At 60.4% G+C, this 115,343-nt stretch carries 93 protein-coding genes, 2 tRNA genes, 4 pseudogenes and 2 riboswitches (1 of these 101 running past the window's edge); of the genes and pseudogenes, 34 read left to right on the plus strand and 65 right to left on the minus strand.

The features are described 5' to 3' along the window. Window positions 1-48 precede the first annotated feature (48 nt). Complete coding sequence (locus tag BN2154_RS09505) at window positions 49-1,434, minus strand: MATE family efflux transporter (RefSeq protein ID WP_050618565.1); 1,386 nt, start codon at window positions 1,432-1,434, stop codon at window positions 49-51. 99 nt (window positions 1,435-1,533) lie between these two features. On the opposite strand from BN2154_RS09505, the gene BN2154_RS09510 reads away from it, so the two are divergent. Continuing rightward, complete coding sequence (locus tag BN2154_RS09510) at window positions 1,534-2,715, plus strand: M20 family metallopeptidase (protein WP_050618566.1); 1,182 nt, start codon at window positions 1,534-1,536, stop codon at window positions 2,713-2,715. A gap of 103 nt (window positions 2,716-2,818) precedes the next feature. On the opposite strand, the gene cysS is transcribed toward BN2154_RS09510, so the two are convergent. The 11 genes from cysS to BN2154_RS09565 form a co-directional block, all read right to left on the minus strand. Next, window positions 2,819-4,237, minus strand: a complete 1,419-nt coding sequence (gene cysS / locus BN2154_RS09515; protein ID WP_050618567.1) for a cysteine--tRNA ligase — start codon at window positions 4,235-4,237, stop codon at window positions 2,819-2,821. Beyond that, window positions 4,234-4,887: a serine O-acetyltransferase EpsC gene (gene epsC, locus BN2154_RS09520; protein WP_195892329.1), complete on the minus strand. Its 654-nt coding sequence runs from the start codon at window positions 4,885-4,887 to the stop codon at window positions 4,234-4,236. Before epsC ends, cysS begins: the two co-directional genes overlap by 4 nt. Before the next feature lie 325 nt (window positions 4,888-5,212). Continuing rightward, window positions 5,213-5,740 (minus strand): CDP-diacylglycerol--glycerol-3-phosphate 3-phosphatidyltransferase, encoded by a 528-nt coding sequence (gene pgsA / locus BN2154_RS09525; RefSeq protein WP_050618569.1) that lies wholly within the window; start codon window positions 5,738-5,740, stop codon window positions 5,213-5,215. A 6-nt stretch (window positions 5,741-5,746) separates the two neighbouring features. Further along, window positions 5,747-7,066 carry a 30S ribosomal protein S12 methylthiotransferase RimO gene (gene rimO, locus BN2154_RS09530; RefSeq protein WP_050618570.1) on the minus strand — a complete coding sequence of 440 codons (1,320 nt, stop codon included), beginning with the start codon at window positions 7,064-7,066 and terminating at the stop codon, window positions 5,747-5,749. Window positions 7,067-7,083: 17 nt separating this feature from the next. After that, the gene (locus BN2154_RS09535; protein WP_050618571.1) at window positions 7,084-7,725 is read right to left on the minus strand and encodes a regulatory protein RecX; all 642 of its coding nucleotides are present in this window, start codon (window positions 7,723-7,725) and stop codon (window positions 7,084-7,086) included. After that, entirely contained in the window at window positions 7,712-8,821 is a 1,110-nt protein-coding gene (gene recA, locus BN2154_RS09540; RefSeq protein WP_094762446.1) for a recombinase RecA, read from the minus strand. The genes BN2154_RS09535 and recA overlap by 14 nt, the downstream gene beginning before the upstream one ends. A 46-nt stretch (window positions 8,822-8,867) precedes the next feature. Continuing rightward, the gene (gene prmC / locus BN2154_RS09545; protein WP_050618572.1) at window positions 8,868-9,731 is read right to left on the minus strand and encodes a peptide chain release factor N(5)-glutamine methyltransferase; all 864 of its coding nucleotides are present in this window, start codon (window positions 9,729-9,731) and stop codon (window positions 8,868-8,870) included. Window positions 9,732-9,760: 29 nt separating this feature from the next. After that, a complete protein-coding gene (locus BN2154_RS09550; protein ID WP_050618573.1) occupies window positions 9,761-10,750 on the minus strand; it encodes a DUF1385 domain-containing protein in 990 nt (329 codons plus the stop codon). Window positions 10,751-10,844: 94 nt separating this feature from the next. Beyond that, complete coding sequence (locus BN2154_RS09555) at window positions 10,845-12,263, minus strand: sensor histidine kinase (RefSeq protein ID WP_050618574.1); 1,419 nt, start codon at window positions 12,261-12,263, stop codon at window positions 10,845-10,847. A gap of 146 nt (window positions 12,264-12,409) precedes the next feature. Beyond that, window positions 12,410-13,096: a response regulator transcription factor gene (locus BN2154_RS09560; RefSeq protein ID WP_050619602.1), complete on the minus strand. Its 687-nt coding sequence runs from the start codon at window positions 13,094-13,096 to the stop codon at window positions 12,410-12,412. 24 nt (window positions 13,097-13,120) lie between these two features. Continuing rightward, on the minus strand, window positions 13,121-14,497 hold the full coding sequence (locus BN2154_RS09565; RefSeq protein WP_154666664.1) for a hypothetical protein: 1,377 nt from the start codon (window positions 14,495-14,497) through the stop codon (window positions 13,121-13,123). 165 nt (window positions 14,498-14,662) lie between these two features. On the opposite strand from BN2154_RS09565, the gene BN2154_RS09570 reads away from it, so the two are divergent. Further along, a tRNA-Leu gene (locus BN2154_RS09570) sits at window positions 14,663-14,749 on the plus strand. A gap of 70 nt (window positions 14,750-14,819) precedes the next feature. Here BN2154_RS09570 and BN2154_RS09575 read toward each other — a convergent pair. Beyond that, window positions 14,820-16,013: a recombinase family protein gene (locus BN2154_RS09575; RefSeq protein ID WP_195892330.1), complete on the minus strand. Its 1,194-nt coding sequence runs from the start codon at window positions 16,011-16,013 to the stop codon at window positions 14,820-14,822. Window positions 16,014-16,140: 127 nt separating this feature from the next. After that, window positions 16,141-16,671, minus strand: a complete 531-nt coding sequence (locus BN2154_RS09580; RefSeq protein ID WP_195892331.1) for a DUF4368 domain-containing protein — start codon at window positions 16,669-16,671, stop codon at window positions 16,141-16,143. 394 nt (window positions 16,672-17,065) lie between these two features. On the opposite strand from BN2154_RS09580, the gene BN2154_RS09585 reads away from it, so the two are divergent. Next, the gene (locus tag BN2154_RS09585; RefSeq protein WP_050618578.1) at window positions 17,066-17,281 is read left to right on the plus strand and encodes a type II toxin-antitoxin system Phd/YefM family antitoxin; all 216 of its coding nucleotides are present in this window, start codon (window positions 17,066-17,068) and stop codon (window positions 17,279-17,281) included. After that, window positions 17,278-17,715 (plus strand): PIN domain-containing protein, encoded by a 438-nt coding sequence (locus BN2154_RS09590; RefSeq protein ID WP_050618579.1) that lies wholly within the window; start codon window positions 17,278-17,280, stop codon window positions 17,713-17,715. The genes BN2154_RS09585 and BN2154_RS09590 overlap by 4 nt, the downstream gene beginning before the upstream one ends. Before the next feature lie 40 nt (window positions 17,716-17,755). Here BN2154_RS09590 and BN2154_RS09595 read toward each other — a convergent pair whose 3' ends face one another. From BN2154_RS09595 to BN2154_RS15295, 3 genes and pseudogenes are all read right to left on the minus strand, one after another. Next, window positions 17,756-19,393 carry a relaxase/mobilization nuclease domain-containing protein gene (locus tag BN2154_RS09595; RefSeq protein ID WP_050618580.1) on the minus strand — a complete coding sequence of 546 codons (1,638 nt, stop codon included), beginning with the start codon at window positions 19,391-19,393 and terminating at the stop codon, window positions 17,756-17,758. A gap of 7 nt (window positions 19,394-19,400) precedes the next feature. After that, window positions 19,401-19,586 (minus strand): annotated as a pseudogene (locus BN2154_RS16055) (zinc ribbon domain-containing protein); the annotation flags it as partial. Window positions 19,587-19,841: 255 nt separating this feature from the next. Then, complete coding sequence (locus BN2154_RS15295; RefSeq protein WP_044930770.1) at window positions 19,842-20,027, minus strand: hypothetical protein; 186 nt, start codon at window positions 20,025-20,027, stop codon at window positions 19,842-19,844. A 532-nt stretch (window positions 20,028-20,559) separates the two neighbouring features. Here BN2154_RS15295 and BN2154_RS09605 point away from each other — a divergent pair. After that, entirely contained in the window at window positions 20,560-21,381 is an 822-nt protein-coding gene (locus BN2154_RS09605) for a helix-turn-helix domain-containing protein (protein WP_050618581.1), read from the plus strand. A gap of 113 nt (window positions 21,382-21,494) precedes the next feature. On the opposite strand, the gene BN2154_RS09610 is transcribed toward BN2154_RS09605, so the two are convergent. The 5 genes and pseudogenes from BN2154_RS09610 to BN2154_RS09625 form a co-directional block, all read right to left on the minus strand. Continuing rightward, window positions 21,495-21,908 carry a GNAT family N-acetyltransferase gene (locus tag BN2154_RS09610; RefSeq protein WP_050618582.1) on the minus strand — a complete coding sequence of 138 codons (414 nt, stop codon included), beginning with the start codon at window positions 21,906-21,908 and terminating at the stop codon, window positions 21,495-21,497. A 15-nt stretch (window positions 21,909-21,923) separates the two neighbouring features. Beyond that, a complete protein-coding gene (locus tag BN2154_RS09615) occupies window positions 21,924-22,139 on the minus strand; it encodes a helix-turn-helix domain-containing protein (RefSeq protein ID WP_050618583.1) in 216 nt (71 codons plus the stop codon). Between the two features lie 140 nt (window positions 22,140-22,279). Next, window positions 22,280-22,432 (minus strand): annotated as a pseudogene (locus BN2154_RS15305) (Maff2 family mobile element protein); the annotation flags it as partial. Window positions 22,433-22,512: 80 nt separating this feature from the next. Further along, window positions 22,513-23,220, minus strand: a pseudogene (locus BN2154_RS09620) (type IV secretory system conjugative DNA transfer family protein); the annotation flags it as partial. Between the two features lie 139 nt (window positions 23,221-23,359). Continuing rightward, window positions 23,360-24,736 carry a ParB/RepB/Spo0J family partition protein gene (locus BN2154_RS09625; protein ID WP_050618584.1) on the minus strand — a complete coding sequence of 459 codons (1,377 nt, stop codon included), beginning with the start codon at window positions 24,734-24,736 and terminating at the stop codon, window positions 23,360-23,362. Window positions 24,737-25,418: 682 nt separating this feature from the next. On the opposite strand from BN2154_RS09625, the gene BN2154_RS15750 reads away from it, so the two are divergent. Then, window positions 25,419-25,991 (plus strand): RNA-dependent RNA polymerase family protein, encoded by a 573-nt coding sequence (locus BN2154_RS15750; RefSeq protein ID WP_154666665.1) that lies wholly within the window; start codon window positions 25,419-25,421, stop codon window positions 25,989-25,991. A 691-nt stretch (window positions 25,992-26,682) separates the two neighbouring features. On the opposite strand, the gene BN2154_RS09635 is transcribed toward BN2154_RS15750, so the two are convergent. From BN2154_RS09635 to BN2154_RS09660, 5 genes are all read right to left on the minus strand, one after another. Then, window positions 26,683-28,041: an IS1182 family transposase gene (locus tag BN2154_RS09635; protein ID WP_242853731.1), complete on the minus strand. Its 1,359-nt coding sequence runs from the start codon at window positions 28,039-28,041 to the stop codon at window positions 26,683-26,685. Window positions 28,042-28,101: 60 nt separating this feature from the next. Continuing rightward, window positions 28,102-28,329 (minus strand): hypothetical protein, encoded by a 228-nt coding sequence (locus tag BN2154_RS09640; protein ID WP_050618587.1) that lies wholly within the window; start codon window positions 28,327-28,329, stop codon window positions 28,102-28,104. 13 nt (window positions 28,330-28,342) lie between these two features. Continuing rightward, a complete protein-coding gene (locus BN2154_RS09645) occupies window positions 28,343-29,545 on the minus strand; it encodes an RtcB family protein (protein ID WP_050618588.1) in 1,203 nt (400 codons plus the stop codon). Between the two features lie 136 nt (window positions 29,546-29,681). Continuing rightward, window positions 29,682-31,142, minus strand: a complete 1,461-nt coding sequence (locus tag BN2154_RS09650; protein ID WP_050618589.1) for a DUF2828 family protein — start codon at window positions 31,140-31,142, stop codon at window positions 29,682-29,684. Between the two features lie 550 nt (window positions 31,143-31,692). Further along, a tRNA-Phe gene (locus tag BN2154_RS09660) sits at window positions 31,693-31,765 on the minus strand. 398 nt (window positions 31,766-32,163) lie between these two features. Here BN2154_RS09660 and BN2154_RS15755 point away from each other — a divergent pair. After that, window positions 32,164-32,475 (plus strand): hypothetical protein, encoded by a 312-nt coding sequence (locus BN2154_RS15755; protein WP_154666666.1) that lies wholly within the window; start codon window positions 32,164-32,166, stop codon window positions 32,473-32,475. Between the two features lie 52 nt (window positions 32,476-32,527). Here the strand turns inward: BN2154_RS15755 and BN2154_RS09665 are convergent, their stop codons facing one another. The 3 genes from BN2154_RS09665 to BN2154_RS15310 form a co-directional block, all read right to left on the minus strand. Continuing rightward, the gene (locus BN2154_RS09665; RefSeq protein WP_050618590.1) at window positions 32,528-32,818 is read right to left on the minus strand and encodes a hypothetical protein; all 291 of its coding nucleotides are present in this window, start codon (window positions 32,816-32,818) and stop codon (window positions 32,528-32,530) included. Window positions 32,819-33,208: 390 nt separating this feature from the next. Continuing rightward, window positions 33,209-33,301 carry a hypothetical protein gene (locus tag BN2154_RS16615; RefSeq protein WP_418779447.1) on the minus strand — a complete coding sequence of 31 codons (93 nt, stop codon included), beginning with the start codon at window positions 33,299-33,301 and terminating at the stop codon, window positions 33,209-33,211. Further along, a complete protein-coding gene (locus tag BN2154_RS15310; protein ID WP_242853732.1) occupies window positions 33,264-33,668 on the minus strand; it encodes a DUF6998 domain-containing protein in 405 nt (134 codons plus the stop codon). Before BN2154_RS15310 ends, BN2154_RS16615 begins: the two co-directional genes overlap by 38 nt. 42 nt (window positions 33,669-33,710) lie before the next feature. On the opposite strand from BN2154_RS15310, the gene BN2154_RS09670 reads away from it, so the two are divergent. Together BN2154_RS09670 and BN2154_RS09675 are read left to right on the plus strand one after the other, a co-directional pair. Further along, complete coding sequence (locus tag BN2154_RS09670) at window positions 33,711-35,057, plus strand: WYL domain-containing protein (protein WP_368013988.1); 1,347 nt, start codon at window positions 33,711-33,713, stop codon at window positions 35,055-35,057. Then, on the plus strand, window positions 35,044-35,976 hold the full coding sequence (locus BN2154_RS09675; protein WP_050618592.1) for a WYL domain-containing protein: 933 nt from the start codon (window positions 35,044-35,046) through the stop codon (window positions 35,974-35,976). The genes BN2154_RS09670 and BN2154_RS09675 overlap by 14 nt, the downstream gene beginning before the upstream one ends. 650 nt (window positions 35,977-36,626) lie before the next feature. Here BN2154_RS09675 and BN2154_RS15315 read toward each other — a convergent pair. From BN2154_RS15315 to BN2154_RS09700, 6 genes are all read right to left on the minus strand, one after another. Beyond that, window positions 36,627-37,232 carry an IS630 family transposase gene (locus BN2154_RS15315; RefSeq protein WP_195892332.1) on the minus strand — a complete coding sequence of 202 codons (606 nt, stop codon included), beginning with the start codon at window positions 37,230-37,232 and terminating at the stop codon, window positions 36,627-36,629. Then, window positions 37,159-37,596, minus strand: a complete 438-nt coding sequence (locus BN2154_RS15320) for a helix-turn-helix domain-containing protein (RefSeq protein ID WP_094762450.1) — start codon at window positions 37,594-37,596, stop codon at window positions 37,159-37,161. The genes BN2154_RS15315 and BN2154_RS15320 overlap by 74 nt, the downstream gene beginning before the upstream one ends. A 227-nt stretch (window positions 37,597-37,823) precedes the next feature. Further along, a complete protein-coding gene (gene guaA, locus BN2154_RS09685; protein WP_050618593.1) occupies window positions 37,824-39,365 on the minus strand; it encodes a glutamine-hydrolyzing GMP synthase in 1,542 nt (513 codons plus the stop codon). Between the two features lie 22 nt (window positions 39,366-39,387). After that, entirely contained in the window at window positions 39,388-42,684 is a 3,297-nt protein-coding gene (gene carB, locus BN2154_RS09690; RefSeq protein WP_050618594.1) for a carbamoyl-phosphate synthase large subunit, read from the minus strand. Beyond that, window positions 42,684-43,769, minus strand: coding sequence for a carbamoyl phosphate synthase small subunit (locus tag BN2154_RS09695; protein WP_050618595.1), 1,086 nt, complete (start codon window positions 43,767-43,769; stop codon window positions 42,684-42,686). The genes carB and BN2154_RS09695 overlap by 1 nt, the downstream gene beginning before the upstream one ends. Before the next feature lie 136 nt (window positions 43,770-43,905). Beyond that, window positions 43,906-44,739: a metallophosphoesterase gene (locus BN2154_RS09700; protein ID WP_242853733.1), complete on the minus strand. Its 834-nt coding sequence runs from the start codon at window positions 44,737-44,739 to the stop codon at window positions 43,906-43,908. Window positions 44,740-44,891: 152 nt separating this feature from the next. Here BN2154_RS09700 and BN2154_RS09705 point away from each other — a divergent pair, with 152 nt between their 5' ends. Both BN2154_RS09705 and BN2154_RS09710 read left to right on the plus strand, forming a co-directional pair. Continuing rightward, window positions 44,892-45,575, plus strand: coding sequence for a DUF421 domain-containing protein (locus tag BN2154_RS09705; protein WP_050618596.1), 684 nt, complete (start codon window positions 44,892-44,894; stop codon window positions 45,573-45,575). Continuing rightward, complete coding sequence (locus BN2154_RS09710; RefSeq protein ID WP_050618597.1) at window positions 45,572-45,952, plus strand: DUF4363 family protein; 381 nt, start codon at window positions 45,572-45,574, stop codon at window positions 45,950-45,952. Before BN2154_RS09705 ends, BN2154_RS09710 begins: the two co-directional genes overlap by 4 nt. Window positions 45,953-46,001: 49 nt before the next feature. On the opposite strand, the gene BN2154_RS09715 is transcribed toward BN2154_RS09710, so the two are convergent. Next, window positions 46,002-46,553: a DUF3795 domain-containing protein gene (locus BN2154_RS09715; RefSeq protein ID WP_050618598.1), complete on the minus strand. Its 552-nt coding sequence runs from the start codon at window positions 46,551-46,553 to the stop codon at window positions 46,002-46,004. A gap of 2 nt (window positions 46,554-46,555) precedes the next feature. Continuing rightward, on the minus strand, window positions 46,556-47,011 hold the full coding sequence (gene nrdR, locus BN2154_RS09720) for a transcriptional regulator NrdR (protein ID WP_050618599.1): 456 nt from the start codon (window positions 47,009-47,011) through the stop codon (window positions 46,556-46,558). A 156-nt stretch (window positions 47,012-47,167) separates the two neighbouring features. Between nrdR and BN2154_RS15760 the strand changes: the two genes are divergently transcribed. The 7 genes and pseudogenes from BN2154_RS15760 (at window position 47,168) to BN2154_RS16620 (ending at window position 53,036) form a co-directional block, all read left to right on the plus strand. Next, the gene (locus tag BN2154_RS15760) at window positions 47,168-47,305 is read left to right on the plus strand and encodes a hypothetical protein (RefSeq protein WP_154666667.1); all 138 of its coding nucleotides are present in this window, start codon (window positions 47,168-47,170) and stop codon (window positions 47,303-47,305) included. A gap of 205 nt (window positions 47,306-47,510) precedes the next feature. Beyond that, window positions 47,511-48,449, plus strand: a complete 939-nt coding sequence (locus BN2154_RS09725; protein ID WP_050618600.1) for an EAL domain-containing protein — start codon at window positions 47,511-47,513, stop codon at window positions 48,447-48,449. A 156-nt stretch (window positions 48,450-48,605) separates the two neighbouring features. After that, window positions 48,606-49,403, plus strand: a complete 798-nt coding sequence (locus tag BN2154_RS09730) for a cell wall hydrolase (RefSeq protein ID WP_050618601.1) — start codon at window positions 48,606-48,608, stop codon at window positions 49,401-49,403. 192 nt (window positions 49,404-49,595) lie between these two features. After that, the gene (locus tag BN2154_RS09735) at window positions 49,596-50,840 is read left to right on the plus strand and encodes a serpin family protein (RefSeq protein WP_242853734.1); all 1,245 of its coding nucleotides are present in this window, start codon (window positions 49,596-49,598) and stop codon (window positions 50,838-50,840) included. Window positions 50,841-50,893: 53 nt separating this feature from the next. Next, window positions 50,894-51,286: pseudogene (locus tag BN2154_RS09740) on the plus strand (transposase); the annotation flags it as partial. 130 nt (window positions 51,287-51,416) lie between these two features. After that, window positions 51,417-52,004, plus strand: a complete 588-nt coding sequence (locus BN2154_RS09745) for a transposase (RefSeq protein ID WP_050618602.1) — start codon at window positions 51,417-51,419, stop codon at window positions 52,002-52,004. Window positions 52,005-52,076: 72 nt separating this feature from the next. Continuing rightward, window positions 52,077-53,036, plus strand: a complete 960-nt coding sequence (locus BN2154_RS16620) for a transposase (RefSeq protein ID WP_094762451.1) — start codon at window positions 52,077-52,079, stop codon at window positions 53,034-53,036. A 23-nt stretch (window positions 53,037-53,059) separates the two neighbouring features. On the opposite strand, the gene BN2154_RS09755 is transcribed toward BN2154_RS16620, so the two are convergent. From BN2154_RS09755 to BN2154_RS09790, 8 genes are all read right to left on the minus strand, one after another. Then, entirely contained in the window at window positions 53,060-54,448 is a 1,389-nt protein-coding gene (locus tag BN2154_RS09755; protein WP_050618603.1) for an S-layer homology domain-containing protein, read from the minus strand. A 14-nt stretch (window positions 54,449-54,462) separates the two neighbouring features. After that, on the minus strand, window positions 54,463-55,062 hold the full coding sequence (locus BN2154_RS09760; protein WP_050618604.1) for a hypothetical protein: 600 nt from the start codon (window positions 55,060-55,062) through the stop codon (window positions 54,463-54,465). A 3-nt stretch (window positions 55,063-55,065) separates the two neighbouring features. Next, on the minus strand, window positions 55,066-59,601 hold the full coding sequence (locus tag BN2154_RS09765) for an InlB B-repeat-containing protein (RefSeq protein WP_050618605.1): 4,536 nt from the start codon (window positions 59,599-59,601) through the stop codon (window positions 55,066-55,068). A gap of 26 nt (window positions 59,602-59,627) precedes the next feature. Next, window positions 59,628-60,209 (minus strand): SipW-dependent-type signal peptide-containing protein, encoded by a 582-nt coding sequence (locus BN2154_RS09770; RefSeq protein ID WP_050618606.1) that lies wholly within the window; start codon window positions 60,207-60,209, stop codon window positions 59,628-59,630. A gap of 199 nt (window positions 60,210-60,408) precedes the next feature. Beyond that, entirely contained in the window at window positions 60,409-61,059 is a 651-nt protein-coding gene (locus tag BN2154_RS09775) for a TasA family protein (RefSeq protein ID WP_050618607.1), read from the minus strand. Window positions 61,060-61,113: 54 nt separating this feature from the next. Beyond that, the gene (locus tag BN2154_RS09780) at window positions 61,114-61,692 is read right to left on the minus strand and encodes a SipW-dependent-type signal peptide-containing protein (protein ID WP_050618608.1); all 579 of its coding nucleotides are present in this window, start codon (window positions 61,690-61,692) and stop codon (window positions 61,114-61,116) included. 58 nt (window positions 61,693-61,750) lie between these two features. Continuing rightward, entirely contained in the window at window positions 61,751-62,317 is a 567-nt protein-coding gene (locus BN2154_RS09785) for a signal peptidase I (protein WP_050618609.1), read from the minus strand. A gap of 501 nt (window positions 62,318-62,818) precedes the next feature. Further along, window positions 62,819-63,427, minus strand: coding sequence for a recombinase family protein (locus BN2154_RS09790; RefSeq protein ID WP_050618610.1), 609 nt, complete (start codon window positions 63,425-63,427; stop codon window positions 62,819-62,821). Between the two features lie 269 nt (window positions 63,428-63,696). Between BN2154_RS09790 and BN2154_RS09795 the strand changes: the two genes are divergently transcribed. The 7 genes from BN2154_RS09795 (at window position 63,697) to BN2154_RS09825 (ending at window position 85,023) form a co-directional block, all read left to right on the plus strand. Beyond that, window positions 63,697-64,521, plus strand: a complete 825-nt coding sequence (locus BN2154_RS09795; RefSeq protein WP_050618611.1) for a helix-turn-helix domain-containing protein — start codon at window positions 63,697-63,699, stop codon at window positions 64,519-64,521. Window positions 64,522-64,659: 138 nt separating this feature from the next. Further along, the gene (locus BN2154_RS09800) at window positions 64,660-67,116 is read left to right on the plus strand and encodes a LuxR C-terminal-related transcriptional regulator (RefSeq protein ID WP_242853735.1); all 2,457 of its coding nucleotides are present in this window, start codon (window positions 64,660-64,662) and stop codon (window positions 67,114-67,116) included. 263 nt (window positions 67,117-67,379) lie between these two features. Continuing rightward, window positions 67,380-68,099 carry a TetR/AcrR family transcriptional regulator gene (locus tag BN2154_RS09805; RefSeq protein WP_242853736.1) on the plus strand — a complete coding sequence of 240 codons (720 nt, stop codon included), beginning with the start codon at window positions 67,380-67,382 and terminating at the stop codon, window positions 68,097-68,099. 80 nt (window positions 68,100-68,179) lie between these two features. Continuing rightward, the gene (locus BN2154_RS09810) at window positions 68,180-68,473 is read left to right on the plus strand and encodes a hypothetical protein (RefSeq protein WP_154666669.1); all 294 of its coding nucleotides are present in this window, start codon (window positions 68,180-68,182) and stop codon (window positions 68,471-68,473) included. Then, window positions 68,466-68,927, plus strand: coding sequence for a hypothetical protein (locus tag BN2154_RS09815; protein WP_050618613.1), 462 nt, complete (start codon window positions 68,466-68,468; stop codon window positions 68,925-68,927). The genes BN2154_RS09810 and BN2154_RS09815 overlap by 8 nt, the downstream gene beginning before the upstream one ends. 58 nt (window positions 68,928-68,985) lie before the next feature. After that, the gene (locus BN2154_RS09820; protein ID WP_050618614.1) at window positions 68,986-81,459 is read left to right on the plus strand and encodes an S-layer homology domain-containing protein; all 12,474 of its coding nucleotides are present in this window, start codon (window positions 68,986-68,988) and stop codon (window positions 81,457-81,459) included. A 135-nt stretch (window positions 81,460-81,594) separates the two neighbouring features. Further along, window positions 81,595-85,023, plus strand: a complete 3,429-nt coding sequence (locus tag BN2154_RS09825) for a S8 family serine peptidase (RefSeq protein ID WP_050618615.1) — start codon at window positions 81,595-81,597, stop codon at window positions 85,021-85,023. 69 nt (window positions 85,024-85,092) lie between these two features. Here BN2154_RS09825 and ade read toward each other — a convergent pair whose 3' ends face one another. The 7 genes from ade to BN2154_RS09860 all read right to left on the minus strand — a co-directional run bounded on the left by ade (window position 85,093) and on the right by BN2154_RS09860 (window position 95,516). Continuing rightward, window positions 85,093-86,892 carry an adenine deaminase gene (gene ade, locus BN2154_RS09830; protein ID WP_050618616.1) on the minus strand — a complete coding sequence of 600 codons (1,800 nt, stop codon included), beginning with the start codon at window positions 86,890-86,892 and terminating at the stop codon, window positions 85,093-85,095. 82 nt (window positions 86,893-86,974) lie between these two features. After that, window positions 86,975-88,288 carry an amidohydrolase family protein gene (locus BN2154_RS09835; RefSeq protein ID WP_050618617.1) on the minus strand — a complete coding sequence of 438 codons (1,314 nt, stop codon included), beginning with the start codon at window positions 88,286-88,288 and terminating at the stop codon, window positions 86,975-86,977. A gap of 217 nt (window positions 88,289-88,505) precedes the next feature. After that, entirely contained in the window at window positions 88,506-89,507 is a 1,002-nt protein-coding gene (rbsK, locus tag BN2154_RS09840) for a ribokinase (protein ID WP_050618618.1), read from the minus strand. Between the two features lie 96 nt (window positions 89,508-89,603). Next, window positions 89,604-91,157 (minus strand): hydantoinase/oxoprolinase N-terminal domain-containing protein, encoded by a 1,554-nt coding sequence (locus tag BN2154_RS09845; protein WP_050618619.1) that lies wholly within the window; start codon window positions 91,155-91,157, stop codon window positions 89,604-89,606. After that, window positions 91,157-92,251, minus strand: a complete 1,095-nt coding sequence (locus tag BN2154_RS09850; RefSeq protein WP_050618620.1) for a DUF917 domain-containing protein — start codon at window positions 92,249-92,251, stop codon at window positions 91,157-91,159. The genes BN2154_RS09845 and BN2154_RS09850 overlap by 1 nt, the downstream gene beginning before the upstream one ends. A gap of 87 nt (window positions 92,252-92,338) precedes the next feature. Next, the gene (locus BN2154_RS09855; protein ID WP_050618621.1) at window positions 92,339-93,676 is read right to left on the minus strand and encodes a cytosine permease; all 1,338 of its coding nucleotides are present in this window, start codon (window positions 93,674-93,676) and stop codon (window positions 92,339-92,341) included. A gap of 241 nt (window positions 93,677-93,917) precedes the next feature. Next, entirely contained in the window at window positions 93,918-95,516 is a 1,599-nt protein-coding gene (locus BN2154_RS09860; protein WP_050618622.1) for a PucR family transcriptional regulator, read from the minus strand. 434 nt (window positions 95,517-95,950) lie between these two features. On the opposite strand from BN2154_RS09860, the gene BN2154_RS09865 reads away from it, so the two are divergent. Further along, window positions 95,951-97,435: an aldehyde dehydrogenase family protein gene (locus BN2154_RS09865; RefSeq protein WP_050618623.1), complete on the plus strand. Its 1,485-nt coding sequence runs from the start codon at window positions 95,951-95,953 to the stop codon at window positions 97,433-97,435. Window positions 97,436-97,508: 73 nt separating this feature from the next. On the opposite strand, the gene BN2154_RS09870 is transcribed toward BN2154_RS09865, so the two are convergent. Further along, window positions 97,509-98,126 carry a thiamine diphosphokinase gene (locus tag BN2154_RS09870; RefSeq protein ID WP_050618624.1) on the minus strand — a complete coding sequence of 206 codons (618 nt, stop codon included), beginning with the start codon at window positions 98,124-98,126 and terminating at the stop codon, window positions 97,509-97,511. 150 nt (window positions 98,127-98,276) lie between these two features. Further along, a riboswitch (Lysine riboswitch) is annotated at window positions 98,277-98,455 on the plus strand. A 92-nt stretch (window positions 98,456-98,547) separates the two neighbouring features. On the opposite strand from BN2154_RS09870, the gene BN2154_RS09875 reads away from it, so the two are divergent. Further along, window positions 98,548-99,591, plus strand: coding sequence for an L-erythro-3,5-diaminohexanoate dehydrogenase (locus BN2154_RS09875; RefSeq protein ID WP_050618625.1), 1,044 nt, complete (start codon window positions 98,548-98,550; stop codon window positions 99,589-99,591). A 50-nt stretch (window positions 99,592-99,641) separates the two neighbouring features. On the opposite strand, the gene feoB is transcribed toward BN2154_RS09875, so the two are convergent. From feoB to BN2154_RS09895, 3 genes are all read right to left on the minus strand, one after another. Then, entirely contained in the window at window positions 99,642-101,792 is a 2,151-nt protein-coding gene (gene feoB / locus BN2154_RS09880) for a ferrous iron transport protein B (RefSeq protein ID WP_050618626.1), read from the minus strand. Further along, window positions 101,783-102,064 carry a FeoA family protein gene (locus tag BN2154_RS09885; protein ID WP_050618627.1) on the minus strand — a complete coding sequence of 94 codons (282 nt, stop codon included), beginning with the start codon at window positions 102,062-102,064 and terminating at the stop codon, window positions 101,783-101,785. Before BN2154_RS09885 ends, feoB begins: the two co-directional genes overlap by 10 nt. Window positions 102,065-102,401: 337 nt before the next feature. After that, a complete protein-coding gene (locus BN2154_RS09895) occupies window positions 102,402-102,959 on the minus strand; it encodes a hypothetical protein (protein WP_050618629.1) in 558 nt (185 codons plus the stop codon). A 164-nt stretch (window positions 102,960-103,123) separates the two neighbouring features. On the opposite strand from BN2154_RS09895, the gene BN2154_RS09900 reads away from it, so the two are divergent. Then, window positions 103,124-103,549 carry a metal-dependent transcriptional regulator gene (locus BN2154_RS09900; RefSeq protein ID WP_050618630.1) on the plus strand — a complete coding sequence of 142 codons (426 nt, stop codon included), beginning with the start codon at window positions 103,124-103,126 and terminating at the stop codon, window positions 103,547-103,549. Between the two features lie 50 nt (window positions 103,550-103,599). Here the strand turns inward: BN2154_RS09900 and BN2154_RS09905 are convergent, their stop codons facing one another. Further along, window positions 103,600-103,977, minus strand: a complete 378-nt coding sequence (locus BN2154_RS09905; protein ID WP_050618631.1) for a RidA family protein — start codon at window positions 103,975-103,977, stop codon at window positions 103,600-103,602. A gap of 152 nt (window positions 103,978-104,129) precedes the next feature. On the opposite strand from BN2154_RS09905, the gene BN2154_RS09910 reads away from it, so the two are divergent. Further along, window positions 104,130-104,780 carry a helix-turn-helix transcriptional regulator gene (locus tag BN2154_RS09910; RefSeq protein WP_050618632.1) on the plus strand — a complete coding sequence of 217 codons (651 nt, stop codon included), beginning with the start codon at window positions 104,130-104,132 and terminating at the stop codon, window positions 104,778-104,780. 246 nt (window positions 104,781-105,026) lie between these two features. On the opposite strand, the gene BN2154_RS09915 is transcribed toward BN2154_RS09910, so the two are convergent. The 4 genes from BN2154_RS09915 to metK are packed head-to-tail and all read right to left on the minus strand — an operon-like array spanning window position 105,027 to window position 109,617. Next, on the minus strand, window positions 105,027-105,956 hold the full coding sequence (locus BN2154_RS09915) for a Cof-type HAD-IIB family hydrolase (protein WP_368013989.1): 930 nt from the start codon (window positions 105,954-105,956) through the stop codon (window positions 105,027-105,029). Then, complete coding sequence (locus tag BN2154_RS09920) at window positions 105,848-107,377, minus strand: O-antigen ligase family protein (RefSeq protein WP_050618634.1); 1,530 nt, start codon at window positions 107,375-107,377, stop codon at window positions 105,848-105,850. Before BN2154_RS09920 ends, BN2154_RS09915 begins: the two co-directional genes overlap by 109 nt. Window positions 107,378-107,386: 9 nt before the next feature. Further along, the gene (locus tag BN2154_RS09925; RefSeq protein WP_050618635.1) at window positions 107,387-108,412 is read right to left on the minus strand and encodes a glycosyltransferase family 2 protein; all 1,026 of its coding nucleotides are present in this window, start codon (window positions 108,410-108,412) and stop codon (window positions 107,387-107,389) included. Window positions 108,413-108,429: 17 nt separating this feature from the next. Then, a complete protein-coding gene (gene metK, locus BN2154_RS09930; protein WP_050618636.1) occupies window positions 108,430-109,617 on the minus strand; it encodes a methionine adenosyltransferase in 1,188 nt (395 codons plus the stop codon). Between the two features lie 101 nt (window positions 109,618-109,718). After that, a riboswitch (SAM riboswitch) is annotated at window positions 109,719-109,818 on the minus strand. Window positions 109,819-110,005: 187 nt separating this feature from the next. On the opposite strand from metK, the gene BN2154_RS09935 reads away from it, so the two are divergent. From BN2154_RS09935 to BN2154_RS09945, 3 genes are all read left to right on the plus strand, one after another. Continuing rightward, window positions 110,006-110,860 (plus strand): rhomboid family intramembrane serine protease, encoded by an 855-nt coding sequence (locus BN2154_RS09935; RefSeq protein ID WP_368013990.1) that lies wholly within the window; start codon window positions 110,006-110,008, stop codon window positions 110,858-110,860. Window positions 110,861-110,875: 15 nt separating this feature from the next. Beyond that, complete coding sequence (gene cdd, locus BN2154_RS09940; protein WP_050618637.1) at window positions 110,876-111,271, plus strand: cytidine deaminase; 396 nt, start codon at window positions 110,876-110,878, stop codon at window positions 111,269-111,271. A gap of 83 nt (window positions 111,272-111,354) precedes the next feature. Then, on the plus strand, window positions 111,355-111,567 hold the full coding sequence (locus tag BN2154_RS09945) for a DUF378 domain-containing protein (RefSeq protein WP_050618638.1): 213 nt from the start codon (window positions 111,355-111,357) through the stop codon (window positions 111,565-111,567). 41 nt (window positions 111,568-111,608) lie between these two features. Here BN2154_RS09945 and BN2154_RS09950 read toward each other — a convergent pair whose 3' ends face one another. Genes BN2154_RS09950 through BN2154_RS09960 form a run of 3 tightly spaced genes read right to left on the minus strand, consistent with a single transcriptional unit; the run spans window position 111,609 to window position 113,343 of the window. Further along, window positions 111,609-112,283: a hypothetical protein gene (locus BN2154_RS09950; protein WP_050618639.1), complete on the minus strand. Its 675-nt coding sequence runs from the start codon at window positions 112,281-112,283 to the stop codon at window positions 111,609-111,611. Continuing rightward, a complete protein-coding gene (locus BN2154_RS09955) occupies window positions 112,280-112,981 on the minus strand; it encodes an ABC transporter ATP-binding protein (protein ID WP_050618640.1) in 702 nt (233 codons plus the stop codon). The genes BN2154_RS09950 and BN2154_RS09955 overlap by 4 nt, the downstream gene beginning before the upstream one ends. Further along, complete coding sequence (locus BN2154_RS09960; protein ID WP_242853737.1) at window positions 112,978-113,343, minus strand: GntR family transcriptional regulator; 366 nt, start codon at window positions 113,341-113,343, stop codon at window positions 112,978-112,980. The genes BN2154_RS09955 and BN2154_RS09960 overlap by 4 nt, the downstream gene beginning before the upstream one ends. Window positions 113,344-113,496: 153 nt before the next feature. Between BN2154_RS09960 and BN2154_RS09965 the strand changes: the two genes are divergently transcribed. Both BN2154_RS09965 and BN2154_RS09970 read left to right on the plus strand, forming a co-directional pair. Beyond that, complete coding sequence (locus BN2154_RS09965; protein ID WP_050618641.1) at window positions 113,497-113,760, plus strand: metal-sensing transcriptional repressor; 264 nt, start codon at window positions 113,497-113,499, stop codon at window positions 113,758-113,760. Between the two features lie 25 nt (window positions 113,761-113,785). Further along, window positions 113,786-115,343: the 5' portion of a heavy metal translocating P-type ATPase gene (locus BN2154_RS09970; RefSeq protein WP_050618642.1), read on the plus strand. 974 nt of this gene lie beyond the right edge of the window; only the first 1,558 of its 2,532 coding nucleotides appear in the window; it begins with the start codon at window positions 113,786-113,788; the stop codon falls past the right edge of the window.

Consider the following 115,343-nt stretch of genomic DNA (forward strand, 5'->3'; position numbering starts at 1 on the left):
TCCCCTGCCCCAGGCATCCCGGTGCAGAGACGGCTGCGTCGGGGGCTGTTATGGTTTCGACGCCTCCAGCCTGCCCAGGGGCCGGTAGACGGTGCAGTACATAGTGAGCAGACAGGCCAGCCCGCCCACCACATTGGAAATAGGCTCGGCCCAGAACACTCCGTCCACCCCCATACCCAGCACGGGCAGCAGAAGAGTCAGGGGCGCCACGATGAATGCCTTGCGCAGCAGGGAGAAGAACACCGCAAACCTGGACTTCCCCAGCCCCACGAAGGTAGACTGGCCGATGAACTGGAAGGACATGCAGAAGAAGGCGGCAAAATAGATGCGGAAGGCCGGAATGCCGGCGGCGATCAGGTCGGTCTCATCGTTGAAAATACGGATCAGGCTGCCGGGGATGGCCAGCGTCATGGCCCAGACTGACAGAGAGTAGAGCATGGTCACCACCGCCGTGAAACGGATGCCCTGCCGCACCCGGTCATACTCCTCCGCCCCGTAATTATAGCCCAGCACCGGCTGACAGCCGTTGGTGATACCCTGTACGGGCATGGAGATGACCTCCCGCACCGAGTTGATGATGGTCATGATCCCCACATAAAGGTCCCCGCCGTAAAGCTGCAGGGAGGCGTTGCACAGGATCTGCACCAGACTGTTGGTCATGGCCATGGCGAAGCCGGACATGCCCAGGCCCAGAATCCGTCTGACCCGGGAGGCTTTTAGCCGCAGGCAGGACGCCTTCAGGCGGAGCAGGGCCCTCCGCCCGGTGAGGAACCGCAGCACCCACACGGCGGAGCAGCACTGGGAGAGGACGGTGGCCAGAGCGGCGCCCCCGACGCCCAGATTCAGCGCAAAAATGAAGATGGGGTCCAGCACAATGTTTACCACCGCCCCCAGCGCCACCGTGCACATCCCCATCTCGCCGAAGCCCTGGGCGTTGATAAACGGATTCATGCCCAGACCCACCATGACAAAAAGAGTGCCCAGGGCGTAGATGGTCAGGTAGGCGTCGGCATAGGGAAAGGTATCGGGGCTGGCCCCAAACAGGTAGAGGATGGGCTTTTTGAACAGCAGGATGACCACAGTCAGCACCGTCCCTACCAGAAGCAGGAGGGTAAAGGAATTTCCCATGACCCGCTCGGCCTCTTCCTCCTCCCCCCTGCCCCGGCAGATGGAGCACAGGGGAGCGCCCCCCATACCGCACAGGTTGGCAAAGCCCATGAGGATGGAGATGATGGGCAGGCACAGCCCCAGGCCCGTGAGCGCCAGGTGGCCCGGCAGCCGCCCCAGATACATCCGGTCCACGATGTTGTAGAGGATATTGATGAGCTGGGCCGCCGTCATGGGCCCCGCCAGCATGAGGATGTTGCGGGGGATGCTCCCCCTGGAAAAATCATTCTGCCGTTCCGCCGTTGGAACCCCCTCCTCGCCTTGCATTCTGACTGGAAAAAGCATACTATGGGATTATACTATTATTTCGGGTCCGGGGCAAGAGCCTCTCCCCGATCCTGCGCGCAAAGAAAGGACGTTTTCTGAATGGATCTGCTGCTGCGGGCCCAGGCCCTTTTTCCAGTCCTCAAGGCCCTCAAGGACGACCTGCACCGCCATCCGGAGCTCAGCGGCCGGGAGGTGCGCACCACCGCGCTTTTGAAGCAAAAGCTCTCCGCCCTGCCTGTGGAATTGGTGGACCTGGGCGTGCCCACCGGCACGGCGGCCCTGCTGCGGGGCGGCAGGCCCGGCCCGCTGGTGGCCCTCCGGGCCGACATCGACGCCATCGTCCAGGACACGCCGGAACGGGGTGCAGTGGTGTCGGAGCACCCCGGCGTCATGCACGCCTGCGGCCACGACTTCCACACCGCCGGGCTCTACGGGGCGGCGGTACTGCTGTCCGAGCTGCAGGACACGCTGCCCGGCGGCGTCATCTTCCTCTTCCAGCCCTCGGAGGAGACCACCGGCGGAGCCCGGCTCCTGCTGGACCACGGCCTCTGGGCCCGCTTTCCGGAAAAGCCCCGGTGGATCTTTGGGGTCCATAACCGTCCCCAGCTCCCTGCCGGGACCATCGCCGTCACCCCCGGTCCCCTCATGGCGGAAAAGTCCAATTTCACCATTACCCTCCATGGCCGTACCGGCCACGGGGGCTCTCCCCATCGGTGCGTGGACGTCATCGTCCCCGCCGCCGCCATTGTCCAGGGCATCCAGTCGGTGGTCAGCCGCAACACCGACCCCACCGACTGCCTGGTGTGCGCCGTGTGCTCCATCCACGCCGGCACGCCGGAGAACTTTGCCCCCGACCTTTTGACCATGACGGGGAGCATCCGGGTGTTTCGCCACGATACACGCCTCCGGGCGGAGCAGCGGGTGGAGGCCCTGGCCCGGGACATCGGGGCGGCCTACGGCTGCACCGTGGACTTTGAGACCGAGGAGGTGGCCCCGCTGGTCTGCAACGGACCGGAAATGACCGCGCTGGCCCGCCGGGCGGCGGAGGCCCTGGTGGGGCCGGAGCATGTGGTGATAGCTGCGCCGGAAATGAGCTCGGAGGACTTTGCCGAGTACGGCAAGGAGGTCCCCTCCTTTTTCTACTGGCTGGGTTCCGGCTTCCCGGACCGGGAAAACGCCGGGTGGCACAGCGACCAATTCCGCACGAATGACTCCGCCCTCCCCCTGGACGCCGCCCTGCTGGCCCGCTCCGCCCTGACGGCTCTCAGGTATGAAGGGTGACGACCGCCCTCCAACCGGTTCCTGCATCCGCCGCCCCCGCCGGGGTGGGAGGAAAAAGAGAACAGAAGGCGCTGCCGGCCGGCAGCGCCTTCTGCTGTTTCCATTACATCCGCTTCCACACGGGGCCCTGGGGGGTGTCGGTGACCTCCACGCCCATGGCTTTGAGCTGCTCCCGAATGGCGTCGGCCTCGGCAAAGTTTTTGGCCTTCTTGGCGGCGGTACGGGCCGCCACCAGGGCGTCGATCTCGCCGTCGCCCTCGGCGGGGGCTGCCTGAGCCGCCGCCTTCTCCCGGAGCGCCTCCGCCTTCTGCAGCAGGTCCAGCCCCAGCACCTGATCGAAGCGAGCGACCAGGGCGCGCTTGGTGGCATCGTTCAGGCCGGATTTCAGCACGTCGTACAGGCGGGTAATTCCCAAAGAGGTGTTCAGGTCGTTGCCGAGCGCCTCCCGGAAGGCATCCTTGTAGGGCGCGGCGGCGGCTTCATCCACCGCTCCCTCATCCTTCAGGGCAGCCACCCGGGCCACCAGCTTGTCGTAGGTGGTTCTGGCGTTGTCCAGATTTTCCCAGGAGAAGGTCAGTCCCTTGCGGTAGTGGGACTGGAGGCAGAACAGCCGGTAGACCAGCGGGTCGTACCCCTTCTCCTCCAGCAGGGAGACGGTGAGAAATTCCCCCTTGGACTTGCTCATCTTGCCGTCGGCGGTGTTGAGGTGGTGGACGTGCATCCAGTATTTGCACCAGGGATGGCCGAGATAGGACTCGGACTGGGCGATCTCGTTGGTGTGGTGGGGGAAGGCGTTGTCGATGCCGCCGCAGTGGATGTCCAAATACTCGCCCAGATACTTCATGGAAATGCAGGAGCACTCGATGTGCCAGCCGGGATAGCCCACGCCCCAGGGGGAGTCCCACTTGAGGGCCTGATCCTCGAACTTGGACTTGGTGAACCAGAGGACGAAGTCGTTCTTGTTGCGCTTGTTGGCGTCCTCCTCCACGCCCTCCCGGACGCCCACGGCCAGATTCTCCTCGTCATGGTCGTTGAACACATAATAGTGCTTCAGCTTGGAGGTGTCAAAATACACGTTGCCGCCGGCCAGATAGGCGTGCCCGGTGTCAATCAGTTTGGTAATCACCTTAATATAGGAATCGATCATGCCGGTGGCGGGCTGGACCACGTCGGGATACTTGATGTTCAGCTTTTTGCAGTCGTCAAAGAAGGCTTCGGTATAAAACCGGGCGATCTCCATGACGGTCTTGTGCTCCCGCTGGGCCCCCTTGAGCATCTTATCCTCGCCGGTGTCGGCGTCGGAGGACAGGTGCCCTACGTCGGTGATGTTCATCACCCGCGTTACGTCGTAGCCGTCGTAACGCAGGAATTTTTCCAGCACATCCTCCATGATATAGCTGCGCAGATTGCCGATGTGGGCGAAGTGATAGACGGTGGGGCCGCAGGTATACATCGACACCCTGCCGGGCTCATGGGGGACAAAGTCCTCCTTTTTATGGCTGGCGGAATTATACAGTTTCATAGATTTTTCTCCTTTGCGCTGTCATCCAGCATTTTTTCCAGCCATTCCAGCCGGGAGCTGATGGCCTGGAGCTCTTTTTGTACGGGGTCGGTGACGTGGATCTGGTCCACCTGGGTGGCATAATCCACCTTTTCGCCCGCCACCCGGACCACCCGGGCGGGCACGCCCACCGCGGTAGCCTCCGGCGGCACCTCGCTGAGGACCACGGCATTGGCGGCGATCCGGGCCCCCTCCCCCACCGTGAAGGGCCCCAGCACCTTGGCACCGCAGGCGATCATGACGTTGTTTTCAATGGTGGGGTGGCGCTTGCCCTGGTCCTTGCCGGTACCCCCCAGGGTGACCCCGTGGTAGATCAGGCAGTCGTCCCCTACCTCGGCGGTCTCGCCGATGACGATGCCCATCCCGTGGTCGATGACCAGCCGCCGCCCGATGTGTGCGCCGGGGTGGATCTCGATGCCGGTGAGATGCCGGGCAAGCTGGGAGTTCAGCCGGGCCAGGAAGAACAGCCTATGCCGGTAGAACCAATGGGATACCCGGTGGAAGAGGACGGCGTGGACGCCGGGGTACAGCAGAAAGATCTCCAGCTTGGAGCGGGCGGCCGGGTCCCGCCGCTGATAGGCGCCCAGCAGCTCGGATAGACGTTTGAACATGGGTCTCCTCCTGACGTGATACAAACCGAACAAACGAAAAACGCCTCCCATGCCCGCAGGCATGAGAGGCGGCTGAAAAAGTCGCGGTTCCACTCTCGTTTCTCGCTCAATGGCCGGTAACGGGGCCAGACCGTGGGGCATTACGCCCCCGCGCTCCCGGATGCACTTCGCTCGGGGCTCCCGTGGGACCGCTTTCAGCCGGTGACGTTCCCTCTCTGTCCGGTCAACCCCCGCGCTACTCTTTCCGTTCCCCGCGCCGGTTTTTCCTATGTCCTCAGTATATTATCATTCCGCCGCTTTCGTGTCAAGTGCCGGAATGTCCCTCTCACTTGTTCCAGTTGAGCACATCCCGGTTCTTGACGAAATACTCCACGCCGGAATAGAGGGTGGTAGCCACGATGAGGGCCACGCACAGGGTATTGGCCGCCGCCGGGATGGGCAGCAGCATCAGGCAGATACACACCATGGTGGTGGCCGTCTTGACTTTGCCCGACCAGCCCGCCGCGATGACCCGGCCGTTGTCCACCGCCACCAGCCGCAGCCCAGTGACGGCAAATTCCCGCGCCACCACGATCAGGACGCACCAGGCGGGCATCCGGCCGATCTGGACGAACCACAGCATGGCGGATACCACCAGCAGTTTGTCGGCCAGAGGGTCCATGAACTTGCCGAAATCGGTGACCTGGTCGTAATGCCGGGCCACATATCCGTCAATGAAGTCGGTGACGCTGGCCAGCACAAAGATGGCCAGGGCGATGTAGTTGTGGTAGGGCGGAATAACCAGATAGAGCACCGCCAGGAAGATGGGAATCATCACCACTCTGGCCATGGTCAGCTTGTTGGCTGTATTCATCGGTCCTTACTCCTCGATTTCTCCGGTCAGATCGCCGTCGGCGGTGCCGGTAATACGCACATTGACAAAGCTCCCGGCGGGCACCATGCCTCCGGCAGTAAAGTAGACATGGCCGTCCACGTCCACCGAGTCGGCATAGGTCCGGCCCGCCCAGCAGCCCATATCCGGGTCGAAGCCCTCGCAGAGGACCTCCATCACCGTGCCCAGCCGTGCCTCGTTCCAGGCGTCCATGACGCCGGACTGGAGATCCACCAGCCGCTCCACGCGGTGGCGCTTCACGTCCTCTGGCACCTGGTCCGGCATATCAGCAGCAGGTGAGCCCTCCTCCGGAGAGAAGGCGAACACGCCGGCCCGCTCCAGGGCGTTTTCCCGCAGGAAGCCGCACAGTTCCTCAAACTCCGCCTCTCCCTCGCCGGGCAGGCCGCAGATGATGGAGGTGCGGATGACCAGGCCGGGAATCCGCGCCCGGAGCTTGCTCAGCAACGCTTCGATCTGCGCCTTGGTGCCCCGGCGGTTCATGGCCTTCAGGATGCCATCGTTGCAGTGCTGGAGCGGGATATCCAGATACTTGACGATCTTGCGCTCCGAGGCCACCACCTCGATGAGCTCGTCGGTGACCTCGTCCGGGTAAAAATAGTGCAGCCGAATCCAGTGGAAGTCCAGCCTGCACAGCTCCCGCAGCAGTTCGGGCAGGGCATGGCGGCCGTACAGGTCGGTGCCGTAGCGGGTGATATCCTGGGCCACCAGGATGAGCTCCTTGACCCCGGCGCCGGCCAGTTGCCCCGCCTCCGCCAGCAGGGACTCCATGGGTCGGCTGCGGTAACGGCCCCGCAGGGACGGGATGACACAGAAGGCACAGCGATTGTTGCAGCCCTCCGCAATCTTCAGGAAGGCGGTATAGGAGGGCGTGGAGACCAGCCGGGCCCCATCCTCCACCGTCCGGTCGATGTCCCCAAAGAGCTTGGGGGTCTCCCCCGCCATGGCCGCCTCGGCCGCAGAGACAATGTCGGTATAGCTGCCGGTGCCCAGGATGCCGTCCACCTCGGGCAGCTCGGTCAAGACCTCGTCCTGATACCGCTGGGACAGGCAGCCCGCCACCAGCAGCTTCTTCAGCCGCCCCGTCTCTTTGAGCGGAGCCACCTCCAGAATGGTGGCGATGGCCTCCTCCTTGGCGGAGTCGATGAAGCCGCAGGTGTTGACGACCGCCACGTCAGCCCCGTCGGGCTCGCCGGTGACCTCGTGGCCCGCCGCCTGGCACAGGGCCATCATCTGCTCGGTGTTCACCCGATTCTTATCACAGCCCAGAGAGATAAATGCAATCTTCAAAGGTCGATAACTCCTTTTTATTCCTCGATATCCGCACCCCAGCGGCGGAGCCCCTCGCTGATGTCCGACCAATGGTAGCCCCTGCGGGCCAAGGCGTCGGAAGCCTTCTTCAGCTCCCGGCGGTCGGTCGGGGCGCCCTTGAGCTTCTGGCGCAGGAAGGCGTCGATGGCCGCACACGGATCGGCGGTCTCGGCCAGAGCGTCCTCCCAGAGCTCCCGCGCCACCCCCCGGCGATAGAGCTCATCCCGGATCTTGTAGGGGCCGTAGCCCTTGGCGGAGTAGTGCCGCACCACCGTCCGGGCGTATTCAGCGTCGTTCAGCAGTCCCAGCCGCTCCAGCCAGTCGGCGGTCTCCGCCGCCTGGGCCTCGTCGGCCAGGGGCGGCTTCTCCCGGTCTCGGGGGCAAGCGGTGAGCCGGTCGATGAGCTCCCTGCGGGACATGGGCCGGGCGGTGAGCAGGGCCAGGGCCTTTTCCCGGAGCCGGCCCTTCCGCGCCGCCGCCAGCAGCCGGTCGGCAGCGGCATCGTCCAGCTCCAGGCCGGCGTGGAGGGAAAAGTCCAGCATCTCAGCCTCCCCCACCCGCAGCAGAGAGCCATCCTCCAGCCAGATCAGCCAGCGGCCATCCTTGTGTCTGGAGGGGGCAATTTTACTGATCCGCATCCTCAAAGTCCTCGGCGGACACATCCACGGCGCGGCCTGCCGCCCGGGCGGCGGCCCTGGCCTGGCTGCTCATCAGCTTGTAGGCGTTGGCCCGAATGTCGGCCTCGATGCGCTCGGCCACCTCGGGGTTTTCCTTCAGATACTGCTTCACAGCGTCCCGGCCCTGACCCAGGCGGGTCTCCCCCATGGCGAACCAGGAGCCCGACTTCTGGATCAGGTCCAGCTTGACGCCCAGATCCACCAGCTCGCCCACCTTGGAGATGCCCTCGCCGTACATGATGTCGAACTCGGCCTCCTTGAACGGAGGGGCCACCTTGTTCTTCACCACCCGGGCCCGGGTGCGGTTGCCGATGATCTCGGAGCCGTTTTTCAGCGACTCGGTGCGGCGCACGTCGATGCGCACGGAGGAATAGAACTTCAGCGCCCGGCCGCCGGTGGTGACCTCAGGATTGCCGTAGACCACGCCCACCTTTTCCCGGAGCTGGTTGATGAAGATGACGATGCAGTTGGTCTTAGCGATGGAGCCGGCCAGCTTGCGCAGAGCCTGGCTCATCAGCCGGGCCAGCAGGCCCACATGGGAGTCGCCCATGTCCCCCTCAATCTCCGCCCGGGGCGTCAGCGCGGCCACCGAGTCCACCACCACCACGTCGATGGCGCCGGAGCGGACCAGGGCCTCGCAGATCTCCAGCCCCTGCTCGCCGGTGTCGGGCTGGGAGATGAGCATGGAGTCGATATCCACCCCCAGGGCCCGGGCATAGCCGGGGTCCAGGGCGTGCTCGGCGTCGATGAAGGCCACCTCGCCCCCCCGCTTCTGCGCCTCCGCCACGATGTGCAGGGCCAGGGTGGTCTTGCCCGAGGACTCCGGCCCGTAGATCTCCACGATGCGGCCCTTGGGCACGCCGCCGATGCCCAGCGCCAGGTCCAGGGAGAGGGAGCCGGTGGGGATGGCCTCCACCACGATACCGGTGTTCTCCCCCAGACGCATGATGGACCCCTTGCCGTAGGTCCGCTCGATCTGGGCCATGCAGGTCTCCAGTGCCTTCTGCTTGTCGGAGGCGGGGGCAGCAGCCTCCACCATAGGCTTTTTCGATGCCATAAGCTGTTCTCCTCTCAGGGCGCCGCCCCCCGGCGGGCCCTATGCTTCAGTGATTGACGGTCCCCTCCACCACGCGCCAGATCCCCTGGGTGTCCTGGTGGGTGAGGATATTTTCATAGCCGTTCTGGGCCAGAATGAGCTCCACGGCGGGGGCCTGTCCGGCGCCCACCTCAAAGACCAGGCTGCCCCCCAGCCGGAGAGCGTGGCCCCATCGGGCGGCCACGGCCCGGTAAAAGTCCAGTCCGTCCATGCCCCCGTCCAGCGCCCCCCAAGGCTCATAGTCCTTGACGGAGACATCCAGGGTGGGGATCTCCTGATGGGGGATGTAGGGCGGGTTGCAGGCAATAACGTCAAAATCCCACAGGCTGGCCGCGGGCTGGGTCAGGGCGTCGGCCTGGACGCAGGTGACCCTGGCGTTCAGGTTGTTGCGGCGGACGTTCTGCTTGCAAATGCGCAGGGCCCCCTCGGACAGGTCGGCCAGCACCACGCGGCAGTCCGGGGCGTTGGCCGCCACCGCCAGACCCACGCAGCCGCTTCCGGCACACAGGTCCAGCACCCGGGCCCCCTCCCCCGCCGCCCGGGCCAGGAGGATCGCGCGCTCGGCCAGCACTTCCGTGTCGGCCCGGGGGACGATGACCTCCCGGGAGATGTCCAGGGGCAGGCCGTAAAACTCCCATTCCCCGATGATGTAGGCCACCGGCTCACCGGCCAGACGGCGCCGGGTCAGCTCCTCCACCCTGCGCTCCACCTCGTCTGAGGCGTAGAGGGGCAAGTCCCGGAAAAACTGCTCCCGGGTCTTGTCGGCGGCAAAGCAGACCAGCTCTCTGGCCTCCAACTGGGCCATCTCCACCCCCGCCGCCTTCAGCCGTTTCCGGGTGTCCAGATATAAATTATTATAGGTGGTCGCCACGGCGTTTCACCTCTCGTCACGGTTGCTTTTTACCACTGGTCCTTGCCCTTCTCCTCCGGCAGTACCTCCTTGAGGGCGGCGATGCCCACCTCGATCATGGAGTCGTCCGGCTCGAAGGTGGTCCAGCGCTGGATGGCCATACCCGGCCGTCGGACGGCCCGGCAGATCAGGTTGTCGTGCCCGCCCACATAGCGGTTGAGCTCCCAGGTGATCCCCACCACCACCGGCAGCAGGGCCAGATGGACCAGTGTGCGCAGGAACGGGTTGGTAAAGTGGAAGGCCGAAAAGGAAAAGACGATGCTGGACAGCAGGATGGATACCACGATGACCACCAGCAAAAAGCTGGTGCCGCAGCGCGGGTGGTGCTTGGGCTGGGCCCGGACGTTCTCCACGGTGAGCTCCAGCCCTTTCTCATAGCAAAAGATGCTCTTGTGCTCCGCCCCGTGGTAAGAGAACACCCGCCGGATGTCCTTCATTCTGGAGCAAAAAATCAGATAGCCCAAAAAGAGAACGATGCGGGTGAGTCCCTCCACCAGGTTCCGCCCCCACAGAGGGATGCCGGGGAAGAAATACATCACGCCGCCGGAGAGCAGGGTCGGCAGGACGAAAAAGAGTCCCACGGAGAAGGCCATGCCCAGGATGACGGCCAGGGTGATAAAGAAGCTCATGGCCTTTTCGCTGCCCAGCTTCCTGTCCAGCCACCGCTCAAATTTCGAAGGCTCGGCGTCGGCCTCCTCCCCGTCCTCCGGGTAGAACTCCGCCGAGTACATCAGGGCGGTGACGCCGGTGTACATGGACGTGCAGAAATTGACCACGCCCCGGATGAACGGCCAGCCCAGCACCGGATGCCGGTCCTTGATGAGCTTGCGCGGCTCGGTCTTGATCTCCAGGTCGCCGTCCGGCCTGCGCACCACGATGGACTTTTTCTCGGGGCCCAGCATCATGATGCCCTCGATCAGAGCCTGGCCGCCGATCATGGTGCGGAACGGCGTGGCGCAGGCTTGGTTTTCTTTTGGCATTGTGCAGAAATTCTCCTTCACGCTTATGCAATCGTATTGTATCAGACTCGCATGGGAAATGCAAGAAATTTTCGAACTTTTGTTCTACTGTGTTTCAGGCCGCAGTGTTGCCGATGGGCAGCCGGATGGTGACGATGCAGCCGCCGCCCTCGGCGTTGCCGATGTCCAGACGTCCATTGTGGCGGGTGACGATCTCCTCGCAGACAGCCAGGCCGATGCCGGAGCCTCTGGCCTTGGAGCTGCCCTTATAGAACTTGTATTTGACGTGGGGCAGCTCGTCGGCGGGGATGCCGGGGCCGTAGTCCCGGATGGTGATGACCACGTCGTTGTCCGCGCCGGGCCGGATGGCGGTCTCGATGCGCTTGCCGGAGCCGCCGTGCTTGGCGGCGTTGTCCAGCAGATTGCAGAACACCTGCCGCATCCGCTCCGGGTCCCCGGGAATGGGGGGGAACTCCTCGTCACAGTCGGTGTGGGTCAGGGTGATGCCCTCCCGGCGGAAGAACTCGGTGTAGGTGTAGACCGCGTCCTCCAGCTCGGCCTTGATATCCATGGGCTCGATGGAGAGAGTGAAGCGGCCGTCCTCAATGCGCGAGAACTCCAGCAGCTCCTCCACCATGTTGGTCAGGCGGCGGGCCTCGGACACAATGATGCCCATCCCCTTCTTCACGTCCTCGGCATCCCGGACTTCCCCGTTCATAATGGTCTCCGCCCAGCCGTTGATGGCGGTCAGGGGGGTGCGCAGCTCATGGGAAACCGAGGAGATGAACTCGGACTTCATGCGCTCCGACTGCTTGATTTTCAGGGACATGTCGTCGATGGCGTCGATCAGGTCCCCGATCTCATCGTCAAATTTTTTTTCGATCTGGATGCCGTAGGACCCGGCTGCGATGCGCTTGGCGGTGTCGGTGACCACGCCCAAGGGCTCCACGATGGAGCGGACAAAATAGAGGTTGGAAAAGTACACCATAGAGACAATGACCGTCCCGATGGCCAGGGCGATGGCCACGATGACCATCACCTGCTTGTCCACCTGGCCCAGAGAGGTGACCACCCGCACCACGCCCCGGACGCTGCCGTTATACAGCACGGGGGCGGAGGCGGCCATGATGCGCTCCCCGGTCTCCGGGGAACTGCCCGACCAGGTGCGGACGAACTGCCCGTTGCCGGCCAGCGCCTCGTTGACATCCTGTGTGCCGGGATAGGAGCCGGGCAGAGTGAGCTGGGCGGAGGAGTACACCACGGTGCCGGACTCGTTCAGGTACTGGAGCTCCAGTACGTTTTTCTCCTCAAAGCCCTCCACCGTATCCCGGGCGGTCTGGAGATAGGCGCTTTGAGAGTTGCGGATGGTGTTGGCAAAGCCCCGCACCTTGGCCTCCAGACCGCTGCTCATGGTGGAGTAGAAATACCCCGCAATGGCCACGGAAAAGGCCGTCACGGCGAACAGGACGATGAGCAGGACGGCGGAAATACTGTTGAGCATCCAGCGCTTTCGAATTCCCTTGACCTTCGCCATATGTATTTCCACCTCCTATCACCTGCCATTCCCGGTGCGAGTGCGCCGGGGCTCCACGCGCTCTTGGACTTGCCCCTCAGAGCGCGGAGGGGCATTCCACCCGGCGGGCACGTGGGCTAAGGTTCTCCTACCAAAAGGCCCTTGCCCTAAAATCCCCACTTGTACCCATATCCCCACACTGTGGTGATAAAGGTCGGATTGGTGGGGTCGTCCTCAATCTTGATACGCAGACGCCGGATGTTCACATCCACGATCTTCAGTTCGCCAAAATAGTCTCTGCCCCAGACCGAGTCCAAAATCTCTTCCCGGGACAGGGCCTTGCCCGGATTGTCCATGAAGAGCTTGACGATGTTGTACTCCACCTGGGTCAGCTTGACCCGCTGCCCGTTTTTCTCCAGCGTACGGTTGCGGGTATTCAGGAGGAAGGGCGGCTGGCTGATCTCCCCGGTATCCAGCGGCACGTCGCCTCCAGTACGGCGGTAGAGGGCGTCGATGCGGGCAGTCAGCTCCGCCGGAGAAAAGGGTTTGGTCACATAGTCGTCCGCCCCGGTCATGAGGCCGGTGATCTTGTCCATCTCCTGGGTCCGGGCCGTGAGCATGATGATGCCGATCTTTGAATCGCTGGCCCGGATGCGGCGGCAGACCTCGAAGCCGTCCATATCGGGCAGCATGATATCCAGCAGGGCCACCTTGATATCCGGATTGCGCCGGAGCTGGGCCAGGGCCTCTTCCCCGGTGTCCGCCTCGATGGCCTCATAGCCCGCCCGCTTCAGGTTGATGACCACAAAGCTGCGGATATTGGCCTCATCCTCCAATACCAGTACCTTTTTCATCTCCCGCACTCCGTCCTTTCCTTATCAGGTATCGGGCCACTCGGGCTGGATGAGCTGGAAGAGCTCCCGGAGCCCCTCCTCGTCCAGCCCGCAGTCCCAGTCGCAGCTTTTGAACTCGGCGGCGTAGATCGTGCTGTCCCCGTCGGCCATCAGTACGAAGCGGTTGCCGGTCCGGGAGCGGGTCTCCCGGTTGGGACCGGTCAGCTTGTAGATCGTCAAAAATTCCTGGGGCGCCGCACCGGGGTCCTGGTCCTTCCAGTAATAGAAGGTCGTGGCCCGTTCGCCGCTGACAATGTTGCTCTTTGCCAGGGTGATCACGCCGTCCCACGCATCGGGCAGGATCAGATACCACCCCTCCGAGTCGTTAAAATAGGTGTTAAACACTCGGATGGGGCTGCCCTGCAGGTCGTACTGCTGCCAGAGCACCGACCAAAAGCTCTCGGCATTCTCCTTGGCGTAGGCGGGCAGCAGACTGGGCCGAGGCAATTCCAGGATGCCGTCCCGGTTGATGTCCCGGGCCGCCACCGTACGCATGGAGTTCACCCGCCGGGTGCTCTCGCTCATGCCGCTCTCCGTATTCAGCGTGATGTTGACCAGGCGGCCATCCCGCCAGGCAAAGATGTCGGTGATGGTACTGATGCCGTTGCTCAGGTCGGAAGTGACGAAGAGCGCCGGAGCGGTCAGGCCGCCGTTTTTCACCGACCCGTTTCGCATGGCGGATATGCTGATAATCTCCTTCGACATGGGAGCGGTGTCCCGCAGGTTCATGGTCTTGTCGTTGGAGTCGTAGTCGAACAGGTCGGCTTGTCCCTCGCCCTGGATGCTGTTGAGGTTGAGCACCATGATCTCCTTCTGGTTGTCCTTGTCGATGTCCAGCAGGGAGAAGCGGTTATAGGAGGTGAACATCAGCTCCACATACTGCCCCTCCTGGTCGGAGTAGCGGTAAGCACCCAAATTATAGACCAGGCTGCTGATTTGCCAGCTCACCACCAGCTCCTTGTTTCGGAGATCATCGTCCAGGTTCTCATAGTCTACCGAGTAGATGGCGTTGCCGTCCCCCTTGATGACCGACTGGACCTCGTAAGATTCATCCTCCAATTGATGGAAGATGTAGATTTGAAGCTGCTGCTCGTCCCCCAGGATACGGAAAAAAACCACAGCCTCCTGCACGCCGTCGCCGTCCAGGTCCACCAGTTGGATGGGCTGGGTGTTGGTGCCCTGAACAGGGCCCGCGTACTCCGCACCGGCGGCCCGGACCTCGTCAATCTTGGTATACAGGTTTTGATAGTCTGCCGGCGGCTCCGGCAGGCTGTAGAGATCGTCCGGCGGCTGAAACAGGCAGCCGGTCAGCAGAAGGAATACCGCGGCCACCAGGACCATTTTGCATTGAGCCACTCGCATGTCCGCTTTTCCCCCTCCTTTTGACCGCATGCTGCTATCTATCTAAGTATCATACCATATATCTGTTGTTTTGGGTATGGGGATTTTTTGATTTTTCACCCATATTGTTTCAATTCCGCTCTTGCCATTCGGATTTTTTTTGTGTATAATACTTGAGTATCCTTTGCCGGTGTGATGGAATTGGTAGACGTGACGGACTCAAAATCCGTTGGTGGCGACATCGTGTCGGTTCGAGTCCGACCACCGGCACCATGTCGAATGTTCATAACGACAATGAACATTCCGTAGACAGGAGTAATCGAAAGATTGCTCCTGTTTTCGTTTATCCGGCCTTGCGTGTGATGTACTCGACGGCCACGCCCTGTCGGGTGTCTATCGTCACGCTGGACGGCAAAGAAGCAACCTCCGGCATATCCAGTACGCCGATAAAGTTGTAGTGGATGTCAAGCTGCTGCGTCCGGTTTTTCCCGGTCCCCTGTGCCTGATGGACAACGATCTTTTCCACCATTTCATGGAGGACCAGCGGCGTAAGCTCCTGTATGTCCGTATACTTTCGGACAAGCCGCAGAAAGCTGGCAGCGTTCATTCGGCTTTTCTTATCCTTGTCGATCTCCGCCCGCAAAGCGGAGATTTTCTTTTTCAGGATAAGCTGCTCGTCGTCATACCGCTTCGTGAGCATCATAAACCGCTCGTCGGACAGCTTTCCGCTGGCATTGTCCTCGTAGGTCTTGGAGAAAAGCCCGTCCAGCTCGGCACATCGGGTCAGGTTGGCCCGAAGTTCCTCTTCGCGCCGTGCACTCTCACGCTCGGCCACTTCCAGGGTCTTTGCCATCAGCAACTTTACAAAGTCCTCCTCCTTATCCTGTAAGAAGGCCGTCAGCCGTCGAATTTCCAAAAGCATGACCTGTTCCAGCGCGTCCACCCGAATATAGTGGGTCTGATTGCAGGTGCCCCGATTGCCCCGATAGTTGGAGCAGTTGAAGTATTGCAGTTCCGTATGCGGGTGATTGACGTTGAAATGCAGCTTGCGGCCACAATCCGCGCAGTAGAGAAGTCCGGCAAACATATTCTTTTCCACCTTCTTCGGCTGCCTGCGCTTCGTACCCTCCCGGATACGCTGTACCATCTCCCAGGTCTGACGGTCAATGATGGGCTCATGCACGCCCTCAAAGATCACATGGTTTTCCTCGGGGTTTTCATACCGCCGCTTATCCTTAAAGGATTTGGAGTAGGTCTTGAAATTGACTACATCCCCCATGTACTCGCGGGAGGTCAATATCTTGTTCACCGTGTTTGAGCTCCAATGATAGGGGCTTTCGGAAAAAGGCTTTCTCCCCGGCTTCCTGACGCCTTTCAGCTTCCAATACTCCGTAGGCTTCAGGATTTCCTCCTGTTCAAAGATAGCGGCAGTCTTGTCGATCCCGTACCCGTCAATGCACATCTGGTAGATGCGCCGCACCACGGCGGCCGCTTCCTCGTCAACGATCCAGTATTTGGGGTTTTCGGGGCTTTTCACATAGCCGTAGGGCGGCAGAGAAAGCGGGACACCGGCATTACCGCGCAAACGCTGGGAGCTTCGGATTTTACGGGAAATATCCCGGGCGTACCACTCGTTAGACAACCTCGAATAAAGAATGACGGTTTCATTCCTCAATATAGCCTACAAAATTGTAGTAGATGTGAATATCCCGTTCCTCATGACCGTCCACAGTATGGCGTTCGCTGATCTCAATTTTCTGGATCAGCCGCACCAGCGTGGGGCGGTCAAGTTCTTCAAGCTGGGCGTAATCCTGCATCATATCCAGCCATGCGTCCACGGACTTCTCACTCTCCCGGCTGACGGCAAGTTGCTCGGTCAACTCCCGGCTGCGCTCCTGCTTTTCTCTGCGCTCGACCTCATATTGATTGAGCAAATTGATGCACACGCTCTCCGGGATGCGGCCCATGACCTTATCCTCGTAGGCGGCTTGAATCAATCTATCCAGTTCCGGCAGCCGCTTGCCAATGGCGTTTAATTCCGCTTGCAGCGTCCGGGTTCTCTCCACGCTGGCCGTGTGTTCTCTTGCGAGAAGCTGTTCCCGCAGACTCTCCCGGCTGTTCTGCGCCCACAACGCCTTGCAGCGAATATCCGTCAGCACCACCTGTACCAATTCCAACCGCCGCTGTTTGCTCATTCTCGGCATTTTCACGCTCCTGTCTGTCGCCAAAGCACCACGCTCCGGCAGACGGTCAAATTGTAAATCCCGGTATCATTTTCGGGCTTTTTTCGCTCTGTACGCTCCGTTTGTAGAACGTGCGGTATTGCGGTATGGGTAAGTCCCTTCGGCGCGTTCTGTGCGCTTTCGGGTCGGGATATTTGCCCCGGAAAAACGTGCTAACGCAGCTTAGCTCATCATGCTCTGAATGACCCTCACTACAAGTGAGGGTCATTATCGCTCCCGTGCGCTCCATTTCGGTCACAGAAAGTTATCGGACGGTTCACAAAATATTTCGCACGAATCGGTTGCATATTTCGTCCGATTCGGATATAATAAGAATGAACCAAATCACGAAGGGAGGAACCAGATCATGTCGATTACTGCGACGGAACTGAAAAGCAATCTCGGAAAGTATCTTCTGCTTGCAGCGACGGAGGACATTTTCATCACCCGCAACGGCAAGGTTGTCGCCAAGCTCTCCAATCCCCATCAGGACAGAGTGGACATTGCCAAGTCCCTGTTCGGGATTCTTCCGGCTGATGTGACGTTGGAGGAAGCGAAGGAAGAAAGGCTGAACCGGATATGAGAGCTGTCATTGACACCTGCGTCATCGTGGACGCGCTGCAAAGCCGCGAACCGTTCTGCAAGGATGCGCAGTCGATTTTCCTGCTCTGTGCCAACCGGCAGTTTGAAGGCTTCCTGACGGCGAAAGCTATCACGGATATTTACTATCTGACACACCGGCAGACCCACAGCGACAAAGCAACCCGCGACGTTCTGACTAAGCTCTGCGCGTTGTTCGGTCTGCTGGACACTACGGCGCTGGACATCCGCAAGGCGATCTCAGCGGAGATTTCCGATTTTGAGGATGCCGTGATGGTCGAAACGGCGGTGCGCTCCGGCGTGGACTGCATCGTGACGCGGAACACGAAGGATTACAGCAAAGCGCCGATCCCCGTGTACGCTCCGGCAGCGTTCATAGAGCTGCTGACCGAAACAAGTGAAGATCAGACGGATTGACCGTCCGCAAATGCCGCCGCTTCTGGCGGCATTTTGCTTTTTATCGCTCCTGCTCATGGCTGCGCCCTCGCTTCGGCTGCGGCATCGCCATCTGATAGTTGCGCTGCATAGTCATCAGCTCATGCAACCGGTCGCTTTTCTCGCGGTAATCGTTGTAACACTCGTTTTTCTGGGACACGAGGGACTGAATCTCTGCAACGACCTCCTTGCGCTTCGGGAGCTGCTTGGGTGTGCCCAGCTTGTCAAGCTGGCGCTTGGCAGCGTCGTTGATGATAAAATCCGCTTCATGCGCGGCATGGAATTTCTGCTTGTCCTTTTCCTTGCGGATCGCACGATACTCCTTGATGACAGGATAGGTTTTGCGGTAATTGTCCATCGCTTCCAGCAATGCCTTTTTATCCGTCACCTTGGCAGCGGCTGTATCATAGCGGCTGCGGGCTTCCCGTGCTTCCGCACCGGCGGCATCCACGGCGGCGTTCAGCTTATCCGGCGATAGAAGGTCATGCTCCTGCAAGTATAGGAAGGTTTTTGACCATGCCTTGAGGTTGTGCATCGTCGCCCAGCGGTCATAGCCGATGCCCTTGCCCTCGGCGCGTTTTGCTTCACGGTCAACCATGCGCCCAATGGAGGGGGCTTGTGGTACGCTCTGCTTCGGGGCAGACCTGCCGGATGCACCCTCGTTTGAAGATAGGGTGCGGTCAAGAGGAATAGCATCATTTGAAGTGAGGGTATTTTCAGGACGCAGGGCTTTTTGCTCCAAAGCGGCAAGCACGGCAGCTTTATCAAAGCTGTCGCCCAGCTTCCGCGCCGTGATGGGCTTCGTGCGGTCTGGGGTGAGGTAGGAAAACCGTCCTCGGCTCTCCTTGACGGTCACGCCGTATTGCAGGAGCTTCCGCGCAAAATCCTCGACGGTGAACGATTCGTTCAGAGCTTTTTGGATAATCTGTCGCAGCTTCTCCTTGTCGGTTTCAAAGCGTGTCGGCTTGGTGGGCTTGCCCTCTGCGGCAAGGGCGGCGTTTTCCTGATCCAGCGCAGCCTGCCCCTTTTTCTTCGCCCAATACTCGCGCTCGGTGACGCGGCTTGCGCTGCCGTTCAGAAGGTCGATCTGATAAAGCCCGGCTTCGTGGCACAACTCCATGACCTCGGATTTGAAATATTCCATCGCAGCGTCGGTGCAGCGGTGTTTGCATCCGGCTTTTGTGTCGGCGGGTCTGTCCATGTAAGGCAACAGCGGTACATTTTCAATTCGCAGACTGTTGATGACGATATGCACATGGATGTTGCCGGACTGATTATGCCCGTCCGGGTGGGTGCAGACGAGCGCCTGATGACCGGGAAACTGCTCCCAGCAAAACCTCTCGCCAAGCTCCTGCGCCTTATCTACGGTCAGCCCGTTGTCCGGGCCGTCCCGTGGATCAAAGCTGATGATGTAATGGTGGCTCTTGACATCCTCGCGCTTCTGATTCTTGCCATAGCGGAGATTGGAGCGCATACAGGCAACCGCAAAATCTTCCTCGCCGCAGTTCAGGGTGGAAATGCGGTAATCCTCTCTCGGCACAAGCCGCCCGTCCGCGTCCAGCGTGGGCTTCATGGTAAACTCGTCGTGCGCAAAGGTCAGGTATTTTTCAGCGTCACCGTAGTTTGCGTTTTTAGAGCTGATATGTTTGAACGTTGCCAACGGCTTATTCCACCCGGTGCTGGGTGCAATGGTTCTTGCCGAACGCACCATAGGTCTTACAGGCGTAAATCTGCTGCGGGTGCTTGGCGTGGGTGGTGCGGATGGTCAGTGACTTGCCGCACTCGCCGCACTTGATAAGCCCGGCAAACAGGCTGGTTTCCCCGTCTTGCCGGGGGCGCTGGCGGGATTTCAGTCCGGCGTCCTCCAATTCTTTCAGGGAACGCTTGACGGTCACGGCGCTGCGGGACAAGGCCGCTGCCAGCTCCACAATGGGGAAACGGACAAACAATATCCCGTTGGTATCCTCCGCACCTCCTGCAAGGGTGGCGTCCAGCAGGCGGGCATACATTACCTTTGCGGTGCTGCTGATTGGTAGCCGTAACATGGCGGCGGGAAGTGGCATACAGGGCGGCAGAACGGTGTCTGCGGTCATAAATTCAAATTCCATTTAGTCGGTTTTCTCCTTTCGCTTGGCTCGTTTGGACAGGTAATGGGGGCAGTCGATCACGACAGCCCGGAAGCTCTGTTTGCACTCATGCTGACACTTCCGGCACAGGTCGTTGTAGGCCACACGCCCCCGGTCATTGAGGAAGAAGGACAGCTCCAACTTCCGTTTCTTGCTCATTCTCGGCATGGTACCTCCTATCATAGAAAATCCGCCCATTTCAGCCGTAACGGTAGAGATGGGCGGATAGCGGTTTCTGGTGTCATGTTTCGGGGCGATTTTCAAGGAAAACACGGCCATAGAGCCGCCCTAAAAAGCCCCATAGTATCACGGACAGGGCAGACTACGCCCTGCCGATTTGTCGTGTTTGGGTAGCATTTTGGTGTCAGTTCTGCCGTGTTTCCCTGATGTCGTTCCTGCCCCTGAATCTCACAGCAGCGTTTCGTTCCCGTTGGTACGCTCGCTGCGGTCAAGGTTCCTCCAACTCCTTGCCGCAGGTCGTTGCGCTACATCGCCGGGGAGCATATCCCATCAGGCCGGTCATTCGATTGGAATAATCCATCGATGAACTGACTACATCATAGCTCATTTTTGAACCCTTTCCCGTATGTCCAGAAAGTAGGAATACCGCCCCAAAATCGAAAATTTCCACGATTTCGGAACGGTATGGTATAATGGCTATATATGCTCAAAAACCACATGGGAAGGGAGTGGCAAACCAATGAAAGACCATGTTTCCTTGCAGGAACGCTTGAAAGATTTACGGGTAGAAAAGGGGTTGAAGCTGGAAGAATTGGCAGAAAAGACCGGCATTTCAAAATCTGCTTTAGCCAGCTATGAAAATGAAGAAAATCGAAACAAGGAAATCAATCACGGCAACCTTATCACACTGGCAGACTTTTATGAGGTGTCCATTGACTATCTGTTTTGCCGGACAGAAAACCGGGAGCAGATAAATACCCCGCTGTCTGAATTACATTTGACCGATGAAGCCGTGGCGCTTCTGAAAAGCGGACGAATCAATACCCGGCTGCTGTGCGAGATGATGTCCCACGAAAAATTTGCGGAGCTGATGGCTGACGCAGAAATCTATGTGGATGGAATGGCTACCATGCGGTTCCATGACATCAACAGTGCGCTGGCCGCTGTCCGGGCAATGATACTGGAAGAACATCCCGAAGCTGCCGCAGACCGTTCCCTGAAAATTCTGGAAGCCGGTCAGATAGAGGAAGAAGATTTTTTCTGTCATGTGACACACAAAACATGGGACGCTATCCTTCACGATATACGCAAAGCCCATGAGAAGGACATGGAGAGTGCGCCGGACACCACGCCCGCCGATGAACTGATAAGGGAAGTCCGAAAGGCCATGCAGTCCACCGGCGATAGGGTACAGGAATTTCTGGAAATCTTCTGCAAGGCGTTCCAGCTAAAATACAAGCGGCTCACAGACGAGGAAAGAACGACCCTGAAAAGGCTGTTCAAAAGATCGCCGCTGATTAAAAATTCGGGGATCAACTTCCGGTGCAGACCGTGGAGATAAAAACAGCCGTTGCGGGGTTGGCTCCTGCAACGGCTGTTTTGAATAGTATAGAGAATGTATCACGTTTTATTTACTCAATGGTAAATCAATCATCCATTTTCTGCGCTTTATTATTACTTGTGAATGACCATCTTCATACCAGAACCGCAAAAGTCATTCGGAATCCGTTTAAAACCCAGTTTTTCATAAAATGGCTCTTTTCCTTTCTCTGAAATCAACTGGATACTGATTCGTCCTCCGTCTGGAATCTCCTTAGTCGCACATTCTCTAAGCATACTAACAATTTTGCTTCCAATTCCTTTCCCTTGATAAGCAGGATCGACTACAATATCAACTATTGTCAAATACATACCGTCACCTATCAATCTGCCCATTCCGACAGTCTGATTATTTTCAAAAACTGCAACGGTACATAAGCTATTACTCAATGCAGCCTGTGTTTGCTCTTTAGAAAAGTTCGTCCATCCAACGCTTTCCCTCAGCCGACAATAATCTTCATAGCATAATACATTTGTCTGATACTCCATATTTTGTGTTTCCTCCTATGAATATGTTTCGTCATGTTCCAACTCAATCACATCCAAAATCCCACAATTCAAGGCTTCGCAGATACGCAGCAGCGTTTTCATACTGATATGCTCGCCCTTGCCCATGTTGGCAATCATATTTGTAGTCAGACCAGCGGCCAGCCGCAAGTCCTCTTTTCTCATGCCGCGCTCTTTCAGGGTGTCCCATAGCGGCTGATAGCTGATGTGCATAGGCTCCCGCCTTTCTCTCCATCGTCAAGTGCTGATGGAACCATTATAGCAGAAGTCTTGTCTTTCCACAATATTTCTTGACACAACCGCCGGTTCCGTCTGGATTGTGCTTTTCCTTTCTTGTGTGATTACATCTATTTCGCCATTAACTGCTTGATGCCCTGACTTTTGGCGCCTGGATTATCCGATCCATAACCCTCCAGCAAGTTAATCACGCCCCATACCGCAAGGCCCGCGCCCAAAGCCACGACCAAAGTTTGCAGGGTATCTACCGCGCTTGTAAAGAATCCCATGGAATGTTCCTCCTTTATATGTTCAGGTGTGAAAAAAGCCGCCTCCAGGGCGGCGGACTTCGGGCCAACATGGCCCGAAGTTACGCGAAAGCGTCCGGGTCGTCTATATCGTCATAGTTCAGGATGTCCTCGTCCTCGTCTATGGCCGATAATTCGTCCTCAGTCGCTTCGTAAACTGTATACTGCTCGTTTTCATTAAGCTCTGTCATACGCCGGGTCACGAGTTTGGAGAGATCAAAGGCGTTCTTTTCTTTGTCGGCCTCGGCGGTGTACTTGTAATTCGGATGCTTTTTCAGGTCATACTTCGGGGAATAAAAAGGCCGCAGCCCTCGCAGTTGGAGGATGCAGCGGTTTCCGTCCATGGTGGTGAGTTCGTCCATGGTCATAAGCTCTTTCCCGAGCCGCTGAGTGTTTTGTCCGTAGCTCTCCGATTGCCCCCGCGTTCGGCTTTCCGTGTTCATGGAAATGGTCTCTTTCCCCAAAGCCTCCGACAGTTCCTTGATGGTGGTATGCTCTCGGCCTCCAAGGAAAATCACACTGTCCATGTTTCCCATGATGGTCTCCGCGTGGTCTTTATACAGAGCCTTTAGCTGGCTCTGCGCCTGCAAGAACATGGTCAGGCTGATTTCCCGGGAGCGGATGACCGCCACGATTTTTTCAAGCTGTGGCACCTGCCCGGTGTTGGCCGCCTCGTCCCACAGCACACGCACATGATGGGGCAAACGGCCCCCGTGTACGTTGTCCGCCCGTTCACACAAGAGATTGAACATCTGCGAAAAGGCAAGAGCAAAGCCGCCTATGGCGGTGGCAAAGCCACTCTTGACAGACCACGCCCGGATATGCAAAAGAACAACCGGCGACGGGGAATCATTCAAGAGCCGTGTCATGGGAGGACAGCAACCTCGGGCCAACATGGCCCGAAGTCTCTTACTTTTCCTGCTCGGCCTTCTTTTCCGGCTTGGCGATCTCCTTCTGCTTGCCTTTCCACTCGTCCAGAAGTTTCAGAATCTGATCCTTCATTTCACGGGGCGTCTTGTCCTTGCCGAAATACTGGCTGAGCTCCTGACTGGAAATAATCACCTTGTCTACCTCCTTTTTCTCTTCGAGCATGATACCGTCGATCACGTCGCCGTTGAGCATGTTCTTTTGGTCGAGTTCCCTCATGCGCTGTGCCTGGGAAAGAGAGGGGGCCGACTGCTGGCCCTCAATGGCGATAGCAATATACCGCTGATTTTTGGGTCTGATATAAGCAAGCTCCACGGCGGGAGTGAAAGCGATCTTTTTTTCATCCACCATTTTCATAAGGTCAGGGACAAGATCGTTGAGCTTGATATACCGCTGTACCTGTTTGACTGCCATCTTGTTGCGTTCTGCGACGATTTGATTGGACCGCTGGCCGTTCTCCAACTTCGAGCCATTTTGGCCCGAAGTTGTGAGGTCGCCTCGTGCGCCCTGCCGCTTGATAGCCTCCAACTGCATTTTCAGAGCCTTGGCCCGTTCACTGGGGAGGATGCTCTCACGCTGGTTTGTGTTATCCTCTACCATCTGAGTAATGGCCTGTTCGTCTGTCAGGTTGCGAACAATACAGGGCATGTCTATAAATCCGGCAAGTTCGCTGGCTTTCATACGACGATGCCCGGAGACCATCTCATACCCACCGCCCTCGCGGGGCCGGACTATGGCGGCATTGGTAATACCCTTGTCCTTGACACTCGAAACCATAGCCCGCATTTCTTCATCGTCCCTGACTTGGAACGGATGATTTTTGAACGGGTGCAGTTCTGAGAGCTTGATGTATACGACCTGCTCAACCTCATTTGAGCGAGGAGCGGCAACAGGCCCGGTTTTCGCCGGAGGCACTGTCTCTTGGGCAGGGGGCTCTGTCTTTGCCGGAGTCTTGGACTTGGAGCTTTTTGCAGTCTTCTCCGGCTTCGCCTTGCTGGCAGAGGATTTTGCGGCGTCTGTCTTGGCAGGAGCAGCTTTATCTTTGGGCGCCTTACTTTGCTTCGGCGCTTTAACGGGGGCCTCTTTCTTGACCGTATCCGTTCCGGGGACTTGCTTCTCTGCTTTGATCTCACTGATTTTCTCAAATGGGATCACAACATTCTCTGTCGATGAAATGTCCTTATTGTCGGAGCTGGAGGGAACTTCCGCCATTTCAAACAGGGTGGCGGGGCTCTCGGAGGCAAGGGGCTCAGGCTTCACTTCCGATGCCTCCGGGGTGGGAGGAGCAGATTTTGTCTGCTCCACATCCTTGACAGACGATACCTGGTCCGTTGTACTGGCTGTATTTTCTTGTGCCATTATGCAACCTCCTTTGTTCTGGCATGAAAAAAGGGCCTAACCTTTGTTAGACCCGTGGATAAACGGGGCAGCACCATCTCCTTTCCTGCATTTATATAGCAAACGCCGCCCATAGTCTCACTTAGGCGGCGTATTGATTTCCGATTCAATTCGTGTTAGAATGTAAAAGCATTTGCGGCTGTAAAAAACGTAGATTTTATGCGCGTTTCCGGGTTTGTCGTTATCGACATTCGTACCAAAGCAAAATGGCGGGCGCAGCCGTTTTCACGGTGCGCCCGCCATTTTCGTCCAAATTATCTAAGTTCGCTTTTGGGGGAAAGATTGACAAAACCGTAGGTTTCAGCTATAATATAAATACTCTAAACGTAGGTTTATAGGAAAAAGATTGTTGTCAACAGTCCAGAACAGATTTCTACAAGAAATCTAGATTGGAACTGGGTATCGCAAGTCCACGCCAGCCGCGCGGCTGCCGCTAGGATAATGATGCACAGGAACATGTTGTCACAGTCCCCCCTTTCAATTATAACATGATTGAAGATTGGGCGAATTGAAGGATGGCTGGTATGACATGCACAGCAAGGCTTATTGCCGAGTAAGAATACCAAGTTAAAAAGTATACCCGTCAGCTAAGGAATGCCATCCTCCATGCTGACGGGTATTGCGCTATATAGGAGCATTTTTTATGGATAGAAATGAATGGAAAGAGAAGCAAGCGAAAAAGCCAGCCCCACAATATACTCATTTTGATCGTAGGATATCTCTTGTGCAATGCTTTAAATACGTCACTTCCCCAGAAAAGATTTCCCGTCATGGTTTCTATCCTTTTATCCACTATACGATAAAAAGCAGAAAGGTAAAAGATGGGCGGAAAGAAAAGCCGAAAGAGCGGCAGATATATTATGCCGCGCACTTAGACGGCTGGATATATAGATATTATTCATATTTGATAAATGAGGCATACAATCGAAGGGTCAAGGTGGAAGATATTGATGATGTAGCAGTAGCCTATCGAACGGATCTTGGTAAAAGTAATATCCAATTTGCAAAAACAGCATTTGATCACATTCGCAAGGCGTGTGTCTGTTATGTAATGATAGGAGATTTTACTGACTTTTTTGATAATTTAAATCATGTATATTTGAAAAAACAATTATGCGATTTACTATCGGTCAATCGCCTGCCAGATGACTTTTATGCCGTATATAAAAATGTTACTCATTTTTCTTATGAATGTTTCTTAATAGGAACGCTGTAAATACAAGGCTTTTCGGAGCCTGCTAACAACAAAAAATAATATTTGCACTATCACATTACGCAAAAGGCCGCCCGGCTGAGACTTCGGGCGGCTTTTTGCGTGGGATAGGCGGAAGGATGAGAAAAAATTATTACAGAAATTTAGTCTCAAAATTTGTGCAACTTTCACGAAAAGGAGGATAGCGAATGTCTGATGAAAAACTGAACACGGGCCCCGAGGAACCGAAGGCCCCGGATGTTTCCGGGGAGGCTCCCGCTGGCCCGGCACCCGAAACACCTAAGCCAGAACAGGCCGGGCCCGCCCAGCCTGCTCCCGGCGACGTGGTGATCTCCGCCGACCAGATTGACGAGCTCATGGCCCAAAAGCGGCAGGCGGCCCGGGATGCGGTTGAAAAGGAAGGCGATCCCCCGGGAAAGGAGGCCGGGGCTCCCGCTAAAGAACAGCCGCCTACCGGGGACAAGGAACCCAAACAGCCTCGCCGGGGACGGACTGCGAAAACAGAAAAGCCCGCGCCCGAGGCCGGGAAAGAGCCGAAAACGGCAGGGGCCCGCAAGGGCCGCCCACCCAAGGCGGATAAGGCGGCCCCCGACAAGCCCCAGCCGTCCAAACGGGACACTTTGGAGCTGTTGACAAAGTGCCTGATCATTTATTACGAGCGGGAAAATGGCAATAAAAAAGACGCCTATCGGCGTCATCCCATGTACTTTATCATCCTTTTTAGGTTTAAGGCCGTGGCTGAAAGGAGACAGTGGTCTTCCGCTGCCTCTAAACCCCGCCGCAAGACGCGTGTTAAGTTATGCCCCCACTTCTGAGCGGCAAACGTGCCCTCGCACCAGATCTGCCGCTTGCGCAGCGCATCCAGATCGTCCGGCTCGTTTTGCCGGGCGAGATGCCGTCGAACCGTGGGACGGAAGTAGGTGTCCAGCAGCCTTCGCGCACCGCGCTGATCATTTTCGCTCAAACATTTCTCCCGGCAAGGACAGCTCCGGCAGTCTCCGCGGTCTGCCCAATACTCCCAGTACACACCGCTGGCGCTGCGGTACAGCCCCTTCACGCGAAGTTCTTTCCCATTGGGGCATTGATAAACATCGTTCTCCGCATCATAAGAAAAGGCATCCCGCTTGAATTCCACCTTGGTCCGATCGGCAAAAGGCTGCGGCCTGACATAAAAAGAGATTCCCTGCTCCTCCAGCACACGGTGAGCCAGAGGGAAATCGTAAGCGGCGTCCGCTGTGGCTGCCTGAATGGGGAAGACATTTCGATGGATCTGCTCCAGGTGGTCCAGGTATGGCACGGAATCATGCACATCACCCGGTGTTACTGTCACGCCCAGGATCACACCGTGGTCCGTGTCCAAGGTCTGGTGGCTCAGGTAATATTGGCCCTCCGGTTTCCCCGGCCGTTTCATATGCCCTGCCTCCGGATCCGTTCGGCTCACCCGCTTGTGGCTGCGGCGGCTATCCCGCTTGATCTGCTTTGTCCGCTTCTTCCGGCGGTGTCCAGTCCGTTTCTCCAGTGCCTGCAGTCCTTCTTCCTCGTAGCTGTCCAGCCGTTCCCAGTATGCGCCCGGTTCCTCCAGCATTTCCACCAGATGCTCCGACGCCCGGGAGGCATTGGCCTTTACATGGGTGGAGTCAGTGGCTGCCAGCCGCCCGCTGACCAGACCTTTCTCGATGCACTGACGCACCACTTCCTCAAACAGCCGGCGGAAAACCTTGCGGAAAGAAGGCTTGCGGCGACGAAGCTGTGAGATGGTGCTGTGGTCCGGTACCCGGTCAAACAGATCCAGGCCCAGATACCACCGCAGAGCCACATCTGTCTGGATACGCTGTTCGATCTGCCGTTCCGATGGAATCCCGTACAGGTATCCTACCAGCAGATACTTCACCAACATCACTGGGTCGATGGGCGGGCGGCCATACCTGGGGCTGTACAGATGGGCTGTTTCTTCACGCACGAAGGACAAGTCCAGCGTGGCTTCCAGTTTTCGCAGAAAGTGTCCCTCCGGGACCAAATCTTCTATCGTTACCATGTGCAGTTTTAGCTGCATTCCCATCCCCCCACTGCTCTTTTTTCATTATATCATATTTCCAGTGATACATGGGCTTTGTCAACAGCCCCCAGCTTCTGCCATGGTACCCAGTGTTGCTTGTTCCGCTTCACTGGAAAGCCATTTCAAAGAAAAGGGATTTTCATTCAGAAGCAATGCCTGCTCCTTGCTGTCATTTGGCAGCGTAGCGGCGTACATGCCGGTATTCAAGCCTGTTAAGTACACCTGATCCAGGAAATCCTCCAACGCTGCTTTGTCCATGCGTTTGATGGCGTCAAAGTTATCCATGTGAGGTTCCTCCTTAATCAGCTGCCTTGAAGTTATACACAGGGCGGATGCGCTCAATGATTTCTGCAGTAGGCCCAATCTGAGCGACAATTTCATCCATCCTCTTATACGCCATGGGAGACTCGTCTAGGGTGTCAGGCACAACGCAAGTGGTGTAAATGCCCTCCATTTCCTTCTGGAACTCTTCCATGGAAAGTGCTCCGAAGGCTGCACGACGGCTCATCAGGCGGCCAGCACCATGGGGTGCAGAGCAATTCCAGTCCTCATTACCCTTACCAATGCAGATGAGACTACCGTCACGCATATTGATGGGGATCAGCAGCTTCTCCCCTGCCTTTGCAGATACAGAACCCTTACGCAGAATCATAGCGTCAGTATCAATATAGTTGTGGATGGTGGTGAAGGCCTCCACAGCGGTAAAGCCCATGCCCTTCATAATGACATCAACCATGGCCTTCCGATTGAGCATAGCGAACTGCTGAGTTAGCTTCATGTCATGGATGTAATCCTCAAACAGCTTGCCTTCTACATAGGCCAGATCCTTAGGGATATTCAGGCTGTGCTCCTTCTTCAGGGCCTTGATGGTCTTCTGGATTTCCTGGAAGCGTCCCTCTGCCTTCAGCTGAGCGATCACTTCCTGAATCTGATACTTCGCACCGCCCCAGAGTGCACGACGGCCTTCATTCTGATAGTATTCAGCCACCTCGGTACCCAGATGACGGCTTCCGGAGTGGACAACCAGGAACAGTCGTCCATCTTCAGAACGATCTACTTCAATGAAGTGGTTACCGCCGCCCAGAGAACCAATGCTACGCATAGTGCGATTGAGATTAACCTGGTCCGCACAGTGCAACTGGGTCAGATCGATTTCAGCATTCAAAGCATGCAGCTCATCACGCACCTCACGACCGTAGGGGATCTCCTTGCGGATCAGCTCATCCAGCTTGGCAAAGTCGACCTCACGTTCAACGAGCTCCACAGTTTCCATGCCGCAGCCGATATCGACCCCAACCATACCGGGAACGATCTTATCCTGGATGGTCATTGTGGTACCAATCGTGCAGCCCTTACCTGCATGTACGTCAGGCATAATGCGGATCTTACAACCGGCAAACTCCGGCTGGTCGCAAACCGCCTTGATCTGATTTGCCGCCAGTTCCTCCAACTCGGGAGTATAGCAAACGGCAGCATTATATAAACCTCGAATCGTAACCATAACGATCTCCTTTTTAACTCTCTCGTTTAATATTACGTGTTCATGCATCTTACAGCAATAGTTTTCGGCATTCATTGCAAAATAAAAACAGCAGGAGATGATAACAGCAATGTTATCACCTCCTGCATCAACAGCGTTATGCCACTATGGCTGCGTAGCGCTCGGAACCCAGCACATTCATCATGAAGGCGTAGGGCGACAGGATACCAGCCTTCAGCATGGAGAAGATGCGAGGGTTGCAGCCAGACACCAGTGCGACGCCCTTATCATTGACCTTTACGGGCTGCTGCTGATTCCTGCTTGCCACATTCCAGAACACCACTTCAGGCAGGTGGTAGCCATGCTCTGCAAAGAGTTGCCGTGCATACTCGAAGTTGGTCAAAGAACAATCTTCGGTACAGTAGTCGAACTCCATATCAGAGATGATGTAGATCTTGGCAGGCATATCCTTCTGAGGTACCCGGTTCTTCACAGCAGTCTTCAGGATCAGCTCGAACACACGCTGGATATTCGTGTTGGCTACCTCGTTGAACTGGTGACAGTAACGGACCTTTTCATAGATATCCTTACCCTTGATCTCAACCAGCTTGGGATTCTCAGAGAAGGTAATGAAATGGTTTTGGAATGCGCCGGTGTTACGCTCGGCATAGTAGATACCCAAAGACAGCGCCACAGTTGCGGGAATGGGATCCGCACCACCATACATGGAGCCGGAGCCATCAATGACGACCAGAGCGTTCTCCTCGCCAGTGAAATCCTCCTGGGCCTTCCAGGTGGCATCGATAGCCGTGCGCTCAGCATCGGAGATAGAGCCTCTATTGAAGAAGGGCTTGATCATCTCATACGGAGTCAGGGCACCGGTATGAATCTGCTCCACCCCCTCTGCGACTCGATTCATGAAGTTGCCGTAACGCTCGCCATCATTCCGCATGAAAGCCTGACGGTACTTGAACATCGCCTTAGAGGGCTGCTTGGAGTAATCGAAGGTGTAGTCTTTTTTGCGAAGATTATTCTCAATGATGCCGATCTTCGCACGCAGGGCACTCAGCGTCTTGCGGTACTGGGCATCGTTCATACCCATTGCACGAGCAATACGCTTTGCCTGACGAACAGTATCATCATTGGATGCATTAACAGAAGGCAGCCACTTGGCCAGCAGGGATATAGAGTCACCGGCCTCCAAAGCTGCACAATCTGCAGTCAACTGCTTTTTAATCTGCTGCAGGGCCTTACCTTCGCAAGTAGTGCTCATCAGAGCCAGCAGGTCATCGTAACGACCATACTCCGCAATGTACTGGATGTTTTTCTCCAGAGACTGGGGCTCATTGGCCGCCAACCACTTGAGGATGGTACGGAACACACGGCGCTCACCAATACCACCACGGATATCACGTGCAAAGAACAAGGTCTTCATCGCCAGGTCTGAATCCTCAGCATAGGCACGGAGGAAGCGATTGGTGATCTCCTCATCACTTTCTCTACGCAGCGCACCGATCGTTGCAAACAGATCCAAACATTCAGACTGGGTGGAACGATATGTAGCTGCGCCATTCTCGGTATAGGTCATGTTCGCCTCTTTTTTCAGAAACTTAAGCATGTAAAATCACTCCTCCGTGACAGAATTAATAGAACAAGGCACCATTAGGGATTTGAACCCAACGTAAGAGACGTTACCAATCATTGCTGTTGGTGCCTTTGGTGGCAAGGCGCTGCTGTCTTCAGTTCCGGCAACTTCGGACAACTATGCAATCATTCATCGCTACTGCCGGGGATTAGATAAGTGGCTCAAGAGCATGAGCCAGACCTTTGCGCTCTTGCTGTCCGCGCCTTTAACAAGATGCCATTTTGTGATTTGCCACTTTCGTGAGCTGTTATTTTCCCGGCAGCCCACTACCTGCAGTAGCTTCGGACTCAAAACCGTCATGTTTGATTGCTGTTGGCATCTTTTAATTGATAAAACAAGGCACCATGTGAAGTGGGAGTCGAACCCACGAACGATGGGTATGAACCATCTGCTATAACCAACTTAGCTATTCGTTCTTTGCTGTTGGTGCCTTTCATAAAGGTGGCAGACCGATTCTCTACATCCCAGCTTACGGCCACGCGGATATCTCACGGCCAGCTACCGCCTTTATCATTGAAGTGCATCATCCGAGTGGGACTTGAACCCACGACACTGAGATTTTTAGTCTCCTATTCTACCAGCTGAACTATCGGATGATGCATTCACAAGACGCCATTATGATAATTACATGTTGGGGATCTCACCCAACTTTGGCCTGACCTGAAGTCAGGTGCTCCTTAAGTGAGCTAATGTAGGACAATATCAGATAATTGCTGTTGGCGTCTTTTACAAAGCACATTTCACCGCCCCAGTGCTACGTCCATAAGTGGCCTCGCAGGGGGCATATAGCTTCTACGGTTAACAGTCGTATGCTTTTTAGTGTTGCTGTTTGTGCTTTTCGTGAGTTAAGAATACCTCCCAGACAGAGGAAAATCACGGAAAAAAAGTTGCGAACACTGTTTATTGCTGTAATCACATATAAATTTTTCCGGCTAAATACAATTACAACTTCATGTGATATGCTTAATGTATAAAAGCTTGGGGGGTTCATAAAATGAGATATAATCAATCCAAATACTGGTTGGAAAACAGCACCGACCTGCAGCCACGCCCAATGGCAGATGCGCTAAGTCGTGTGAAACGGATCGAACATGGTCTTTGTCTGGATTTGAAGTATATCAAAGATGGAGGTAGCTATGTCCTCAATAAGATGGAATACTCAGCCACAGACGAGAGCAACTCAAAACAACCGCCCATTGGACTTACGCTCAAGCCTGGTGCAAACATCCGCAATGGTATGGCATCACTGAAGGCTGCAGCTAAGCAATATTTTAATTTCTGCCATGCGACAAATTATCAAAAGTAAGCACAAATGAAGCCCTGTCCACGATGGACAGGGCTTTTGCAATACAAACTTATTACTGACACAATGTGCCTGTGGGCTCACTTAGAGATTTCGCGTCAATTTTGGTAATCGTACAGAATGTATCAAAGAACTCCTTTGCCAAGTCTTCGTCTTCAGTACCTTTCTTAATTTCAACAATATCTCTGAGGACCTGAGCAGCCTGCTCATCTGTAATATACCGGTGTAATCCGGAGCTCCACACAGCAACATCAGGTTGTTTTTCATTTGCGTGGTAGCGCCAGAACGGCATCTGGTGAGCCTGATCAGATGTCAGCTTAATCTTGAATTTTGACTTAGTTGACACAAAGCCTTCGTCCAGATCATCTCCATCATAGGTCTGATCTACCAGGAAGACAGCAAAGATAAATCGATCTTATTCCGTGGTATAGGGCTCACGAGTGGTCAGAGTGCAGAGGCTGTTCGTTTGGACACCACTCAAATGCATGGGTTGACCTTTGCGGTCACCGTTCTGAACAATGCCAGCCATCGCCTTCCATTCACGCAGCATCTGACTTTCATAGCAGACCAAGTCTCCATTGGCTAATACATCTTCAAGATCTTGCCGGGTAATCTAGCCATTCTTGCTGCCGAAATGAACGGACAGTGTTTTACCCTCCTAGCTAATGACAGTTCCAACGCCCAGAATTTTATGTAAGACTTCTTTTTCAATGATATCCATGCCAATTCCTCCACATTAAGTACGTTGGATGCGGTCAGTGTCATTCTGCTCATCATTTAACTTGTGCAGTTTAGCTAGGGAAATACTGCGCTGGCCATTCTTCTGAATGGGACCAGCGGCGTTCCATACTGTGGCACCTTTTCCGTTGTAGCATTCTTCGAACGATCGATCCATCTGGTAAGAGTTTAATGACAATCAAATAGTCTGGCTCACTGCTGATGGCAATTCGATTAATCTGCGTGGCCTTAATCTGAACATAGCGACCATCCGGCACTACAGCATGGTGAGTCTCATGGGAAGCTGGCAGTAACTGCAAACCACAGTTCTCGGCTACCAATACTTCGCCAATACTGCCAACCATATGTCCGTCCGGAGTAAAGTGACGACCGGGATACAGAGCCTCAAGTTCTGCGGTAATCGCATATATTCTCTTCACCTTCTCTGAAAGCAGAGCGTTATTCTCAGAAGTGCTCAAATGTATCACCACCTGCAAGTATTGTACCCATCTTACAGAGAAATGGCAGCTAAACCTTTTAATAAGTTGTCTCGCTGTCCTTTTATTGGGACAGGATATGTGATAAAATATCAATATAAACTGGTAGTGAAGGTGGATTTGATGGCATACAGCGAGCTAATAAAGAACTTCGAGCGTATCCGTGACTACATGCGCGAATTCTATGTCTATGGCTTCAAGAGCCGTGAGGAATATGATGCCAAAAGCGCACGTAGCTATGATAATGAGCGCCGTAGAATTGAAAGCTGGCTCGGCGACTATATGTCCTTCCATCAGGATGCAACCGGAAAGAACGTGTTTCTATCTGTAGATAGCCGGAGAATCCCTCAGAATCCCCTCCATAAAGCTTTCAAGGCAAAAAGCTTTACAGACAAGGATATTACACTGCATTTCTACATTTTGGACATCCTGGCTGATGGAAACGCTCTCTCCTCTAAGGAAATTATCGACCGGATCACAGATGGCTATCTGTCTCATTTTAATGATGTCTTCTCTTTAGACGAATCCACTGTACGAAAGAAGCTGAAGGAGTATGAAGCACTCGGCCTCCTCTGTTCTGAGAAACGTGGTCGTGAGGTATTCTACAAGAGAACAGACGATGAGTCCTTTGATCTGACCACTTGGGCGGATGCTCTGGCATTCTTCTCTGAGGAAAACCCCATGGGCGTTGTCGGTTCCTTTCTGATGGATAAACTGGAGGAAAACTCTGACGCCTTCCGTTTCAAGCATCACTACATACTCCATGCTCTGGATAGCGATGTGCTATGCGACCTACTGCTTGCCATTGATGAGCAGCGTGCTGTGGAATTAACAGTCAAGAGTCTCCGCAGCGGTCGCGATTACCAGCGTACAGTGTGCCCCCTGAACATTTATGTCAGCACACAGTCCGGTCGTCAGTATCTACTGGGTTACCATTATCGTGGCAAGCACATGACTTTCTTCCGACTGGATGCAATCAAGAAAGTGGCCATCGGTAATGTTGAGAAGCATTATGAGAAGTATGTGGGGTATCAGGAAAAGTTTGACCAGCACCTCTGGGGTGTATCGACTGGCCCTGACCATAACCTGGATCATATTGAAATGACGATCCATCATGGCCCCGGTGAAGAGTTCATCCTGCAGCGTCTTGATCGTGAGAAGCGACACGGGCGCATCGAGATCATTGACGATCATACTTGTAAATTCGTAGCTGACGTTTATGACGCTTCTGAAATGCTTCCGTGGCTGAGGACCTTTATTGGCCGTATCGTAGATCTGCAGTGCAGCAGCCAATTCGTAGTAAAGACATTTTATGAGGATCTCGAGCGAATAAATGCTATGTACGGAGGTGACAACGGTGCTGTTCAGTGAAATCTATGGCAGCTACTTCAACGTTGTCGCTGCCGTTCTCTCCGAAGCATCTGCCGGTTGCCTGACTGATCGACGCATGACAGAGCTGATCCAGGCTAAAGCATTTGCGGAAAGCTCCCTCTCAATTCCTGCAGCACTCAAAAAGGAAGCATGGCCTCTTCTTGACCAGGAACTGAAAACAGTGATCCAGCACTCCCCTACTATGCCTCTGACGTTGCTGCAGAAGCGTTGGCTCAAGGCGTTGCTGCAGGATCCACGCATTGCTCTGTTTAATCCTGATACCAATGGTCTTAAAGATATTGAACCGTTATATCAGCCGGGTACATTCGTGCTGTTCGATCAGTATGCTGACGGCGATCCTTATGAGGATGAAAACTATATCGCGTGTTTCCGGACAGTGCTGCAGTCGATTAGGGAAAAGAGAATGCTCCGCATCCGCTTCCGGGGACATACCGGAATTCGTCACTCTCTAGTCTGCATGCCCTATCGCTTGGAGTACTCTGCAAAGGACGATAAGTTCCGGCTTCAGTCCCGAGGAAAGCGAAATATGCATACCATCAACCTCGCTCGCGTCCGGTCCTGTGAGCTGCTGGAGGAATATGACGTCACCAACATGCAACTACCGCAGGAACGCATGTGTGCACTGACTCTGCTTCTTCATGATGAAAGAAATGCTCTGGAGCGTGTATTACTCCACTTCTCTCATTTTGAAAAGGAAACGCAGAAACTCGATCATCGTCTCTACCAGATCAAGTTGCGCTATGATCGTGACGATGAGACTGAACTGCTGATACGTGTTCTGTCATTTGGTCCCGTGCTGGAGATTGTGTCTCCTGATGCATTCATTGATTTGATAAAGGAGCGACTCAAAAAGCAACATGCCTTCTCTCCTCAGAATTTGTTCCCGGTAGTTAAGTGATTTACGGCGAAATTAAGCAATAAGGAAGGGCCTCTGCTATTCAGCAGGGGCCCTTGCTCCTACTCAGAAAATCATTATACTCGTCCGGAGGCCATAACCAATATCTTCATGCGTCTGCTGGCCTCAGCCAATTCTTTCATGGCGTGCGTCTTTCGCTCTTCCCATGTCTTGTTTTATCTTCGCTATGGTCACTAACAAGAGCAGCAATGTCGTACCGAATTTCTCCGCAATCTCCTCAACCGTCGTATCTGTATCTTCAACAGTGTCATGCAGAAGTCCCTGTCTTGCGCCGTGTACTTTCAGCCCAATTCGGCGAAGCAAGTTCGTTTAGCCTGTTTTCGGCCACTAACAGATTTACCGCAGCCGTGAAAGGGCCACTTTGAATAGCATTATTAGAGGCATTGCTCTACGGCTTGTTTACACTTCGGTACTCAGCAGCAATTCGACCGGCAAGGTGTTGCAAGGCAAAAGCCAAACTCGTGTCAGAGCGTTTAAAAAATGCTGTAATTCTCGGCAGTTATTGCATCGTACGCCATTGTGATCTACTGCGTACCCCCGGAGCACCGCTTTCTCGGCAGAGGTTTTCATGATACGGATACGGGCAAATACATCTTGTATCCCAGTCTTCACTAATCGTACATTTGTCATTATTACATCATCCCTTCGTATTCTAAATTATAGCAATTTTCAGAATTAAAGCACATATCCGCAGGAGTTAACCATCCTGAGCAATCAGAAGCGGTTACTGTATGAAAAGCGACCTGAATGGCATCCGGGAGTTGATCTGCCATTCTGGCCTTGCATTTACGCAACAGAGCTTTTACCTTTGACCAAAGCTTTTCAATCGGATTCAAATCAGGGCTATAGGGCGGAAGATAGAGATACGGAATCTTAGCCTTATCTAACAGCGCCTTCACAACCTTAGCATGGTGCGACTTCATATTGTCCATAACGAGAACGGAATCTCCGTTCAAATATGGCAATAAGTCATGTTCCAAATATTCTTTGAATTTTTCGACCGTTGTTCCACCGGAAAAAGTTGTGTACCGTAAGGTTCCATCCCGCTGAATAGAAGACAGAATCGTCGTGTTCTTCGGCTTGGAGAGTGGCGCGGAGTCAACTGCTCTGCTTCCGCCAATCGAATAGGCATACCGCCTTGTCATATCGGTATTGCAGCCGCTTTCATCCTGGAAAACGAGATGATTGATGTTGAACCCAGATATAAGGTCGTGCCAGTCTTTCCGTTTCCTTGCCACATCGGGGACGCTCCTGTTCGCTGGCATGGAGAGATTTCTTCTTGCGGCGATAACCCTGCTTTTTCAGAAATCGCCATACTGTATCAATGCTCACAGAAAGATCCAAGGTCTCTATGATTTCAAGACAGGTGATATCTGACCGTTTGCTTATAAGCGCCATAATATTTTGGCGATCTGCGTCCGAGAGCTTGGGCTTCTTTCCTCGAAGATTGGTTTGGGTTTCATAACTTCCGGTCTCGTTTCGCCGCTTCAGCAAACGGTAGATCGAACAGGGATTCACGCAAAAGCATTCCGCCAGTTCTTTCACGCTGATACCTTTGTCATACGCTTCCAAAATCAATTTTCGTGCTTCGTTATGTAGCATGACACTCACCTTCCCTGGCTCTGTTATACCACTTTTGGCAAAAAGTTAAAGTGCTGTGCGATATTATTGAAGATTGCTATAAAATACAAAAAAGAGAGCTAACTGACTAATCAAAATCAGTTAGCTCTCTTTTTATGAATAATGAAAAAATGTTGCCAAATCGTTGCCACGGAGGGTATCAAACCTTAGAAAAACCAGTCATATCAGGCTTTTCCGGGCCTCTGAAATCATTCCCATTCTATTGTGGCGGGCGGTTTGGACGTGATATCATACACGATTCGGTTGATGCCCTTGACCTCATTGACAATTCGGGCAGACACCCGGTCCAGCACCTCGTAGGGGATGCGGGCCCAATCGGCGGTCATGAAGTCGCTGGTGGTGACGGCGCGCAGGGCCAGGGTGTAGTCATAGGTCCGGCCGTCGCCCATGACGCCCACACTGCGGGTGTTGGTCAGGACGGCGAAGTACTGGTTCAGATTCTTGTCCTCACCGGCTTTGGCAATCTCGTCCCGGAAGATGGCGTCGGCTTCCCGCAGGGTGTCCGCCTTCTCCTTGGTGATGTCCCCGATGATGCGGATGGCAAGCCCCGGACCGGGAAAGGGCTGGCGCATGACCAGATACTCAGGCAGTCCCAACTCACGGCCCAACTGCCGCACCTCGTCCTTGAACAGAAGCCGCAGAGGCTCAATGATCTCCTGGAAGTCCACATAGTCGGGCAGTCCGCCCACGTTGTGGTGGCTCTTGATGACAGCGGCGTCCCCGGCGCCCGATTCGATCACGTCGGGATAAATGGTGCCCTGCGCCAGGAAGTCCACCTTGCCGATCTTTTTGGCCTCTTCCTCAAAAACCCGGATGAACTCCTCCCCGATGATCTTCCGCTTATGCTCGGGCTCGTCCACCCCGGCCAGCTTCAGCAAAAACCGGCTCTCGGCATCCACCCGGACAAAGTTCAGGTCCCATTTGGCAAAAGCCTGCTCTACCTCGTCCCCCTCGTTCTTCCGCATAAGCCCGTGATCGACGAAGACACAGGTAAGCTGCTTGCCGACGGCCTCGGCCAGCAGGGCGGCACATACGGAGGAATCTACTCCGCCGGACAGAGCCAGCAGCACCTTCCCGTCCCCCACCTTCTCCCGGATGGCGGCCACGGAGGTTTTCAGATAGTCCCCCATGGTCCAGTCTCCCACGGCTCCGCAGACCTCATAGAGAAAATTGCGGATCATATCCATGCCGTGCGCGGTGTGGTTGACCTCAGGGTGGTACTGCACTCCATAAAAGCCCCGGGCTTCGTCGGCGATGGCCACATTGGGGCAGGCGTCCGTGTGGGCGGTGAGAGCAAAGCCCTCGGGCACCCGGGCCATATAGTCCCCATGGCTCATCCAGGACACGCCCTGCGCCGGCAGGCCCCGGAAGAGCCGGCAGGAGGTATCGTAGTAGGTCTCCGTCTTGCCGTACTCCCGGGCGGTGTCCGCCTGGGCGGCGGTGACCTGTCCTCCCAGGGTGTGGGCCATGAGCTGGCAGCCGTAGCAGATACCCAGCACGGGGACTCCCAGTTCGAAGACAGCCGGGTCCACATGGGGCGCGCGTTCGTCATAGACGCTGTTGGGTCCGCCGGTGAAAATGAAGCCGATGGGCTTCATGGCCTCAAGCTCCGCCAGTGGGGTGGTATAGGGGCGCACCTCGCAGTAGACGCCGCACTCCCGGACCCGCCGGGCGATGAGCTGGTTGTACTGCCCGCCGAAATCCAGTACGATGATCAATTGATGCTTCATACTCCTACTCCTCTCCGGGGCCTCAGATCCGGGTAATGTCGATGGGACGCAGGTCCACGCTTCTCCCCTGCTCCCGGACGGTCAGAACGGCATGTGCGGTGTCAATGGCGGTGACGCAGCCCACCGAGTGCTCCACGGCAGCCCGGCGAATCTTGAAGCCGTCCGTGTCGTGCTTGCGGCCCTTGGTGGGGGTATTGATGACCAGGTCCACCGAGCCGGAGGCGATCATGTCCAGGATATTGGGGTGGGCCTGGGTGACCCTGGCCACCTTCCTGGCCTCCACGCCGGCGGCGTTCAAGGCATCGCAGGTACCGGAGGTGGCCAGAATCTCGATGCCCATCTCGGCCAGGCCCCGGGCAATCCCCACGATCTCGCCCTTGTCCTCGTCCTTGACGGTAATGATGACCCGGCCGCCCCGCTTGGGCACCTTCATATTGGCCCCCTTGAAGGCCTTCAGCAGGGCCTGGGGGAAGGACTCCGCGATGCCCAGCACCTCGCCGGTGGATTTCATCTCGGGCCCAAGGCCGGTGTCCACGTCGGTGAGCTTCTCAAAGGAGAACACCGGCATCTTCACGGCGTAATAGGGGGCCTCGGGGTAGATGCCGGTACCATAGCCCAAGTCCTTCAGCTTCTGGCCCAGCATAACCTTGGTGGCCAGGTCGATGATGGGCACGCCGGTGACCTTGGAGATATAGGGAATGGTGCGGCTGGAGCGGGGGTTGACCTCGATGACGTACACCTGGTCGTCGTACAGGATGAACTGGATGTTGATGAGGCCGATGACCCCCAGGGCCTTGGCCAGATCGTAGGTGTACTGCAAAATGGTCTGTTTGTGCTTCTCCTCGATGTGGAGCGGCGGATAGACCGAAATGGAGTCGCCGGAGTGGACGCCGGCCCGCTCCACATGCTCCATGACGCCGGGGATCAGAATGTCCTCCCCGTCGAACACGCCGTCCACCTCCACCTCCCGGCCCATCAGGTATTTGTCCACCAGGATGGGGTGTTCCTGCTCGGTCATGTTGATGATCTTCATGAACTCCACGATGTTGCGGTCGTTATAGGCGATCTCCATCCCCTGTCCGCCCAGCACATAGGAGGGACGCACCAGCACGGGATAGCCCACCTCGTGGGCGGCGGCCAGCGCCTCTTCGGTGGTAAAGACCGTCTTGCCCGCGGCCCGGGGAATCCTGCACTGCTGGAGGATCTCGTCGAACCGCTCCCGGTCCTCGGCGGCGTCCACGCCGTCGGAGGAGGTGCCCAGGATGGGCACGCCCATGTCGGTGAGGGCCTTGGCCAGCTTGATGGCGGTCTGGCCGCCGAACTGGACCACCGCCCCCCAGGGCTTCTCCAGCTCCACCACAGCCTCCACGTCCTCGGGCGTCAGGGGCTCAAAGTACAGCTTGTCGGCCACGTCAAAGTCGGTGGAGACGGTCTCGGGGTTATTGTTGATGATGATGGTCTCATAGCCCAGGCGCTTGAAGGCCCAGACCGAATGGACCGAGCAGTAGTCAAACTCGATACCCTGGCCAATGCGGATGGGCCCGGAGCCCAGCACCAGCACCTTCCTCTTCTCCCTGGCCGCCTGGGTGCGATGGGCCTCGCCCTGGCTGGCGGAGAGATAGGGTGCTCTGGGAATATCAGGCGCCAGCTCGCCCACGTCGGGGAGATGGAGCGGTTCGGCGGCCTCGTTTTCCGCGTCGTAGGTGGAGTAGTAATAGGGGGTCTGGGCCTCGAACTCAGCGGCGCAGGTGTCCACCATCTTGAAGGCGGGCACAAGGCCCTGCCGCTCCCGCAGGGCCTTGATCTCCGCCCGCTCCTTCCCCGCCAGGGCGGCGATCCAGGCGTCGGAGAAGCCCATCTCCTTGGCCTGCCGGAGGGTATCCGGGTCCAGCCGGCCGCGCTCCAGCCGGTCCTCCATATCCACGATATTTTGGAACCGGTCCAGGAACCACAGGTCGTATTGGGTGATTTTGTTGATCTTCTCCGGCGAGAAGCCCCGGCGCAGCGCCTCGGCCACAATGAACAGCCGCTGATCGTCGATGTTGACCAGCCGGTCCTCGATGTCCTCGGTATACAGCTCGTCCAATCCCGGCAGGCGCAGGGACTTGACGGGCAGCTCCAGTGAGCGGATGGCCTTCATCAGGGCCCCCTCGAAGGAGTTGCCGATGGCCATGACCTCGCCGGTGGCCTTCATCTGAGTGCCCAGAGTACGGCTGGCGGTGGTGAACTTGTCGAAGGGCAGGCGGGGGATCTTAAGCACACAGTAATCCAGGGTGGGCTCGAAGCAGGCGGTGGTCTTTCCGGTGACGGCGTTGGGGATCTCGTCCAGGGTGTAGCCCAGGGCGATCTTGGCGGCCACCTTGGCGATGGGATAGCCGGTGGCCTTGGAGGCCAGAGCGGAGGAGCGGCTCACCCGGGGGTTGACCTCGATGACGGCATATTCAAAGGAATCGGGGTTCAGCGCCAGTTGCACGTTGCAGCCGCCCTCGATCTTCAGGGCGGAGATGATGTCCAGCGAGGCGGAGCGCAGCATCTGATATTCCCTGTTGGCCAGGGTCTGGGTGGGGGCCACCACGATGGAGTCGCCGGTGTGGACGCCCACGGGGTCGATGTTCTCCATGGAGCAGATCTGGATGACATTGCCCGCCGAGTCCCGCATGACCTCGAACTCGATCTCCTTCCAGCCGGCGATGGAGCGCTCGATGAGGACCTGGCCCACCCGGCTGAGGTGGATGCCCCGGTCGGCAATCTCCCGCAGACCGGGCTCATCGTAGGCGATGCCGCCGCCGGTGCCGCCCAGCGTATAGGCGGGGCGGACGATGACCGGATAGCCGATGCGCCCGGCGAAGGCCACGGCATCCTCCACGGACTCCACCACGTCGGAGGTGACGCAGGGCTGCCCGATCTCCTCCATGGCGTCCTTAAAGCCCTGGCGGTCCTCCGCCTTGCGGATGGACTCGGGGGAGGTGCCCAGCAGCCGCACGCCGTACTGGTCCAAAATGCCCTGTTCATGGAGGTTCATGGCCAGGTTCAGCCCGGTCTGGCCGCCCAGGGTGGGCAGGATGGAGTCGGGCCGCTCTTTCTGGATGACCTGGGTCACGCTGGCGATGTTGAGGGGCTCAATATACACGTGGTCGGCGATGTCCTTGTCGGTCATGATGGTGGCGGGGTTGGAGTTGACCAGCACCACCTCCACGCCCTCTTCCTTCAGGGCGCGGCAGGCCTGGGTGCCCGCGTAGTCGAATTCGGCGGCCTGGCCGATGACGATGGGGCCGGAGCCCAGCACCAGCACCTTTTGGATCTTAGGGTTTTTCGGCATTACCAGGCGCCTCCTTCCATCTTGCTCACAAAGCGGTCAAACAGGTACTCCGTATCCTGGGGGCCCGGGGAGGCCTCGGGGTGGAACTGGACGGTGCACACGTTGCCGTTTTGATAACGCAGGCCCTCCACTGAGCCCTCGTTGACGTTGACGTGGGAGACCTGGGCCACCGCAGGGTCCACGCTCTCCGCCGTGACCACATAGCCGTGGTTCTGGGAGGTGATGAACACCCGTCCGGCGGCCAGGTCCTTCACCGGGTGGTTGGCCCCCCGGTGGCCGAAGCGCATCTTCCGGGTCGCGGCTCCGGTGGCCAGGGCCATGAGCTGGTGGCCCAGACAGACGGCAAAGATGGGCAGGCCGGAGTCGTAGAGCTTCCTCACCTCGGCGATGATGGCCACGTTGTCCGCCGGGTCACCGGGGCCGTTGGAGAGCATCACGCCGTCGAAGTTCCCCTCCAGCACGGTCTCGGCGGGGGTATGGGCAGGGTAGACCGTCACCTGGCAGCCCCGCTCCTGGAGGCAGCGGACCATGTTCTCCTTGACGCCGTAATCCATCAAAGCCACCCGCAGCTTCTGCACGCCGTGGGCGGGGCAGACCTGGGGGGCCTTGCGGGTCACCCGCTCCACCGTGCCCTCCACCCGGTAGGCGCGGATTTTGCTCAAACAGTCCTCTATACAAAAATCCTCCGCACAGGTGATCATACCGTTCATGGTGCCCTGATTGCGGAGAATGCGGGTGATCGCGCGGGTGTCCACCCCCTCGATCCCCGTGATATTATGTTGTTTCAAATAGATATCCAGATCGCCCTCACAGCGGAAATTGCTCCCGCGCCGGGCCAGATGACGGACCACAAAGGCCTCCGCCCAAGGCCGGGCGGACTCATTGTCCGCGCCGTTCACGCCGTAATTGCCGATGAGAGGATAAGACATCACGATGCCCTGTCCCGCATAGGACGGGTCGGTCAAGATCTCCTGGTAGCCGGTCATGGAGGTGTTGAACACCATCTCGCACACCCGGTCTCCCGTAGCGCCGATGCTCTGCCCGTGAAAGACCGCGCCGTTGCCCAGAATGAGGGTCGCTTTCATCGTCTGGAATCCCGCCTTTCGTATTCTGAATGTGATCTGTCCAATTTTATCCCAAAGATCACCCGTTTACAAGTTCCGACCCTTCTCTTTTCGGCCCAAAAACGAAAAAACGTGGTTTTGGACAAATGCCCGCGCCTCAGCAGGCAGGCGTCACGTCAATGATGACCAGTTCCGGCCGGTTGAAAACCCGGGGCACCCGGGTGGACTCCCTGGCCAGTCCCCGGCTGACGATCAGCGTGCCGCCCTCCAGCTCATACCGCCCTCCGGCGTATGGGGGGAACAGGCCCTGATCCGGCGCGAGCAGGCCGTTGACCACCCCAGGCAGCCGCCACTGGCCTCCATGGGCGTGGCCCGCCAGGATCAGGTCGAAGCCCCGCCCCCGGTATGCCTCCACCCGCTCGGGGCGGTGGGTCAGCAGTATGGTGAAAAGGTCTGGATCGGCCTGCGCCGCGGCCCGCGCAAGCTGGGCGCGCCAGACCGCCTCCCCCGCCGCCGGGTCGTCCACGCCGCAGAGCTGTATGGTCTGCCCGTCCACGGCCACGGGGACGCACGCTCCCTCCAGCACGGTCACGCCCCGTGCCTCCAGCGCGGTCTTGATGGCGTGGGCCTCTCCGCTCCAGAACTCGTGGTTGCCCGAGACATAATAGGTGGGCCAGCTCGCGGCCAGGGCGGACGCCGCCGTATAGGCCCGCTCCGGGTCCATGCGCGCGTCGTCGTCCACGATGTCGCCGCCCAGCAGCACCACGTCCGGGCCCTCTGCCGCCACCGCCTCCAGCAGCCCGGCCTGCCCCTCCCCGTAATCGCAGCTATGCAAGTCGGTGAGCAGGGCGATGCGGACCGGTACGGACACCCGGGCGGTCTCCAGCCGGTAGTGGCGCACCGCCAGCCGGGCATCCAGCGCGGCAACTACCGTCCCCGCCAAAAGGACCGCCAGGGGCAGCCAGATGCGCCGCTTCTTTTTTCCCAACACAGGGCCTCGCCTCCGCCGTTTTCTTTGAGGATACCATACCCCGCCCCGGGATGTCTGAAGAAAGTATGAAGATTTGTTCCGCCGCCGCAGGAATAATCCATCCCCGCCGGGCCATACTGAGGTGTGAATCCTACCGACTGGGAGGGCCTTCCATGGTCATCGCATTTACCCGTACCATCATTTTATATCTGCTCATCATCGCGGGCATCCGCCTCATGGGCAAGCGACAGGTCGGTGAACTGGAGCCGTCGGAGCTGGTGCTGGACCTTATCATCGCCGATCTGGCCGCCGTCCCCATGCAGGACTTCGGCATCCCGCTGCTCTCCGGGGTCATCCCCATCCTCACCCTGCTGTGCGTCACCATGATCCTGTCGGTGCTCACCATGAAGCATGTCCGCTTCCGGGCCCTGATCTGCGGCCGGCCCAGCATCGTGGTGCAGAATGGGCAGCTCAACCAGCGTGAAATGCGCCGCAACCGCTTTACGGTGGACGAGCTCAACGAGGAGCTGCGGATGCAGAGCGTTACCGATCTGTCTACCGTCAAGTACGCCATTCTGGAGACCAACGGCCGGGTGTCCGTCATCCTCTACGCCAATCAGCGGCCGGTGACGGCGGAGCAGATGAACCTCTTCCCCGACGACGTGGGACTGCCCCTGGTCATCATCGACGACGGCCGCCTGCTGGAACGGAATCTGAAGCTGCGGGGCTTCAACGAGGGGTGGCTGCAAAAACGGCTGGAGGAGCACAACGTCCACCACGTCCGGGATGTGTTCCTCCTGTCGGTAGACGAGCAGAATCGGGTCTATTTTGTGCCCAGGGAGGTGGGGAAGGGATGAAGCGCCTGTGGTTCGCCGTGGGGGTCATGGCCGTCCTGTTTACCGCTACCCTGCTGAACTCCCGCTATCTCAGGAACTTTTCCGCCGGCCTCACCGACCGTCTGGTCCAGGCGGAGGTCCAGGCGGAGGCCGGCAACTGGGAGGAGGCCGGGCGGCTCACCAAGGAGGCCCTGGACGTCTGGACCAGCCACGACATGTACCTCTATACCGTACTCCGCCACTCCGATACCGACCAGATCCATACCGGCTTTCGAGAGGTCCAGGAGTTCATCAACTGCCAGGAGGGCGGTGAATATTCCGCCGCCAACGCCCGTCTCATCTCCCAGGTGGAGCTTTTGTACGAAATGGAGCAGTTTAATCTGAAAAACCTGCTGTAGCCAGTCAAACAGCCCCCGGACCATCTGGGCCGGGGGCTGTTTGACTTTTTTAGCCGGGCTTTCGGCGGAGCTTCAGCTCCACGCCGCGCTGCGCCGCCATTCGCCGGAACAGGTCTGCGGCAACGGCAGCCCGCTCCTTGCGCTCCATACCGTCCACGTCCTCCCGGGCGGTCAACTCCGCCATCACCGTCCGGATCTCTTCCAGGTCGAGGAAACACATGGCTGCGCAGTAAAAGCTCTTCTTCCGCCCATCGTTGAAACCGTCCAGCAGGAACTGAAGAATCCGAATCTTCTCGTCCAGCTCCGCCAGATATGCCGCTTCTCCGATCCGGCGCGCCCGTTCGATGTCCTTGTGCCGGCCGCGGCACGGGACAAAGGAGTCATACGCATCCGCCTCTCCGAAGCGCCGGCAGGGAAACTCCCCGCACTGCCAGCAATACGCCACGCCGCCGTGCTGCTGGCTGCATCGGGCGATGGCGCAGGACTGGTTGCCCTCCCCTCCGCCACAGCCAGGGCAGTGCCCGCCAAGGTGCATCGTACACAGGCCGCAGTTCAGCCCACAAAGGGAAAACAGGGGATGCTCCCGCACAAAGTCCTTCATGCCTATTTCTCATCCAGGAGCCGGTCCAGCTCCTCCTTAAAGGTGCCGATGTCCTTGAACTGGCGGTAAACCGAGGCAAACCGCACATAGGCCACCTCGTCCACCTCCTTCAACTTCTCCATCACCAAATCCCCGATCACCGACGAGCTGACCTCCCGCTCCATATCGTTTTGAAGGGCCTGCTCGATCTCGCCGGCCATCCGCTCCAGGTCGGCCAGCGGCACCGAGCGCTTTTCACAGGCCTTGAGCATACTGCCCAGCAGCTTGTCCCGGTCGAAGGTCTGACGGCTGCCGTCCTTCTTGATGACCACCAGGGGCAGGCTCTCCATGGTCTCATAGGTGGTAAAGCGCTTATGGCATTCCAGGCACTCCCGCCGCCGGCGGATGCTGGCCCCCTCGTCCGAGGGGCGGGAATCCACGACCTTGCTCTCCAAATTGCCGCAGAATGGGCATTTCATGACTTGCAGCCTCCTTTGTACGCCTATATTGTTATAAGTATACCACAGTTTTACTAAATATGGTATAGCCATTTCTAAAAATACCCTTTTTCTCATTCTGTGTATAGGACCCCCCACTTTCTGGAAATACTAGGGACGCGAAAAGAGGTGAGTTTTATGAGCGACAACAAGCAAAATCGCAATCAGAACAGCTCCCAGAACAATCAGTCCCAGAACAATCAGCGCAACAACCAGTCCCAGAACAAGAAGAACCAGCAGGAGCAGAACAAGAAAAATCAGCAGGAGCAGTTCTAACAGGCACACATAGAAGAGGTTCGGGAGGGTTCCCGGACCTCTTCCCTTTTCCTGCGGCCGGAAGGCGAATGAGCTTTGACTATTGACCCAGCCCCATGTATAATAATGTCTACGGAATAAACCGCCAAGCGGTTTATTCGTGCGGCCACTGCCGCACCTCTGACTGCCATTCCACATCTGCCACAGAAGAAAGAGGCCCCTTGTCTTGAAGAAATGGATCGCCCTGTGCGGCGCGGTGCTCGCGCTGGGGCTGCTGGCCGATCTGGAGACCTTTGAGGGGATCACTGCGACCGCCCGCGCCTATTACGCATGGACCGATTCCCTCACCGACGCGCCCGACGATGGCAAAGCCTTTTTCGGCCGGGACGCCATGGCCAACTACTGCATCATCGGCAGCCGCCAGCTCGGCGCGGAGGTGTTCGGAGACGGTACCCTTGTACCGGACAAAGACGTGTTCCGCCGCCTCTGGGACAACTACTATGTGCCCTACATCAACGGCTGGTTCACGGCCAGCGGGCGCTTCCGCTCCGATTCCGCCCGCACGGGGGATATCGTCGCCCTGGTGGGCTCCTCCTCCGGCTCCATCTACTTCCCCTCCGCGGTGTCCGTCAGCGACTCGGAGAGCTACCGCATCACATGCACCGTCCTGCCCGCCCCCATCTTTGCCGGAGGCGAGCGCTATGCCGTACAGCAGGGAGCCGGCATGTGTGTCATCAAGTCCGACTCCGCCACAGAAGACGACGCCACCCGCCTGAAGCAGCAGCGCTGCCAGCGGTTCGGGATGCACATCGCCATGGACGACTTCGGCACGGGCTACAGCAACGACTCCGTCCTGTTTAACATCAGCCCCGACTTCGTAAAGGTGGATATCGGCATCATCCGGGGCATTGACCAGGACAAAAACCGGCAGACCCTGTTCCGCAACCTGGTCTCCCTGTGCCGGGAGATGCGTGTCCAGGTCATCGCCGAGGGGGTGGAGACCGCAGAGGAGCTACGGACCGTCGTGGCCTTGGGTGCGGACTACCTTCAAGGCTACTATCTGAGCCGTCCCGCCTTCCAGCCCGCCCCGGTATCGGAGAAGGCCCTGCAGGAGCTCCGTGCCGCCTGGAACAGCCGGGAAGAAACGACGCTTCCGCCCTCCTGACCGCTGTCCTCCCCACACATGCCAAACGGAGGCCCTTTTGAAAGGGCCTCCGTTTTTTTCAGCTTATGGAGCCTTTTGGAAAGTATTACAGCTTGCATCCACCCGGCAAATTGGTTACAATCCGGTTACAACTTGTAACAGAAAGGTGTGTCAACGATGAAGAAATGGTGCGCATCCGTGCTCCTATGCGCGGCCCTGCTGCTGGGCCCCAGCGCCCAGGCAGCCGGTTCCGTGCTGGTGGACGGGGCTCCCCTGGAAAACAACGCCTCCGCCCAGGTCCGCAACAACACCACTTATGTCTCCCTCCGGACCGTGGCGCAGGCGCTCCGCCCCACCGCCACAGTGGTCTGGGAGAACGGGCAGGCCACCGTCCGGGACAGCACCCTCTCCCTCACCGCCCGCCCAGGCTCCATTTACATAGCGGCCAACGACCGGGCCATCTACCTCCCGGACGGGGTGCTTCTGGAGGACGGCTGCACGCTGGTCCCCGTCCGGGCGCTGGCCTCCGCCCTGGGCGCGCAGGTGGATTGGGACGCCGACACCGGCACGGTCTATATCACCTCCGGCGCCGCCGCCTTCGCCGCTTACGACAGCAACAGCCTCTATTGGCTCTCCCGCATCATCTCTGCGGAAAGCCAGGGGGAATCCCTGCTGGGCAAGATCGCCGTCGGCAACGTGGTGCTCAACCGGGTGGCAAGCGCGGAATTTCCCGACAGCATCTACGGTGTGATCTTCGACGACCGCTGGGGCGGCCAGTTTGAGCCGGTCCGGAACGGCTCCATCTATCAGGAGCCCACCGAGGAAAGCGTGCTGGCTGCCAAGCTGGTGCTGGAAGGGGCCAGCGTGGCGGGAAACAGTCTTTATTTTCTGTCCCCCTCTCTGACCAGTAACCACTGGATCATGAACAACCGGCCCTATGTCATGACCATCGGCTGCCATTGGTTTTATGCGTGATTGATCTTTGAGAGATCGGAAAAGAACGCGTCTTCGCTTTCCCGTGCGGCTTCGTAATCCTCCTCCACATCGGATTTTCCCACCGGCCATCGTGATATGGTGACACCCCGTCTCTCCTCAATTAGCGGGAACTTTTCCCGCGCCGGTGCGTCAAAAAAGCAGACTGATTCTTTGAAAGGAGTGTCCCTGCTGATGAAAAAGCATCTCTTGCCGCTTTTCCTCTGCCTCTCGCTCCTCACGGGCTGCGCCGCTGCGGGAGCGGCCGCTCAGTCTGTCCCGAAGGCCGCCGGGGATGTGTCTATCCCCGTCCTCGACGCCGATAGCCACCCGGATACGTCCTACGCCGCCTTTGCCGCGGAGCTGCTGCGCCAATCCCGGACCGAGGGGGAGAATACGCTCCTCTCGCCGCTGTCGGTGATGCTGGCGCTGGGCATGACCGCCAACGGAGCCTCCGGGGAAACGCTGGCCGGGTTCCGGTCTCTCTTCGGCATGGACCTGGACGCCTTGAACGCCTACTGCGCCTCCGCGCTCAGCACATATTCCAAGCTGGGCGGCTCCACCCAAGCCACGCTGGTCAACAGCCTGTGGTGCGATCCGGACCTCACGCTTGAGGATCGGTTCGTGGCCCGGTGCCAGCAGAACTATGGCGCAGAGCTCTATCAGGCCGACCTTTCGAGTGCCGCCACGGTGAAGGCGGTAAATGACTGGGTGAAGGAGGCCACCAAAGGCCTCATCCCCAACACGGTGGACCAATTCAGCGAGGATGCCGTACTGGCCCTGGTCAACGCCATCTACCTCAACAATCGGTTTGAGCGCCCCTTTGAAGCGCCTGTCTCAGATTGGGAAATGGACTTTACCGCAGAGGACGGGACGGTTTCCCGTCCCAAGGGGATGAGCAACGGCATCCGGACGGAGCAGTATATCGCCGCCCGGAAGGGACAGGGCGTGGTCCTTCCTTATGATGATGGGCATCTGGGCTTTCTCCTCATGCTCCCGGACGAGGGAGTCTCCCTTACCGCTTATCTCGCCTCCTGGAATGGGGAGACGGCAGGCGCTCTTTTAAAGGCCCGCCAAGAGGCTAGGGTCTCCCTTGTCGTCCCCAAATTTGAAGTGGAGTGGTCCGGCTCTCTGGGAGACACGCTGGCGGCTATGGGACTGGCGGACGCCTTCGATCCGTCCGCAGCCGATTTCTCAGCTATGGGGAGCGTGCCGGGCAAAAGCCTCTGCGTTGGGGACGTGATACATAAGACGGTGCTGAAGGTCAACGAGAAGGGCACCGAGGCCGCCGCCGTCACGGCGGCGGTCATGAAGGCCACCAGCGCCGCCCCCGCAGAGGACCCCATTGTCCTTCGCTTCGACCGCCCCTTCGTCTGCGGCATCGTGGACCTGGAAACCGGTGCGCCGCTGTTTCTCGGCACAGTGGAAAATCTGACATAGCAGGTCCCGGAAGCGCCAACCAGCACATCGTGTATGGTGGTGGATCTGCGTATGTTACCCCGCGCTCCAAGGTGAAGCTGGTGGCCAAAATGCTTAAGGCCGTCCATGCTCAGGAGAGCAAGAAAGCCGCCCGCGAGAAAGCCAGAGCCGTTGTGGAAGAACTGCGGGCGATGAAGCGGAAGGGGGCCGCCAAGAAGGCGGAAGACGGCGTTGAGGAGACGCTGACTTACTGCGAGTTCCCGTTTGAGCAGTGGACTCGCATCCGGACCAATAATGTCATTGAGCGGCTCAACCGGGAGATCCGCCGCAGGACCCGTGTGGTGGGCACTTTCCCAGACGGCAACCCCGCCCTCATGCTAGTTTGTGCCCGCCTGCGCCATGGGGCCGGTACCCAGTGGGGCAACAAGAAGTACATGAACATGAAGCATCTGGAGGGCGCCCTGTAGGACGCCTCTGTTGCCAGCTGACTTCATTTTCACGAGATCTGTAAACTAATTTGCGCATAACTCTTGACCTGTTGACAAAGTGGCGTATAAACCCTTCCTATGGTACAATAACGATAGGGAGGGATGCTGCATGATGGGATACCAAAGCAGACAAATGGCAATGATTTTCGTGGATATGGAGTCATTAATCCCGGAAAACCACCTGCTGCGGAAAATCGACCGGATGGTATCCTTCGACTTCATCTATGATCTTCTGGCGCCATATTATCCGGCAACAGGTCGCCCATCCATCGACCCTGCCAGTATGTTTAAAATGCTCTTGATCGGATATCTGTATGGCATCAAATCAGAGCGGCGGCTGGTAGAGGAAGTTCGGCTCAATATTGCCTATCGCTGGTTCTGTGGATTTGAACTGGATGACGCCATCCCGGATCACTCTACATTCAGCAAAACCAGGACGCGAAAATGGCAGCAGAGCGCTCTCTTTCAGAAAGCTTTCTATGAGATTGTCAAACAGTGCGTAGCTGGCGGTCTTATCGACGGAAAAGCCATGGCTGCGGACGGAAGCTACATTCCAGCCAACGTATCCAGAGAAAGCTGGATCGATGTAGAAATCGAAGTTGAACAAAGTATGCAGAGCGATCTTGATTCCCTGGATGAAGAGCTTTCCAACCAACCGGGGTTCAAAAAGCCGCCAACGAGAATAGCAAGGAAGTGACGCACCACCAGCCAGACAGATCCAGACAGCGGCTATATCAATCACGGCAGCAAACGCGGCATTGGGTATTTGATGGAAGCAACTGTGGACTGTAAACACGGCATTTTAACAGGTGTTGATGTATGTCCTGCCAATGAGAAGGAAAGCCTTCTGGTCTTGCGGCATTTGGAACGGCAGATAAATCTTGGCATCCCAATGAACCGGCTTGCTCTGGATCGTGGATATGAGACTGGTGCTGTTCACCGGGGGCTGGAGCTGTTGGGTATTACCGGATATATCCCCGCGATCCAATTCTCCAATCCACCCGAGAAGTATGGATTCTCCTACGATCCACAGTTGGACGCATTCATCTGCCCGGAAGGAGTCCCTCTTACATACCATAGGCTAAATTGCAACAAATCAACCGGTAAATATCTGCGTTGCTACCAAGTCGAGAGTGATGTCTGTATGCACTGTTCAAAACGGCCGAACTGTTTTGACAAGGCCGGAATTCGGCGCAGGGTGCTGGCCAGCATCTGCTATCCGGCATTTTACAGAGGACATCAGCGTGTTGGGACTCCTGAATACCTATCCATGATGCGGCTTCGTAAAATCTGGGCCGAGGGCAGTTTCTCTGTCTTGAAACGGGAACACTGCATTTCAAAGATTCGAAAAAGGGGCATTCTTGCAGCAACGGAAGAATGCCTCCTTGCAGCCATGGCCCTAAACCTTAAGAGGATGGCAAATGCCATCTTTTTTATCTCCATATTTACTATTCTGCCGATACCTCTGCGAGTTTCGGCAGAATTTTTGCCTTTGTCAACAGGTCCAACTCTTGACGGCACCAACGTCTACTTTACCGACCCTTACTGCGCTTGGCAGAAGGGTACCAACGAAAATTGGAGCGGCCTGCTCCGGTATTTCTGCCCGAAAGGCAGAGTTCTGTCTCGTGCTGCTCCCACCACTCAAAAACGAGGCCTGGCGTTGATTCACGCCAGGCCTCGATCCGCCCAGGAATTATGGGACTTCGAACTCAATTTCGGTTGCACTTAGTTTGACAATTCACTCGCTTCTTCTTAATCCCCAAACACCGAACTGGTGTTGGAGGAGACGACCTCCCCGGGGCTCTCGGAGGAGTTGGCCTCCGACCACGCCCGCTCCAGGGCCGCCCAGTCGCGGACCGGCCGCAGACCGGTCCAGACCTCGTAGACATTCCCATCCTTGTCGTACTTCGGGTCATAATTGTGGGAGTTGGTGGCCTCCTGCACGTCGGCGTAGTACCACTTGGCCGTATCCGTGTTGTCCGGCCAGGTGATCATATCGTCCAGCAGGTAGTCCTTGTGGGGCGCGCGCTCCAGGACCCGGTTGATGATGGTAATGGCCTCCGCCCGGGTGATGTCGTTGTCGGGCCGGAAGGTGCCGTCGGTGTAGCCCTTGACCAGATCGTTCATGTACGCCCGGTTGATCTCGTTGCTGGCCCAGTGCCCGCCGATGTCGCTGAACTGGTCCTCCCCCTCGTACTCGCCGCCGAAGAAGCGGACGGCGATGGCGGCGAACTCGGCACGGGTGATGGACGCGTCGGGATCAAACAGATTGCCCGGCTTGCCGTAGAGGATACCGGCGTTGGACAGAGTGGACACAGCGTTGTTGTACCAGGCGCCAGCATCCACGTCGCCGTAGGAATTGCTCTGGCTCCAGTAGTGGCCGCGGGAGTCCTCCGTCAGCAGACGGAAGAAGATGGTGGCCACCTCGGCGCGGGTGATCTCGGCCTCGGGATGGACCAAGCCGTCGTCCCGGCCGATGATGTAGGCAAAGTGGTCGCCCTTCTCCAGCTCGGGCAGGGGACCCAGAGGCGGATTCGTCTCAGGGATTTCGGTCCCGCCGCCACCGCCGCCGCCACCGCCGGGGATGTACTCAGCGGTGAACACCCACGCCACCGCGCCCTGCAGGCCCTGGAGGCCGTTCCCAGCCGTCAGGGGGATGTTCAAAGTGACGCTCAAGTCCAGCGTGTCGCTGCTCTTCAATTTTCCCAGTTTGACGCCCTCGGCCAGGCTTCCCTCGGCCAGGACGGTCTCCCCCTGCTTTACCGTCAGGGTGACGCCCTCCGCATCCAGGAGCTCGGCGTAGTCCAGCTTCTCGTCGGCGCTGATGCCGTCCCCCTCCGACTCGACCTTGAGGTACATGTTGACCGAGCCTCTCCCCGTGCCGGACACCTTGACCTTGATCGCCTGGCTGACAGCGTCGCCCGGCATCAGGTTTTTCAGGTCCCGGAAGAGGTCGGGGTACTGATGGCCGTGTTCGTCACTGTAGGCGGCCACGTTGGTGAATTGGAACTGTTTTACACTGTGGTCATAGGTGACCGTCGGCACGCCGTCATCCGCCAGGGCGGTGACCGCCACGAGGCCCACCATCAGCGCCGCCGCCAGACCCATGGACAGCAGGGCGCGCAATTTGGTTTTCTTCATAGCATGTCACCTCCTCACGGTTGCTGAATTCGAAGCATCGTGCCATTGACTCCGGTCACTGCGCCCCCCTTGGCTGTCCCCCACATGGCCGTTACAGCTCTTGTGGGATCAGCCTGAATGGAGTCGGCCATGACCTGGAGGTTCATATGGTAGCCGTTCTCCGTCCTAACGGTCGCCTTTTCGAGCAAAACCGCTGTATAGGCTCCCGGGGCCACTGGGGTCTGGTAGTAATAATAGCCGTCAGAACCTTTCAGCCATCCTGCCCCCGGGAACGTTCCCTCAATCTTCAAACCCTCCAGGCTGGCGGGCTCCCCCACTGGATTTTTCCCCTCTGCATCAGAGGTCCAGGTGGGAATCAGCGCCACACGGATATAGGCTTCCACCTCGCCGGTGTTTTTCACCTGGACATTGCTTTTGGTCTGTTTGTCAAATCCTTCTTCAATCTCCACGCCCGGCGTGGCAACGGTGAAGGTGTTAGTGATAGCGTTGGTGTGGGCGGTGAGCCAGGCCAGAGTACCACCCACCGACATGAACAGCACCATAAGAAGGGCTGCCGCAGCCAGCGGCGTCAGCCTGCGCCTCTTCAAAACGCGCTTTCCTCGATAACTCGCCATGGCTTACACCTCCTCCCCGTTCAGCTCAAGTTTCTTTTCCGGCAGGGCTGCAGGCTGGATGTCCTGTGCCTGATTCGTGGTCACCACATGAAACACGTTGTCCGCCTTGTCGCTGGCGCCAAACCAGTTGCTGGTCTTCTCGTTGGTAAAGGAGACGGTCCCGGCGCCGCCACCGGGGACGGTGACATCCTTGCTGGCGTCACCCTCACACTCGTACTTCCAAGACCAGCCGGTGCGCTCGGCGACGGTGTAGCTTCCGGCGGTCAGGCCCTGAATCGTCGTGCTGCCCTTGCCGTCGGCATCGCAGCTTATGACCACCGTGTAGGTCTTGCCCCCACCTGTTACATCAAAGATGAAGTCCTGCTCCACCCCGCCCACGACGGTTTTTTCGATGGTCAAGCTGCCCTGGTTGGGCTCAAACTTGGCGTAGTAGGTGGCGGCCACGTTCTTGCCGTCTACCTTTTCAGGAACATACTTGCTGTCAGCAGACACCCGGTTCGTGCAGGCCGCGTCGCTGTACCAGCCCACGAAGCGGTATTCCTCACTGCTGGCCGCGGCGGTGGAGCCATTGGCGGTGCCGCTGAGGACTTTTACGGTCTCGCTGGCGGGGACAACCGTGCCGCAGCCCTCCGGGCCAACCACCTGATAGTGGATAGCGACCGTCTTCTCCTGATAGTAGAAGGTAATGACGTTCAGCTTGGCCTCCGTCTGGCTTTCCTCAATGCGAATGTTCAGGGTCTGGGGGGTGGAAGTCACTAGGTCATAGTCCTCAATGGAGATGGCCGCCTCGGAAATGACCGCCCCATACCTGCCTTTGCCGTTCTTGGGTTCTGCCAGCGGTTTACCAGTCCCCTGCTCCAGATAGCGCACCTGATAGGGGTACTCATTTCGGATGTAATACAGCTTGAGCTCCAAGCCGCCGGCCGTCAGTTCGCCGCTGGCTACCGCACCCGGCACCGCAGAGTCATAGGTAAAGCCGGGGATGGTGAGGGGGTCGGCGGTGTAGGTCGTGCCGATGTCGCCCACAGCCTGGGAGGAGGCGTACTCCGTCCAGGTCGCCCCGTCGGTATTCTGGGTGTAGTGGGTGATCTTGTAGTAGGCGTGGGTGGTATCCTTGGTATAGTAGAAGATGATCTCGTTGACCGCGCCCTCTTCCGCGCTGACTACCAGACGCTTCTGGTAGGCGTCGGGCATCATGCCGGAGACGGGCACGAAGGTCTCGGTGACCACGGCCTTCCGGTTGTTGTCGACCGTCTTTGTATCAGCCACGGGTTCACCAGTCTCTTTGTTCAGGTACCGGACGGTGTAGGGTACAGCATCCTTCTGGATGTACTCGAAGGTAAAGATGTTCTTGGTCGGGTCGTCAATGTCAATGGTCAGGGAGTGGGACTTCACCACGGGGAAGTAGCCCTCCTGATAGCCGTCATAGAGGTCGGCGCCGCCCTTGGCCTCAAAGGTCTTGGTGACGCCCGCCAGACCGGAGCCAGTGGTGGGCGCGGCGATCTCGGTGTCAGTGCCCTGGAGCTTGTAGGAGATGGTATATTCCATCAGTGTGTTGGAGCTCCACTTGCCGTAAACCTTCAGATCCTTGTTGACGGGCATGTTGGCAAAGTCAAAGGCCTTCTCCACGCCGTTGTCCAGGTAGAACCAGCCCACAAAGGTATAGCTGCCGTTGGCAGGGGCCTCGGGAGCCGGGTCCACCAAACTACCGTGGGAGACCGTCTGGTCGGGGTGGGTGTCGAGTTTGGTCCCAGCCTCCAGCGCGGCCTTATCCAGATAGAACTCCACCGTGTGGGTGACGGGCACCCACTTGGCATAGAGGCTGAGCGCCACCTCTCCATTCACATTATTGGGTCCAGCGGGCATAGTGTGTGCGGAAAAAACAAATTCCTCTCCGGAGCATTCAGGGTTTAAATACCAACCAGCGAACGTCACAGAACCGGGCTCATACTTTGCAGGCACCTGATCATCCGTTGGAACATAGGCATAGCTGCTCAGATTTTTTTGATAGGGGATATTTTCTTCCGTGTGAATTAGCTCTGTAGGATTGTAGAACACAATGTCAAAAGAGTTCCGGGTATAATAGAGATACATTTCTTTGCTTACCTTGTTAAAAATGGTGTTGGGATAATAGTCACCTTTCGTAAAGCCAATGATCTCATGAAACTCTTCAGATTCCGTTAAACGTCCACTATTCGGCAAGTACACTGTTTTATACAGGTCGTACTTCTTCCCACCGTGTTCATGTGCTCCGGTACCGTCCAAGGACTCGACATAATAGTACAGCGTGGCACTATCGTCTGTATTATTCCTTGTAAACGTGATATTCTCACTGGGCATAGTGTCAATAGACAGTACATTTGTGCCAGGTTTGAATGTCTGACATCCGTCGGGAACTTTCCACTCTGTACCTTTATATGTTGTCCCGTTAGTTCCAACAATTGGGAACATAGTATGAATATCCGCGCCCCACTTATCCGTGATTGTCGCAACAGTATTGTTGCTTGCCCGGAAGGTCAGCGTAAAGGTGGTGCGGTCGTAATAGACATTGACCACGCTTGAGCCATCGGCGGCCACGGTTACAGTGTCGGAGCGAACAAATGTCCACAACTTGGGGTCCAGGCCCGCGCTGCCCATGTAGCAACTGGAGGTATGGGTGTGTTCCGTTTTGCCACAGCCCAAGCAGGCATCGGTGTGGGTGTGGGTACCCTCAGTCTTGCCACAGATAGTGGGAGCAATCGACCCTGATGCTGTAGATCCTGTGTAGTAGTACCACGTACCCTTAATATAAATATAGGTATCAAACTTTCCCTCATACACCTGACCCTCAGCAGGGTTCTTCGGCTTTCCAGTGCTGCCGGTAATAGCCCTATCTCCTACTCCAGCATAGCAGTCGGTACTGTGTGTATGGCTACTCTGCCCGCAGGTATAGCATGTATCGTCATGAGTATGCTCCTTCTGACCACAAATCAGGAAGCCGTCCTCACTATAAGTAAACTCCGTGCCGGGCTTTACATTGACTTCCGCAGAGTCGAGATAGGAATATTCCTCGTCATCCGCGTTCTCGCCCCAGAACACAATCGTGACCTTAGCGGTGTTGTCCGGCTGCCAAAGCGCCTTGTAGGTCTTATTTGCGGCGGGCATTTCGTCGGGCAGATCCACAACAGTCGTTCCGTCCTCAGACCACCCCTTGAAGGTATACCCAGCCTTGGTGGGCGTACCCACATTACCGATGGGCGTGCCGTAGCGGGCGTAGATGGGCTCCACGCCGTAGCCGCCGTCCAGGTCGAACAGCATCAGACTGTAGATGCGGTCATAGTAGACCTCCACCACGGTGCTGCCGTCGGCGGCGATGGCGGGCTTCTCATACAGCAGGGCGTAGAACCCCTCATAGGTCTTGGCCACCTCGGGCACGTTGGAGTTGGTCAGGCCCTGCCTGGTCTCCCGCCCTACCTCCGTATACTGGTCGTTGTCCACGTTCTGCTGATAGTGGATGACGGTGTAGTCCACGTTGGTGGGCTTGTAGACCACGGTGATCGTGTGGTCCTCTTGAATGTTGGTATAGTTCAGTTCAATGGAGGAAGAGGTTTCCGCCGCTTCGCCCACATAGGGCAGATAGCCCTGCACGACCGGGAAGGTGACCGTAGCGCTGAAGCTGCTGCCCGCGGCCAGGCTGGCGGTGTAGGGGTCGGCTACCATCTCGCCATTCTCGAACACATAGTGGATGACCACATTGTAGGTCGCCGGGGTAGGCGTCTCATTCGCCAGAAGCATCCGCTTCAGGGAATAACCATGGACCACAGGGGTGCTGTAGTCCACTGCGCCGGCCTCCTCGCCGGAGGCATCCTCCCCTTCCGCCGCTGGCTCCTCGGTGGGCGCAGGGGCCTCAGGTTCCTCGGTGGCCGCGGGGGCCTCGGGTTCCTCGGTGGGCGCGGGGGCCTCAGGTTCCTCGGTGGGCGCCGGGGTCTCGGGTTCCTCGGTGGCCGCCGGGGCCTCGGGTTCCTCGGTGGGCGCAGGGGCCTCGGGTTCCTCGGTAGGCGCGGGGGCCTCGGGTTCCTCCACAGGCTCCTCCGGCAGCTCGACCACGGCAGGCTCAGTCACGATGGCCACCACCGGCTCCTCCGGCAGCTCAATGACGGTGGGCTCGGTCACAGTGACCACCACAGGCTCGCTCAGGATGGTCTCCCCGCCGATGACACTGCGGCAGCGCACATAGGCCTGGCCGTTCTCGTCCAGCAGGTTGACCACCATAGGGTAGCTCAAATTACACTCCGCCTCGGTCTGGCCAAAGATATCCACCCACAGCTCCGGGGATTCCATCACCCGGATCTGCCACTGATAGGTCTCGGCGTCCGCAGGGTCTGCCGTGAGGACCGTCTTTTCGTTTTCCGGCAGCTCGACCGCCTCGACCGCGTCCTCCTCCAGCATCAGGGCGAGTGTACTCACATCCGGCTCGAGCCCCGGCTCAAAGGCGTAGGCTGGGACCATGCCCGCAAGCAGACCCAGGCACAGCGCCAGCGCCAAAATTCGTTTCTTCATCCTAAGTCACACCTCTTTTCCGGGCGTCACGCCGCCGCCGGCCAGCCCTGCACGTCCAGGACCGTGCCCCCGGCCGGGATCGGATTGTTCTTCACCTGCACCGCCTGGGCCTCAATGTCGATGGCAACGGTGCAATTCTGATATGCATTGCCCATATCGGCCGAGAAGGTGACGGTATCAAACAGGGCCACGCGGTTTTCCACGCCGGAGGCCACAGGCTCGGCGCAGTAATACCAGCCGTCCTTTTGCAGCCACTTCCGGGCATCCACATTCAGCGACACCACATCGCCGGAGAGCGGCGTGCCATCCGCCCCGGTGACGGTCACCGCCACCTTCACACGGGTATAGAAGGGCTGGCTGCCGCTGTTCTCCACATAGGGGATCTTGGACACCGACTGGCCGGGCATCACGCCGGTGATCGGCTCGTCGGGATACTCGGCCAGTTGGCCGTCCGCACCCTGCTGCATCTCGTGCAGGGTCAGCTCCACGGTGCCGGTGGTAATCACGTTGGTGGCTCTGCCCTCCGCCGTGAAGTAGGCCAGGGTGCCCAGGGCGCACAGGGCCAGCACCGCGGCGATCACGCCGGCAATCGCAAGTCGTTTCTTCATCCTCTTACCGCCTTTCCGTCCGGAATCGAATGCTCTCTATGTTCACTGCTGTTCTCACAGGAATGGTCAAAGTCATGTGCGGGGATGGGGTCTGCAAGGGGTCTTTTCTGGCAGGGAGGCCGAAATCAATGGCGGAGGGGAGGGGGAAACTCCCCTCCGCCCGTTATGTCTGGGAACCGGTACCGCTGGGAATGGGAAATCAAGCCAGAAGGGTCTCGTCGGGGAACAGAGCCTTGAACGCCTCAGCGCGGGCGGCCTGCTTGGCGTCCGGATCCTCGGTGGTGTAGAAGCCCTCGGCCTGGATGGCGTAGGCAGTAATCACGATGCTGTAAGTACCGTCAGCCTTAATCATGTCCTGAGTCACGGTCGCGGGAACAGTGACCTCGTCAAAGTAGGTCACGGACTCGCCCGCCGCCTTGGGGCTGAGCACGCCCAGGATGACATAGCCTTTCTCGATGTCAGCGGCCATGATCTTGGGTTTGACAGTGCTGGAGAACCAGGCGCTGATCATTTCCTTGGGGTCGCTAACCTTCTGGGCAGTTGCCCAGTCCTTGATGAGCTTCCGGAAATCATCCGAGAGCTGTACCTTCATAAAGGTGTAGGCAGTCTGGCTGCCCTGCGCAACGTTGATGGTGGGGTCCTTGGCGATGGTCTTGCCGGGGATCAGGCGGACGTCGTCCGCACTCGTATCGCCCAGCCAGCCAGGCTCGGTCAGGGTGATGTCCACGTTGCCCACGGTAAAGGTGTTGGTCTTGCTATCAGTGTCAGTGAAGTAGGCCAGAGACGCACCGATGACCAGAGTGGCCAGCATGCAGACGGCCAGAGCGGCAGTCAGAATCTTTTTCTTCATGATCCAGCTTTCCTTTCTTATCTTATTTCTTAACTATGTAGTATGGCTTACTAATTAAGTAGCGGAAACCGTTTCCCAAGCGACCTGAACGGGAGTCTTGCTCTCAGTTCCCGTAATGCCAGCAGACTGGATGGCGTAGGCCTGGAAAGACAGGGTGGCATTTGCATCCAGTGTAGTAATGCTGTCCTTAACAGTAATGGTATTCTCTGCAAGAACTTCATAAGATACATCCGAAGTGGTTGCATCCACAGTACGGTAATAGATGCCGGAACCTTCCGTCAGTTCCGTCCAACCAGCGGCAATGGTATATGCGAAGTTGGCATCAAAGCTGTTGCCTTTTACTACTTTTACAAACAAATAGCATGCTTCACTGTTAGCCTTAACGACGACCTTAGCTTCTTTCTCAATGTTTACGCCAGGGCTAACCTTATAAGTCTGGGCTTTCGCTTCAGTCTCGGCATCCAGGAAGGTATTCTTGCCGATTTCTTTCTCTTGCAGGGTAATATCAACCTGCCCGACCGTAAAGGTGTTGGTGATGGTCGATGTCTGCGCAGTCAGCCAGGCCAGCGTGCCACCGATGCCGATGGCCACGGCCAGCGCCAGGGAAAGTACCAGGGTCAGTGTCTTTTTCATGTGTTTTCTTCTCCTTTCTTCTCTTGGGGTCGCTTGTTTTGGGTACCGGGTAAGTTTATCAAATGCCTTTCGGCTTTCCCCCTGTATCAGGCTGGGCGGCGCGCTTTTTCTCCGCCGCCTTCCGGTCGGACTTTTCCGCCCATTTGAGCAGCTCGGGCGTGAACAGAAGCACCAGCAGCACGCCGATGACGCTCCAGCCCACATACATGCCGGGCGGATGGGTGAGAAAATTGGACAGATAGCCCAGCTTGGGTATGCAAAACACCGGCTTACCGATCAAATTCTTGAAGTGGACCGGCGCGCCGTCCACGGCGTCGTTGGCGTCGCCCTTGGTGGTGAAGCGCTGGTTCTCGCCGTCAATGTCCACCACCCGGTGGGTGGCCACCACCAGGTCCTCGTTCATGACAAAGGTGATGGGGTCCCCCACCTGAATCTGCTCCGCCGGGACCTTTTTGACATAAATCAGCGCGCCGGTGGGGTAGGTGGGCTCCATACTGCCGCTGAGGACCACGAAGGGGGTCAGCCCCACCAGCCGCACGCCCACCAGCAGCACCGCCAGCAGAACGACCGCCGCCACCAGCACCGTCGTCACGATATTCCACAGCCTTTTCAGCAGCGTGGGCATCGGCTTCCCTCCCGTTTGGTTACAAATTTCATTTTTGCTGCGCTGTTTGGCGCAATCATGCGCTTTTTCTTGTGTCGCATCAAATTCCTACAAATATGCTTTGTTTTCTCAATTTTACACAGAACATGGAACTATTTGTATGGTAACACTTTCGTGCAAGGAAGTCTACGCATAAAAGCAAAAAATTTTTACTAATCACTTCTCTTTTTGTAACCAAAGCATGCGTCCCCCTCACAAAACGTGTTTTGGGAGACTTCCAGCACCGTCGCCACGATATTCCACAGCTTTTTCCGCAACGAGGGCATTGACTTCCCTCCCATTCGGTTACAAATTTCATTTTTTCCGCGCTGTTCCGCGCAACCATGTAGACTTTCTTGCGCAAGAGTGATACGATATCAACAGTGCTGGATTCTATGTAAAACGGCGAAATAACGGCACCTTTGATGGGACTTCTATCCTGCGCAGGAAAGTCTACACATAAAAGCAAAAATTTTTTACAAATTACTTTTCTTTTTGTAACCGAAGCATGTGCTCCCATTTCAAAAATGTGTTTTGGGAGACTTTCAGCAGCGCCGCGGCCTGGCGGGAATTGAGCTCACCCTCCGCCCAGCGCGCCTGGACCTCCAGAAAATCCGCGGGCACCGGGATGGCCTCCCGCCCGAACCGCACGCCCCGCGCCTTGGCCGCCGTGATGCCCTCCCGCTGCCGCTGGCGGATGAATTCGCGCTCCGTCTGCGCCACATAGCTCAAAAGCTGCAGCACGATGTCCGCGATCAGCGTCCCCGTCAGATCCCGGTCCTGCCGCGTATCCAGAAGCGGCATGTCCAGCACCACAATGGCGGCCTGCTTCTCCTTCGTGATGAGCCGCCACTGCTCCAAAATCTCGTTGTAGTTGCGCCCCAGCCGGTCAATGCTCTTGACGAACAGCGTATCGCCCCGTCGAAGCCGGTGCAGCAATTGCTGATACCCCTGCCGGTCAAAGTCCTTGCCCGACTGCTTGTCCATATAGATTCTCTTTTCCTCTACCCCGGCTCTATAAAGGGCGTCGAGCTGTCTTGCCTCGTTCTGCTCGCGGGTGGATACCCGAATATAACCGTAGGTCTGCCGCATTACATGCTCCTCCTTTATTATTTTGATCCATTTATTCTAGGGAACCTGCCGCCCTATATTTCGGTCTTTTCCATAGAAAAAGGGAAAGCCCGGACCCTCAAAGCGAGGATTCGGGTCTTCTGCCTGTAGTGTTCCGATTTTCGGCGCTTCCATACGCCTGTTTCCGGCGGCCGCAACCGCCAGTTGCAAAATTTCAAAGGCGGCTTGGTGGACTTTTTGCGCCCCCCGGGCTATACTGGGTCCATCAAGCTTCAAAGGAGGACCCACCGATGTCCCTTGGCGAAACCATCCACCGGCTTCGCACCGAGCAGAACCTCTCCCAGGACGGCCTGGCCGACGCTCTGGGCGTCTCCCGCCAGTCCATCTCCAAATGGGAGACCAACCGCTCGGTCCCCGATCTGGACAAGCTGGTCAAGTTGAGCGGCGTATTTGGCGTTACACTGGATGAGCTGGTCCTGGGCGAGCGCCCCGCCCCCGCGCCGGACCCCGTCCCGCCGGCTCCGCCGCCGCATGCCGCCTTCCCGCCCCGGAAAATCGCCGGGGCTATCCTGCTCTGCATGGGGTTTCTGGTGGTTCTGTCCTGTACGCTGCTGGGCTCCCTCCTCGCCGGGCTGCTCTTCGCCTCTCCCCTTCTGCTCTGCGGCGCCGTGTGCTTCCTGCTCCGCACCCATACGGGGCTCTGGTGCGCATGGGCCGTCTGCATCCCCGTGGATGTCTACCTGCGCTATGCCACTGGAATCGACTGGAGGCTGACCCTGTTCACCCCCCACTTTCAGCCCAGCATGAACTACATCCGCCTGGCCGTCGCGTGGGGGCAGTTGGCAGCCATGGTGCTGCTGGTCTTTCTGACCGCCGTGCTGCTCCGCAAAAAAGAGCTGGCGGACACCCGCCGCAGTCGGGGCCTGCTTCTCGGCGGCTGGGCTCTTTTTCTGCTTTCGTGCGTCCTGCCCTCCCTCCTCTGGTCCAGCCAGAGGTGGTTTGCCTTTTTCTTCGCCGCCCTGGACTGGGGCCGGATTGCCCTGCTGGCCGCCCTGCTGGTGCTGACACTCCGCTTCCTGCGGGGCCGAAGGGCGGAAAACACAGCCGCCTGCTGACCGGCGGTGGGGGGAGACGCGAGGTCTCTCCCCACCGTTTCTTTCTTTTTTTCTGGAAAGCATTTGCATCAGGCTTCCTGGAACGATATAATAAGCCATATTGAATGCCCATATCCAAAAGGAAAGGAGGGCCGCCCTGTGGGAAGGCAAAAGAAGATCAATCCGGCCGTCCTCTATTTCCCTGCCGGAATCCAGGAAAAACTGTGCTACCTGCGGCAATACCCGCTGACGGTCATCCACGCGCCGGCCGGCTTTGGCAAAAGCACCGCCCTGCGCCGTTTTTTTGAGCAGAATGTCTCCCCATCCACCCCGGTCCTGTGGCATACCTTCCTGGCCCGGCAGCCCTCCGCCTCCTGGCGCTCCATCTGTGCCCTGATCGGTCAGGCCGACCGAAAATGCGCCGACGAGCTGGCCGCCATCGGCCTGCCCGACAGCGACGTGCTGCCCGAGCTGGCGGAGGCGCTGGAAAATCTGGAGTGCAACGAGGAGACCTATCTGGTGCTGGACAGCTTTGAGCTGTCTGGCCTGCCTACCCCGGAAACGCTGCTGGAGCTCTTCTCTAAGCAGGGGAGCGAGGGGCTCCACATCGTCGTCGTCACCCGGGAGCTGGCTGCCAGCGTCCTGCTCTCCAACCACCGCGTCTACCGGCTGGAGGCGGCGGATTTTACCTTCTCCGCCGCGGATACGGAGGGCTACTTCCGCCTGGCCGGGCTGGACGTGGCCCGTGGGCAGGCGCTGGCCGTCCACCAGGCAACCGGCGGCTGGGTGCTGGCGCTGCACATGCAGATCATGGCTTACCTGAAAAGCGGCGCCTTCTCCAGCGCCGACACCTACCAGCTCATCCAGCAGGTGGTGTGGGACGGGCTCACCGACGCCGCCCGGGAGCTCTTTCTGTCCGTATCCATCCTGCCCCACTTCACCCTCTCCCAGGCGGTCAGCCTCACCGGCCAGGATGTGGAGCAGACGGAGCAGCTCATGCTGGAGCAGGCCGCCTTCGTCCACTTCGACGAGGAGACCCACTCCTTTTACCTCCATACGATCTTTGCCGCCTTCCTCCGCAACAAGTTCCAGCTCCTGCCCGAAGCGCGCCGGAAGGCCATTTACCTGGCGGCCGGCGATCTGTCGGCCCGGGCCGGCGACCGGACCAACACCCTGCAGTTTTATTACTACTCCGGCGCGTGGGAAAAGCTGCTGGCCCTGCCCCTGACCAGCTACGACCTGGCGGACGTGCTCGACGAGACCACCAAGCCCATGATCGTCGATGTAGTCGAGCATACCCCATACGAAATCAAGGCCAGATACCCCTTTGCCATGGTGCCGCTGGCCTTTACCCTGTTTTTTCTGCACGAAAACGAAAAGCTGGTGGCCGCCAGCGGCGAGATCGAGCGGATCATCCGGGAGAGCGAGCTGTCCCAGCGCCAGAAGAACAGACTGCTGGGCGAGATGGAGCTGCTGCTCTCCTTCCTGGAGTACAACCGCATCGACGCCATGAGCCGGCGCCACCGGCGGGCGCTGGAGCTGCTGCGCGGTCCCGCCGCGCTCATCAACACCAAGAGCACCTGGACCTTCGGCTCCCCCTCCATCCTGTATATGTACTGGCGGGAGACCGGCAAGCTGTCGGAGGAGCTGGAGCAGATGGATGCGTGCATGCCCATCTACTACCGCCTGACCCAGGGACACGGCACCGGCGCGGAGCACATCATGCGGGCCGAGGCCCAGTTCCTCCACGGCGAGACGGAGGAGGCCGAGGTACTCTGCCACCGCGCCCTGTTCGCCGCCGACACCAGGCACCAAAACAGCATCTATCTGTGCGGCCTGTTCCTGTTGGCCCGGATCGCCCTGCTGCGGGGGGACAAGGCGCTGTTTCAAAACGCCGTCCAATCCATCGCCGAGCGCTCCCGGCAGAATGCCGAGGACCTGTGCCGCTACACCCAGGATCTGTGCCTGGGCTATCTCCACACTCTGCTGGGCAACGACCAGGCCGTGGCCCCGTGGCTGGCCGAGGGGGAGATCACCGACCGGCGTCTGGTGGTGATGACCCAGCCCTTCGCCTACATCGTCTATGGCCGCTGCCTGCTGCGGCGGCGGGAATACCGCAAGCTGCTGGGGGCCTGCCAGCACATGGCGGCCCTGTCCTCCATCTTCCCCAATCTGCTCTCCCAGCTCTACGCCAAGCTCTACTTCGCCCAGGCCCTGGACGCGCTTGGGAAACACCCCGAGGCTCAGGCGGCCCTTCAGGAAGCCCTGGACATGGCCCTGCCCGACGGCGTCCTCTTCCCCTTTGCGGAAAATTACGACGGGCTGCGCTCCCTGTTGCCCGGAGTGGTCTCCTCCGCCCAGCGGGACGACCTGTCCCGAATCGAGGCCCTGGCCGGCCAGCTCGACCTCTCGCTGGGCCGCCTTCAGAGCACCCGGCCCGAGCTCTCCCCCCGGGAGCGGGAGGTCTACGAGCTCATCCGGGCGGGCGTCACGGGCAACCGCGAGCTCGCCGAGACCCTCCACGTTTCCGTAGCCACCGTCAAAACCCTCCTGGGCCGCATCTACGAAAAAACGGGGGTTTCCTCAAAAACCCATTTGGTGCTGTCTGATTTATAGAATCAGACCCGGCTTTTCGAAAAATAGCCAATCGGATGACTGCCATCCCTCAAAAACAGTGATATGCTTCCTCTGTAAGAGACTGTGGTATCGCACGCGGTCTCTCCCAGAGGGAGCATTCTTTTTTCGTGCGCAGCCGCGCCTTGGCTCCGTTAACAGACCCCCTGACTCAAAAATCGCTTGCAAAATATTCCTGTGTGCAGTAAAATTGATACAACTCAAAATAAGAATCAGAATTAGGGTCAAAATTCAGGGGTGAGGTTATGTCAAAGCATGGTTTACAGCACAGGGGGCTGATCCGGCGGAGCAAGATCCTCCGCTCAGCCGTGAAGCTGTTTTTGGAGAAGGGCTATGCGTCCACCACAACGCCGGAGATCATGAAGGCCACAGGAATGTCCGCATCTTCTTTTTTTGCCGCATTCAAAGACAAAGAGGCACTTCTGCTGACGCTGGTCGGGCAAATGTTTGAAAGCCAGTTCAAGAATGCCGGAAGCCTGCTGTGCGCCGATATTGACCCGCTTATGCTCTATGCGGTAGAGACGGCGCTGCAAATGCATATTACGGAGTTGTCCGAGCCGCTGCGCGAGTTGTATGTGACCGCCTATACGCTGACCAGCACAGCAGAGTATATCCACCGGAACACGGCAAAGAAGTTGCCCGCGATTTTCCACCTATATCAGCCGAACGCCACCGAAAAGGACTTTTATGAGTTGGAGCTCGCCTCCTCCGGTGTTACCCGGAGCTATATGGCCAAGCCCTGCGACATGTATTTTCCCATGGAGCAGAAGCTGCGGCGTTACTTGGGCTGCTGTTTTCGGATCTATGATGTGCCGCGAGAGAAGTATGAGCCGGTCATCGAAGCTGTCCTGCGGACGGATCTGCACACAGAGGCAGAGAAGATCATTGCGGAGACCGTGGCAAAGGCCGAAGCGGGTTTCGATGCGCTGTTGGAAGAGACGCAACCGCACCATGGATCACTCTGAAGCCTTTTTGTCCTCCGAGCACGAAACCATTGCGTATCCATTTCTTTTCCATCCATCTTCAAGAAAGGAGGAGCACACTTTTGAGTAGCCGCAGCGAAATGCAGCCGCCCACCATCCTGCGCGTCATGCCGCTGGAGGGGTTCCGCCTGCGGCTGGAGCTGGGCAGCGGCAGCGTGCTGGAGCTGGACATGTCCAACCGCCTGGATACCATCCGCTTCTGCCCGCTGAGGGAGCCGGAGGTCTTTCAGTCGGTCACCACGGATGGCAGAAGGTTGTACTTCGGCAGGGCCCTGGAGATCACGGCGGAGGAGGCCATGAGTCTGGCGATGGTCCCGCCTCCCCGCTATGTGCCGGGAGGTGAGAAGGGTGGCTGAGCCCCGCTACCGCGGGCGCATCCAGATGCTGGTGATGGACCTGGCCGTGGAGGACATCCTCTGCCTGCGCCTGAAGGACCCATCCGGATTCTACCCCACCGTCACCTGCCGGGACGTCCTCTATTCCCAGCTTTCCCCAGCCGACATCGGACGGACCATTCTCTCCGTTCAGGCGATCCCGCCGGACAAGCTGGGCGTACCGGAGCTGGAGGCCGTGTGCAGGCAGTACCGCCTGGACCCCTTGGACCCGGACGGTCAGCGGCTGATCCACGCTTTGGCCCGATACCGGGCCAAACTGCTGCTCCATTGCATGGACCTGGGGCCGCCCCGTCTGGTGGTGGCCGGCGATGTGGAAGTCCGCCGGAAGCCGTCCGGCGAGTTCCGGTACTGGGAAAACGGCTATACCTATCAAGACGCCTACCTCCGCCACACGGTGTCCCCGGCGGACGGCTAAGGCATTGGAAGAGCAAAATTGGAAGAGAACCAACATCCAGAAAGAGGAGGGAAACACCTTGCAAACCATAACCAAAGTGCTGCCGCGGATCATCAGCCTCGTTTTGAGCGTGGTCCTGCTGGCCAACCTCATCACCCCCGCCCTGGCCGTACTCAGGGACGCCCCTACGGCCGAGGGCCTCGTCCTGGTGGACGGAGACGGCAAGCAGGTCGCCGTCGATGCCTCCTGGGAGGAGACCTTTCCCTACGGCACCTTTGCCTTCGGCGCCAGTCAGTTGGCGCTGACCGAGGGCGAAGGGGCTCAGACCATCCGGGTCTACCGCTTGGGCGGCACCCGGGGCAAGGCCGAGCTCACCCTGTCCTTCTCCCCCGCGGTCACACAGTTGGATGACGGCACCTACAGCTTTGCCAACGCCGCCGGCATCCTGGACTTTGACATTGAGGTGGAGGATGCCCTGCCCATCGCGGCCTATCAGGCCTTTGGACAGGACGCCGCGCCTTTGGCCCCCGCCGCGCCGGTAAGCGTATCGGTAGTGGAGGGGGACTCCACGGAAAACACGGTGGATGAAGCCGGCGAGACCGTCTACGGGTACACTGTGCTCCAGGCCGACGTAAAGGCCGACGGCTATCAGTGGCAGGCCCTGAACGCCAATGGCATCTGGGAAAACGTGGGCGACGGCGAGGCCACCCTGGAGATCGACAACGAGGTGCTGGAGCTCAGCGACTTCCGCTGCGTCTACACCGTCGGCGGCGTCTCCTACTGCACCGACTCCCTGGGCGGCGAGCCCTATGTGGCCGAGGAGAACCTGGACCAGGAGATCCCCGACGACGTGGAGCGCAACCCCGCGCAGTCCTTCCACAAGCTGGACATGCAGGACGGCGCGTACGACACCTATGAGTTCTACATGACCTTCGCCGAGGGCGAGTGGGTCAAGGAAATCCGCATCACCCCCATCGACGACGACCGTTCGGAGAATGTGGAGCTGGTGTCCTTCCGGATCGACGCCTGCAAGGGCGGCGAGCTGTACGACACCGCCAACACCCTGCTGGTCAGCATCGAGGACAACGACGAGATCCTGCCCAGCCAGTTCTCCTTCCCCGTCACCGACGTCACCGTGGACAAGGCCGCCGGCTCGGCCCTCCTGACGGTGGAGCGCACCGGCGCGCTGCAGTATGTGACCACGGTGGACTATCACACGGTGGACGGCACTGCCACGGCCGGACAGGACTACGTCCAGACCAGCGGCACACTGTACTTTTCCAGCGACGTGTCCGAGATGACCATCGAGGTGCCCCTGATCGACGACGGGGCCGTGGTGGACGAGGCGGACGCCGACTGCTCCTTCACCGTCGTGCTGGAAAATCCCCAGGGCGGCGGCACGGACAGCTCCATTCTGGATGGCGCCGCCACCGTCCGTCTGTATAACTCCGGCACGTCCCAGGCGCCCAATCTGGCCACCATGCTCTACACCCCCGAGGCCGACGACGTGTCCGGCAGCACCGAGACCACCACGGCCTCCATTGTGGGGCGCTCCAGCGGGAGCGTTTCCGCCACGCCCGTGGAGCAGGGCGAGGCCGCCCCGGTGGAGGTCACCTTCGGCAGCGGGGACGGCGATGTCAGCCTGCTGACCTATGACCTCAGCGCCGAGTTGAAGTTGAATCGCAGCGCCCTGCCCAGCAGCCGCTATTGGGTCGACAACGCCGATCTGGGCGGAATGGGCTCCTACAATGATACCAACAATACCCAGGGTCTGGCCTATCAGGGCTGGGACATGCCCGAACAGCTCCGTTACAACGGCAGCTACTATGGCCGCTACAAAGGCGACGTAGGCGGTGAAAACAGCCAATTCAGTTGCTGGAACACCCAGACCTTTGAAAATTTTGACCAGTTGTTTACCACGGTATACGCCACCTATCAGGGCAAAACGGAAAACAACTACCTGAATCAGTTCCACACCGTGGTCTGGGCCGGCGTCGCCAACAGCAGCAACGTCGCCGGCGGCAGCAACGTCGCTGAGATTTCACGCATCAGCGGATCCGGCGCCGGTAGCTTTTCCAATGTGAACCGGACCTATACGATCAAGAAAGGCGCCGCGGGCATCTTCTTCTCCTTCGGCATTGAGGACAGAGGATGGGCCGATACCCGCCACGCCGGCTGCCGGTCCGATCAGATCGCCCGCGCAGCCCGCCGGACCCTCTCTCAGCCGGTTTCGTATCTGATCCACACCGCCGATGACGACGCCATAACGGCAGCGGACCGGGTTTCCCTCTATAATAATATTGCGCCTCAGATTACCGTGCCCGTCGGCCAGGGCGGTGCTACCTCCGACGGGAAGGTCTATGTAGGCACCCAGCTCTCCCTGACCAAGCCCATGTGGTCCACCTATTCCTATGCCGAGGGGGCTGCGGCTCCGGTATACCTCTCCACCGGCAGCACTACCGTCAACGCAGGCGCTGTGGCCGACGATGGCTCCGCCAGCCTGCGGATCATTGGCGGCAGCGGCAACAGCTTTGCCAGCGGCGGCAACCTGAGCACCAGCAGCAGCTACACCGTCAACGCCGTGCTCAACCGCTCGCAGAAAATCAACGTCAACGTGGCCCCCTCCGTGCCCCGCCTGGAGGACGGCCGGACCATCGACCCCGATCAGATCCAGAGCACCCTGACGGCCTTCTGGAAGCGGGCCAATCAGGCCACCGTCACCTGGGCCAGCGCCAACACCTCCGGCAACCGGTATGACGGCACCTTCACCACCCAGACCTCCTTCCTCACCAACAAGCTCACCTTCTCCGCCGCCGATTCCAAGGGCAACAGCACCTCGGCGACGAAGCTCGACAATGTAAAATCCATCAACTTCCACCTGCCTCACGCCGATCAGATTCTCTTCAACGGCGTGCAGTACAACGGCGACGACGACATTCCCATCCCCGTTGGCATGTTCGGCGCCGAGATCCTGTCCTTTACCTACTACCAGTCCGATTATGTCTCCGTGGAGAGCGACATGACCCTGGTCATCACCCGGGTGGAGCACTACGTGGACATGAATGGCAACGGCATGTTGGACGGTTATCTGGACAACGTCAACCAGTTCCACACCGAGGCCGTGAACGGCGTGGAGGACGTGCTGGTGCAGACCCTCAGCGCCCAGGACTACACCGCCACTACCTTTACCCCCGTGCTGGATGAGAATGGGAACGCCCGCCAGCAGTTCCTCAAGTTCTACTACAACATGACCCCCCGCTGCCTCACCGTGCCCACCGGGGCCAGCGCGACGGACCGGGCCCAGATCCTGCCCTCCTTCGTCACGTCCGTCACCGACGCATCGGACAAGGCCGCCCTGTCCACCGAGATGCAGGGCTACCGCTTCATCACCAGCGGCAAGTATTCCAAGGACTTCGACATCTACAACAACATTGGCCAGGTCACCGACACCAAAAAGGCCGGGACCTGGTCCGGCGACGGTAAGCTGATGTATCAGGCCGCCGCCAACGCCACCGAGACCGTGGATATCCCCCTGGGCGGCGACTTTGACCCCATCCACCCCACCTACGTCTATTCAGACGGCACGGAGTCCCTCGACCCGCCCAGCAAAACGGGCAAGACTCTGACCGACGTCACCTTCAAGCGTGAAAACTGGAATCCTAAGTACCAGGGCAATATGCTCTACCCCTTCCGCAACCCGGAGCCCATCTTCGTCTCCGACTCCCTGGTGGGTGAGAACCTGCCCGTGGCCAATCTGGTGAGCAAGGCCGGCGAGAACGGAACTGCGTCGGATACATACAGCGCGGATCAGCTCAACGCCTATCTGGGCAGCTTCAACCCCCTGGACACCGTGGCCCTGTGCATCCGTCCCCAGTCCCTGACCACGGATGAGATTCAGGCGCTCTTCCATACCTCCACCATCTCCACGCTGGACATCATCGAGTCGGGCGAGCACCGCATCGAGGTGGACTCCTCCAACCCGGCGGGCTTCAAGTCCATCCCCGACGCCAGCGGCCTGCGCCGCACCAGCGCGGGCGACGCCGACGTGACGCAGGCCGCCGACAGCGGCAACAGCTCAAACTCCATGTCGGAATTCAACGTGGATCTGGGCATTGAGCTGCCCTCCCTCAGCGTGGGCCTGACCGACTACGTCACCCTCATTACCGACGGCAGCGAATTCGGCTTCTCCATCGGCATTCCGGTGTTCAAGGCCGAAAAGAGCACCACGGCTTATACGGCCTCGGATAAACGCCTCAATCCCGCCGAACAGACCGCTTACGGCAAATGGGAGCGCAGCGGCCCGCTCAAAGAAAATGCAGGTAATCTCTCCAAAATTAAGAACGCCTTTGCCAATCCCGGCAAGTTAATCAAGGGCGAAGAATGGCAGAAGGCCAAAGAGGCCCAGAGGGGCGCTGTCGACAGTGACAAGCTCATCAAGAGTAAGGGCATGGAGTTCTCCGTGGCCTTCAACGTGACCATCATGTTCAAGTACAGCCCCACGGAGAACGCCTACCGCTTTACCTCTGCCATGCTGTTCCTCCAGTTTGGCTTCCAGTTCAAGCAGACCATCCGTCTGACCGTCTGCCCCATCGTCTACGCCTACTTCGTGGTGGGCGCCTCCCTGGAACTGGCGGGCGGCGTCGTCAACGAGCGGGAGGTCGTCGAGGATACCAGCGGCATGCTGGACGTCAATACGGTCCCCGCTACCGTGAACTCCGACGCCAGCGCGTACAACAACGGCAAGCTGGCCTACATAGCCACCAACCTGAGCACCGGCCTGACCTCCGGCTGGAAGACCGCCGACGACGAGGTCGCCTCGGGCAAAAAGGTCCTGGCCGGCTCCAAGGGTGACGCCTTCACCTTCATCAGCAAGTCCGACGCCGTGAATCTGTATTTTTCCGGCAAGGTCAAGGTCGAGCTGAAGGACGGCAGCACCTGGAACAACCTGGGCTACGTGGCCTCCGACGGCTCCGCCCCGGTGCTGGTCATGTTCGACGAAAAGGTGGACGGCACCGCCAACCAGGAGGTGCGTATCACCGTTCTGGACGAGGATGCCAACTTTGACCGGGTGGTCCCCATCAGCGGAGTCCGCAACGACACCTTCTTCTCCGGCCTGACCGTCTCCCCCTCCGTCTTTCTGGAGGTGGGCGCCGGCATCGGCGTGGAAGTGCTGAAGGTGGAGATCTACTTCAAAGCCAGCATCGGCATTTCCATGTCCTTCGCCACCCGGCAGAACAATGCCGCCACCAAGGGCAGCCAGCTCCGGGACCCCTCCTCCTCTTCCCTGTCCCTCATGGGGGCCGAGGCCAATGTGGTCAGTCTGGACGACACTGTCTCCGCCCTGGACGACAAGGTCGAGCCCTTCAGCTTTGACAGCTTCAACTTCCGCGCCGGCTTCGGCGTGCGGGTGGTGCTGCTGCTGTTCAACTTTGAGCTGGACGCCATTCAGTTCGGCATCAACTACAGCAAGGGCATGGACACAAAGTACGGCGGCTCTCCCGAGGATGGCTTCCACGACAACGGCTGGAAATTTGCCTGGTACACCCTCAACGGCGGCCAGACCATCTCCAGCTATGATCTCCGAGAGGTCGACGACAGCGAGGGCTTCCCCGGTATTCGGATCACCCTGCCCTCCAACACCTTTGCCGCCCAGCAGATCTTCGGGCCGGAAAACGCCCAGATGGTGCTCGACGAGATCGACGCCCTGGCCTTCGATCCGGAGAACCTGCCCGGCAAGGAGTTCCAGATCTCCGGCTACTCCTCCTCCGGCGACGCCTTCCGCCTGGCGAAGGACCTGGCCACCGGCACCGACTACCAGCTTCTGACCGTGGGCCAGGACAACTACCTGCTGTACACCATCAGCCGCGAGAACCCGGCCAACGCCGTGGACTCCAACATGCTGGTGCTCTCCAAGCTCCAGAACACCGGCGAGACCGTGGGCCTGGCCCACCCGGTGACCGGCAGCACGGCGACCAACCAGAACTACCTCCCCGTGGAGGACGACGGCACCGGCGATCTGGACTTTGGGGCCCAGGTCAGCGGAGACACCATCCACGTCTCCTGGGTGACCTACGCCACTCCCACCAGCGCCGACGGCAGCACCTCCACCGGCGGCTCCATGCCCGACTCCGCGGTCCACCCCCGCCCCAGCTATGCGGAGGGAGAGGATACCGTCTACATGGATAAGGACAACTATGAGGACGCAGGCTTCCAGCCAACCGGTAAACCTTCTGCACCCGATGAGCCCGACGAGCCTGAGATCACCCAGGCGCCCAACGTCTCCGACTACTACCTGACTGCGGAGGCGTACGAGGCTCTGGACGACGAGGAGCAAGCCGCTCAGTATGCGCAGGACCAGACGGATACCGGGTATTACCACACCGTGAGTTATGCCAGCTATGCAGCGGCCTCCCTGGCCTATGACGAAGCCGTTCAGGCCCACCAGGCCTCCAAGTGCGAGTGGGACGCCTACCGCGCCCTCAAAGCCGCATATGACACGGATCAGGCGGCCTATGACAAGCGAAACGCCGCCTACACCGCCTGGTACAAGTACTTCAGCAGCGAGAAACAGTCCGCCGACACCGCCCAGGAGCTGCTGTCCAACTCCGCCCGAAACACAGTGGTCAAGTCCGCCTCCTTCCCCGTGGGCAGCGACGGCTTCACAGCCGCCAAGACCCTCTCCGACGGCACCGGGGCCTATCAGTTCCTGCCCGCGGTCAGCCCGGATGGCAGGCTCACCTTCTATGCCCGCACCATCAACTACACCCCGGACGAAAAAGCGGCCTCCACGCAGAAGGCCCAGGACTATTACAGCGCCAGCCGCGGCGGCGTGACCACCGACGCCGACGGCGTCAGCACCGGCGAGGGCGACCCCACCGCCGCCTTCCGTTACGCCTATACCACCTCGATGGACGATGTGTACGGCAAGGCCACCCAGTTCATGTTCAGCTACCGGAAGGACGACGGCTCCGTTGTGACCACCGGCTTCACTCCGGAGGGCTGGGAGAGCGCCGGCACACGGCTGTCCAGCGTCTCCATGGCGGTACAGGATAACGGCGCTTTCTACCTGGCCTACACCGCCACTCAGACCCAGACCGAAGCCGACCCCGATACGGGCCGCTACGGCGACAAGAATGTCCACAAGCTCTACCTGCAAAAGGGCAGCGTGAATGCCGACGGCGCAGTCACTCTGGAGACGGCCAAGATGCTCCGGCAGCTCGTGGACGTCAACGACATGGGCCTGGGCGACAGCCTCACCAGCGGCCTGAGCACCCTGACCGGCGGCAGCGGCTCCACCGTGGATGGCGTGTACGCCAACCGAGACGGCGTCGGTGCCGTGCAGATCGAAGCCTTCGAGGACCCCTATTTCGGTCCCGTGCGCTTCCTGACCGGCAAGCTGGGCAACCTGACGGGCGAGGAAGAGCGCTTTGGGGAGAGCCTGGCCTTCACTCCCCTGGATGTGGAAAGCAGCCTGTTCCTGCTCTTTGAGATGAACGGCGGGACCTACGTGGTGCCCCAGTCCAGTCTGGAGCGCATCACCACTGACGGCAAAGGCTCCATCATCCCCTTCTTCTCCCCCATCGACGACGACCGCACCAAGGGCGGCGTGTCCATCGGCACCGACGGCGAGGGCAATATCACCGCCGTCTACACCGACACGGTGCCCAACACCACCAACAACGCCATCTATGTCTCCAAATACTCCTACAATGAGGCCACCGGTACGGGTTCCTTCGGTGAGGGCCGCATGCTGGCCATGAACTACATGCAGGTCTATGAGGACGCCATCGCCAACGGCTGGAGTCCGGAGGAGACCGAGCAGGCCTATTACGGCAAGCTGGAGGGCTATCGGAACGGCGGTATGTCCAGCTTTACCTTCTCCAACCTGGACGTGGCCCTGGGCCTGAAGGCCGGCGCCGTCATCGGCCAGGAGCCGAACGGCGAGGGCGGCACGCAGGACATCACCGCATCCTCCTCCACCCTGGTCATCCTGGCCCAGGGCACCCAGACCGCGCTGGAGGAAAAGAGCTACCTAGGCGGCGATGGCGCCAAGGTCATCCTGCCCAAGTACGACGGCAACGGCAGCCTTGTCAGCACCACGGGCTATTACGCCCTATCCTTCGGCGTGGGTGAAAAGAACGTGGGCGAGGGCAGCATCACCTTTGCCGAGCCCAACTTCACCCCCGGAGCCATGCTGCAACCCACCATCACCTTCAAGAACACCGGCGACGTGCCCCTGCGCGGCTCGGCAAGCGACCCCATCACCGTGGAGCTGTGGATTTCCAGCCAGCCGGATGAAAGCGGGGATTATGCCGTCGGCGAGCGGCTGGCTCAGTGGATTCTCTCCGATGAGGCGGGCGTGGCCGTGGGCCAGACCGTCACCGCCAGTCTGGACGACTACACCAGCGCCCTTCCCAAAGATCTGGAGGGCCGGAAGTTCTATTTCACCGTCTCCGAAACCGGCAAGAGCGAGGAGCACCCCTTCGGCGTGGAGGAGCCCATCGCCTACAGCTCCCTGACCGCTCCGGGCGGTATCACCCGGACCATTGAAGCCCGGCCCGAGCTGGCCGTGGAGGATCTGAGCTTTACCACCGTCGGCGTGGAGGGCGACCAGGTCCGGATCGGCGTCAGCATGAGGGTCACCAACCGCGGCGGCGCGGACTCCGCGGCCCCCTATCTCCAGTTTGCCTATCAGACCGGGCGGACCATGGAGGAGGTCCAGGAGGGCGACACCGACTATCAGAAGGCCGTCTATGCGCCGCTGAATCTCTCCTCCGGCCAATTTGAGATCTCCGACCAGGCTCCCATTGAAGCCCTCTCCGTCACCGACGACCGGGCCAAGGGCATCCTGCGGCTGGAGGGCGCGGACGGCGCCGACCTGAAGAAGGGCAACGCCCGCAAGGTGACCGGTACCTTCCTGGTCTCCAAGGACGCCTACTGCGAGGCCACCGCCACCGGCAGCCTCAATCTTCAGGTCACGGTGATCGACAGCGACGCCAGCATCACTTCCCTGTCCGCCGAGGGCCTGCAGGTCTCCGCCTTCGACAACGAGTACGTCTCCGGCAACAACAGCCGCTTTGAGGAGCTGGAGCCCCTCGCCTTCTTTACCGCGCCGGTGAAGATCACTCTGCCCCTGAGCACCACCCTGCGCCTGAGCCTGCCCGTCTCCACCACCAACCGGGAAAATCCCGTCATCTCGGTCAGCGAGCTCAACAGTCAGGCCATGGAGACCACCGAGAAGCATCTGGGCATCCTCTACTACAACATGGGCGCCAGCGGAACCGGCTCCGACGGATTCCTGGTCATCAGCCCCTCCTCCGAGGGCAGCGGTATCATCCGGGTGTCCGATATGGCGACCAGCACCTGGACCGACATCGCCTACACCGTCACCGAGTCGGGTACCGGCGTCAACATCTTCAAGGACAATGACATCTTCACCTGGTACAGCAAGGCCGGCGTGGAGCTGGACCCGAACACCGACGCGTCCGGCGCGTGGACCTTCCAGAAGGACGTGATGCACTGGGGTCCCAACACCACCGGCTCTGTGGTGCCCTACCTGGGCGACCTGTCCCGCGCCAACCAGAAGGGACTTTCCTTCTCCTTTACCACCCTGGCGGAGAAGATCGACCTCTACTTTAACGGCACGGTCACGGTCTCCAGCGACTTCCCCGGCTACGCCGCGACCACCTATTCCGCCGCCGGCGGCGAGGGCGAGGGCAGCTTTGCCACCATCATCCTGGGCGCCAACCCTCTCAACGAGGCCCACACCGTCACGGTGACCACCGTTTCGGACACCACGCTCTTCGACCGCATGATCGAGACCTTCTCCAAGAACCAGGATATCCTGCCGGACACCGGCGGAGACGCGCCGCAAATCTACTTCGGCCGTGTCCTGCCTGAGACCGCCTCTCTGGCCCCCGCCGGTTATCCCGACGGCTTCCCCCTGACCGTCTATCTGCTGGACGAGAGCGGCCTGGGCCAGAGCAGCTTTGACGGCGGTACCTCCGGGGCGACCACCGGCAACGCGATCACCCACAGCGAATCCTTCCGGGAATTCACCGTTTATGTCAAGCAAAACGGCACCTTCTCCATCCAGGTCAGTGATACCGCCGGGAACAGCTCCAAACGCACGGTTCGGGTGGACTGGTTCAATACGCCGGTCAGCACGCCCGACGTCCCGGTGGAACTGAGCGTGACCCTCGTCTACCGCGACTCTCAGGGCACCCCCCTCACCGGCATCGGCGACACCACCCAGCTCAAAAAGGACCAGTACGCCTTCGCGCAGGTAGATACCAGCGCGGGCGCGGCGGTGAGCGTCCAGTTCTACCGCGTCACCACCGTCACCACCACAACCGCCTACGAGCTGCGGCAGGAGGAGGGCGGCTGGTACCTGGTCCAGACGCTTACCCGTACCGACGTGGCTGGAAACCCGGTGGAAGAGCCCGTCGTCACCAAGACCGCGGCCGCCGCCGACACCGCGTTGCCCAAGGATACCACCCTCACCGAGACCCAAGGCGTCTGGGTGGATGTGGCGGTCCGGGAGGACGGGCTGTACCCCGTGGAGCAAAACGGCGTCTATAAGGTCGTCAGCACCGGAGCGGACGGGGGCGGTAGCACCCGACTGTTCGTGATGGACCGGCTGAACAGCGATCTGCCCACCCTCGATCTGACCTATGTCTCCGCCTCGCAGAGCCAGGGCGACGCCATTGGCTACATCGTCTCCAAGGGCAAGACCAGTCAGGCGGGCATTCAGAGCATCCGTGTCAACGGCTGCGACGTCTACACGGCCCCCGGCACCGCCCCCAGCGCCGTCACCGGTTCCTTCCCCATCACCTACGGCGGCACGTATACCTTTGCCGCGCTGGATACGGCGGGCAACGAACAGCGCTCCACCATTCCCGTGCAGATGGCCATCCGCCCGCTGGAGGACGGCTGGCTGACCGTGGACGCCTCCTTTGCCCAGACCCGCGACAACGGCCGCGTCACCGTGGACCCCTCTAAGGTGGTCGGCGGGACCTACGACCCGGCCCTGTCCAGCGTGGAGCAGAACGTCTATGGCAACGCCTACCAATTTGCCCTGGTGGCGGACGCCGACAAGTTTGACCAGGCCGAGCCGGATACGGCGGAGCTGAGCTCCGAGGACGCGGCGGCCGCCCTGGCGGCCTATCACGCCGCCTTCGACGCCTTTGCCGACGCCCTGACCTGGCAGGATGCCTCCACGTTCTCCAGTCTGGCCCCGGGGGACTACGTCCTCTATGTCCGGGATAAGGAGGACACCCCCGCCGGCTCCGTCCCCGACGATTACCTTATCCGGGCGCTGACCGTGGCGGACGTCGCCGTCTCCTTCACCGCCAGGGCCGCCAACCGGAGCGAGGCCGGCATCCGCACCGTTACCGTCAACGCCTTCGGCGGCAGCGGCCAGTATGAATTCTTCATCATGAAACGCTCCCGCTCCACCGACCTGCTGGACGCCGACGGCATCGCCGCCGCCATCGCCCAGGACGACAGCCTGAGCTGGAAGACCAGCGGCACCGGCACCTACATCTACGTCAAGCAGGATTACGGCTGGCACCAGGTCGCCGTGCGCGACCTGGAAAACCCGGAAAACCTGTACACGGCCATGGTCCGCCTGCGCCGCCCCAGCTCCCCCGCCGAGGTCGTCCCCACCACCGGGGGACCCTCCCAGGAAGAGCAGGCGGATATCATCCGGCGCAACCAGGAGGAGGACGTCATCCTCACCACCGACGACTGCGTGGTCATTCTCCCGGCCGGCACCCTGGCGGAGGGCGACAGCGTCACCGACCTGCTGATCACCCTGCCCGATACCCTGTCCGAGCCCTTGGAGGCCAACGTGGTGCAGTACACCAGCCCGGACGGCGAGACCTCCATCCTGCCCTGGTGCATGCTCTCCGACGGGCGCATGATCTATCTGGCAAACAAGGTGGGGAAATATGAGCTCGTCCACAACGCCAAGTCCTTCACCGACGTGGACGGTCACTGGGCCCTGGAGTTCATCGACTTTGTCACTGCCCGTGAGCTGTTCAACGGTACCGCCGAGGAGCTCTTCTCCGCCGAGATGTCCATGACCCGCGGCATGTTCGTCACGGTGCTGGGCCGGCTGGAGGGCATGGACCCCCAGCGCTACACCGCCCAGAGCTTCGAGGACGTGGCATCCGGCGTCTGGTACGCCCCCTATGTGGAGTGGGCCACCCGGAACGGCGTGATCTCCGGCTACGGCAACGGCAAGTTTGGCCCCAATGATCCCATCACCCGGGAACAGATGGCGGTCATCCTCTACAACTACGCCGGAAGCATCGACCAGAACGTCGGCACGGTGGGCGATCTCTCCGGCTTCTCCGACCAGGAGCAGGTCTCCGGCTGGGCCCGGACACAGATGGCCTGGGCCGTGGGCTGCGGTCTGATCAACGGCAAGTCCGGCGGCGCGCTGGACCCCGCCGGCAGAGCCACCCGCTCGGAGGTCGCCGCCATTCTGGAGCGTTTCGTGGGCTGCGTCCTGACGGGCTATACCGACTCGGACGGCGGTCGGAGCTGACCCCGCGCCGCCCGGCGGCAAAATGCAATCATCTCTCCACAGTCACGGATGGGGCTCCGGCCCCACCCGTGGCTGTTGGAGCTGATCCATCCCAGATTTGGAAAAGGGAGTGAGCCTATCAAACCTGTATCGCTTTTGCTCTGCGCCGCGCTGCTGACGGGCCTGCTGGCCCCGGTCGCCGCCGCTCAGGAGGCCGCTGTGGAGGAGGATCCCGGCTCCTATGCGGGCTACATCGTCAAGCTCAGCGACGGCATGCCCCGAATGCGCACACTGAGCGCCGACGCGTCCTACGACCGGGAGGGGAACTTCCTGGTGGTGGACACGCTGGAGCAGACCCAGGAGATCCCCGAAGAATACATCGACTACATTGAGCCCAACTACTATGTGGAGCTTTTCTCCACCCAGGACCCCAGCGACCCCTACTACGCGGACTACCAGTGGAGCCTGCAGGAGATCGGCGCCATGAGCGCCTACCGCCAGGGGCTGACCGGCGAGGGGGTGAAGGTGGGCTTCGTTGACTCGGGCATCAACACCGCCCACGTGGACCTGGACGATGCCCGCATCGACGGGGCCAACTTCCACGCGGACGGGCTTTCCTTCGACCAGGACGTCTACGGCCACGGCACCTTTGCCGCCGGCATCGTGGCCGCCCAGACCGACAACGGCGTGGGTCTGGCCGGCATCGCGCCCGGGGCCGATATCCGGGCCTACCGGGTATTCAATCAAAAGACCACCACCATGGACGCAGTGGTGTCGGCCATCTACGCCGCCATTGGCGACGGCTGCGACGTGATCAACCTGAGCCTTGGCACACAGTACCAGTCAAATACCCTCCGCACCGCCATTGAGGCGGCGGAGGCCGCCGGCATCGTACTGGTGGCCGCCGTGGGCAACGACGGGTCCTCCACCCTGCAGTACCCCGCCGCCTATTCCGCCGTCATCGGCGTGGGCTCGGTGGACAGCGGTCTGACCGTCTCCTCCTTCTCCCAGCGCAACCGCTCCGTCTACGTCACCGCCCCCGGCGGCGGCGTGGCCGGCCTGGACCATGAGAGCGCCGACGGCTACAAGCTGGATCTGACCAGCAAGGGCAACATGGGCACCTCCTATGCCGCGCCGGTGGTTGCCGGCATGGCCGCGCTGGCCCTGGGCTACGACCGCGACCTCACCGAGGACGGCTTCCGCTACCTGTTGGAGACCACCTCCACCGACAAGGGCTCCTCGGGCTACGACACCACCTACGGCTACGGCGTGGTGAACATCGACGCCTTTGTATCCGAGCTCCGGCGGGAGTTCACCATCACCTACGAGACCAACGGGGGCGTCCTGCCCGAGAACGCCGTTCAAGCCTATGCGGTCACCGACGACACGCTGACCCTGCCCACTCCCACCCGTCCGGGCTTCCAGTTTACAGGCTGGTACGCCGCCAGCGATCTGAGCGGCGGGCAAATCTCCGCCATCCCGGCGGGTTCGCTGGGCGATCTGGAGTTCTTCGCCGCCTGGCAGAGCGACCAGACCACTGCGGTGCAGTCCGTGCTGGTAAACGGGCAGACTGCCGTCCCGCAGGCCGACGGCTCCTATCGGGCCTATCTGCCCTACGGTACAGTCCTGGCCGATCTGACCCCCAACAACATCGTGGTCACCCCCCTTGAGGCGGGCAGCGTGGCGGAGCCCGCCGTGACCGAGGATGGCGGCCGGACGTGGACCTTCCAGGTCCATACCTCCGGGGACGCCTCCCACGCCCAGACCTACACCCTGCATCTGGAGGTGGACTCCCTCCATGTGGCCGACGGAAGCGCAGCCCAAAGCGGCTCTGCTGTCCCCGCCTCTCACGACGGCCAGACCCCCGCCATCCCCTACCGTGCCGACGCCGCGGCCTGGTTCCTGGATGGCGAAAGCCAGACCCTGCCCGATGACTTCACCTGTCAGACGGCGGTGGAGAGTGGCTCCGGACTTTTTACAGCGGACGGCTCCACCCTCACCTACATCCCCTCCGCCGAGGACGCTGGGCAGGCCGTCACCCTCCGGGTACAGGGTGTCCACGCCGGCCGCGTCACGCTGGACGCGGTCACCATCACCCTGGCCGTGGGAGCCCTGCCGGTCAGCCAGTCCAAGGCGCTGACCCCGTCGCTGACCTATGACCGGAACACCGGCGGCGGGGCCGAGCTCTCGCTGGCTCTGTTCGGCAACCAGGTGACCGGCGTGTCGCTGGACGCCGCCGCCCTGACCGACGGACAATACGCCCTGGGTGAGGTCACCACCGACGGCGCCGCTCTGCTCACGCTGGAGGACGCGCCGCTGTCTGCCCTGGAGAACGGCGCCCACACCGTGACCGTCACCTTCGACGCCGGAGAGCCCGCCGCGGTGCCTCTGACCGTCTGCGACAGCACGCCCCTCTATACCGTCACCTTCCGGAGCCAGGGCGCCGTCTTTGACACGCGCAGCGGTGTCCGCTCCGGAAGTACCGTCACCCTGCCCCCCGCCCCCGTCCGGGAGGACTACGACTTCCAGGGCTGGTATACCCAAGAAAATGGAAAGGGCACCCGTTTTACTACACAAACACCAGTAACCGACTCGCTGACCCTCTACGCCTACTGGACCGCCACCGTCCCCAGCGGCGGCGGAGGAAGTGGCGGCGGTGGAGGTGGAGGTGGCGGTGGAGGTGGCGGCGGAGGTGGCTCCGTGGCGGTCCCGGCGGAGACCGTCACCGCCGCCCAGACCAGCGCCAACACCATCACCGAAGCGGGCGGCGTCACCACCCTGACCCTGCTGGAGGAGGCCGCCACTTCCGTGGAATCGGAAACCCTGGTCCGGGAAAACGCCGCCCACACCGTGGTCCTCACCGGCCGGGGCGTCACCGTCACGGTACCTGCCGGCACCCTGCCGGAGGGCTTTGACGTCAACCGCCTGCTGCCCGACCGGAGCGCCTTCACCGGCGCGCCCGGCGAGGTGCTGGCCTATGTGGACGAAAACGGCGGACTGCGCCCCCTGCCCTGGGTGGTGGTGGGGGCGGATGAGCTCACCTTTACCGCCGGGATCGCCGCCGATTACCGCATCGTGAATGCGGGAGGCGGCTTTGACGACGTGGCAGCGGACGGTTGGTACACCGGCAGCGTGGCTTTTGTCACCGCCCGGGGCCTGTTCTCCGGCACCGGCGAAGCCGCCTTCTCCCCTGATGTCCCCATGACCCGCGGGATGCTGGTGACCGTTCTGGCCCGGCTGGACGGGGCGGACACGGCGGGCGGCTCCCCGTGGTACAAGCCAGGGATGGACTGGGCGGTGACGCGCGGCATCAGTGACGGCTCCGCCCCGGGAGCCCCCATTACCCGGGAGCAGTTGGCCGCCATGCTCTGGCGCTACGCCGGAAATCCCGTCTCTCAGGGCAGTCTGGACGGCTTTACCGACGCCGGGCAGGTCAGCGCCTATGCCGCCGAGGCCCTGCGCTGGGCCGTGGGCGCAGGCCTAATCACCGGCACGGACGCCGGGGCGCTGAATCCCCAAGGCGAGGCCAGCCGGGCCGAGGTCGCGGCTATGCTCACCCGGTTCATCACCGCGCAGGCGGTATGATCCCCCACAAAAAAGCAGGGCCCGGCGGGAACCAATGGTTCCCGCCGGGCCCTGCTCTCTTGTTGGGTTTTACTCCACAAACAGATCGGCAAACTGGAAGCTGCGGCAATCCACCAGCCCCCGATCCGTGAGCCGCAGCTCGGGGATACAGGCCAGGGAGCTGAGAGCCATGGTCATAAAGGGAGACGGCAGGGTGCAGCCGATCTCCTCCCAGGCCTGGCCCAAGCCATCCACCAGCGCCGCCATCTCCTCCGCCGGTTGTTCACTCATCAGCCCGGCCACCGGCAGAGCTACATGGCCCAGCACCTGCCCGTCCCGCACCACGCACATGCCCCCCTCGGACCGGAGCAGCGTGTTGGCCGCCAGAGCCATATCGGCATCGTTGGAGCCCACTACCATCAGGTTGTGGGCGTCGTGGGCCACGGTGGAGGCCATGGCCCCGTGCCGGATGCCGAAGCCCTGAACAAAGCCCAGGGCCTTATGCCCGGTGGCGTGGTGCCGCTCAAGCACCGCCATCTTCAGCACGTCCTGCTCTACGTCGGCCTCCACCCGGCCGTTCCTGGCGGTCAGGGTGACGAGGCTCTCCCGGTTGGCGGCGCTCCCGCCGATCACCCGGATGGCCCGGACCTTCACCGCCCCGTCCCGGGGAGCGGCCACGGTGAAGGAGGCCGGGGTGATGGGGTCCTTCACATGCATGGAGCGCAGGGCCTCCTCCGGGTAGGCGTAGGGGGAGAGCCCAACTAGCAGCCGGCCGTTTTCGGCCACGACCCGGCCGTCGATGACGGTCCGCAGGACCCGGAAGTCCTTCAGGTCCTCGAAGAACACCAGATCGGCGCACTTGCCGGGGGTGACGGAGCCCAGATCCTGGTCCATCTGGAAGCACTGGGCACAGTTGAGCGTGACCATCTGGACGGCGGCCACCGGAGGGATGCCCTCCTCCACCGCCCGGCGCAGCAGCCGGTCCACATGGCCCTCGGACAGCAAAGTGTGGGGATGGGCGTCGTCGGTGACCAGCACGGCAAAGCGGCTGTCCACCTCATGGCGGGTCACCGCCCGGGCCACCTCCCCCAAATCCCTCCAGGCGGAGCCCTCCCGCAGCATGGCGTACATGCCCAGGCGCATCTTGGCCAGGGCGTCGGCCTCCCGGGTGGACTCGTGGCAGCAGCGGGCTCCGGCGGCAATGTAGCCGTTGAGGCCCCGGTCGGTCTCGGGGATGGAATAGTGGCCGGTGACCGTCCGCCCCGCCTTCAGCGTCTCGGCCACGATGGCGTGAGGCCCCTCCTGGCCGGACAGAATGCCGGGGTAGTTCATCATCTCCCCCAGAGCCACCACCCGGCCGTCCTGCATATACCGGGCGACATCCCCGGCGTCGATGGAGGCCCCGGTGTCCTCGAAGCCGGTGACCGCCGGCACGCAGGAGGGCATGGTCAGCATGGCCTTCAGGGGGGTGCAGGCGGCCTCGCCCAGCATCAGGTCCACCCCCCGGGCACCCAGCACGTTGCAGATCTCGTGGGGGTCCATGTAGATTCCCGCCGTGCCGTGGGGCACCACCGCACCGGCAAAAGCCCGGAGGGTCATCATGGAGGACTCCACATGGATGTGCCCGTCCAGCAGGCCGGGGGCCAGATAGGCCCCGGCAGCCTCGATGACCTGGGTGTCCGGCCCGATGCAGTGCTCCGCGCTCTCCCCCACATAGGCGATGCGCCCCGCCGCCACCGCCACATCAGTGTGGGGCAAGACCTCACCCGTACAGACGTTGACCAGTTTGGCGTCCCGGACCACCAGCTCGGCCTTCTCCAGACCTTGGGCCACGGCGGCCAGGGTCCTGGCGGCCTCCCACTGGGGCACCCGGCAATACTCGTTGACCATATCGGCTCCTCCCTCTTCCAAAAGAGGGCGGCCCAAAGCGGGCCGCCCTTTGGCTGTTCAGCTTCAGATCTTCTCCATCTTATCACATCTGGGAGGAAATGTATACCTGTTTCTCGTCGGGGAGCACCTGCCGCCCCTGAACGAACTTGGCCGCCACGTCCCGGTCCTCCGACAGGTAGACGACCCGCTCCAGCCGCTCCCGGACCGTCAGCGCCCGGGTGGTGGCCAGGCGGCGGTCGTCCACCACCACGGCGTCCAGCTCGCAGCCCGGAAGGAAGCTGCCCACCGGCCCAAAAAAGGCCCCACCCCCGGCGGTGCCCAGCCAAAAGGCCTCCTCTACGGTAAGGGGCTTAAGGCTCTGGTCCTGGAGCCGCCAGCGCAGCTTGGACACCTGGATGGCGTCGGCCATGGCCCGGAAAAGGGAGGTGCTGTGGCCCCCGGCCACATCGCTGCCCAGGCCCACCCGGAGCCCCTCGTCCAAAAACCGGCGCACCGGGGCGATGCCGGAGGCAATGTTGGTGTTGGAGGCCGGACAGTGGGCCACCCATACCCCACGCTCCCGCAGCATGGCGATCTCCTCCTCGCCGGAGAGGACGCAGTGGGCCATAATGGTGGGTACGCCGCCGCCGAACAGGCCGAAGGAGGCGTAGGCGTCCCCGTAGCAGGAGGCGGACGGGCACAGCTCCCGCACCCATTCCACCTCCCCCTGGTTCTCCGACAAATGGGACTGCACAGGCAGGCCGAAGGTCCGCTGGATGCCGGCGAGCCGCTCCATCAGCTCGTCGGAGCAGGAGGGGATAAAGCGGGGCGTCAGGATGGGTTTGACCCGCCTGTACTTCCCCGCCGTCTGCTCCAGCCACTCCACCGTGGCCCGGGCGGAGGCCTCGGCGCTCTCCTCCCGGAGGATGTCCGGGCTGTTGCGGTCCATGTTCACCTTGCCCACAAAGGCGCACAGGCCGCTGGCCTCCAGCAGCTCCATCAGCACCTGGGTTGCCGGGCCGTGGAGAGTGGCAAAGACCGCCGCCCGGGTGGTGGCCCCCCGCCGCAGGTCCTCCACAAACAGGCTATAGGCCCTTTGGGCGTAATCCAGGTCGGCAAATTTGGCCTCCTCGGGGAAGGCGTTGGTGTTCAGCCAGTCCAGCAGCTCCATATCCATGCCCAGCCCCCGGTAGGCATACTGGGGGGCGTGGACGTGGAGGTCCACCAGGCCGGGGACCACCAGCCTCCCGCTGAAGTCATACCGGGGCAGGCCCTGGTACTGCTCTGGGACCCGGGGAAACACCCCGGCGCATCTGCCCTCCAGACAGACCAGAACGCCGTTGGCCACGGTCTCCAGATGGGTGCTGTCCTTGCTGTAACAGAGATCCCCCTTGAGGAGGAAGGATTCGGTTTTCATGGCTGCTCCTTTCTCGGGTCGCGGCCGGAGACGCAAAGGGCTGCCGCGGGAGACGGCTGCCGGTCCCCCGCGCCCGCGGGAGACTGATAGCGCGGCTCTTTACGGCAGCCGGTAGAAACGCCCGTCCGATCACGGGCCTATATCAATCTATTGGATGGGACGGGAGGGATTATACCATATTCCGCCGTCGATTGCAACCGAAACGGGGCAGCGTTGTCTACTCCGCCAGAGGGTCCAGCGCCGCCGGGTCCACGCTGCGGCAGCCCCGCTCCCGCAGCAGGGTCTGGACCTCCCCCAGGGTGGGCAGGCTGGGCTGGGCCCCCATGCGGGAGACGGTGAGGGCCGCGGCATGGCTGGCAAAGGCCAGGGCCGCTTCCCGTTCCAGCCCGGCGCACAGGCCGGTGCAGAAGGCGCCCACAAAGGAATCCCCCGCCGCGGTGGGGTCGGCCACCCGCTCCATGGGGACGCAGGGGACGCGGAGCATCCCCTCCGTTCCGGCCAGGGCCGCGCCGTTCTCCCCCAGGGTGACCAGGAGCTCCTTCACGCCCCGGGCCCGAAACCAGGCGGCCACCCGCTCCAGGTCGGCGGCCTCCACCCCCGCCGGCCTGGCCCGCAGAGGGAGGCCGGAGAGCAGAGCGGCCTCGTGCTCGTTGGGGGACAGGTAGTCGGCGCAGGCGAGCAGCCGGTCTGAGATTGGGGCAGCGGGGGCCGGATTGACCATGACGGGCACCCCGGCGGCATGGGCCCAGCCGGCCGCCGCCTCCACCACGTCCATAGGCAGCTCGAATTGCAGCAGCACCATGTCGAAGGCCCGGACCCCATCCTCCATCCACGCCAAATCCGCCGGGGTCAGGGTGAAGTTGGCCCCCGGCACGATGGTAATGCGGTTCTGAACCCCCTGGGGCGTGTCCTCCACCAGGATGTGGGCGACGCCCGTGGGGGCGGAGGGGTCCGCCGTCACCCGGGACAGATCCACCCCGGCGGTCCGAACGCTCTGCAGGGCCTCCCGCCCGAAGGCGTCGTCCCCCACTCGCCCGGCCATGGTCACATGGGCTCCCAGCCGGGCGCACTGGACGGCCTGGTTGGCCCCCTTTCCGCCGGACGCCGTGCGGAACCCGGTGCCGGCGACGGTCTCCCCCGGGCCGGGCGCCCGCTCCGTCGTGGCGATCAGGTCCATCATAAAGCTGCCCACCACCAAAATGTGCGGTCGTTTCAGCATGCTCCCGCTCCTCCTTTCGTTTGGGATATTGTACCACGCCCGCCGGAGTTTTGCACCGTCAAAAAGCGGAGGCCGGCGGCCTCCGCTTTTGTTTCGCTATGCCAGGTCCCCCGCCGCCTTGATCTTCACGCGGCAGGTGTTGCCGGGGTAGTATTGCAAGGGCACGTCCTCCACGTCGATGATCTCCACGCTCTCCCGGACGGCGCCGGCCGCCACGGCCAGCTCCACCGCCTCCGCCTTGGCCCGCTCCAGGGCCTTCTCCCGGGGAACGACCTGATAATCCACCAATTGCTCGCAGGTGCCGCTCACCTTGGAGATGGCCGAACCGATGGCGTTGGCCACGCCGCCCTCGGCGGGCTTGACCACGGTTCTGGCTCCCGCCAGCTCCCCCGGCAGGACGAGGGAGCCGCCGCCCACCAGGATGACCTCCACATCGTCGGAGGAGACCTTCATGGCGTCGATGGCGTCCTCCGCCAGCGCGGTGATGGCCGCCAGGGCCTTTTGGGCAAAAGCCTCGCTGAGATGGGCCGTCCGGGACCGGTCCCCCAGCTCAGCCATACCCAGGCGCACGGCGATGTCGGTGGCGGTGCACACGTCGCCGCCAAAGACCAGGGCCTTTTCCGTGATCTGGTAGCCCACGGAATCCGGGCCCACGGTGACGGTGCCGTCGGGTCTTTCCCGGACGATGGAGCCGCCGCCCAGGCCGATGGACACCACATCGGGCATCCGGAAATTGGTGCGCACCCCGCCGATGGTGACCGCTACGCTGGATTCCCGTGGAAAGCCGTTCTGAATGACGCCCAGGTCGGTGGTGGTGCCGCCCACGTCAATGACCACGGCGTTCTGGAGGCGGCTGAGGTAGCTGGCCCCCCGGATGGAGTTGGTGGGGCCGCAGGCGATGGTGAGGATGGGGTATTTGCGGGCGTACTCCATGGTCATCAGGGTGCCGTCGTTCTGGGAGAGATACACGTCGGCGTTGGTAACCCCCTCGTCGGCCAGGGAGCGGGCAAAGCCCTCGGTGAAGGACTGAGCCACCCGGTAGAGCGCGGCGTTCAGGATGGTGGCGTTCTCCCGCTCGATGAGGCCCATGGAGCCGATCTCGCTGGAGATGGAGACATGCACGTCCTCCCCCATGACTTCCCTGCACAGCTTGGCAGCCGCCCGCTCGTGGTCGCTGCGAACGGTGGAGAACACACAGGATATGGCCACCGACTTGACTCCCTGGGCCTTCAGATCCTCAAAGAAGGCCCGGGCGGCCGTCTCGTCGAAGGGGGCCAGCTCCTTACCGTCGTACTCAAAGCCGCCGCCAATGACGGCGGTCCTTACGGCGATCTTTTTCAGATCCTCCGCCCAGTCCACCATGGGGGGGATGCCCACCGTGGCGGGGGCGCCCAGGCGCAGCACGCCGATGGGGGCCAGATGCTTGCGCTCCACGATGGCGTTGGTGCACTGGGTGGTGCCCAGCATGGCCTGACCGATCTCCTTCCGGTCCACGCCCGCCTGCTCCAGCACCGCCCGTACGGCGGCCAGAATGCCGTCATAGGCGTCCGGCGTGGTGTGCCGCTTGACGCTGGCCACCACCTTTCGCTCTTCGTCCAAAAGGACGGCGTCGGTGTTGGTGCCGCCCACGTCGATTCCCAGCTTATACATCAGGCTCTCCCCCCTTTGCAGCGCTCCTCCAGCGGAATGTAGTCGGTGTCCACCCCGAAGTATCGGGGGCCTACCAGGTCCAGACCGGCCTGCGTCCGCCACAGCGGGAAGCACTTCAGGCCTACCACCATGACCCGCTTTCCGTACTTCAGCGCGTCGGTGGGCACGGGCTGGAAGGTATCGGTGTCCACCAGGCAGATGAGATCGGGGGTGGTGGCCAGGATCTCCCCCTCTACCGTGGCGGTCAGGTTTTCGTTCTGGAATTCCACATAGGCCGACTGGCCCTTATATTCGGCGATGCCCTCCAGCAGCACCTTGCCGAAGTTGAAGCCGCCACGGACCTCCCGGAGCACGTCGCCGATCTTGCCCTTGAAGAGCTTGTAGCCCTCGGTGATGGAGAGGAAGGCCTCCTCAGGGCTCTGGCCGTCGGTCTCCTTCACCCTGCGGATGGCGGAGCCCAGGGTCTGGCTGCGGGTGACGATGCCGTGGACGCCGTACTCCTTCATGAAGGCGCCCTCCATGGCGTAGAGGGAGACGGACACCGAGCCGCCGCAGGCCATAGTGACGGCCCGGGCCAGCTCCTCGGTCCATTTGTTGGTGATGGTACGGAAAATGGAGGAGTTTCCCTTTTCGTCCACCAGCGCCATGGGGGTGGCGGAGCCGCCGCCGATGGTGAAGGTGACCATCTGCAGTTCAGGGAAGGCCCGGCCCATGCCGTCGCAGTCGACGAGGGGCAGGCCCAGCCGGGCCGCCGCCGCGATGGGCAGCATGGAGTTGACGCCCCCCGCCTCGATGGGCATGAAGGCGTAGATGGGCTTGCCGTAGAAGGTGGAGACGGTGTCGTACAGGGTCTGGTACTCATTGTCGCCCACGGCCTTCTCTCCCAGAATGGTGGGGGCCCCCATCATGGCGATGGGGACGCACAGGGCGTCGTCCGGCACCTCTTCGGGGGAGAGCAGGGTGACGGGCCCGTACTTCTGTACCGCGCCGATGGCCACCAGCCTGCCGATATAGGGGTCGCCGCCGCCGCCCGCGCCCAGCAGGGCCGCGCCCAGGGCGATGTCCTCGATCTCAGAAACTCCGATCTTGCGCAAAACGTTCAGCTCCTTTGTTATTTGATCCACAGACAGGCGGATTGCCGCACCGCTTCAGCGGTGCGGCGGTCCGCATGGGATTTTGTCCTATGCCTCTACGGCCTTTCCGGCTTCGGACCGGCCGGGCAGCAGCCTGGCCAGCACCGTGTGGAGCGCCAGGGACAGCACGATGCCGTTGATGGGCCCCACGAAGAAGGGTACGTTCAGGAAGGCCACGTTGGCCAGGGACTGGAAGTTGGCGAAGGTTCCGCCGGTGATGCAGGCCACGAGGGCCCCCGCCAGGAAGGCGATGACGCCGGGGGCGTAAAATCCCCCGCGCAGAGCAAACTTCTCCTTTTTTCCCCGATGGACCAGCCAGTATTCCGCGATAAGCACGCCGGCCAGCGGGGGGATCAGATTGGACATCAGGGTGAGAAAGCCGGAGAATTTGGCCAGCAGTCCAAAGGCGGCCAGCAGAGTACCAATGGCCCCGGCGATGGCGGTGGTCAGCTTAAATCTGCTCTCGTCGAAGCCCAGCAGATTGCTGAGCGCCAGGCCGCCGGAATAGGCGTTGGTGACGTTGGTGGTCCAGGTGGCGGCCACCAGAGCAACCAGGCCCACCACGGGCACGCCCACGCTGGCCAGGATAGCGGAGATATCGTACTGCCCGGTGACCAGACTGAGCAGGGCTCCCATCAGCAGCATGAACAGCCCGGCGGGGATGACGCCAACAATGGAGGACTTAACCACGTCGGCCCGGCTCTTGGCAAAGCGGCAGTAGTCGCCGGAGATGACGCCGCCCAGCGCAAAGGAGGCCACCACCATGGAGATGCCAAACACCAGGCCGGCGGACTGGGCCGGGTCATAGGCGGCAATCTTGGCCATGCCGTCGTTCTGAGCGAAGCCCATGACCACACCGTACAAGCAGACGATCACCAGCAGGGGCACGGCGATGTAGTTGAGCCACTTCAGGCCCTTGAATCCGAAGCAGGCGGTGGCCAGCATGATCAGGCCCCACACGATGGAGGACACGGCGATCATGGCGGAGCTGGCCTCTCCCAGGCCCAGGATATCCGCCAGCATAACGGCGAAGGCCTGTCCACAGGTGGCGGACTGGATGCCGAACCAGCCCACGCAGGCAAAGGCCAGCAGCACGGAAATGATGTACCGGGCCCCCTGCTTGCCCAGGGCTCCCTCGGCCATAACCGCCACCGGCAGCCCGGTGTCGCAGGCGGCCATGCCGATGAGGATCATGTAGGCGCAGATGAGGCCGTAGCCGATGAGGATGGAGGCCACGATCTGCGGGATGGACAGTCCGCCGCCGGACAGCACACCGCCGATCATCAGACAGGGTACGCAGATCATGCCGCCCGCCCATACCATGGCGATGGACACCCAGCTCTGCCGCTGCTCGGCCTTGACTTCAAAGCCGGTTTGATTGTTCATAAAGATCCCTCCCAGAATTGCAGGCTGCCGACAGACCACATCTTCCATCGGCTGGTCCGTATTATAGCCGGTTCAAGGAACAAAGTAATTAGTCCGTCGGCAAAAAATGAGCGGGAATCCATTGTCCAAAAGGACAATGGATTCCCGCTTTTCGTCTCTCTTCTTCACCATGCCTTGGGGATTTCCCGCTTTTTCCACCCGAATCCCCGCTGCCTTCTTTGTCTAAACCGACAACGCGCCTTTAAGGGGCCAGCAGCCGCTCCAGGGCACAGGCGGTGTACAGGGCAAAGGTCTCGGGCATCTTGCCCACCGGGTAACCCAGCCGCCCGGCGGTGCGCTGGAGCCGATATTTTACCGTGTTCTTGTGGAGGAACAGCAGCTCCGCCGTCCGGGCCACGCTGCTCCCGGCGTCCAGCAGCAGGATCTGGAGGGTCCGCTCCAGCTCGGCCTCTCCCGCCTCCCGGATGGGAGCAAGCACCGCCAGCCTCTGCTGAACGGCCTCCTCCCCCTCCTCGATCATGGCGCGGCAGGACTGGGCGAACTCCACCTCCTGGACGGTGTACCACCGCTTCCCCGGCCAGATCTTTGCTGCGTCGTTCTGGAAGGCCCGGATGGCCAGATAAGCCCGGCGCACGTCGGCGGTGGTGGCCAAGCTCTGACAAAGGGTCAGGACGGCCCGGAGCCCCGCCTGCTCCAACTGGGCGCAGCACATGTCGGCCAGAGCCCCAGCCTCGCCGCCTCCGGCGGGCCAGTCCATAAAAGCCACCAGATCCCCCTCGTACCAGTCGGCCACGACTGTGGTGCAGTGGTGGGCCAGCAGCTCCCGTACCAGCTCCAGGCCCTTGGCCCGGAACTCCTCCCGGCCCTCCAGGCCGGGCCGCAGCACCCACATGGAGTGGATGGAGCCTACGTCCACATGGAAGATCTCCGCCAGACGCCGCATCTTAATGGGCTCATCCTTCAAAATGGCCCGCACCAGCTCGCTCATCACCACCCGGTCATGGCTCTGGCTCCAGAGGTTGGCCGCCAGGCGCACCACCTCCCCCGCCTGCCGCACCAGGTCGGCGGTGAGAGGCTCCCCCTCCTTGAATAGGAACAGCTCCATGCCCGGCGCCGGGTCGCTGAGCGCGCAGCGGTAGAGCAGGCACCGCGCTTCCCCGGCCCGCAGCTCCAAAGGAGCCCCTCCCGCCTCCGGCAGACTCTCCAGCCGCCGCAAACGCTCCTCCAGGTCCACCGCCGCGGTCCGGGGCCAGGCCGCAGCGTTGAGCACCCGACCGGCCCCGTCGGTGAGCACCGCCGAGGCCCGGGTGCGGTCGCTGAGGAGCTTGAGCACTGTGTCCACCGTCCGCTGGTGCTCCGGCAGCAGGGAGGCCCGGTCCAGGATGTCGCTGACCAGGGCGGCGCTGGTGTTCTGGTCCTTGAAGATGGCCTCCATCACCTCGCAGATGACCTCGCTGTACCGCTGGTCCATACGGTTCTCCGGCATGACGATGAGGGCGAAATCCAGCTCGTCGGCCAGCTCCAACAGCTTTCGGTCCACCCGCGGCAGGAAGACGCCCACATAATACAGAATCAGCCCCACCTCGCCCGCCTCGGCCAGCCGCCGAATGTTAGCGCACTGGGCCTCCACATCATTGGGGATGTTCATAAAGCCGGTGATGACCACCTCGCTGCCGTAAAACTCGTTGTTTTTGAACAGCGCGTCCTGCAGCATGCTGGGATCGGCGTACTCCAGCACCGAGATGGAAGAGACCAGCTTGTTCAGCCCGCCCCGTCCCGCCGCCAGCCGGGCCTCCCGCAGACTGGGCAGCTCCAGCAGGTCCGCCACCGTCACGCTCATACTGTCTTTTCCCTCCTTTTCCAAATTCTCCGTTTCGCACAAATCGCAGCCCCATTTTTCGGCAGACCATACCGACCCTCCACCCCCCAAGCGAATGGTTCTCCGGGTCGGCCGCCGTCCCCCTCTTCAAAAAACAGGGGCTGGCATCTGTTTTTCATTTTACCACAGTCTTTGTTCCTTTTCTACGCTGGTTTTTGTTCTGTTCTACAGAACAGCACAGCTCGCAGAAGGAATGCCAAAATGGTTGTTGTTCTAAGGATACTTAAAAACGATGCACCGATTGCGTGGTTATTTTGCACATCAATACCTCCAATTTTCTACGCATTGTCAATGTTATTTTTGTGCAAAATGTGCTATAGTATCCATAGTCGGACCGCAGAAACAGAACCGCGTTTCCGCTGTTTCGTTCAGCGTTTGAAAGGAGTGTTTACCTTATGGAAAAGATCACTCAGGACAGCTACAAGCTTTACATCAACGGCCAGTGGATCGACGCCAGCGACGGCGCCACCTTCCAGACTCGCTGCCCCGCCAACGGCGAGGGTCTGGCCACCTGCGCCCAGGCCACCAGAGAGGACGTGGATCAGGCCGTAGACGCCGCCTGGGCCGCCTTCCGGAGCTGGAAAAACGTCACCACCAACGAGCGGGCCGCCATCCTCAACCGGATCGCCGATATCATCGACGCCAATGCCGAGCACCTGGCCATGATCGAGTCCCTGGACAACGGAAAGCCCATCCGGGAGACCATGGCCATTGACATTCCCTACGCCTCCCGCCATTTCCGCTATTTTGCCGGCTGCATCATGGCCGAGGAGGGCTCCGCCAACATTCTGGACGGCTCCACCCTCTCTCTGATCCTGCGGGAGCCCATCGGCGTGGTAGGGCAGATCGTACCCTGGAACTTCCCCTTCCTGATGGCCGCCTGGAAGCTGGCTCCCGTACTGGCCGCCGGCTGCTGCACCGTGTTCAAGCCCTCCAGCGACACCCCGCTGTCCGTGCTGGAGCTGGCCCGCCTGACCCAGGACGTCATCCCCGCCGGTGTGTTCAACGTCATCACCGGCTCAGGCTCCAAGGCTGGGCAGTACATCCTGGACCACCCCGGCTTCCGCAAGCTGGCCTTCACCGGCTCCACCGAGGTGGGCGGCTGCGTGGCCTGCGCCGCCGCCGAGCGGCTCATCCCCTCCACCCTGGAGCTGGGCGGAAAGTCCGCCAACATCTACTTTGACGACTGCAAGTGGGAGATGGCCATGGACGGCCTCCAGCTCGGCATCCTGTTCAATCAGGGCCAGGTCTGCTGCGCCGGCAGCCGTGTCTTTGTCCAGGACACCATCTATGACAAATTCATCGACGAAGCCGTCAAGCGCTTCCAAGCCGTCAAGGTGGGGATGCCCTGGGACCCCGCCACTCAGATGGGCTCCCAGATCAATGAGAACCAGGTGGGCAAAATCCTGGAGTACATCAAGATCGGAAAGAGCGAGGGCGCCAGAGTGGCCTGCGGCGGCGAACGCATGACCGAGGGCGAGTTGGCCAAGGGCTGCTTCATGAAGCCCACCCTGCTGGTGGACGTGGATAACCACATGCGGGTGGCCCAGGAGGAGATTTTCGGGCCGGTGGCCTGCGTCATCAAGTTCCACGACGAGGACGAGGTCATCGAGATGGCCAATGACAACGCCTACGGCCTGGGCGGCGCGGTGTGGACCCGTGACATCAACCGGGCCATCCGGGTGTCCCGCGGCATCGAGACCGGCCGGATGTGGGTCAACACCTACAACGCTATCCCGGAGGGCGCACCCTTCGGCGGCTATAAGGCCAGCGGCATCGGCCGTGAGACCCACAAGGTCATTCTGGAGCACTACACCCAGATGAAGAATATTATGATCAATCTCTCGGAGTCCCCGTCCGGCTTCTACCCCGAAAAGTGATCCTCTCTCCCCCCAAACCTGCGCTTCCCAAAGGAGAAGGGCCGCCGGCACAGCCAGCGGCCCTTCTCCCCTATCAGCGATACCACACCACCAGGAGGGTGCCCGTTCGCACCGCAATGCTGCTCTCCGCGCCGGTGAACTCGTTGCTCACACCCAGGGTCACGTCGGGAGTGAGCGCCGCGCTGTCCAGCGGGTACTTGAGCCCCCGCAGGGTCACCCCCTCCGCCCGGTCCCCCTGGCAGAACACCGACACATAACCCCGGTGCGAAGCGTCGAAGGTCAGCGCTCCGTCGGTCACCGCGGCAGCCGTCCAGTTCTCTCCGTACAGCTCTCCCCGGCAGCCCCGTCTGGACAGCCAGGTCAGGCACTGCAAATTGGCCAGGGTGTGGTCGATCCGGCCCCCGGTGCCGCCGTAGAGCCGAAAGGTCCGGTAGCCTCGCTTGACTCCCACCTCCAGGGCCACCGCCATGTCGGTGTCGTCTTTTTCCCGGGGCAGTGTCATCACATTCGGGTGGTCCGGCCTCTCCCCCAGAGAGTCGAAGTCCCCCACCACCAGGTCGGCCCGCAGCCCCAGCGCCCTCAGAGCCCGGTAGCCGCCGTCGGCGGCGATGACCCAGTCCCCCGCCTTGGGCTCCAGTCCCGCCGGATACAGCTCTCCGGCCCCAATCACATAGCAAATCGGTTCCCGCATATTCTCGCCTCCGTTTTCTCTCCCCCTATCTTGCCCGATTTTGGTTCCAATTGCAAGAGCTGCGGCGGAATATGCCCTGACAAGTTTCACAAATCCGAAAAAACCCGCCGCGCCCCCCTTGACCGCCTCTGGAATTTTTTCTATAATAAGATCATAAATAGAGGCGCGGGGCATCCGGTAGGGGGCCGATGATAAGGATGGACGCATCCGAAGCGGCCCGTGAATAGTTGCCCCGCCGAAGAGAGCCTGCCGCGTCCGGCCCCGCTCCCTGAGTCGCGGTCTCAGTGTCCGCGGCTTGTCATGGTAAGCCATGAAGCGCTATTTATGCCCCCTGCGCCGGGGCATGAATGGCGCTTTTTCGTTCCGGCGGACCCATCGGTCCGCCTCCACCTCACTGTGAACAGATAGGAGTGTGTTTACCATGCAGAAGAAAGGCAACAAGTACGGTACCCATCGCGTCATCGAACCCAAGGGAGTCCTGACTCAGGCCGCTTACCGGATCGACAACAATATGGCTGAGATCTACTCCAACGAAATCCTGGTGGACGTCACCGCCCTGAACATCGACTCCGCCTCCTTCACCCAGATCTCCGAGGCCTGTGGGGGCGATGAGAAGAAGATCGGTGAGATGATTATGTCCATCGTGGCCGAGCGTGGCAAGCAGCAGAACCCGGTCACCGGCTCCGGCGGCATGTTCATCGGCATCGTGAACACCATCGGCGACGATCTGAAGGACGAGATCGACCTGAAGCCCGGCGACAAGATCGCCTCTCTGGTCTCCCTGTCCCTGACCCCTCTGCGCATCGACAAGATCCTGGCCGTGCACAAGGACATCGACCGGGTGGACATCGTGGGCCAGGCCATCCTGTTTGAAAGCGGCCTGTACGCCCGGCTGCCCGACGATCTGAGCGAAAAGCTGGCGCTGGCCGCCCTGGATGTGGCCGGCGCTCCCGCCCAGACCGCCAAGCTGGTCCAGGTCAACAACGACGTGCTGGTGCTGGGCGCCGCCGGCAAATCCGGCATGCTGGTCTGCACCGAGGCCATGAAGCGGGTGGGCCCTCTGGGCCACGTGGTGGCCGTGGTCCTCACCCAGGAGGACGCCGACCTGCTCAAGTCCATGAAGCTGTGCACCCACGCCATCGTGGCCAGCGCCACCGAGCCCATCGAAGTGCTGGAAAAGGCCCTGGAGGTCAATCACGGCCATGAGTACGACATCTCCATCTGCTGCGTCAACATCGAAAACTGCGAGATGAGCTGCATCCTCCCTGTAAAAGACGGCGGCACCTGCTATTTCTTCTCCATGGCCACCAGCTTCACCAAGGCCACTCTGGGTGCCGAAGGCTGCGGTAAGGACGTGGACATCATGATGGGCAACGGCTACACCTCCGGCCACGCCGAGATCGCCCTCAGTGAGCTGCGGGCCAACCCCGTGCTGCGCTCCTACTTTGAATCCAAATACATGTGATCAACCCTTCCAAACGGTCCCCGCCGATTCCGGCGGGGACCGTTTGGCGTTCAGGCCAGGCCGCACAGCCGGGCCGCAGAGGCCGTCAGGAAACACACCGCCATGCCCACCGCCGTGGGTACGGCAAAGGAGATCAGCGTCCACTTCAGGCTTCGAGTCTCCTTGCCGATGGTCATACAGGTAGTGGAGCAGGGCCAGTGCATCAGGGAGAAGAGCATGGTGCACACCGCCGTCAGCCAGGTCCAGCCGTGCTCCACCAGCAGGGCATGGAGGGCACCCAGGTCATCCAGCTCCAGCAGCGTGCCGGTGGAGAGGTAGCTCATGATGATGATGGGCACCACGATCTCGTTGGCTGGAAAGCCCAGGATGAAGGCCATCAGGATTACACCGTCTAGACCCAGCAGCCGGGCGAAGGGGTCCAGGAAGCCGGTGCAGTGGTTCAGGATGCTCACTCCCCCCACCGTCACATTGGCGCAGAGCCAGATAAGCAGGCCCGCCGGCGCGGCCACCGCCACCGCCCGGCCCAGCACGAACAGCGTACGGTCCAGCACAGAGCGGGCGATGACCTTGCCGATCTGGGGACGGCGGTACGGGGGCAGCTCCAGCGTAAAAGAGGAGGGCACGCCCCGGAGGATGGTGCCGGACAGCAGCCGGGACACCCAGAAGGTCATGAACACGCCCAGCAGGATGACTCCCGTCAGCAGTACTGCGGAGACCAGGGACGGCCCGGGCCCCGCCTGAGTGCCCACAAAAAACATAGTAATAATGGCAATGAGGGTCGGGAACCGCCCGTTGCAGGGGACAAAATTGTTGGTAATGATGGCGATGAGCCGTTCCCGCGGGGAGTCGATGATTCGGCAGCCCACGATCCCCGCCGCATTGCAGCCGAATCCCATGGCCATAGTCAGCGCCTGCTTGCCGCAGGCCCTGGCCTTTTGGAAGGCGTGATCCAGAACAAAGGCCACCCGGGGCAGATATCCAAAATCCTCTAGAAGCGTGAAAAGAGGGAAAAAGATGGCCATGGGGGGCAGCATCACGCTCACCACCCACGCCAGCACCCGGTAGACCCCCAGCACCAGCGCACCATGGAGCCAATCCGGGGCTTGTAAGTACAAGAACAGGTCGGTCAGCCGATCCTGGACCCAGAACAGGCCGTCGGCCAGCAGGGCCGAGGGCGCGTTGGCCCCGGCGATGGTGATCCAAAAAACCAGGGCCAGCAGGCACAGCATAACGGGGATGCCGGTGGCTCGGCTGGTCAGGAGCCGGTCCAGCCGCCGGTCCCGGCGGGCAGCATCCGCCCGGCGGCAGGCGACCACGCTCCCGGCGATCTCCGCCCCGGTGCGGACCAGCGCCGCCACGATGGCCTCCCGGACCTGTTCCCGGCTCCAGCCCGCGGCCTGCAATCCCTCCAGCGTCTCTTCCAATGCTCCGCCTGCCAGCCGGTCGGCCGTGAGGTCCCGCCCCAGGCACTCCGTCAGACTGGCCATCAGGGAGGGGTCCCCATCCAACAGCCGGAGGGCTACCCACCGGGACGGCAGCCGTCCGCCCAGAGCGGGCTCCAGTTCATCCGCCAGCCGGGCTGCCGCAGCCTCAATGGGGGCGGGATAGGACACCCGGCTGGCCGCAGGTGGCTCCTGCCGCTCCGTTATTGCCTCCACCGCGTCCATCAGCCGCTCCAGTCCCTCCCCCCGGCCCGCCGATGTCCCCACCACCGGAACGCCCAGCCGGCCGGACAGGGCCTTCAAGTCCACCTCGATCCCCTTGCTCCTGGCCTCATCCATCAGGTTGACGCACACCACCGTCCAGGGCGTGATCTCCAGGGTCTGGAGCACCAGATTCAGGTTTCGTTCCAGACAGGTGGCGTCGCAGACCACGACGGAGGCGTCCGCCCCGCCAAAGCAGAGGAAATCCCGGGCCACCTCTTCCTCCGCAGAGTGGGCCAGCAGGGAGTAAGTACCAGGCAGGTCCACCAGGATGTAGTCGCGGCCATGGCGGGTGTGGCGGCCCTGGGCGTTGGTCACCGTCTTTCCGGGCCAGTTCCCTGTATGCTGACGCAAACCGGTCAGGGCGTTGAACACGGTGGACTTGCCCACGTTGGGGTTGCCCGCCAGAGCGATCACCTTGTCGTCGGGGCTGTATTTCTCAATGGCCAGTCCGGCGTCCATGGCCCCCGCGCCGGTAGAGGTGTGTGTCAGCCCCATCCGGCCAACACCGCCCGGCCCGCCGGCAAGGCCGCCGCATCACACTCCAGCGTGATCCCTGCCGCGTCCCGGGCCCGCAGGGCAATGACCGCTCCGCGGATCAGGTAGGCTGCCGGGTCCCCCGCCGGGCTATGCCCCTGACAGACCACCCGGGTCCCCGGAATGAGCCCCAGGTCCAGCAGCCGCCGCCGCATGGCCGGGTCCCCGTCCACGCGGGTTACATATGCGCTCTGGCCGTCGCCCAGCGCGCTCATAGAAAGCTGTTCAAACATAACTTCCAGCTCCGATCATAAAATGGTTGAGTGAGGGAAACTTTGTTTCCGCACCCTATCTTATGCGGAAGGAGTCGAGCGGTGCCTATGGACGAGGAACCGGATTTTTACACACAGAAGGGCTACCAGATGCGCAGCCCCCGAACGCCGCCGGGGCGGGGCGCATCCGGGCGGCCCGCAGGGCCGCAGCNCACCCCTCTGGCACACAGGACCAGGGCGGCCAGAACCGGCAGTCCCGCCTCCGCCATGGCCATCACCTCAGGCCGGGCGGGGGCGGTAAAATTCCACTTTTTATATTTCATGGTCTACCCTCAAGATTCTTGAAAATCACCCTTTATTATATCAAATCCACCCCATGGTTACAAGCATGGATTGGTATGACCTCCCGGCGGGAGTTGCCGGGAGGCCGCCGGGGTATTTCAGGCGCACTCCAGATACAGTGCGATGAGCTTGATGGTCTCCCGCATGCCGTCGAAGTGGGTCCGCTCCATGCCGTGGGAGGCGTGGACGCCGGGCCCTCGTTCCCGTCCGGCGGCCCGGATGCCAGGCCCTCCGCCCGCTGGCAGCCCGCCTCCAGGGCCTCCAGGGCGAAGCGGTACAGGGATACCCCCAGCTTGTCCGCCGCCGCCCTGCACCGCTCGGCCTGTTCCCTGGGCAGCCGCGCCCCCACCAATGTGCGCCGCCGGGCATCCGTGCGCCGGTCCGATGTCCGCCGCTGCGCTCCCCGGCCCCGCGCCGCCGCAATCGCTACGATTAGCTCGAACATCCGTTCTACTTCCTGCGGCTTCAGCGAGCGAGCCCCTTCCAGCGCGGCCTTCATGGCCGCCCGCTCGTCCGCCCCCATTTCCCGCACGCCCAGCCGGAACCGCCGGTATTTTGCTTCCTGGTTTTCCACGCGCTTTCCCCCTTTGTGTCGGTACGTCATATTGTACCACCCATGTTTTATGGCCACAATATCTTGCGCCCCAAGCCCTTGCCAGGCTACCCGGCCGTCCCTACGCCGTAAGGCGTATACCAAGGCGTGGGGCTATCTTATGCGGAAGGAGTCGAGCGGTGCCTATGGACGAGGAACCGGATTTTTACACACAGAAGGGCTACCAGATGCGCAGCGACAAGCCCGTAACCAGCGCCATGGAGGACTATCTGGAGATGATCTGCCGCCAGGCCAGAATGGAGGGCTATGCCCGCATCAACTTTCTGGCCCACCGTCTCAACGTGCGGCCCTCCTCCGCCTCCAAGATGGTCTACCAACTCCGGGAGCTGGGGCTGGTCTCCTTCGAAAAGTACGGTCTGATCCGCCCCACGGAGGAGGGGGCCGCTCTGGGGGACTACCTGCTCCACCGCCACGACCAGCTCCATCGCTTTTTCTGCTGGGTCAACGGCACCACCGACGAGCTGGAGCAAGTGGAGCAGGTGGAGCACTACATCAACGAGACCACCCTGCGCAATCTGGCCGCGCTGATGGACCGGCTGGACATTCCCTGAGCGCGAAAAGCCGCCTGCGGAACTTCCGCAGGCGGCTTTGGGCCTGTTTTTTACTTGCAGGCGACGCACTCAATCTCCACCAGGGCGTCCTTGGGGAGGCGGGCTACCTCCACGGCAGCCCGGGCGGGGCAGTCAGAGGTAAAGAACTGGCCGTATACCTCGTTCATGGCGGCAAAGTCGTTCATGTCCTTCAGGAACACGCCCACGCGCACCACGTCGGCCAGCGTCATGCCTGCGGCCTCCACAATGTGCTTCACGTTGGTCAGAGACTGGCGGGTCTGACTGGCAATGTCGCTGCCGGGAAATGCGCCGGTGGCGGGGTCCAGGGGGAGCTGGCCGGAAACAAAGAGCATGCCGTTGGCCTTTACGCCCTGGGAATAAGGACCGATGGCGCCAGGGGCTCCAGTGGTGCTGATGATCTCACGCATGGTGATAATCTCCTTCCATATAATAAATTTTTCTCAATGTCGCTGTCCGTAGCATAAACCGTTTTCCCTGTAATGTCAATCTTTTTCTTTTTCCTTGCTTTTCATATAATAAAGTTTTATTATATTTACAAAAGGAAGGACGAGGTGTCACGATGGATTGGAAAAAGCGCTGGACCGCGCTGGCGGAGTTTCTGGGCCAGGCGCTGGGGTCTGATTACGAGATTGCAGTGCATGATTTTACCGGAGAGGAGCCCCGGCTTCTGGCCCTGGTCAATCCCCAGGTCAGCGGCCGGGCTCAGAACGCTCCCCCCAGCAACCTTGCCCTGGACTTCTGGCGCAGCCGGACCTTTGAGGGCTCTGACGGCCGAACCGGCTACCGGGGCGTATCCGCCTCCGGCGAGGCGCTGCGCTGCTCCACCTTTTTCATCAAGGACGACGGGGATGCGCTGCTGGGAATGCTGTGCATCAACTTTGCCTCCGGGCGGTACGACGCCTTTGCCCGGTCGGTCACCGCCTTTCTGGAGGAGGCCGGCCGTCTCTCCCCCGCCGACCCCGAAGCGCCGGTGGAGTTCTTCTCCGCCTCGGTGGAGCAGGTCTTTGAACGGGCGGTGGGCCGGCTTTTCGGCGGCTCCGGCCGTCCCGCCCGCCTGACGCAGGCCCAGAAGCGTGTCCTCGTCCGCCTGCTGGACCAGGAGGGCGTCTTCCGGCTCAAGGGCTCCGCGGCGGAGGTGGCGCGGCTCATGGGGGCCTCCCCCGCCAGCGTGTACCGCTATCTGACCGAGACGCGCCGCACACGGGACTGAGCTTCGACCTTTTTCGGGGGATTTTTCGTCTCTCCCGCGTTATGGTGAGATCATCCCATACGCAGAGGAGGCGTCGCTGTGAGACACCGGCTCACCGTTTTCTGGGCGGCCTTGGTATTGATTGGCCTGCTCACCGGCCTGCTGCTGGCCGCCGGCGGTTCCTTTCGGCCCTCCAGGCCGGAGGGCCGCGCTTCCTTCGGTGATCTAAAAAGCACCCCCGGCTCGTCGGAGCCGGGGGTGCCTCTTTCATCGTCCGAAGAACCGCTCCAGACAGGCGCGGACGGCGTCTTCCTCATTGCTGCAGACGACGAAGTCGGCCGCCGCCCGGAGCGCCGGGTCGGCATTGGACACCGCCACGCCGGTGCCGGCGTATTGGAGCATCTCCAGGTCGTTCATGGCGTCGCCCAGGGCCACCACCTGCTCCCGCGGCACGCCGATGCGCTCCAACAGCAGCTTCAGCGCCGCACCCTTGGACACCTCCAGCGGCAGGATCTCCAGATAGGTGTCCTCGGAAAAAACAATGCGGGCCAGCCCCTCCACCCGGGGGCGCAGGAAAGCCTCCACCTCCAGCATATAGGCGTGGGTCTGGGTGAGCAGCACCTTGTTCCACGGCCGCTCCGCCGTCTCCACCGTGGCGGGCAGGGCGGGGCGCTTCTCCCGGGCCATCAGGTCCTCGATGTTGGCGTTGGTCCGCAGGGCGTAAAAGCCGTCCAGTCCGCTGTAGACCGCAGCCCCCATCTCGGGAAAACGCTCCATCAGCTCGGCCACCAGACGCTCCAGCCCTGCCGGGAGGGGATGGCGGTAGAAGATCTCTCCGGTGTGCAGGTCGCAGACCAGACCGCCGTTGCCCGCGATCACCGGCGCGTTGAGATAGGGCAGCAGCTCCGGGAACGCCCGGATGGCCGCCGGGGCCCGCCCGGAGGCCACGGTAAAAAGGCCGCCGCCCGCCACATGGCGGGCGATGGCCTCCAGATTGGCCCTACTGATGGAGGAGTCCTCCCGGAGCAGAGTATGGTCCATGTCGGAAATCAGGAGTCTGGGGACAGCTTGCACGGTCAGGTCCTCCGTTACTTGGATTTCTTCGCCAGCTTGACGCCCGAGAGCATCACGGCAAATACGAACCAGAACACCACCATGACTCTGGGATAATTCCAGATGTAGTCGGCGATGCCGCACACCAGGATACCCGCCATGGAGGCCGCCCCGCCGATGGTGACCATCCGCACGGGGGCGGGACAGCCGGGCATTTTGACGGACTTGGCGGCGGCCTTGATCCCCGCCAGCAGGGCGGCGACAAAGCAGGCGATCCCCAGCAGGCCCGTCTCCAGCCACACCTGCAGATAGATGTCGTGGGCGTGGACAAAGGGGGCGGTGCCATGGTACAGGTTCAGGTCGGCCACCGCCTTGCGGACCACGTCGGTGCCCAGCCCGGCGCCCCGGATGGGCCGCGCCCGGATGAGCCGCAGGGCGGCCTCATACAGGGGAAAGCGGCTGGAGGTAGAGGTGTCCTTGAGGTTGAAGATGGTCAGGATGCGGTTGAAAATGGTGTCGGGCAGCAGGGGCAGGGCCAGCAGGCCCAGCAGGAGAAAGGCCGGAATGAGCCTGCGGTTCCATAGGAATACAAAGACGGCGGCGGCCGCGACCAGACCGATCCAACTGGCCCGGGCGTAAGTCATGCCTATGGCCAGGGCCCCCAGCCCCAGGGCGATCAGAGCTCCCAAGCGCCCCCAGCCGGTACGGCTGCCCAGCAGCAGGGCCACGCCAAGGGGGATGAGCAGTACCAGCACCTGTGCGAAGGCGTTGGGATTGTCAAACACGGCGTACACCCGGCCGGGCATCCCCTCGTTGAGGAGGGCGTCCACATAGGAGTAGTTGACCTCCACACCCTGGATGCGCTGATAGACCGCGTAAAGTCCGGTGCCGGCCATGGCCAGGCTGGCCATACCGGCCAGCCGCAGGAGCTGCTCGGTCCGCTCCACGGCGCTGACCGTCACGACCACGCACAGCATGCACGTGAGGTGGAAAAACAAAAAGCGCAGGGACAGAGCCGAGGAGTAGGACACCGGCCAAGCCAGACAGACGGCGAAGGCAAAGCACAGGGCGTAGGGCCCCACGCTCTTGAAGTCCAGCCGGAGGTTCCGGTTCCGCATCCCCCCCGCCAGGAAGAGCAGGAGCATCAGGACATATCCCATCAGGCTGTAGCGGTTGTCCCAGTGCTCATAGGGGATGATGAGGATGCCGGCCATCAGCCAGCCGATGGCCGCGGGGACCTGCTCGCCCATGGAGAAGGCCAGCAGAGCAAAGAAGCTGTTGTCAAAGACCGGCTTTGCCTTCCGGTAGATCCAGTGGAGCAGGGCGGCCGGCAGGTTGACCGCCGTCTCCGCCACCGTGCAGGCCAGGCTGCTCCGCCAGGCTCTCGGCAGGGTCCCGTCCCGGGTGAGGAAGGTCATGACCGCGCTGCCGTGAAAGAGGCGGGTCCATCCACGGGACAGGGCGGTCAGCCCCCGGTGGACGGCGCTGCCCTCATACCAGCGGCAGAGCACATACCACAGGCGCAGCAGCAGCCCGCCGACCAGGCTGTTTTCGAAAATCACCATAAGTGGGCCTCACTTTCCCCGATTTTTGACGGTATACAGCAGGGTCAGCAGCCAAAACTGCCGCTTGCAGACCAGGTCCGCCACCATCTGTTTGTTCCTGCCCAGGCCCTGGGGCCGGATGGAGCGGATGGCGTGGGCCATATCGGGCTCCATGGTGAAGGCCTCCACCCGGCGGCGCTTGTCCCGGGAGGCGGCGGGGTTTCCCGGGGCATACTCGTTGCCGATGGCGATGAGCAGCCCCGCCCAGCAGGTGCTGTCCGCCCATCCGGGATCATCCTTCTCCAGGCCGTACCGGTGGACCAGGGCCCGTTTGGCCTCCAGAAATGTTCGAAACGTGTCCATATAGTCGGGCAGGTAATTCCGGGTCACCGAGGCCGGGTTGTGCAGGTAGTAATACAGCGGCTCGTCCAGCACCACCAGCCTCTCCGCCAGGCAAAAATACTCCATCAGGAAGAGTTCGTCCTCCAGATAGGCCCCGGCAAAACGGATGTCATGGGCGGCAATGATGTCCCGGCGGAACAAAAACCGCCAGATAAAACCGTTGAGCACCTCGCCGGGCCGGCCCAGCCGCTGCCCCAGCAGCCGGTCCACAATGCCGCGCCGGAATTCCTCCCGGCCGTACACCCCGGCGGGCATGGCGGCGGGCTCCGCCCACCGGCGCCCCCCCGGCTCCACATTCCAGTGGGCGCATCCGGCGGAGTCGGCTCCCGCCTCCTCCAGCGCCGTCCACAGGCGCTCAAAGGCCTTCGCGTCGATCCAGTCGTCGGCGTCAATGAAGAAGAGATACTCCCCCCGGGCCTCCCGCATCCCCAGGTTCCGGGCGGAGGAGACCCCGCCGTTGCCCTTGTGGAACACCCGCACCCGAGGGTCCCGGGCGGCGTATTCGTCGCAGAGCCGCCCGCTCTTGTCCGGGGACCCGTCGTCCACCAGCAGCAGCTCCCAGTCCTGGAAGGTCTGGGCAAAAACCGACTCCACGCATGTGGGGAGCACGGCCTCCGCCCGGTAGACCGGCACAATAATGGAAATTTTGGGCATGCACAGCCCTCCGATCCTTACTTCAGATACTGCTTCAGCGTCTCCGCCCGGTCGGTCCGCTCCCAGGGCAGGTCGATGTCCGTGCGGCCGAAGTGGCCGTAAGCGGCGGTCTGCTCATAGATGGGACGGCGCAGATCCAGGTCCCGGATGATGGCCGCGGGGCGCAGGTCGAAGTGCTTGTCCACGATCTGCGCCAGCGCCTCGTCCTCCAGCCGTCCGGTGCCGAAGGTGTCCACCAGCACGGACACCGGATGAGCCACGCCGATGGCGTAGGCCAGCTCGATCTGGCACTTCCGGGCCAGTCCGGCAGCCACCAGGTTCTTGGCCGCGTACCGGGCCATATAGGCGGCCGAGCGGTCCACCTTAGTGGGGTCCTTGCCGGAGAAGCAGCCGCCGCCGTGGCTGGCGGAGCCGCCGTAGGTGTCCACGATGATCTTCCGGCCGGTGAGGCCGGTGTCGCCCACCGGGCCGCCCACCACGAAGCGGCCGGTGGGGTTGACGTAGATCTTGGTCTCCTTGTCGATAAAACGGGCGGGGATGACGGGCCGGATGATGGTCTCGGTGACTGCCTCCCGCAGGTCCTTGAGGGCAATGTCCGGGTCGTGCTGGGTGGAGACCACGATGGCGGGGCAGCGCAGCACGCTGCCGTCGGCGTCATACTCCACGGTGACCTGGCTCTTGCCGTCGGGGCGCAGCCAGGTGAGCTCGCCGCTCTTGCGCGCCTCGGTCAGGCGGCGGCAGAGCTGGTGGGCCATGGAGATGGGCGCGGGCATCAGCTCGGCGGTCTCGTCGCAGGCATAGCCGAACATCATACCCTGGTCGCCGGCCCCCACCAGGTCCAGGGGGTCGGAGTCGCCGCCCTGCTGTACCTCATAGGACTGGTTGACGCCCATGGCGATGTCGGGGGACTGCTCGTCGATGGCGGTCATAACGGCGCAGGAGCGGTAATCGAAGCCGTAGGCCGGGTCGGTGTAGCCGATGCGCTGCACGGTCTTCCGGGCAATGGCGGGGATGTCGGTGTAGTGGGAGGTGGTGATCTCGCCCATGACCACGATCATGCCGGTGGTGGTGAAGGTCTCACAGGCCACATGGGCGGTGGGATCGCTGGCCAGGATATCGTCCAGAACGGCGTCGGAAATCTGGTCGCATACCTTGTCGGGATGCCCCTCGGTAACGGACTCAGAGGTAAATACGCGATGACTCATAGTGTTGTTCCATTCCTTTCTCTTGTCGGGAAGTCCGCCCGGCCGCCGGACGATGGGCACAAAAAATGCGCTCCATGGTCCAACGGAGCGCACGAACTTCATCCTCATCTTTCGAACACTGCCGCCGGATTTGGCACCTTGCGGAACACCACAGGTTGCCGGGCTTCATCGGGCCGTTCCCTCCGCCACTCTCGATAAGGTTATTCTGTTGTGCTCTTCATTATAGCCGCAGGCATCCCCGATGTCAAGGCAACGGACTGGAATGTATTTTACCATATTTGCAAAAGTGTCGTAAAGAGATATCCTGCAAAGTTTACAAATTCTTATAGACTTCCCCGCGGAATACGGGTAGAATATGTCATACACGAAACATGAGGAGGTCCTGTCCTTGCGCTCCTTCGATTCCTGGCTCGACCGGTTCTGCGCCAAGCACCGCAATCTGGCCGTCCCCAACCTGATGCTCTACATCGTCATCGGCAATGTGATCGTCTTCGTGCTGGACATGTTCAGCCGTTATTCCTTCTCCCATATGCTGACCTTCGTGCCCTACTATATCTTCCATGGGCAGATCTGGCGGCTGGTGACCTTTATCTTCGTCCCGGAGGGCAGCAATTTGCTCTTCGTGGCTATCTCCCTCTATTTTTACTACTTCATCGGCAATGCCCTGGAGCGGGAGTGGGGCTCCGCCCGCTTCACCGTATTTTACGGCATCGGCGTGCTGGTCAACATCGCGGTGGGCCTGGTGCTCTCCTTCCTCTATGGGCTGAACTACCCCTGGCCCGTGGTGAGCATGTACTATATCAACATGTCCCTCTTCTTCGCCTTTGCCGCCCTTTACCCGGACCTACAGGTGCTGCTCTTCTTTATCATTCCCGTGAAGGTGAAGTGGCTGGCCTGGATCGACGCCGCCTTCTTCGCTTGGAGCATCCTCTCCAGCTTGTTCCATCTGAACTGGGTGGGCGTGGTGCTGCCCGTCGTGGCCATCCTCAACTTCCTGCTCTTCTTCTCCTCCGACGCCGCCCGTATCTTTGGCCGGGTAAGGCACCGCACCTCCCGCCAGACCATCAACTTTAAAAAAGCGACGAAGGAGGCCAAAAAGGACAAGGGCTATCTCCATAAATGCGCCGTCTGCGGCATCACCGACGCCGACGACCCCAACATGGAGTTCCGCTACTGCTCCAAGTGCAGCGGCTACTACTGCTACTGCATGGACCACATCAACAACCACGTGCATATTCAGTGAAGGAGGCGTTTTTCCATGACCGACCGTGAGCTGGTGGATCAGGCCATCAAAATGCTGGACTACTCCTATGTGCCCTATTCCAAATTCCCCGTGGGCGCCGCGCTGGAGTGCGCTGACGGCAGTGTGTTCACCGGCTGCAACGTGGAGAACGCAGCTTTCGGCGACACCATCTGCGCCGAGCGCACCGCTGTGGTGAAGGCGGTCAGCGAGGGCCACCGGGATGATTTTATCCGCATCGCCATCGCCGGACATTCCGCCGACTACTGCTGGCCCTGCGGCTCCTGCCGCCAGGTGCTCTTTGAGTTCGCTCCCGACCTGGAGGTCCTCATCGCCAAGGAGGGCGGCGACTTCGTGAAGCTGTCCCTGCGGGAGCTGCTTGCCCACGGCTTTGGCCCCAAGGCCCTGCTGTGATTCCCGCTGGATCGTGTCTTGTATAAAGCCTTCTCATTTCGGTTATCCTATCACCGGATACCCAAAATGAGGAGGTTTTTTCCATGATCATGGATAAGATCGCTCTGATTCTGGCCATCATCGGCGGCCTGAATTGGGGCAGCATCGGCATCTTCGGCTTTGACCTGGTCGCCTTCCTGTTCGGTGGCTCCAGCAGCGCCATCAGCCGTGTGATCTACACCCTGGTGGGCCTGGCCGCGCTCTGGTGCATCTCCCTGCTGTTCCGGGACACCGACACCGTGGACGAGCGGGCCTGAGCATAGAAAATCCGCGCCCGGCTGGGCGCGGATTTTTTCTGTCATTCCGCCTTTTTCTCCAGCAGCCAGCCACTCAGGGGCAGGCCGATCAGCACCGCTCCCGCGCCCACCAGGGGCAGCGGTAGGGGGAATATCCACCAGATGCACCAGCCCATCCCAGTCACGGCAGCCGCATTGCCGACTGCCCGCGCCAGGCTCGCCCGGTGCCGGTTGACGCCGCTTTTGGCGGTCAGCGCTATGGTGAGGGCCAGTATATAAACCCCCAGGCTCATCACCCAGATCGAGAGGACCCCCCTCCATCCGATCCAGTGCGCCAGGCGCGTCACCCGGTCCGCCCCGTCGGCAAACAGCTTGGGCCAAATTGTGGCGATCTGCTCCATGCACCTCCGGAAGAAGACCTGCTGGATTCCCGCCGCCGCGGCCAGCACCAGGGCCCAGCACAGAACCCGGCCCCCGATGGACTGCCAGGCCGCCCGGCCGCTGGTCCGCTCCAGTGCAAAGGCCCCGCTGTAGGGCCACTGCATCGCCCGACAGACTGCCAGGACCGTACAGAAAACCAAAAGCGCACTCAGAATCACAGGGACTCCATTCCCGTTCCAGCTTCGCGCTGCGTTCCAGCCATAGGCCAGCCCGAAAATCAAAACAAGAATACCGCCAGGGCCTGCCAACTCCGACTGCAGAAATTCCCATTTGCAGCATTTCCAGAGCGCTCTCATGTCGTCCCTCCTCCAAACACCGCCATATAATGCTCCTCCACCGACCGGCCATACCGCGCCCGGATCTCCTCGGCGGCCTCGTGGAGAATCACCCGTCCACCCCGCAGGAACAGCACGTCGTCCAGAATGGGCTCAATATCGTGGACCAGATGGGTGGCCATCAGGACCGTCCGGTCCTCTTCCAGAAACGCCATGACCTCATTCAGAATGCGGGCCCGTTCCACCGGGTCCACGCCCCCCAGGGGCTCGTCCAGCAGATAGACGTCGGCCTCCCGGGCCAGCAGCATCCCCAGGTCCAGCCGCTCCGCCTGCCCCTTGGACAGCTCACTTACCTTCCGGTCCCAGGGCAGGCCCCCCGCAACCTGGCGCAGGCGCGGCTCGCTCGCCCCCGGGAACAGGTCCCGGTACCACTTTACCGCCGTTTCGACCTTCATCTCCCCGGGCAGCAGGCTGTGGTCCGCCATGTAGGCGATGCGGGGCCGCAGCCGCCGTGTCACCGGCTCTCCCCGCAGGGTGACGGTCCCCTGGTCGGGCCGCAGCACCCCCGCCAAGGTCTTCAGCAGCGTGGACTTCCCCGCCCCGTTGGGGCCCAGCAGGCCCACGATACGGCCACTCTCCAGGCTAAACGAGCACCCATCCAGCGCCATGCTGCCGCCCATGTGCTTGGAAAGGCCGCTCACCTCCAGTATTCGGCTCATTCCTCTCCCTCCCGTTTCAGTCTGGCCTCCGCCTCCGCCCTGCCAAAGCCCAGGCCCGCCATACCCTCCAGATAAGCCTGGGCCAGACCCCGGGCCATCTCCTCCCGGAGGGCTTCCAGCCGCTCCCGGTCCTCGGTGACAAAGGAGCCGATCCCCCGCCGGGTGACCAGCAGGCCCTCCCGCTCCAGTTCGGCGCAGGCGCGCTGCATCGTATTCAGGTTGATCCCGTACCGGGCCGCCAGAGCCCGGACCGAGTCCACCCGCCCCCCGGCCGGCAGGGCCCCGGCAGCCATGTCCCGCTTCATGTCCCCCATCACCTGGAGATAAATGGGGATGCTGGCGGAAAACTGCACTGCTCTCACCGCTCTCCATAGTGTTCTACCTATATAATACACTATAACATAAGTTTGTCAAGAAAAGAGGGCTTGACAAGGACACCCCCCCGGGGTATTATAAAAACACTCCCCACCCCAGGGGGGTATACTTATCCAATTAAACTTTGGGAGGGCATCCCTATGATGGCAGATCAGAAAACCGTCCTGCGCCTTTTAAAGACCGCCCGGGGACAGATGGACGGCATCATCAAGATGGTGGAGGAGGACCGCTACTGCATCGACATCTCCACCCAGGTCATGGCCGCCGAGGCCATGCTCAACCGGGCCAACCAGGAGATTTTGGCCGCGCATCTCAAGCATTGCGTCAAGACCGCCTCCACGGAAGCGGAACGGGAGCAAAAAATTGACGAATTGATTGGAATGTTGGGCAAGCTGTTAAAATAAGTACCGTTTTTAAGCGAGGTGTCCTATGAAGCAAAAATTTACCGTCACCGGCATGACCTGCTCGGCCTGCTCGGCCCACGTGACCAAGGCCGTGGAGAAGTTGCCTGGGGTCTCGTCGGTGAACGTCAACCTGCTGGGCGGCTCCATGCTGGTGGAGTACGACCCCCAGTCGGAATCCCCCGACGCTATCATCGCGGCGGTGGACGCCGCCGGATACGGGGCCTCCCTCCCCGCCGCGGGCGGGACAAAGGCCGCCGCCTCCGTCCAGGGGCAGGTCCCCTCCATGGAGGCCGAGCTGGCGGGCATGAAACGCCGCTTTACCGTCTCGCTGGCGTTCCTCATCCCCCTGTTCTATCTCGCCATGGGTCATATGATGGGCTGGCCCCTTCCTCATTTCTTCCACGATCCGGGCAACGCCCTGCTGGTGGCCCTGATCCAGTTCCTGCTGGTGCTGCCCATCCTGTATATCAACGACAAATACTACCGGGTGGGTTTTCAGGCGCTGCTCCGCGGGGCCCCGAACATGGACTCTCTCATTGCGGTGGGCTCCGCCGCCGCCGTGATCTACGGCGTGGCCGCCCTCTTCCAGATCGGCTGGGGACTGGGCCATGGGGACGCCGACCGGGTAGCCCGGTGGTCCATGGACCTGTACTTTGAGTCGGCCGGCATGATCCTCACCCTCATCACCCTGGGCAAATTTCTGGAGACCCGCTCCAAGGGCAAAACCAGCGAGGCCATCGGTCGTCTGATGGACCTGGCCCCCAAAACGGCCACCGTTGTGCGGGACGGTTCCGAGACGGAGGTGCCGGTGGAGGATGTGGTGGTGGGCGATCTCATTGTGGTACGCCCCGGGCAGTCCCTCCCCGTGGACGGCGTCGTCACGGACGGGGCGTCCTCTGTGGATGAGTCCGCCCTCACCGGCGAGTCCATCCCCGTGGAGAAGGGCCCCGGCGACCGGGTGGCGGCCGCATCCATCAACAAGTCGGGCTCCTTCACCTTCCGGGCCACCCGGGTGGGCGAGGACACCACCCTGGCCCAGATGATCGCCCTGGTGGACGAGGCCGCCTCCTCCAAGGCCCCCATCGCCAAGCTGGCCGACCAGGTGGCCGGGGTCTTCGTCCCCGTGGTCATGGCCATCGCCCTGGTCACTGCCGTGGTTTGGCTCATCGCCACCGGCGGTGACATCACCCGGGCCCTGACCGCAGGCGTATCCGTGCTGGTCATCTCCTGCCCCTGCGCCCTGGGCCTGGCCACTCCCGTGGCCATCCTGGTGGGTACCGGCAAGGGCGCGGAAAACGGCATTCTCGTCAAATCCGCCGAGGCGCTGGAGACCCTGCACACCGTGCAGACCGTGGTGCTGGACAAGACCGGCACCGTCACCCAGGGCAAGCCCCGGGTCACCGACCTCTACCCCCACGAGGGCGTCACCACGGAGGAGCTGCTGTGCATCGCCGCCTCCCTGGAAAAACCCTCGGAGCACCCGCTGGCGGAGGCCATCGTGGCTGAGGCGCAGGAGCGCGCCATCCCCCTGGCGCCGGTGAAGGACTTCCAGGCCGTCCACGGCCGGGGCGTCCAGGCGGAGA

The organism is Intestinimonas massiliensis (ex Afouda et al. 2020) (assembly GCF_001244995.1).
In the GTDB taxonomy this organism is placed as follows: Bacteria; Bacillota; Clostridia; order Oscillospirales; family Oscillospiraceae; genus Intestinimonas; species Intestinimonas massiliensis.

Bases quoted from the DNA above. Each gene is read 5' to 3' on its own strand.
- BN2154_RS09910 (WP_050618632.1), top strand. From the start codon at position 104,130: ATGGATTGGAAAAAGCGCTGGACCGCGCTGGCGGAGTTTCTGGGCCAG.
- BN2154_RS09835 (WP_050618617.1), bottom strand. From the start codon at position 88,288: ATGAAAACCGAATCCTTCCTCCTCAAGGGGGATCTCTGTTACAGCAAG.
- BN2154_RS09670 (WP_368013988.1), top strand. From the start codon at position 33,711: ATGGCAGCTAAACCTTTTAATAAGTTGTCTCGCTGTCCTTTTATTGGG.
- BN2154_RS09580 (WP_195892331.1), bottom strand. From the start codon at position 16,671: ATGAGCAAACAGCGGCGGTTGGAATTGGTACAGGTGGTGCTGACGGAT.
- BN2154_RS09510 (WP_050618566.1), top strand. From the start codon at position 1,534: ATGGATCTGCTGCTGCGGGCCCAGGCCCTTTTTCCAGTCCTCAAGGCC.
- BN2154_RS09535 (WP_050618571.1), bottom strand. From the start codon at position 7,725: ATGCGGATCAGTAAAATTGCCCCCTCCAGACACAAGGATGGCCGCTGG.
- BN2154_RS09905 (WP_050618631.1), bottom strand. From the start codon at position 103,977: ATGCGTGAGATCATCAGCACCACTGGAGCCCCTGGCGCCATCGGTCCT.
- ade (WP_050618616.1), bottom strand. From the start codon at position 86,892: ATGGTCAACGAGTATTGCCGGGTGCCCCAGTGGGAGGCCGCCAGGACC.
- BN2154_RS09550 (WP_050618573.1), bottom strand. From the start codon at position 10,750: ATGCCAAAAGAAAACCAAGCCTGCGCCACGCCGTTCCGCACCATGATC.
- BN2154_RS09955 (WP_050618640.1), bottom strand. From the start codon at position 112,981: ATGAGCCGAATACTGGAGGTGAGCGGCCTTTCCAAGCACATGGGCGGC.
- BN2154_RS09645 (WP_050618588.1), bottom strand. From the start codon at position 29,545: ATGGTTACGATTCGAGGTTTATATAATGCTGCCGTTTGCTATACTCCC.
- BN2154_RS09900 (WP_050618630.1), top strand. From the start codon at position 103,124: ATGGACGAGGAACCGGATTTTTACACACAGAAGGGCTACCAGATGCGC.
- BN2154_RS09735 (WP_242853734.1), top strand. From the start codon at position 49,596: ATGAAAAAGCATCTCTTGCCGCTTTTCCTCTGCCTCTCGCTCCTCACG.
- BN2154_RS09760 (WP_050618604.1), bottom strand. From the start codon at position 55,062: ATGGCGAGTTATCGAGGAAAGCGCGTTTTGAAGAGGCGCAGGCTGACG.
- BN2154_RS09590 (WP_050618579.1), top strand. From the start codon at position 17,278: ATGAGAGCTGTCATTGACACCTGCGTCATCGTGGACGCGCTGCAAAGC.
- BN2154_RS15760 (WP_154666667.1), top strand. From the start codon at position 47,168: ATGAGCGACAACAAGCAAAATCGCAATCAGAACAGCTCCCAGAACAAT.
- BN2154_RS15750 (WP_154666665.1), top strand. From the start codon at position 25,419: ATGGATAGAAATGAATGGAAAGAGAAGCAAGCGAAAAAGCCAGCCCCA.
- BN2154_RS09855 (WP_050618621.1), bottom strand. From the start codon at position 93,676: ATGAACAATCAAACCGGCTTTGAAGTCAAGGCCGAGCAGCGGCAGAGC.
- BN2154_RS16620 (WP_094762451.1), top strand. From the start codon at position 52,077: ATGGAAGCAACTGTGGACTGTAAACACGGCATTTTAACAGGTGTTGAT.
- BN2154_RS09710 (WP_050618597.1), top strand. From the start codon at position 45,572: ATGAAGCGCCTGTGGTTCGCCGTGGGGGTCATGGCCGTCCTGTTTACC.
- cdd (WP_050618637.1), top strand. From the start codon at position 110,876: ATGACCGACCGTGAGCTGGTGGATCAGGCCATCAAAATGCTGGACTAC.
- BN2154_RS09610 (WP_050618582.1), bottom strand. From the start codon at position 21,908: ATGGAGTATCAGACAAATGTATTATGCTATGAAGATTATTGTCGGCTG.
- BN2154_RS09695 (WP_050618595.1), bottom strand. From the start codon at position 43,769: ATGAAAGCGACCCTCATTCTGGGCAACGGCGCGGTCTTTCACGGGCAG.
- BN2154_RS09715 (WP_050618598.1), bottom strand. From the start codon at position 46,553: ATGAAGGACTTTGTGCGGGAGCATCCCCTGTTTTCCCTTTGTGGGCTG.
- BN2154_RS09885 (WP_050618627.1), bottom strand. From the start codon at position 102,064: ATGTTTGAACAGCTTTCTATGAGCGCGCTGGGCGACGGCCAGAGCGCA.
- BN2154_RS09755 (WP_050618603.1), bottom strand. From the start codon at position 54,448: ATGAAGAAAACCAAATTGCGCGCCCTGCTGTCCATGGGTCTGGCGGCG.
- carB (WP_050618594.1), bottom strand. From the start codon at position 42,684: ATGCCGAAAAACCCTAAGATCCAAAAGGTGCTGGTGCTGGGCTCCGGC.
- cysS (WP_050618567.1), bottom strand. From the start codon at position 4,237: ATGAAACTGTATAATTCCGCCAGCCATAAAAAGGAGGACTTTGTCCCC.
- BN2154_RS09705 (WP_050618596.1), top strand. From the start codon at position 44,892: ATGGTCATCGCATTTACCCGTACCATCATTTTATATCTGCTCATCATC.
- BN2154_RS09875 (WP_050618625.1), top strand. From the start codon at position 98,548: ATGCAGAAGAAAGGCAACAAGTACGGTACCCATCGCGTCATCGAACCC.
- BN2154_RS09945 (WP_050618638.1), top strand. From the start codon at position 111,355: ATGATCATGGATAAGATCGCTCTGATTCTGGCCATCATCGGCGGCCTG.
- BN2154_RS09965 (WP_050618641.1), top strand. From the start codon at position 113,497: ATGATGGCAGATCAGAAAACCGTCCTGCGCCTTTTAAAGACCGCCCGG.
- BN2154_RS15320 (WP_094762450.1), bottom strand. From the start codon at position 37,596: ATGCTACATAACGAAGCACGAAAATTGATTTTGGAAGCGTATGACAAA.
- epsC (WP_195892329.1), bottom strand. From the start codon at position 4,887: ATGTTCAAACGTCTATCCGAGCTGCTGGGCGCCTATCAGCGGCGGGAC.
- BN2154_RS09650 (WP_050618589.1), bottom strand. From the start codon at position 31,142: ATGCTTAAGTTTCTGAAAAAAGAGGCGAACATGACCTATACCGAGAAT.
- metK (WP_050618636.1), bottom strand. From the start codon at position 109,617: ATGAGTCATCGCGTATTTACCTCTGAGTCCGTTACCGAGGGGCATCCC.
- BN2154_RS09780 (WP_050618608.1), bottom strand. From the start codon at position 61,692: ATGAAAAAGACACTGACCCTGGTACTTTCCCTGGCGCTGGCCGTGGCC.
- BN2154_RS09585 (WP_050618578.1), top strand. From the start codon at position 17,066: ATGTCGATTACTGCGACGGAACTGAAAAGCAATCTCGGAAAGTATCTT.
- BN2154_RS09565 (WP_154666664.1), bottom strand. From the start codon at position 14,497: ATGCGAGTGGCTCAATGCAAAATGGTCCTGGTGGCCGCGGTATTCCTT.
- feoB (WP_050618626.1), bottom strand. From the start codon at position 101,792: ATGGGGCTGACACACACCTCTACCGGCGCGGGGGCCATGGACGCCGGA.
- BN2154_RS15755 (WP_154666666.1), top strand. From the start codon at position 32,164: ATGAGATATAATCAATCCAAATACTGGTTGGAAAACAGCACCGACCTG.
- BN2154_RS09790 (WP_050618610.1), bottom strand. From the start codon at position 63,427: ATGCGGCAGACCTACGGTTATATTCGGGTATCCACCCGCGAGCAGAAC.
- BN2154_RS09635 (WP_242853731.1), bottom strand. From the start codon at position 28,041: ATGCAGCTAAAACTGCACATGGTAACGATAGAAGATTTGGTCCCGGAG.
- BN2154_RS09625 (WP_050618584.1), bottom strand. From the start codon at position 24,736: ATGGCACAAGAAAATACAGCCAGTACAACGGACCAGGTATCGTCTGTC.
- BN2154_RS09770 (WP_050618606.1), bottom strand. From the start codon at position 60,209: ATGAAGAAACGACTTGCGATTGCCGGCGTGATCGCCGCGGTGCTGGCC.
- nrdR (WP_050618599.1), bottom strand. From the start codon at position 47,011: ATGAAATGCCCATTCTGCGGCAATTTGGAGAGCAAGGTCGTGGATTCC.
- BN2154_RS09730 (WP_050618601.1), top strand. From the start codon at position 48,606: ATGAAGAAATGGTGCGCATCCGTGCTCCTATGCGCGGCCCTGCTGCTG.
- BN2154_RS09805 (WP_242853736.1), top strand. From the start codon at position 67,380: ATGTCAAAGCATGGTTTACAGCACAGGGGGCTGATCCGGCGGAGCAAG.
- guaA (WP_050618593.1), bottom strand. From the start codon at position 39,365: ATGAAGCATCAATTGATCATCGTACTGGATTTCGGCGGGCAGTACAAC.
- BN2154_RS09870 (WP_050618624.1), bottom strand. From the start codon at position 98,126: ATGCGGGAACCGATTTGCTATGTGATTGGGGCCGGAGAGCTGTATCCG.
- BN2154_RS09785 (WP_050618609.1), bottom strand. From the start codon at position 62,317: ATGCCCACGCTGCTGAAAAGGCTGTGGAATATCGTGACGACGGTGCTG.
- BN2154_RS09845 (WP_050618619.1), bottom strand. From the start codon at position 91,157: ATGTATAAGCTGGGAATCGACGTGGGCGGCACCAACACCGACGCCGTC.
- BN2154_RS09555 (WP_050618574.1), bottom strand. From the start codon at position 12,263: ATGGCGAAGGTCAAGGGAATTCGAAAGCGCTGGATGCTCAACAGTATT.
- BN2154_RS15295 (WP_044930770.1), bottom strand. From the start codon at position 20,027: ATGCCGAGAATGAGCAAGAAACGGAAGTTGGAGCTGTCCTTCTTCCTC.
- BN2154_RS09745 (WP_050618602.1), top strand. From the start codon at position 51,417: ATGATGGGATACCAAAGCAGACAAATGGCAATGATTTTCGTGGATATG.
- BN2154_RS09925 (WP_050618635.1), bottom strand. From the start codon at position 108,412: ATGCCCAAAATTTCCATTATTGTGCCGGTCTACCGGGCGGAGGCCGTG.
- BN2154_RS09765 (WP_050618605.1), bottom strand. From the start codon at position 59,601: ATGAAGAAACGAATTTTGGCGCTGGCGCTGTGCCTGGGTCTGCTTGCG.
- BN2154_RS09795 (WP_050618611.1), top strand. From the start codon at position 63,697: ATGTCCCTTGGCGAAACCATCCACCGGCTTCGCACCGAGCAGAACCTC.
- BN2154_RS09775 (WP_050618607.1), bottom strand. From the start codon at position 61,059: ATGAAGAAAAAGATTCTGACTGCCGCTCTGGCCGTCTGCATGCTGGCC.
- pgsA (WP_050618569.1), bottom strand. From the start codon at position 5,740: ATGAATACAGCCAACAAGCTGACCATGGCCAGAGTGGTGATGATTCCC.
- BN2154_RS09950 (WP_050618639.1), bottom strand. From the start codon at position 112,283: ATGAGAGCGCTCTGGAAATGCTGCAAATGGGAATTTCTGCAGTCGGAG.
- BN2154_RS09920 (WP_050618634.1), bottom strand. From the start codon at position 107,377: ATGGTGATTTTCGAAAACAGCCTGGTCGGCGGGCTGCTGCTGCGCCTG.
- BN2154_RS09505 (WP_050618565.1), bottom strand. From the start codon at position 1,434: ATGCAAGGCGAGGAGGGGGTTCCAACGGCGGAACGGCAGAATGATTTT.
- BN2154_RS09860 (WP_050618622.1), bottom strand. From the start codon at position 95,516: ATGAGCGTGACGGTGGCGGACCTGCTGGAGCTGCCCAGTCTGCGGGAG.
- BN2154_RS09615 (WP_050618583.1), bottom strand. From the start codon at position 22,139: ATGCACATCAGCTATCAGCCGCTATGGGACACCCTGAAAGAGCGCGGC.
- BN2154_RS09640 (WP_050618587.1), bottom strand. From the start codon at position 28,329: ATGGATAACTTTGACGCCATCAAACGCATGGACAAAGCAGCGTTGGAG.
- BN2154_RS09560 (WP_050619602.1), bottom strand. From the start codon at position 13,096: ATGAAAAAGGTACTGGTATTGGAGGATGAGGCCAATATCCGCAGCTTT.
- BN2154_RS09865 (WP_050618623.1), top strand. From the start codon at position 95,951: ATGGAAAAGATCACTCAGGACAGCTACAAGCTTTACATCAACGGCCAG.
- rbsK (WP_050618618.1), bottom strand. From the start codon at position 89,507: ATGCTGAAACGACCGCACATTTTGGTGGTGGGCAGCTTTATGATGGAC.
- BN2154_RS09605 (WP_050618581.1), top strand. From the start codon at position 20,560: ATGAAAGACCATGTTTCCTTGCAGGAACGCTTGAAAGATTTACGGGTA.
- recA (WP_094762446.1), bottom strand. From the start codon at position 8,821: ATGGCATCGAAAAAGCCTATGGTGGAGGCTGCTGCCCCCGCCTCCGAC.